Annotated in this window: 107 protein-coding genes and 5 pseudogenes (1 of these 112 running past the window's edge); 51 read left to right on the forward strand and 61 right to left on the reverse strand. The window is 63.6% G+C overall.

Features of this window, described 5'->3' with window-relative positions:
* Positions 1–190: 190 nt before the first annotated feature.
* From X735_RS140790 to X735_RS140780, 3 genes are all read right to left on the reverse strand, one after another.
* Positions 191–1,354, reverse strand: coding sequence for an ABC transporter substrate-binding protein (locus tag X735_RS140790; RefSeq protein WP_023813384.1), 1,164 nt, complete (start codon positions 1,352–1,354; stop codon positions 191–193).
* Positions 1,355–1,422: 68 nt separating this feature from the next.
* Positions 1,423–2,277 carry an ABC transporter permease gene (locus X735_RS140785; protein ID WP_023813385.1) on the reverse strand — a complete coding sequence of 285 codons (855 nt, stop codon included), beginning with the start codon at positions 2,275–2,277 and terminating at the stop codon, positions 1,423–1,425.
* The gene (locus tag X735_RS140780) at positions 2,274–3,101 is read right to left on the reverse strand and encodes an ABC transporter ATP-binding protein (protein ID WP_023813386.1); all 828 of its coding nucleotides are present in this window, start codon (positions 3,099–3,101) and stop codon (positions 2,274–2,276) included. Before X735_RS140780 ends, X735_RS140785 begins: the two co-directional genes overlap by 4 nt.
* A gap of 336 nt (positions 3,102–3,437) precedes the next feature.
* On the opposite strand from X735_RS140780, the gene X735_RS140775 reads away from it, so the two are divergent.
* A complete protein-coding gene (locus tag X735_RS140775) occupies positions 3,438–4,382 on the forward strand; it encodes a MurR/RpiR family transcriptional regulator (RefSeq protein ID WP_023813387.1) in 945 nt (314 codons plus the stop codon).
* Between the two features lie 186 nt (positions 4,383–4,568).
* The gene (locus X735_RS140770) at positions 4,569–6,383 is read left to right on the forward strand and encodes an NAD(P)/FAD-dependent oxidoreductase (protein ID WP_023813388.1); all 1,815 of its coding nucleotides are present in this window, start codon (positions 4,569–4,571) and stop codon (positions 6,381–6,383) included.
* Between the two features lie 234 nt (positions 6,384–6,617).
* Here the strand turns inward: X735_RS140770 and X735_RS140765 are convergent, their stop codons facing one another.
* Positions 6,618–7,850, reverse strand: coding sequence for an amidohydrolase/deacetylase family metallohydrolase (locus X735_RS140765; RefSeq protein ID WP_023813389.1), 1,233 nt, complete (start codon positions 7,848–7,850; stop codon positions 6,618–6,620).
* A 29-nt stretch (positions 7,851–7,879) separates the two neighbouring features.
* Positions 7,880–8,245: a RidA family protein gene (locus X735_RS140760; RefSeq protein ID WP_013528752.1), complete on the reverse strand. Its 366-nt coding sequence runs from the start codon at positions 8,243–8,245 to the stop codon at positions 7,880–7,882.
* 219 nt (positions 8,246–8,464) lie between these two features.
* Between X735_RS140760 and X735_RS140755 the strand changes: the two genes are divergently transcribed.
* The 4 genes from X735_RS140755 (at position 8,465) to X735_RS140740 (ending at position 12,485) form a co-directional block, all read left to right on the forward strand.
* Positions 8,465–8,950 (forward strand): hypothetical protein, encoded by a 486-nt coding sequence (locus X735_RS140755; protein ID WP_023813391.1) that lies wholly within the window; start codon positions 8,465–8,467, stop codon positions 8,948–8,950.
* A gap of 265 nt (positions 8,951–9,215) precedes the next feature.
* The gene (locus tag X735_RS140750; RefSeq protein WP_023813393.1) at positions 9,216–10,007 is read left to right on the forward strand and encodes a membrane protein; all 792 of its coding nucleotides are present in this window, start codon (positions 9,216–9,218) and stop codon (positions 10,005–10,007) included.
* Between the two features lie 430 nt (positions 10,008–10,437).
* Positions 10,438–11,115 (forward strand): winged helix-turn-helix domain-containing protein, encoded by a 678-nt coding sequence (locus tag X735_RS140745; protein ID WP_023813394.1) that lies wholly within the window; start codon positions 10,438–10,440, stop codon positions 11,113–11,115.
* Positions 11,112–12,485, forward strand: coding sequence for a HAMP domain-containing sensor histidine kinase (locus X735_RS140740; protein ID WP_023813395.1), 1,374 nt, complete (start codon positions 11,112–11,114; stop codon positions 12,483–12,485). The genes X735_RS140745 and X735_RS140740 overlap by 4 nt, the downstream gene beginning before the upstream one ends.
* 223 nt (positions 12,486–12,708) lie before the next feature.
* Here the strand turns inward: X735_RS140740 and X735_RS140735 are convergent, their stop codons facing one another.
* Positions 12,709–13,137: an Lrp/AsnC family transcriptional regulator gene (locus tag X735_RS140735; protein WP_023813397.1), complete on the reverse strand. Its 429-nt coding sequence runs from the start codon at positions 13,135–13,137 to the stop codon at positions 12,709–12,711.
* Between the two features lie 116 nt (positions 13,138–13,253).
* Between X735_RS140735 and X735_RS140730 the strand changes: the two genes are divergently transcribed.
* Complete coding sequence (locus X735_RS140730) at positions 13,254–14,357, forward strand: saccharopine dehydrogenase family protein (protein WP_023813398.1); 1,104 nt, start codon at positions 13,254–13,256, stop codon at positions 14,355–14,357.
* Between the two features lie 159 nt (positions 14,358–14,516).
* Here the strand turns inward: X735_RS140730 and lpdA are convergent, their stop codons facing one another.
* From lpdA to X735_RS140710, 4 genes are all read right to left on the reverse strand, one after another.
* Complete coding sequence (gene lpdA / locus X735_RS140725; RefSeq protein WP_023813399.1) at positions 14,517–15,914, reverse strand: dihydrolipoyl dehydrogenase; 1,398 nt, start codon at positions 15,912–15,914, stop codon at positions 14,517–14,519.
* Positions 15,915–16,112: 198 nt separating this feature from the next.
* Complete coding sequence (locus tag X735_RS140720) at positions 16,113–17,504, reverse strand: dihydrolipoamide acetyltransferase family protein (protein WP_023813400.1); 1,392 nt, start codon at positions 17,502–17,504, stop codon at positions 16,113–16,115.
* A 1-nt stretch (position 17,505) separates the two neighbouring features.
* On the reverse strand, positions 17,506–18,519 hold the full coding sequence (locus X735_RS140715) for an alpha-ketoacid dehydrogenase subunit beta (RefSeq protein ID WP_027162844.1): 1,014 nt from the start codon (positions 18,517–18,519) through the stop codon (positions 17,506–17,508).
* A 3-nt stretch (positions 18,520–18,522) separates the two neighbouring features.
* On the reverse strand, positions 18,523–19,755 hold the full coding sequence (locus tag X735_RS140710) for a 3-methyl-2-oxobutanoate dehydrogenase (2-methylpropanoyl-transferring) subunit alpha (RefSeq protein WP_023813402.1): 1,233 nt from the start codon (positions 19,753–19,755) through the stop codon (positions 18,523–18,525).
* Between the two features lie 502 nt (positions 19,756–20,257).
* On the opposite strand from X735_RS140710, the gene holA reads away from it, so the two are divergent.
* Positions 20,258–21,301, forward strand: coding sequence for a DNA polymerase III subunit delta (gene holA / locus X735_RS140705; protein ID WP_023813404.1), 1,044 nt, complete (start codon positions 20,258–20,260; stop codon positions 21,299–21,301).
* Positions 21,302–21,546: 245 nt separating this feature from the next.
* A pseudogene (locus tag X735_RS1000000168080) lies at positions 21,547–21,630 on the forward strand (Lrp/AsnC family transcriptional regulator); the annotation flags it as partial.
* A gap of 243 nt (positions 21,631–21,873) precedes the next feature.
* Here X735_RS1000000168080 and X735_RS140700 read toward each other — a convergent pair.
* The 5 genes from X735_RS140700 to mnmE all read right to left on the reverse strand — a co-directional run bounded on the left by X735_RS140700 (position 21,874) and on the right by mnmE (position 27,951).
* A complete protein-coding gene (locus X735_RS140700) occupies positions 21,874–22,764 on the reverse strand; it encodes a ParB/RepB/Spo0J family partition protein (protein WP_023813405.1) in 891 nt (296 codons plus the stop codon).
* A gap of 69 nt (positions 22,765–22,833) precedes the next feature.
* Positions 22,834–23,634 (reverse strand): ParA family protein, encoded by an 801-nt coding sequence (locus X735_RS140695; protein WP_013528736.1) that lies wholly within the window; start codon positions 23,632–23,634, stop codon positions 22,834–22,836.
* A 55-nt stretch (positions 23,635–23,689) separates the two neighbouring features.
* Complete coding sequence (rsmG, locus tag X735_RS140690; RefSeq protein ID WP_031213658.1) at positions 23,690–24,322, reverse strand: 16S rRNA (guanine(527)-N(7))-methyltransferase RsmG; 633 nt, start codon at positions 24,320–24,322, stop codon at positions 23,690–23,692.
* On the reverse strand, positions 24,319–26,199 hold the full coding sequence (gene mnmG, locus X735_RS140685; RefSeq protein WP_023813407.1) for a tRNA uridine-5-carboxymethylaminomethyl(34) synthesis enzyme MnmG: 1,881 nt from the start codon (positions 26,197–26,199) through the stop codon (positions 24,319–24,321). Before mnmG ends, rsmG begins: the two co-directional genes overlap by 4 nt.
* A gap of 420 nt (positions 26,200–26,619) precedes the next feature.
* Positions 26,620–27,951: a tRNA uridine-5-carboxymethylaminomethyl(34) synthesis GTPase MnmE gene (gene mnmE / locus X735_RS140680; protein WP_023813408.1), complete on the reverse strand. Its 1,332-nt coding sequence runs from the start codon at positions 27,949–27,951 to the stop codon at positions 26,620–26,622.
* 62 nt (positions 27,952–28,013) lie between these two features.
* Here mnmE and X735_RS140675 point away from each other — a divergent pair, with 62 nt between their 5' ends.
* A complete protein-coding gene (locus X735_RS140675) occupies positions 28,014–30,032 on the forward strand; it encodes a thioredoxin domain-containing protein (protein ID WP_032909446.1) in 2,019 nt (672 codons plus the stop codon).
* Position 30,033: 1 nt separating this feature from the next.
* Here X735_RS140675 and X735_RS140670 read toward each other — a convergent pair whose 3' ends face one another.
* The 4 genes from X735_RS140670 to hemE form a co-directional block, all read right to left on the reverse strand.
* Positions 30,034–30,954 carry an EamA family transporter gene (locus X735_RS140670; RefSeq protein WP_031213659.1) on the reverse strand — a complete coding sequence of 307 codons (921 nt, stop codon included), beginning with the start codon at positions 30,952–30,954 and terminating at the stop codon, positions 30,034–30,036.
* 172 nt (positions 30,955–31,126) lie between these two features.
* A complete protein-coding gene (gene rho, locus X735_RS140665) occupies positions 31,127–32,392 on the reverse strand; it encodes a transcription termination factor Rho (protein WP_013528732.1) in 1,266 nt (421 codons plus the stop codon).
* 229 nt (positions 32,393–32,621) lie between these two features.
* Positions 32,622–33,158, reverse strand: a complete 537-nt coding sequence (hemJ, locus tag X735_RS140660; RefSeq protein WP_023813412.1) for a protoporphyrinogen oxidase HemJ — start codon at positions 33,156–33,158, stop codon at positions 32,622–32,624.
* Positions 33,158–34,189 (reverse strand): uroporphyrinogen decarboxylase, encoded by a 1,032-nt coding sequence (hemE, locus tag X735_RS140655; RefSeq protein WP_023813413.1) that lies wholly within the window; start codon positions 34,187–34,189, stop codon positions 33,158–33,160. Before hemE ends, hemJ begins: the two co-directional genes overlap by 1 nt.
* Positions 34,190–34,593: 404 nt before the next feature.
* On the opposite strand from hemE, the gene X735_RS140650 reads away from it, so the two are divergent.
* The 5 genes from X735_RS140650 (at position 34,594) to dnaQ (ending at position 38,829) form a co-directional block, all read left to right on the forward strand.
* Entirely contained in the window at positions 34,594–35,415 is an 822-nt protein-coding gene (locus X735_RS140650) for a pyruvate, water dikinase regulatory protein (protein ID WP_023813414.1), read from the forward strand.
* Between the two features lie 382 nt (positions 35,416–35,797).
* Entirely contained in the window at positions 35,798–36,397 is a 600-nt protein-coding gene (locus tag X735_RS140645) for a Maf-like protein (RefSeq protein ID WP_023813415.1), read from the forward strand.
* Positions 36,390–37,232, forward strand: coding sequence for a shikimate dehydrogenase (locus X735_RS140640; protein ID WP_023813416.1), 843 nt, complete (start codon positions 36,390–36,392; stop codon positions 37,230–37,232). Before X735_RS140645 ends, X735_RS140640 begins: the two co-directional genes overlap by 8 nt.
* Positions 37,229–37,828 carry a dephospho-CoA kinase gene (gene coaE / locus X735_RS140635; RefSeq protein WP_023813417.1) on the forward strand — a complete coding sequence of 200 codons (600 nt, stop codon included), beginning with the start codon at positions 37,229–37,231 and terminating at the stop codon, positions 37,826–37,828. Before X735_RS140640 ends, coaE begins: the two co-directional genes overlap by 4 nt.
* 296 nt (positions 37,829–38,124) lie before the next feature.
* A complete protein-coding gene (gene dnaQ / locus X735_RS140630) occupies positions 38,125–38,829 on the forward strand; it encodes a DNA polymerase III subunit epsilon (RefSeq protein ID WP_023813418.1) in 705 nt (234 codons plus the stop codon).
* 164 nt (positions 38,830–38,993) lie between these two features.
* Here the strand turns inward: dnaQ and X735_RS140625 are convergent, their stop codons facing one another.
* The 3 genes from X735_RS140625 to X735_RS140615 form a co-directional block, all read right to left on the reverse strand.
* Positions 38,994–39,281 (reverse strand): GIY-YIG nuclease family protein, encoded by a 288-nt coding sequence (locus X735_RS140625; protein ID WP_023813419.1) that lies wholly within the window; start codon positions 39,279–39,281, stop codon positions 38,994–38,996.
* Between the two features lie 246 nt (positions 39,282–39,527).
* The gene (secB, locus tag X735_RS140620) at positions 39,528–40,025 is read right to left on the reverse strand and encodes a protein-export chaperone SecB (RefSeq protein ID WP_023813420.1); all 498 of its coding nucleotides are present in this window, start codon (positions 40,023–40,025) and stop codon (positions 39,528–39,530) included.
* A gap of 129 nt (positions 40,026–40,154) precedes the next feature.
* Positions 40,155–40,655 (reverse strand): FxsA family protein, encoded by a 501-nt coding sequence (locus X735_RS140615; RefSeq protein ID WP_023813421.1) that lies wholly within the window; start codon positions 40,653–40,655, stop codon positions 40,155–40,157.
* A gap of 217 nt (positions 40,656–40,872) precedes the next feature.
* Between X735_RS140615 and X735_RS140610 the strand changes: the two genes are divergently transcribed.
* From X735_RS140610 to X735_RS140595, 4 genes are read left to right on the forward strand one after another with little or no spacing between them, the layout of a single operon-like run.
* Positions 40,873–41,580, forward strand: coding sequence for a Tim44/TimA family putative adaptor protein (locus tag X735_RS140610; RefSeq protein WP_023813422.1), 708 nt, complete (start codon positions 40,873–40,875; stop codon positions 41,578–41,580).
* A gap of 25 nt (positions 41,581–41,605) precedes the next feature.
* Positions 41,606–42,724 carry a murein transglycosylase A gene (locus tag X735_RS140605; RefSeq protein ID WP_023813423.1) on the forward strand — a complete coding sequence of 373 codons (1,119 nt, stop codon included), beginning with the start codon at positions 41,606–41,608 and terminating at the stop codon, positions 42,722–42,724.
* Positions 42,721–43,248 (forward strand): Smr/MutS family protein, encoded by a 528-nt coding sequence (locus X735_RS140600; protein WP_023813424.1) that lies wholly within the window; start codon positions 42,721–42,723, stop codon positions 43,246–43,248. Before X735_RS140605 ends, X735_RS140600 begins: the two co-directional genes overlap by 4 nt.
* A gap of 25 nt (positions 43,249–43,273) precedes the next feature.
* Complete coding sequence (locus tag X735_RS140595) at positions 43,274–43,642, forward strand: helix-turn-helix transcriptional regulator (protein WP_013528719.1); 369 nt, start codon at positions 43,274–43,276, stop codon at positions 43,640–43,642.
* 85 nt (positions 43,643–43,727) lie between these two features.
* On the opposite strand, the gene X735_RS140590 is transcribed toward X735_RS140595, so the two are convergent.
* The 4 genes from X735_RS140590 to X735_RS140575 form a co-directional block, all read right to left on the reverse strand.
* Positions 43,728–43,967, reverse strand: a complete 240-nt coding sequence (locus X735_RS140590) for a hypothetical protein (protein ID WP_023813425.1) — start codon at positions 43,965–43,967, stop codon at positions 43,728–43,730.
* A 137-nt stretch (positions 43,968–44,104) separates the two neighbouring features.
* Positions 44,105–44,722, reverse strand: a complete 618-nt coding sequence (locus X735_RS140585) for a transglutaminase-like cysteine peptidase (protein WP_031213661.1) — start codon at positions 44,720–44,722, stop codon at positions 44,105–44,107.
* Between the two features lie 234 nt (positions 44,723–44,956).
* A complete protein-coding gene (locus X735_RS140580) occupies positions 44,957–46,234 on the reverse strand; it encodes a polyhydroxyalkanoate depolymerase (RefSeq protein ID WP_023813427.1) in 1,278 nt (425 codons plus the stop codon).
* A gap of 234 nt (positions 46,235–46,468) precedes the next feature.
* Positions 46,469–46,828 carry a septal ring lytic transglycosylase RlpA family protein gene (locus tag X735_RS140575; protein ID WP_023813428.1) on the reverse strand — a complete coding sequence of 120 codons (360 nt, stop codon included), beginning with the start codon at positions 46,826–46,828 and terminating at the stop codon, positions 46,469–46,471.
* A gap of 309 nt (positions 46,829–47,137) precedes the next feature.
* Between X735_RS140575 and X735_RS1000000169395 the strand changes: the two genes are divergently transcribed.
* Positions 47,138–47,314: a hypothetical protein gene (locus X735_RS1000000169395; RefSeq protein WP_023813429.1), complete on the forward strand. Its 177-nt coding sequence runs from the start codon at positions 47,138–47,140 to the stop codon at positions 47,312–47,314.
* Between the two features lie 235 nt (positions 47,315–47,549).
* Here X735_RS1000000169395 and X735_RS140570 read toward each other — a convergent pair whose 3' ends face one another.
* From X735_RS140570 to tauA, 9 genes and pseudogenes are all read right to left on the reverse strand, one after another.
* The gene (locus X735_RS140570; RefSeq protein WP_023813430.1) at positions 47,550–48,341 is read right to left on the reverse strand and encodes an ATP-binding cassette domain-containing protein; all 792 of its coding nucleotides are present in this window, start codon (positions 48,339–48,341) and stop codon (positions 47,550–47,552) included.
* Positions 48,342–48,351: 10 nt separating this feature from the next.
* Positions 48,352–49,128: an ABC transporter permease subunit gene (locus tag X735_RS140565; protein ID WP_023813431.1), complete on the reverse strand. Its 777-nt coding sequence runs from the start codon at positions 49,126–49,128 to the stop codon at positions 48,352–48,354.
* A pseudogene (locus X735_RS01000000166335) lies at positions 49,125–50,356 on the reverse strand (LLM class flavin-dependent oxidoreductase). The gene X735_RS140565 and the pseudogene X735_RS01000000166335 overlap by 4 nt, the downstream one beginning before the upstream one ends.
* A 91-nt stretch (positions 50,357–50,447) precedes the next feature.
* The gene (locus X735_RS140560; RefSeq protein ID WP_023813434.1) at positions 50,448–51,419 is read right to left on the reverse strand and encodes a sulfonate ABC transporter substrate-binding protein; all 972 of its coding nucleotides are present in this window, start codon (positions 51,417–51,419) and stop codon (positions 50,448–50,450) included.
* 260 nt (positions 51,420–51,679) lie between these two features.
* Positions 51,680–51,964: pseudogene (locus X735_RS140555) on the reverse strand (GIY-YIG nuclease family protein); the annotation flags it as partial.
* A 183-nt stretch (positions 51,965–52,147) separates the two neighbouring features.
* A complete protein-coding gene (locus X735_RS140550; RefSeq protein ID WP_031213663.1) occupies positions 52,148–52,333 on the reverse strand; it encodes a hypothetical protein in 186 nt (61 codons plus the stop codon).
* A 29-nt stretch (positions 52,334–52,362) separates the two neighbouring features.
* Positions 52,363–53,223, reverse strand: a complete 861-nt coding sequence (locus tag X735_RS140545; RefSeq protein ID WP_023813437.1) for an ABC transporter permease subunit — start codon at positions 53,221–53,223, stop codon at positions 52,363–52,365.
* Positions 53,220–54,011, reverse strand: coding sequence for a taurine ABC transporter ATP-binding protein (locus X735_RS140540; RefSeq protein WP_023813438.1), 792 nt, complete (start codon positions 54,009–54,011; stop codon positions 53,220–53,222). Before X735_RS140540 ends, X735_RS140545 begins: the two co-directional genes overlap by 4 nt.
* A 125-nt stretch (positions 54,012–54,136) precedes the next feature.
* Positions 54,137–55,150, reverse strand: coding sequence for a taurine ABC transporter substrate-binding protein (tauA, locus tag X735_RS140535; protein ID WP_023813439.1), 1,014 nt, complete (start codon positions 55,148–55,150; stop codon positions 54,137–54,139).
* 910 nt (positions 55,151–56,060) lie between these two features.
* On the opposite strand from tauA, the gene X735_RS140530 reads away from it, so the two are divergent.
* The 9 genes from X735_RS140530 to X735_RS140490 all read left to right on the forward strand — a co-directional run bounded on the left by X735_RS140530 (position 56,061) and on the right by X735_RS140490 (position 67,702).
* Positions 56,061–56,564, forward strand: a complete 504-nt coding sequence (locus tag X735_RS140530; protein WP_023813440.1) for an Rrf2 family transcriptional regulator — start codon at positions 56,061–56,063, stop codon at positions 56,562–56,564.
* 31 nt (positions 56,565–56,595) lie between these two features.
* Positions 56,596–57,930 carry an FAD/NAD(P)-binding protein gene (locus tag X735_RS140525; RefSeq protein ID WP_023813441.1) on the forward strand — a complete coding sequence of 445 codons (1,335 nt, stop codon included), beginning with the start codon at positions 56,596–56,598 and terminating at the stop codon, positions 57,928–57,930.
* A 359-nt stretch (positions 57,931–58,289) separates the two neighbouring features.
* Positions 58,290–59,711, forward strand: coding sequence for a pyridoxal-phosphate dependent enzyme (locus X735_RS140520; protein ID WP_023813442.1), 1,422 nt, complete (start codon positions 58,290–58,292; stop codon positions 59,709–59,711).
* The gene (locus X735_RS140515) at positions 59,708–60,904 is read left to right on the forward strand and encodes a PLP-dependent aspartate aminotransferase family protein (protein WP_023813443.1); all 1,197 of its coding nucleotides are present in this window, start codon (positions 59,708–59,710) and stop codon (positions 60,902–60,904) included. Before X735_RS140520 ends, X735_RS140515 begins: the two co-directional genes overlap by 4 nt.
* 296 nt (positions 60,905–61,200) lie before the next feature.
* Positions 61,201–62,172, forward strand: coding sequence for a GlxA family transcriptional regulator (locus tag X735_RS140510; RefSeq protein ID WP_031213664.1), 972 nt, complete (start codon positions 61,201–61,203; stop codon positions 62,170–62,172).
* Positions 62,173–62,492: 320 nt separating this feature from the next.
* On the forward strand, positions 62,493–63,797 hold the full coding sequence (locus X735_RS140505) for a Xaa-Pro peptidase family protein (RefSeq protein ID WP_023813445.1): 1,305 nt from the start codon (positions 62,493–62,495) through the stop codon (positions 63,795–63,797).
* Between the two features lie 259 nt (positions 63,798–64,056).
* Positions 64,057–64,737 carry an isochorismatase family protein gene (locus X735_RS140500; protein WP_031213665.1) on the forward strand — a complete coding sequence of 227 codons (681 nt, stop codon included), beginning with the start codon at positions 64,057–64,059 and terminating at the stop codon, positions 64,735–64,737.
* 11 nt (positions 64,738–64,748) lie between these two features.
* On the forward strand, positions 64,749–65,696 hold the full coding sequence (locus X735_RS140495; RefSeq protein WP_050592743.1) for an alpha/beta hydrolase: 948 nt from the start codon (positions 64,749–64,751) through the stop codon (positions 65,694–65,696).
* Between the two features lie 365 nt (positions 65,697–66,061).
* Positions 66,062–67,702 (forward strand): ABC transporter substrate-binding protein, encoded by a 1,641-nt coding sequence (locus tag X735_RS140490; protein WP_023813449.1) that lies wholly within the window; start codon positions 66,062–66,064, stop codon positions 67,700–67,702.
* A gap of 449 nt (positions 67,703–68,151) precedes the next feature.
* Here the strand turns inward: X735_RS140490 and X735_RS1000000169400 are convergent, their stop codons facing one another.
* The 4 genes from X735_RS1000000169400 to lepA all read right to left on the reverse strand — a co-directional run bounded on the left by X735_RS1000000169400 (position 68,152) and on the right by lepA (position 72,899).
* Positions 68,152–68,592 (reverse strand): hypothetical protein, encoded by a 441-nt coding sequence (locus tag X735_RS1000000169400; protein ID WP_245273288.1) that lies wholly within the window; start codon positions 68,590–68,592, stop codon positions 68,152–68,154.
* 236 nt (positions 68,593–68,828) lie between these two features.
* Complete coding sequence (locus X735_RS140485) at positions 68,829–70,040, reverse strand: hypothetical protein (protein ID WP_023813451.1); 1,212 nt, start codon at positions 70,038–70,040, stop codon at positions 68,829–68,831.
* A complete protein-coding gene (locus X735_RS140480) occupies positions 70,037–70,795 on the reverse strand; it encodes a hypothetical protein (protein WP_155930603.1) in 759 nt (252 codons plus the stop codon). Before X735_RS140480 ends, X735_RS140485 begins: the two co-directional genes overlap by 4 nt.
* 298 nt (positions 70,796–71,093) lie before the next feature.
* Positions 71,094–72,899: a translation elongation factor 4 gene (lepA, locus tag X735_RS140475; RefSeq protein WP_023813453.1), complete on the reverse strand. Its 1,806-nt coding sequence runs from the start codon at positions 72,897–72,899 to the stop codon at positions 71,094–71,096.
* 259 nt (positions 72,900–73,158) lie between these two features.
* On the opposite strand from lepA, the gene X735_RS140470 reads away from it, so the two are divergent.
* From X735_RS140470 to X735_RS140450, 5 genes are all read left to right on the forward strand, one after another.
* The gene (locus X735_RS140470; RefSeq protein WP_023813454.1) at positions 73,159–74,328 is read left to right on the forward strand and encodes a pilus assembly protein TadG-related protein; all 1,170 of its coding nucleotides are present in this window, start codon (positions 73,159–73,161) and stop codon (positions 74,326–74,328) included.
* Positions 74,329–74,672: 344 nt separating this feature from the next.
* Entirely contained in the window at positions 74,673–75,365 is a 693-nt protein-coding gene (locus X735_RS140465) for a DUF1223 domain-containing protein (RefSeq protein WP_023813455.1), read from the forward strand.
* A gap of 101 nt (positions 75,366–75,466) precedes the next feature.
* The gene (locus X735_RS140460) at positions 75,467–75,724 is read left to right on the forward strand and encodes a hypothetical protein (RefSeq protein ID WP_023813456.1); all 258 of its coding nucleotides are present in this window, start codon (positions 75,467–75,469) and stop codon (positions 75,722–75,724) included.
* Between the two features lie 142 nt (positions 75,725–75,866).
* Complete coding sequence (gene msrA, locus X735_RS140455) at positions 75,867–76,604, forward strand: peptide-methionine (S)-S-oxide reductase MsrA (RefSeq protein ID WP_023813457.1); 738 nt, start codon at positions 75,867–75,869, stop codon at positions 76,602–76,604.
* Positions 76,605–76,789: 185 nt separating this feature from the next.
* The gene (locus X735_RS140450) at positions 76,790–77,077 is read left to right on the forward strand and encodes a GIY-YIG nuclease family protein (RefSeq protein WP_031213667.1); all 288 of its coding nucleotides are present in this window, start codon (positions 76,790–76,792) and stop codon (positions 77,075–77,077) included.
* A 146-nt stretch (positions 77,078–77,223) separates the two neighbouring features.
* On the opposite strand, the gene X735_RS140445 is transcribed toward X735_RS140450, so the two are convergent.
* Positions 77,224–78,228, reverse strand: a complete 1,005-nt coding sequence (locus X735_RS140445; RefSeq protein WP_023813459.1) for a cytochrome d ubiquinol oxidase subunit II — start codon at positions 78,226–78,228, stop codon at positions 77,224–77,226.
* A 9-nt stretch (positions 78,229–78,237) separates the two neighbouring features.
* A complete protein-coding gene (locus X735_RS140440; RefSeq protein WP_023813460.1) occupies positions 78,238–79,599 on the reverse strand; it encodes a cytochrome ubiquinol oxidase subunit I in 1,362 nt (453 codons plus the stop codon).
* A 260-nt stretch (positions 79,600–79,859) separates the two neighbouring features.
* Between X735_RS140440 and X735_RS140435 the strand changes: the two genes are divergently transcribed.
* Entirely contained in the window at positions 79,860–80,786 is a 927-nt protein-coding gene (locus X735_RS140435; protein ID WP_023813461.1) for an ABC transporter ATP-binding protein, read from the forward strand.
* Positions 80,787–80,800: 14 nt separating this feature from the next.
* Positions 80,801–81,503 (forward strand): annotated as a pseudogene (locus X735_RS04705) (ABC transporter permease).
* Between the two features lie 153 nt (positions 81,504–81,656).
* On the opposite strand, the gene X735_RS140430 reads toward X735_RS04705, so the two are convergent.
* Positions 81,657–82,694, reverse strand: a complete 1,038-nt coding sequence (locus X735_RS140430; RefSeq protein WP_023813464.1) for a phosphatidylglycerol lysyltransferase domain-containing protein — start codon at positions 82,692–82,694, stop codon at positions 81,657–81,659.
* Positions 82,695–83,045: 351 nt separating this feature from the next.
* Here X735_RS140430 and X735_RS140425 point away from each other — a divergent pair, with 351 nt between their 5' ends.
* The gene (locus X735_RS140425; RefSeq protein WP_023813465.1) at positions 83,046–84,236 is read left to right on the forward strand and encodes an NAD(P)/FAD-dependent oxidoreductase; all 1,191 of its coding nucleotides are present in this window, start codon (positions 83,046–83,048) and stop codon (positions 84,234–84,236) included.
* Here the strand turns inward: X735_RS140425 and X735_RS140420 are convergent.
* Together X735_RS140420 and X735_RS140415 are read right to left on the reverse strand one after the other, a co-directional pair.
* The gene (locus tag X735_RS140420) at positions 84,228–84,452 is read right to left on the reverse strand and encodes a hypothetical protein (protein WP_013528677.1); all 225 of its coding nucleotides are present in this window, start codon (positions 84,450–84,452) and stop codon (positions 84,228–84,230) included. The genes X735_RS140425 and X735_RS140420 overlap by 9 nt on opposite strands.
* A 225-nt stretch (positions 84,453–84,677) precedes the next feature.
* Positions 84,678–86,681: a PhoX family phosphatase gene (locus X735_RS140415; protein WP_023813466.1), complete on the reverse strand. Its 2,004-nt coding sequence runs from the start codon at positions 86,679–86,681 to the stop codon at positions 84,678–84,680.
* 556 nt (positions 86,682–87,237) lie between these two features.
* On the opposite strand from X735_RS140415, the gene X735_RS140410 reads away from it, so the two are divergent.
* On the forward strand, positions 87,238–87,723 hold the full coding sequence (locus X735_RS140410; protein WP_023813467.1) for a hypothetical protein: 486 nt from the start codon (positions 87,238–87,240) through the stop codon (positions 87,721–87,723).
* A 279-nt stretch (positions 87,724–88,002) separates the two neighbouring features.
* On the opposite strand, the gene X735_RS140405 is transcribed toward X735_RS140410, so the two are convergent.
* Entirely contained in the window at positions 88,003–88,662 is a 660-nt protein-coding gene (locus tag X735_RS140405; RefSeq protein ID WP_023813468.1) for a response regulator transcription factor, read from the reverse strand.
* Complete coding sequence (locus tag X735_RS140400; protein WP_023813469.1) at positions 88,659–90,053, reverse strand: sensor histidine kinase; 1,395 nt, start codon at positions 90,051–90,053, stop codon at positions 88,659–88,661. Before X735_RS140400 ends, X735_RS140405 begins: the two co-directional genes overlap by 4 nt.
* Before the next feature lie 172 nt (positions 90,054–90,225).
* Between X735_RS140400 and X735_RS140395 the strand changes: the two genes are divergently transcribed.
* The 4 genes from X735_RS140395 (at position 90,226) to X735_RS140380 (ending at position 93,512) form a co-directional block, all read left to right on the forward strand.
* Complete coding sequence (locus X735_RS140395) at positions 90,226–90,567, forward strand: hypothetical protein (RefSeq protein WP_013528672.1); 342 nt, start codon at positions 90,226–90,228, stop codon at positions 90,565–90,567.
* Positions 90,568–90,581: 14 nt separating this feature from the next.
* Positions 90,582–91,295 carry a phosphatase PAP2 family protein gene (locus tag X735_RS140390; protein WP_023813471.1) on the forward strand — a complete coding sequence of 238 codons (714 nt, stop codon included), beginning with the start codon at positions 90,582–90,584 and terminating at the stop codon, positions 91,293–91,295.
* Between the two features lie 147 nt (positions 91,296–91,442).
* A complete protein-coding gene (locus tag X735_RS140385; RefSeq protein WP_023813472.1) occupies positions 91,443–91,721 on the forward strand; it encodes a helix-turn-helix transcriptional regulator in 279 nt (92 codons plus the stop codon).
* Positions 91,722–91,790: 69 nt separating this feature from the next.
* Positions 91,791–93,512, forward strand: a complete 1,722-nt coding sequence (locus tag X735_RS140380; protein ID WP_023813473.1) for a SulP family inorganic anion transporter — start codon at positions 91,791–91,793, stop codon at positions 93,510–93,512.
* A gap of 270 nt (positions 93,513–93,782) precedes the next feature.
* Here X735_RS140380 and X735_RS140375 read toward each other — a convergent pair whose 3' ends face one another.
* On the reverse strand, positions 93,783–94,448 hold the full coding sequence (locus X735_RS140375; RefSeq protein ID WP_023813474.1) for a TetR/AcrR family transcriptional regulator: 666 nt from the start codon (positions 94,446–94,448) through the stop codon (positions 93,783–93,785).
* A 112-nt stretch (positions 94,449–94,560) separates the two neighbouring features.
* Between X735_RS140375 and X735_RS140370 the strand changes: the two genes are divergently transcribed.
* Positions 94,561–95,454: an NAD(P)/FAD-dependent oxidoreductase gene (locus tag X735_RS140370; RefSeq protein WP_023813475.1), complete on the forward strand. Its 894-nt coding sequence runs from the start codon at positions 94,561–94,563 to the stop codon at positions 95,452–95,454.
* 347 nt (positions 95,455–95,801) lie between these two features.
* Here the strand turns inward: X735_RS140370 and X735_RS140365 are convergent, their stop codons facing one another.
* Positions 95,802–96,662, reverse strand: a complete 861-nt coding sequence (locus X735_RS140365; RefSeq protein WP_023813476.1) for an ATP/GTP-binding protein — start codon at positions 96,660–96,662, stop codon at positions 95,802–95,804.
* A 113-nt stretch (positions 96,663–96,775) separates the two neighbouring features.
* On the opposite strand from X735_RS140365, the gene X735_RS140360 reads away from it, so the two are divergent.
* Positions 96,776–97,573: a helix-turn-helix transcriptional regulator gene (locus X735_RS140360; RefSeq protein ID WP_023813477.1), complete on the forward strand. Its 798-nt coding sequence runs from the start codon at positions 96,776–96,778 to the stop codon at positions 97,571–97,573.
* Positions 97,574–97,586: 13 nt separating this feature from the next.
* Here X735_RS140360 and X735_RS0135015 read toward each other — a convergent pair whose 3' ends face one another.
* From X735_RS0135015 to X735_RS1000000168110, 4 genes are read right to left on the reverse strand one after another with little or no spacing between them, the layout of a single operon-like run.
* Complete coding sequence (locus tag X735_RS0135015; RefSeq protein WP_164893054.1) at positions 97,587–98,027, reverse strand: hypothetical protein; 441 nt, start codon at positions 98,025–98,027, stop codon at positions 97,587–97,589.
* Positions 98,028–98,049: 22 nt separating this feature from the next.
* On the reverse strand, positions 98,050–98,568 hold the full coding sequence (locus X735_RS140355) for a hypothetical protein (RefSeq protein ID WP_023813479.1): 519 nt from the start codon (positions 98,566–98,568) through the stop codon (positions 98,050–98,052).
* Positions 98,561–98,905: a hypothetical protein gene (locus tag X735_RS140350; RefSeq protein WP_081734960.1), complete on the reverse strand. Its 345-nt coding sequence runs from the start codon at positions 98,903–98,905 to the stop codon at positions 98,561–98,563. The genes X735_RS140355 and X735_RS140350 overlap by 8 nt, the downstream gene beginning before the upstream one ends.
* An 11-nt stretch (positions 98,906–98,916) precedes the next feature.
* Entirely contained in the window at positions 98,917–99,060 is a 144-nt protein-coding gene (locus X735_RS1000000168110) for a hypothetical protein (protein ID WP_023813481.1), read from the reverse strand.
* A 146-nt stretch (positions 99,061–99,206) separates the two neighbouring features.
* On the opposite strand from X735_RS1000000168110, the gene X735_RS140345 reads away from it, so the two are divergent.
* Positions 99,207–100,208, forward strand: coding sequence for an AraC family transcriptional regulator (locus X735_RS140345; RefSeq protein ID WP_245273289.1), 1,002 nt, complete (start codon positions 99,207–99,209; stop codon positions 100,206–100,208).
* A gap of 65 nt (positions 100,209–100,273) precedes the next feature.
* On the opposite strand, the pseudogene X735_RS04610 reads toward X735_RS140345, so the two are convergent.
* The 3 genes and pseudogenes from X735_RS04610 to X735_RS140335 form a co-directional block, all read right to left on the reverse strand.
* Positions 100,274–101,082 (reverse strand): annotated as a pseudogene (locus X735_RS04610) (lipo-like protein).
* Between the two features lie 86 nt (positions 101,083–101,168).
* Positions 101,169–102,107, reverse strand: coding sequence for a CHAD domain-containing protein (locus tag X735_RS140340; protein ID WP_023813484.1), 939 nt, complete (start codon positions 102,105–102,107; stop codon positions 101,169–101,171).
* The gene (locus X735_RS140335) at positions 102,104–102,577 is read right to left on the reverse strand and encodes a CYTH domain-containing protein (protein ID WP_023813485.1); all 474 of its coding nucleotides are present in this window, start codon (positions 102,575–102,577) and stop codon (positions 102,104–102,106) included. Before X735_RS140335 ends, X735_RS140340 begins: the two co-directional genes overlap by 4 nt.
* A gap of 89 nt (positions 102,578–102,666) precedes the next feature.
* Here X735_RS140335 and X735_RS140330 point away from each other — a divergent pair, with 89 nt between their 5' ends.
* The 4 genes from X735_RS140330 to X735_RS140315 are packed head-to-tail and all read left to right on the forward strand — an operon-like array spanning position 102,667 to position 106,364.
* Entirely contained in the window at positions 102,667–103,347 is a 681-nt protein-coding gene (locus X735_RS140330) for a CerR family C-terminal domain-containing protein (RefSeq protein WP_031213671.1), read from the forward strand.
* Positions 103,348–103,360: 13 nt separating this feature from the next.
* The gene (locus tag X735_RS140325) at positions 103,361–104,314 is read left to right on the forward strand and encodes an HlyD family efflux transporter periplasmic adaptor subunit (protein ID WP_023813487.1); all 954 of its coding nucleotides are present in this window, start codon (positions 103,361–103,363) and stop codon (positions 104,312–104,314) included.
* Positions 104,311–105,231, forward strand: a complete 921-nt coding sequence (locus X735_RS140320; protein ID WP_023813488.1) for an ABC transporter ATP-binding protein — start codon at positions 104,311–104,313, stop codon at positions 105,229–105,231. The genes X735_RS140325 and X735_RS140320 overlap by 4 nt, the downstream gene beginning before the upstream one ends.
* On the forward strand, positions 105,228–106,364 hold the full coding sequence (locus X735_RS140315) for an ABC transporter permease (RefSeq protein WP_023813489.1): 1,137 nt from the start codon (positions 105,228–105,230) through the stop codon (positions 106,362–106,364). The genes X735_RS140320 and X735_RS140315 overlap by 4 nt, the downstream gene beginning before the upstream one ends.
* 145 nt (positions 106,365–106,509) lie before the next feature.
* Here X735_RS140315 and X735_RS140310 read toward each other — a convergent pair whose 3' ends face one another.
* From X735_RS140310 to X735_RS140300, 3 genes are all read right to left on the reverse strand, one after another.
* Positions 106,510–107,109 (reverse strand): DNA-3-methyladenine glycosylase, encoded by a 600-nt coding sequence (locus tag X735_RS140310; protein ID WP_023813490.1) that lies wholly within the window; start codon positions 107,107–107,109, stop codon positions 106,510–106,512.
* A 97-nt stretch (positions 107,110–107,206) separates the two neighbouring features.
* Positions 107,207–108,184 (reverse strand): threonine/serine dehydratase, encoded by a 978-nt coding sequence (locus X735_RS140305; protein WP_023813491.1) that lies wholly within the window; start codon positions 108,182–108,184, stop codon positions 107,207–107,209.
* A 309-nt stretch (positions 108,185–108,493) separates the two neighbouring features.
* Entirely contained in the window at positions 108,494–108,817 is a 324-nt protein-coding gene (locus X735_RS140300; RefSeq protein ID WP_023813492.1) for a hypothetical protein, read from the reverse strand.
* A 175-nt stretch (positions 108,818–108,992) separates the two neighbouring features.
* Between X735_RS140300 and mbfA the strand changes: the two genes are divergently transcribed.
* On the forward strand, positions 108,993–109,976 hold the full coding sequence (gene mbfA, locus X735_RS140295) for an iron exporter MbfA (protein ID WP_023813493.1): 984 nt from the start codon (positions 108,993–108,995) through the stop codon (positions 109,974–109,976).
* Positions 109,977–110,136: 160 nt separating this feature from the next.
* Here the strand turns inward: mbfA and X735_RS140290 are convergent, their stop codons facing one another.
* From X735_RS140290 to X735_RS140280, 3 genes are all read right to left on the reverse strand, one after another.
* Positions 110,137–110,481 carry an antibiotic biosynthesis monooxygenase gene (locus X735_RS140290; protein ID WP_023813494.1) on the reverse strand — a complete coding sequence of 115 codons (345 nt, stop codon included), beginning with the start codon at positions 110,479–110,481 and terminating at the stop codon, positions 110,137–110,139.
* A complete protein-coding gene (locus X735_RS140285; RefSeq protein WP_023813495.1) occupies positions 110,478–110,810 on the reverse strand; it encodes an NIPSNAP family protein in 333 nt (110 codons plus the stop codon). Before X735_RS140285 ends, X735_RS140290 begins: the two co-directional genes overlap by 4 nt.
* A 64-nt stretch (positions 110,811–110,874) precedes the next feature.
* A complete protein-coding gene (locus tag X735_RS140280; protein ID WP_023813496.1) occupies positions 110,875–111,087 on the reverse strand; it encodes a DUF1127 domain-containing protein in 213 nt (70 codons plus the stop codon).
* A gap of 68 nt (positions 111,088–111,155) precedes the next feature.
* Between X735_RS140280 and X735_RS140275 the strand changes: the two genes are divergently transcribed.
* Positions 111,156–111,731 carry the 5' portion of a winged helix-turn-helix domain-containing protein gene (locus tag X735_RS140275; protein ID WP_023813497.1) on the forward strand. It continues 99 nt past the right edge of the window, so only the first 576 of its 675 coding nucleotides appear in the window; the start codon lies at positions 111,156–111,158; its stop codon lies off the right edge, out of view.

A 111,731-nucleotide genomic window follows, 5' to 3' on the forward strand; every position in this document is an offset into this window, starting at 1 on the left:
GGAGTTCAGACGTGTGCTCTTCCGATCTTGAAAACTCCTGGTCATCCTCAATGCAAAAGCACGCGATGCGCGCAACGAGTTCGTAATTGCAACTTGACACCCCAGATAGTCGCTCTCCCCCCTCCGGAGGGAGAGGAAAGGAGCCCGGCAGGGCAATGAGGGGCGGCGCCGGCATGATCCGTTTGCGCCCCTACTTGATCGCCGAATCGAACAGATGTGCCTTGATCTTCTCGACATCGAGCGCGGCAAAGCCTTCCGACAGCTTGTATCCGTCGGCATCGGCCTTGACCTTGGCCTTGTCGAAATCATTGGCCGGACCGATCAGGTCGTTGGTGCAGACATCCTCGGCCTTCACCGGGGCGGTGATCTGGCCGATCTTGTGGATCTCGTCGAAAAAGCCCTGCCAGCTCGCCATGTCGTGCGAGCCCCAGCCGCCGCGCTTGTCCATGTCGCCACGGAAGACATTGATCTGCTGCAGGATCGAGGTGGTGCCGAGCTCGGGCCCGAGATTCTTGGCCAGCGTCGGGAACTGCTCGAACACCGCTTCGACCGCCGCGCGGGGATTCTGGTAGCCGAATTCGAGGCCCATCGCCCAGCCGCGCAGATACTTTTCCAGCAACGCCTTCTTGTCGGCATCCTCGAGGTCGGCGGCGCGCACGACGAAGGTGTTGGCCGGCAGCTTGGAATTCTGCACGCCGAGCCAGTATTCGAAGTCGAGCCCCTTGGCGATCCATTCGGCACGCAGCCCTTCCCATGCCAAAGCGGCGTCGCCCTGGCCGCCGGCCAGCGCCGTGCCCCAGGTCGGCCAGCCGGCCTCGACATATTTCACCTTCTTGATGTCGACGCCTTGTGCGGCCAGCAGCGGGTCGGTGATCGACTGCCAGGCGGCGGAGCCGAGCAGGATGGTCTTGCCTTCCAGCTTCTTCAGATCGTTCGACCCCTCGCCCTTGCGGAAGGCGATGCTGAACGTGTCGCGGGCGCCCATGTGGAACACCGACTTCAGCTTCATGCCGTTCTGGATGGCGAAGGAGAACACGCCGGGCGACGGGAAGCCCATATCCGCCTGGCCGACATCGACGAACTTCACCGTCGCGGTGCCGTCCGACGGCCCCGGCTGCATGTCGGTGTCCAGCCCATCGAAATAGCCGGCCTTCTTGGCCGCCCAGTAGGGATAGTCGTCGAGCACTTCGAGCGTGCCGCGCGGCGAGATCCAGGTGAATTTTCCGTAGGGTTCGGCCCTGGCCTTGAGGCCGGTGGCGCCGAGCGCCGTGGCGGTCACCAGCCCAGCGCCGGTCACCTGCAGGAAAGTGCGGCGGCTGATCCCCGCCGGATTAATCGAGATTTTTTTGGTCATGGCATTCCCCTTTTTTGTTTGATTTCGGTCTCTTGCCGCCCGCCTCCCGGGCGTTCATATCCTTGTGTTCAAGCCTCCCAGCTCGCCCACTTCTTGCCGATCAGGAAGAACAGCACGTAGATCAGGATGCCGAGCGTCGACAGGATCAGCACCACGGCGAAGAACTGCGGCATCTGGATCATCGACGAATAGGTCGTCAGCCGGTTGCCGAGGCCGAAACCGCCGCCGACCATTTCGGCGCCGACCGCTGTCAGCAGGCCGAAGATGGCGCCGATCATCAGCCCGACCAGGATCATCGGCAGCGCCATCGGCGCGCGGATCTTCCAGAATATCTGCAAGGTGCTGGCGCCATAGGAGCGCGCCAGCGCGATCTTGGCGCTGTCGACGCGGCGAAAGCCGGTCGCGGCATTGATCATCACCATCGGCCCGGCGGCCAGCGCCACCGCGATGATGCGCGGCGTGTAGCCGAAGCCGAAGCGCAGGATCAGAAGCGGCACCAGTGCCAGCATCGGCGTGGTGACCAAGAGCAGGATGTAAGGCGCGACGATCTTCTCGGCGAACGGGAACTGGGTGATGACCGCGGCCAGGATGAGGCCGATGACGGCGCCGATGGCGAAACCGGACACCAGCTCGACCAGCGTGTAGCCGAGATGCGGCGCGATCAGCGGAAACTCGTCGAACAGCGCATAGGCGATCGAGCTTGGCGGCGGCATGATGTAGAGCGGCACATGAAACAGCCGCAGCGCCAGTTCGATGCCGCCGATGATGATCACCGCCACGGCAAGAATGGCCGCCACCTCCTTGCCCGACTTGATGCCGGGGCCGCTGGCGAAGGCCGACAGATTGGTCAGGCTGACCTCATGGCCGTCGCCCGACTTGGCACCAGACTTGGACTTGGAGAATTCCGGGATCGTGTCGCTCACGGCCTGATCCTCACGATCTCGGCGCTCGGGCGCTCCGGCGCTTTTGGCCGCGTGCGTTCGCCGACAATGTCCATCTTGATACGGTTGGTGAGGTCGAAGACCTCTTTCGTCGCCATGATCTCCAGCGAGCGCGGCCGGGGAAACGGCACGCGATACTCCTTGGCGACGCGGCCAGGCCGGGCGCTCAGCACCACGACCCGGTCGGAGAGGAAGATCGCCTCCTCGATCGAGTGGGTGATGAAGACGATGGTTGTCTTGGTGTCGAGCCAGATCTCCTCGACCAGCCGGTTCATCTCCTCGCGGGTAAAACTGTCGAGCGCGCCGAACGGCTCGTCCATCAAAAGCACCGAGGGCTTCAGCGCCAGCGCCCGCACGATCGCCGCGCGCTGCTGCATGCCGCCCGACAGTTCGCGCGGAAATTTGCCGCCGAAGCCGTCGAGCCCGACCCGGTTGAGCAGATGCGCGATCCACGCCCGGTCCGGCTTCTCGCCCTTGATCTCGAAGGGAAAGCGGATGTTGGCATCGAGATTGCGCCACGGCAGAAGGTTCGCTTCCTGGAAAACGATGCCGATATCGGGATGCGGACCGGTGATGGCCTTGCCGTCGAGCCGGATCTCGCCGCTGGTCAGGCTGTGCAGGCCCGACATCGACCACAAGAGCGTGGTCTTGCCGCAACCGGAAGGACCGACGATCGAGACGATTTCGTTGGCGCTGACATCGAGGCTGCAACGGTCCAGCGCCAGCAGGTCGCCGGAGGCCGTGTGATAGATCTTGGTCGCGGCCTGCACGCCAAGCTTCGGCTTTTTTGCATCGCCCGTGTTCATCTGCCCCCCGGGAAGATTGCGCGATGATCCATTGGCTCATCCCCAGCGAAAATCAGTCTGTAACTATCCTACTTTCCTGTCAAGCGCCGACGATGGCAGCCGTACCACGAAAATCGGTTAGTATGCCTATCTATTTGTTTTAACATCAGTTTTACAACCTTGAAATGCATGTTGCTTTCCTACATACTCGGAACTGACACGTATCGGAGAGGAACGGAGGAAGGTGAGCTTTACCCAACGACACGCTGCGGTTGCGATGCGGCCGGGCACGTGGAGCCAGGGCGTGCAAACATGCTAAGACGGCGGCCTCGCAACCCAGGGAAAGACCAGGACCCCATGACCGAAGCTGGCAGCCAGGACGAGCCTGTTCCAGACCAGGATGCCGAGGGGCGCGATCCTGTCCGGCGCATTCCCGACATCATCTCGCTGGTCAAGGATTCCTACAGCGAATTGCGCCCGGCCGAACGGCGTGTCGCCGATGTCGTGCTCGACGACGTCAAATATGCCGTCGACGCGTCCAACGCCGCCCTTGCCCAGCGCGCCGGGGTCAGCGAACCGACGGTGACCCGGTTCTGCCGCGCCATCGGCTGCGAGGGTGTGCGTGACTTCAAGCTGAAGCTGGCGCAGAGCCTCGTCGTCGGCGCGCTCTATCTGGCCAAGTCGCCCTCCGTCAGCAATGACAATGGCATGCCGTTCTGGAACGCCGTGTTCGGCGAGGCGCGCCAGGCGCTGCAGGAGGCCGAGCGGCAGCTCGACCCGGCGCAGCTGCAGAAAGCCGCCGAGCTGATCGCCAAGGCGCGCCAGGTTACGGTCTTCGGCCTCGGCGGCAGCTCCTCGGCGCTGGCGCAGGAAACCCAATACCGGCTGTTCCGCTACGGCATCACAGTCAGCGCCCAGTGCGACCCCTATCTGATGCGCATGACCGCCTCGACGCTCAAGCCGGGCGATCTGGTGATCGCCATTTCGGCGACGGGACGCACCCGCGAGGTGATCGAGGCCGTCGAGCTCGCCAAGCATTACCGCGCCAACGCGATCGCCGTGACCGCGCCCGACACCGAACTCGCCCGCGCCTGCGACGTCAGGCTGACGGTGGCGGTGCCCGAATACCCCGACACGCTGAAGCCGACGGCCTCGCGCTTCGCCTTCCTGGCGGCGATCGACCTTCTGGCGGTGGCCTCGGCCTACAAGCTCGACGGTTCGGCCCGCGAGACGGTGCGCCGCATCAAATACAACGCCCAGATCCACCGCACCGGCAAGGAGATGGAGCCGCTCGGAGACTAGCTCCCTTCTCCCCGTTCACGGGGAGAAGGTGCCGGCAGGCGGATGAGGGGGGGCGCCGNGGCTGTAGGTTCTTCCTTCTCCCCGTTCACGGGGAGAAGGTGCCGGCAGGCGGATGAGGGGGGGCGCCGCGTTCGACAATTGAGATTTTTACGCCGTGTGCGGCGTGTTGCAGGAAGAGGGAAAGACATGCTCGAGATAGCCCCATCGAAACAGGCAGCCGCATGGCTCGGGTCCTTTGCCAAGGTACTCGAAGCGGGAGACGCGGCGGCCGCGACCAACCTGTTTGTCGATGACTGCTACTGGCGCGATCTCCTGACCTTCACCTGGAACATCACGACCATGGAAGGCCGCGAGGCAATCGCCGAAATGCTGAAAGCTGCGCTGGCGACGACCAAGCCCAGGGCATGGCAACTGACCGGCGAGGCGATCTCGGACGAGGGCACCATCGAGGCCTGGTTCAGCTTCGAAACCGCAGTGGCCAGGGGAGAGGGCATCATGCGGCTGCGCGACGGCCGCTGCTGCACGCTGTTCACGGCAATGACAGACCTGAAAGGGTTCGAGGAGCGCAAGGGCGCAGACCGGCCACTCGGCGTGCGCCACAAGGCCGATCCCCAGCGCGAGACCTGGTCGGAGGCGCGGGCGCGCGAGACGCGCGAGCTCGGCACCGAGGAACAGCCCTACTGCCTGGTCATCGGCGGCGGCCAGGGCGGCATCATGCTGGGGGCGCGGCTGCGCCAGCTCGGCGTGCCGACCATCGTCATCGAGAAGAATGCGCGGCCGGGCGATTCCTGGCGCAACCGCTACCGCACCCTCGTGCTGCACGATCCGGTCTGGTACGACCATCTGCCCTACATTCCCTTCCCCGAAAACTGGCCGGTGTTCACGCCCAAGGACAAGATGGGCGACTGGCTGGAAATGTACACGCGCGTCATGGAGCTCAACTACTGGGTCGCCACCAAATGTCTCAGCGCGTCCTATGATGAGGCCGAAAAAGTCTGGACCGTGGTGGTCGACCGCGTCGGCCGGCAGATCACGCTGAAGCCCAAGCACATCGTCTTCGCCACCGGCGCCTATGGCCCGCCACGGCGGATCGATCTGCCGGGTGCCGACCGGTTCAAGGGCGAATTGCTGCACTCCAGCCAGTATGCCAGCGGCGACAAATTCCGGGGCAGACGTGTCGCTGTCATCGGCGCGGCAAGCTCCGGCCACGATGTCTGCGTCGACCTCTGGGAAAGCGGCGCCGAGGTCACCATGATCCAGCGTTCACCGACGACGGTGGTCAAATCGAGCACGCTGATGGAAGTCGGCTTCGAGATCTTCTCGGAAGACGCACTGGCGCGCGGCATCACCACCGAGAAAGCCGACATGATCGTCGCCTCGACACCGTTCGCGCTGGTGCCCAAGGGTCAGCGGGCGCTCTACGAGGTGATCAAGGCGCGCGACGCGGCCTTCTATATCAGCCTGCGCGCCGCCGGCTTCGCCATCGATTTCGGCGACGACGAGACCGGCCTTTTGATGAAGGCCTACCGCACCGGCTCCGGCTACTACATCGATGTCGGCGCCTCCAGCCTGATCATCGACGGCGAGATCGGCGTCCGCAGCGGCGTCGCCATCAAGTCGCTGACACCGAGCGGCATTCTGTTCGAGGACGGCAGCGAACTCGCCGCCGACGCCATCATCGCCTGCACAGGCTATCAGTCGATGAACGAGACGGTGGCGGCGATCGTCTCACGTGAAGTCGCCGACAAGGTCGGCCCCTGCTGGGGATTGGGCTCTGGCGTCAAGGGCGACCCCGGCCCTTGGCAGGGCGAGCTGCGCAACATGTGGAAGCCGACCGCGCAGGAAGCGCTGTGGTTCCACGGCGGCAATCTGGCGCTGTCGCGCTTCTATTCGAAATATGTGGCGCTGCAGATCAAGGCGCGGATGGAAGGCATTGAGACGCCGGTTTTTGGGGCGGTTAGCAATTCAAGCAACGAGCGTCCTATGGATTCGTCATCCTAGGGCGAAGCAAGGAGCGAAGCGACGCGGCGCAGACCCTAGGATCCATGCCGCGCCATTCGTGCACGCGAAAGCGGACCAGAATCGGCTTTCAATGCACCAACGGCGATGAAGGGCCTATCGAACAACCATCCTGATCCGTCGCATTCTTCGGCAATGGTCACGGCATGGATCCTCGGGTCTGCGCGTCCGCTTCGCTTCCGCTCCGCCTGTGGATGACGAAGTCGCGCAGAACTTTCACTCATGCCGGTGCCCAAAGTGCCTCGCCGCCACCTCGACATGCGTGTGTGACGCCTGCGCCACGAAACGCTCGGTCTCGTTGTGATCAGCCGCCTCGTTCGGCCACCAGGTGCCGCCAATAACGATGCCTTCCGACACCAGCCTCTGGTCGGCGACCAATGACACGCCGACCGCATCGACAAAGGTGAAGCGGCCCGGGCGCTGGCGGAGCACGGCGACATCGCCGACGGTGCCCACCGCCAGCGTGCCGAGATCAGGCCGCGCGATCGCCCTCGCCGGCGCTTGCGTGGCGGCGCGCAGGACCTCGACCAGCGGCATGCCGAGCGCCAGCAGCTTCGACATGCAGACCAGGATGTCGAAGGCCGGCCCATCGACGCAGTAGAGATGCACGTCGCTCGAGATCACGTCCGGGGCCAGCCCTTCCTCAAGCATGGCGCGGGCGACGGCGAAATCGAACGAGCCCATGCCGTGGCCGATGTCGAAGATGACGCCGCGCTCGCGCGCCAGCCGCATGTCGGGCCGCACCGCGCCGGAGGCGAACACCGGCGCATTGGGAAACGGCCGGAAGCAGTGGGTGAGGATGTCACCCTTGCGCAGGCGCGGCAGCACTTCCGAGCGGCCGGGCGGCGGCTCGTCGATATGCGCCATCAGCGGCAGGCCAGCCTGGTCGGCGGCCTCCAGCGCCAGATCCACCGGGGCGATGCCGCTGGTGCCGCCGGCATGCTTGCCGGAGCGGACTTTTACGCCGACCACGACATCGCGGTGTTCACGCACCGCCGCGACCACCTCGCGCGGTTCGCACAGCCTGAGGTCGCTACACTCGCCGACCGACACCGTCTGCGAGAAGCCGAAAATGCCGGCAAAGGAAATGTTGACATAGGCCAGGATGCGGACCTTCGACCGCTCCATGACATGGCGGCGGAAGCCGAGGAAATTGCCGGCTCCCGCACTGCCCGCATCGATGAAGGTGGTGGTGCCGCTCTTGGCGGCCAGCCGGTCGGCATCGACGCCAAGCGACGTGCCGCCCCAATAGACGTGGCTGTGCAGGTCGACCAGGCCCGGCGTGACGATGCAGCCGCCGGCATCGACGATCTGCGCGGCGCTGGTCACCGGGATATCGGCATCGACAGCGGCAACGCGGCCATTGGCGATGGCGACATCGCGCGGCGCATCGATCCCGGACGCCGGATCGATCAGCCGTCCACCCTTCAGCAGGAGGTCGAATTGCATTTGGGGTCACCTCCGCTTGGTTGCTTTGCCTACAGAGGCCGGTAGGCGACCGCCTCGACCTCGATCTTGATGTCGATCATCAGCCGCGATTCGACCGTGGTGCGGGCCGGCGGGTTTTTGGGGAAGTGCCGGGCATAGACCGCGTTGAAGGCGCCGAAATCGCGCGCATCTTCCAGCCAGACCGTGGTCTTCACCACATCGTCCATGGTGCAGCCGGCCAGCGCCAGCGCGGCCTTGATGTTGGCGAGCACCTGCTCGGTCTGTTCCGATATGCCGCCCTTGACCACGATGCCGTCGCTGCCGACGGGAACCTGGCCCGAGACATAGACGAGATCGCCGGCCCGCACGGCTGGCGACAACGGCACATGCGACGTTCCAAAACACTGTTTCGGCAAGGGAAGCCTCCTCTGATGACAGGACCGGGTGCCATGGCAGCGCCCGCTTCGATCGACATTTACGCCGATCGGGGCGATCCTCATAGGGGCCTTGTTGGAAAGCAACATTCTTCGAAATCCGCGTTGCTTTATTACATGAGCGCTTGCATCGTACGCGCTGGCGGGCGACTTGGGAGCTGTAACGCACAGACGCATTTGCCAGAGCGGAGACACCCAGCAATGACTTACGACAAGAACCCGTTTCCATCAGGCGATACCGATCGCCACGCGCTCTGGGAAATGCTGGTGCGGCGCGACATCGACGCCTTCATCGGCCAGGATTGGGCCATGGTCGAGGATGATTTCGTCGCCGAGAGCTTCTTCGGCATGCATGCGCATTTCCTGCACAACGCCGACGCCTGGCGGCTGCAGTTTCCAAGGCTCGAAGTCTACCGCGACGAATGGCTGCGCCAGGCCAGGGAGACGGCGGCGACCAAATTCGCCGAGCCGCTGCGCGAGGCGCTGTTTCGCGTAACCAACATGCGCGACATCGATGTCGACGGCGACCGCGCTGTGCTGCACAAGAAATTCGACGGCTCGGTTGCCAAGGCGGACGGCAGCGTCGATCGCTTGAAATGGCAGACGCTGTATTTCTGCAGCAGGGTCGGCGGCAGCTGGAAGATCGCTGGCTTCGTCGGCTACATGCCGCATCCGCTCGGCAGCTAGAACCACCGATCACTAGAGCGCAGGTGGGTCGGGCCGAACGTGCGGCCCGGCATCGCGCCCGCCATCAGCGCGCCGTTGAACAGCGATGGCGGATGCAAGGCGCCGCATTCCATCAAACGCACCGCCAGGCATTCGCAATGCCTTTTGCGCGCCATTCTTACGAATTTGTATGCCGCCGGACAGGCCGGTGTGAACTCGTTTGCTTACGATGCGCGGGGTGGATCGCCGCCGCCCCGCCGCAACCGTCGACCTCTGGACTTCAGCCATGCTCGCGCCCAACAGGCAACAACCCGCCGCACCGAGCCACAACAGGGTTCCCGACGTCACCCTCGACTTCTGGCTGATCAAGCTGATGGCGGTCACCACCGGCGAGACCGCGGCGGATTATCTTGCCGACACAATCGGGCTTGGGCTGACCGCCACCTCGCTGATCATGACCGGCATCCTGACCACGGCCCTTGTCCTGCAGTTTACGCGGAAACGCTATGTGCCGTGGGCCTACTGGCTGGCGGTGGTGCTGATCAGCATCGTCGGCACGCTGGTGACGGACAACCTCGTCGACAATTTCGGCGTGCGCCTGCAGACGACGACCATTGCCTTCTCGGTCGCGCTCGCCGCGACGTTCGCGGTCTGGTACGCCAGCGAAAGGACGCTGTCGATCCACACCCTCTTCACCACCAGGCGCGAGATCTTTTACTGGCTGGCGATCCTCTTGACCTTCGCTCTCGGCACCGCCGCTGGCGATCTCGTCGCCGAAAGCTTCGACATGGGCTACCTCACATCGGGGCTGCTGTTCGGCGGCGTCATCGCGCTGATAGCGCTCGCCTACTGGCTGCTCAGTCTCGACGGCATCCTGGCCTTCTGGCTCGCCTATATCCTGACGCGGCCGCTCGGCGCTTCCTTCGGCGACCTGCTGTCGCGGTCGGCCAGGCATGGCGGCCTGGGTCTCGGCACCATCTTCACCAGCCTGCTCTTCCTCGGCTGCATCATTGCGCTCGTCCTGCACATGACCCTGAAGGGCGACGAGGCCGATGAGATCCTCCTGGAATCGGATTGACCTCAGCGTGTGCGTGCGCTGACCAAGTGCAGAGCAGAATGGAAGTTTTCTTCAGTAGCGATCCTTCACACCCCCCTCTGGCCTGCCGGCCATCTCCCCCGCAAGGGGGGAGATTGACTGTACCTCCGCTTTCGCCAATCCTCGAATGTTGCAAGAGTTGCAAGAGGGGTGGGGGGATCGAAGCTGCCGATCTCCCCCCTTGCGGGGGAGATGCCCGGAAGGGCAGAGGGGGGTGCTGTCCCGCGGGCGTCGGGTTCCGCATCGCTACGCGGCTCGGAGATGTCACGGCATCCCAAGGACGAAGCCAGGAAAGCTTCCGCCAATCGCGAATGTATGACGAAAGCGCCACCATACCTGCGCGTCGTGACATCCTAGGAACAAGCCCGTGCCGGTGATAGCCTCTCCATCTCGGCAACGGACCGGACCTTTCATGCGACTGCTTCTCGTCGAGGACGACCACAGGACGGCCGCCTATATCGTCAGGGGACTGACCGAGGCCGGCCATGTCTGCGACCTCCTGCGCAACGGACATGACGCGCTGTTCGCGGCGACCCGGGGCAATTACGACGTGATCATCGCCGATCGGATGATCCCCGGCCTCGACGGCCTGTCGATGATCAAGGCGGTCCGCGCCGCCGGCGTGCGGACGCCGGCGATCTTTCTCACCTCGGTCGGCGGCATCGACGACCGCGTCGAGGGGCTCGAGGCTGGCGGCGACGACTATCTGGTCAAGCCCTTCGCCTTTTCCGAGCTTCTCGCCCGCATCAACGCGCTCGGCCGGCGGCCGGCCGCGCAGGAGCAGAAAACCGTTCTACGGGTTGCCGACCTCGAGATGGACCTGATCATGCGACGCGTCATCAGGCGGGGCCAGACGATCGACCTGCAGCCGCGGGAATTCAGCCTGCTGGAAGTGCTGATGCGCGGCGAAGGCCGTGTCATCACCCGCACCATGCTTCTGGAGCGCGTCTGGGATTTTCATTTCGATCCCAGGACCAGCGTCGTCGAGACCCATATCAGCCGGCTGCGGGCCAAGGTCGACAAGCCCTTCGAAACCCAGCTCATCCACACCGTCCGCAACACCGGCTACAGCCTGCACGCGCCGTCATGACCGGAACATGGTCCCGCCTGCTGCGCAGCACGCCGTTCCGGCTGGCCCTGACCTTCGCCTTCCTGTTCGTGCTGGCCTTCGTCCTGTCGGGCGCCATCGTCTACCAGATGATGAGCGCCGATCTTGCCGAGCGGCTCGACGACACCATCAAGGAGACCTACGCGGTGGTCGCCGCGACCTATGCCGAGAACGATCTCAAGGAGCTGGTTGAGACCGTCGGCAGCCACTCCCTGCGCAGCCTCAAGAAGGAGCAGCTGTTTTCGCTGACCGACGCGACGGGCAATCGCCTGGCCGGCAACTTCACCGCGGCAGGGCTCCCCGACGGCTTCTCGATGTTCGACACCGAAATGCCCGGCGTGCCGCCCGGCGCCGAGTACCGCGCCTATTCCGGTCCGGTCGGCGGCAACACCCTGACCGTCGCCTTCAGCCTTTCCGAGACGGAGGAGCTGGAGAGGATCGTGCTGATGAGCTTTGGCTGGGGAACCCTGATCATCACCGGGCTGGCGGTCGCCGGCGGCGCCCTGCTGGCCTCGCGGGTCCAGCGCCGTCTCGACGGCATCGCCGCCACCATGGTGGATGTCTCGCACGGACGGCTGGACACCCGCATTCCGCTGACCGGCAAGGGCGACGACATCGACATCGTCTCCAGCCAGGTCAATGCCGCGCTCGATCGCCTGTCGGCACTGGTCGAAGGCATGAAACAGGTCAGCGCCAACATCGCCCACGACCTGAAGACGCCGCTCAACCGGTTGCAGATGATCCTCGACACCGCATCGGAAAAGAATCTGTCGGGCCAGAAGATCGCGGCTGAGCTGGCCGAAGCGCATGCCGAGAGCCTACAGATCAACGAGACCTTCGATGCGCTGCTGCGCATCGCCCAGATCGAGGCCGGCGCGCGCCGGGCGCGGTTCACCGATGTCGATCTGGGCGAGGTGCTGCAGACCATCGCCGAGATCTATGCCGATGTTGCCGAGGACGACGGAAAGTCGCTGTCGTTGGCGCAACCACAGGAAACGACGGACCGGATCCATGGCGATCGCGAGCTGTTGACGCAGATGTTCGCCAATCTGGTCGAGAACGCGCTGCGCCATTGTCCATCGGGCACGACGATAAAGCTGTCGGCGACGCGCCAGGGCGAACGCGTCGTTGCCGGTGTCGCCGACAACGGTCCCGGCATTCCCACCGACGAACATGAAAAAGTGTTTCAGCGGCTTTATCGGCTGGACCATAGCCGGTCGACATCCGGCAGCGGGCTGGGTCTCAGCCTTGTCAGGGCCATCGCCGACCTGCATGGCGCGTCGATTACGCTTGAGGATTGTCGGCCTGGCCTTGAGGTGGCGGTGAGCTTTCCGCCGGCGCTGGATTGGTAGGCGAAATGAACCATTCGTCCAATGCCTGAGGTAAGGAAATTGGCGAAAGCCGAAGTGACGGCCAATCTCCCCCCTTGCGGGGGAGATGCCTGGCAAGGCAGAGGGGGGTGCTGTCCCGCCGACCTGTCGATCTGTCACACGGCGCAGATGGCCGAGGCTAGCGCCTGAGCACCCCCCTCTGGCCTGCCGGCCATCTCCCCCGCAAGGGGGGAGATCAGCAGCTTCACCTATCTATCCGCGTCGACAGGATGATCGACGACAAAGTCCGCTCGACTCCGTCCATGGCGCCGATCTGGTCGAGCAGCATGTCGAGGTCGCGGATCGACGGCGCGTCGACGATGACGATCATATCGAAATTGCCGCTGACCGAATGCAGCGTCCTGACCGTCGCCAGGCCGCGCAGGGCGCGCACCACCTTGTCGGCGAGCTTGGGCGTCACGGTGAGCAGCACATGTGCCCGCACCAGCCCCTGCTCGTAGTCCGGCGCCAGCCGCACGCCATAGCCTGATATGATGCCGCGCTGCTCCAGCCGTTCGATCCGGCTCTGTACCGTGGTCCGCGAGACGCCAAGCCGCCGCGCCAGCTCGGCGGTCGAGGCGCGCGCATTCTCGCGCAGCAGGGAAAGCAGGGCTTGTTCGGCGTCACTGAGCATTTCGACGATTCTTCTCGGCAGACTAGCCAAATAGATGGTTTCGTTTCGAACAAAACCACGCTTCCATTCGACGGGCAAGCTGCGAATCTGGGCTTACAATCAGTGAGGGATCGGTCATGAAGAAAATTGTCGTTGTCGGCGCCGGAAAGATCGGCTCGACCATTGCCGAGATGCTCGCCGCCACGGGGGATTATCAGGTCACGCTCGTCGACCGCTCGGCAGCACAGCTCGCTTCCGCCGAACTGCCGGCCACGGTCGCGACGCTGGAGCTCGACATCGAGGCATCCGGCACGCTGGAAGCCGCCCTCGCCGGCAAATTCGCGGTGCTCAGCGCCGCTCCCTTCCATCTGACCACCCGCATCGCCGAGGCAGCGGCCAGTGCCGGCGTGCACTATCTCGACCTGACCGAGGATGTCGTCTCGACCCGCCGCGTCAAGGAATTGGCGCGCTCCGGCAGAAACGCCTTCATTCCGCAATGCGGCCTGGCGCCGGGCTTCATCTCGATCGTCGCCAACGATCTCGCCAGCCGATTCGACACGCTCGAAAGCGTGCGCATGCGCGTCGGCGCTTTGCCGCAATACCCGTCCAATGCGTTGAACTACAATCTGACCTGGAGCACCGACGGCGTCATCAACGAATATTGCGAGCCCTGCGAGGCGATCGTCGAGGGCGAACTGGTCGAGGTGCCGCCGCTGGAGGAGCGCGAGGAATTCTCACTCGACGGCGTCACTTACGAAGCCTTCAACACCTCCGGTGGGCTCGGCACGCTGGCCGAGACGCTGAAGGGCAGAGTGCGCACGCTGAACTACCGCACCATCCGCTATCCCGGCCACGCCGCGATCATGAAGGCGCTGCTCAACGACCTTGGCCTGCGCCACCGCCGTGACGTGCTGAAAGACATTTTCGAGAGCGCCCTGCCGGCAACGCTGCAGGACGTGGTCATCGTCTTCGTCACCGTCTCGGGCCGCAAGAACGGCCGCCTGCTGCAGGAGACCTACGCCAACAAGATCTACTCGAAGCGTATCGGCGACCAGGTGCGCAGCGCCATCCAGATCACCACGGCGTCCGGCATCTGCGCCGTGCTCGATATGCTGGCCGACGGCAGCCTGCCGGCGACCGGCTTCGTCAAGCAGGAAGACATCGCGCTCGACGCATTCCTAGCCAACCGCTTCGGCCGCGCCTATGCCCAGCACGAGATGGTGAGCCGGCTGGCGAGCTGAAGTTCTTCACCCTCCCCCTTGTGGGGAGGGTCGGCTCGCATGCGTAGCGAAGCGTAGACTGCGAGACGGGGTGGGGTGAGCGCTGACGGTCGGCGAGGACCCCCACCCCGCTCCGCTTCGCGGATCGACCCTCCCCACAAGGGGGAGGGCAAGCATCCCTCAAATATGCAGCGCGTGCCCCAGCGCCTTGAGCGCCGCTTCCTGGAACCCTTCGCCCTGCGTCGGATGCGCATGGATCGTGCCGGCAATGTCCTCCAGCCGCGCGCCCATCTCCAGCGCCAGCCCGAATGACGCCGCCAGTTCCGACACACCTTTCCCGACCGCCTGGATGCCAAGCACCAGATGGTTGTCGGCCCGCGCCACCACGCGGACGAAGCCGTCTTCGCCCAGCTTCGTCATCGCCCGGCCATTGGCGGCGAACGGGAACATGCCGATCTTGATCTCGCCGCCCAGAGCCCTGGCCTCTTCCGGTGAAAGACCAGCGGTGACGAGTTCCGGATCGGTGAAGCAAACGGCGGGAATGGCGCGCTTGTCCCAGTTGCGCTTGTGACCGGCGATGATCTCGGCGACCATCTCGCCCTGGGCCATCGCCCGGTGCGCCAGCATCGGCTCACCGGTGACGTCACCGATGGCAAAGATGCCGCGCATCGAGGTGCGGCACTGCTCGTCGATGCGGATGAATTTTCCAGCCATATCAAGGTCGATCTGGTCGAGCCCCCAGCCTTCGGTCACCGGCTTGCGGCCGACCGTCACCAGGATTTTTTCGGCGGCGACCTTGGCGCTCTTGCCGTCGGATGTCTCGATCAGCAGCGCGTCGCCTTTGGTCGACAGCCCCTTGGCCTTTGCACCCAGCATCACCTCGATGCCGAGTGCGTTGAGCCGCTTGACCACCGGCCGGGTGAGTTCCGCATCATATTGCGCCAGCACGCGCGGCAACGCCTCGACCACGGTCACTTTGGCGCCCATTTTGGCGAAGGCCATGCCGAGTTCCAGGCCGATATAGCCGCCACCGACGACCGCGAGTTTTTTCGGCACATCGCTGAGCGCCAACGCCTCCGTGGAGGAAATCACCGGACCGCCAAAGGGCAGGAACGGCAGTTCGACCGGGGTCGAGCCGGTGGCGATGACGATCGCCTCGGCGCGGATGACTTGGCTTCCCGTCTCAGTCTCGACCTCCACAGTCTTGCCGTCGCGAAAGCTCGCCCAGCCATGCACGGTCTTCACGCCTGCCTTCTTGAGCAGGCCGGCGACGCCGCTGTTGAGCCGGCTCACGATGCCGTCCTTCCAGGCGATCGTCTTAGCCAGGTCGAGCGTCGGTGCGGTGAGCGAAATGCCAAGCGGGCTCTTGCCGCCTTCCATGTGCGAGACCCTCTCGAACTCTTCCGCCGCATGGATCAGCGCCTTGGATGGGATGCAGCCGACATTGAGGCAGGTGCCGCCCGGTTTGCCGGCCTCGACGATTACCGTATCGACGCCGAGCTGTCCCGCGCGGATGGCGCAGACATAGCCACCGGGCCCGGCGCCGATAACGAGCAGCTTGCAGGAGATTTCTTTCATGACGGCACGCTCTCTATGGTGACGAAGGCCCCCTCATCCGACCGCTTCGCGGCCACCTTCTCCCCGCTGGGGAGAAGAGACTGGCGCCTGCGCTGACGACCTCCTCTCCCCTCGGGGAGAGGTCGGATTGCCCCGAATTGCCTTTGCAATTCGGCTGGCAATCCGGGTGAGGGGGCCTTTGCGACGGTTCTCATCCCCTCAATCCACGAAAATCAGCGCCGGTGTTTCCAGCAGCGTCTTTATCCGCTGGATGAACACCGCCGCGTCCCAGCCGTCGATGACGCGATGGTCGAAGCTCGACGACAGGTTCATCATCTTGCGCGGCATGAACTGGGTGCCGTCCCACACCGGCCGCACCATCATCTTGTTGACGCCGATGATCGCCACTTCCGGATGGTTGATGACCGGTGTCGTCGCCACGCCGCCCATGGCGCCGAGCGAGGTGATGGTGATGGTCGAGCCGGACAGTTCGTCGCGTGTCGCCGTGCCGGACTTGGCCGCCTCGGCCAGCCTGATGACCTCGACAGCGCAATCCCAGATGTCGCGCGCCTCGGCATGCTTGACGACAGGCACCACCAGCCCCGACGGCGTCTGCGCGGCGATGCCGATATGGATGCCGCCCTGCTGGTGGATGATGCCGGCCTCGTCGTCGAACAGCGAATTGAGGTTCGGCTGGTCCGCGATCGCCTTGACCATGGCCCGCATCAGGAACGGCAGCAGGGTCAGCTTCGGCCGCTCCACGCCACCCTTACCTGGGCGCTTCTCCTTGTTGAGCGCGGCGCGCAATTCCTCCAGCGCGGTGACGTCGATCTCCTCGACATAGGTGATGTGCGGGATGCGCGATTTGGACAGCGTCATCTTCTCGGCGATCTTGCGCCGCAGCCCGACCACCTTGATGTCCTGTATCGTATCGTTGCGGGCGAGACCGGATGTCCTGGCGACCTGCGGGCCGCGCGCCAGGAACGCCTCGATATCCTCATGGCCGATGCGCCCGGCAGGGCCGCTCCCGGCAACCTGCCGGAGATCGATGCCCGCCTCTTTTGCCCGCAGACGGACGGCCGGAGAGGCCAACGGTCTTTCGCCCTCGGGACGGGGTGCGCCGGCGGGCGCGACAACTCCGGACGTCGGCGCAGTACCCCCGCCCCTAGCCCCTCCCCACAAGGGGGAGGGGGATTCTGTCTGCGCTGCTCGCACGCTTTTTGCGGAGGACTCTGATGATGGCGAAGTAGATTTTGCTCCGCCCTTGGAGGCCGTGGCGCGTCCCCCTCCCCCTTGTGAGGGGCTAGGGGTGGGGGTACTCTCAGCCGTGACTTTTGCCGGCGTCGCACCACCCGCAACATTGCCCTCGCCTGCCACCTTCAGCCGCACGATGGGCGAGCCGATCGCCACCGTGTCGCCGATCTCGGCGCCCAGCCACAGGATTTCGCCGTCGACAGGCGACGGGATTTCGACCGTCGCCTTGTCGGTCATGACGGCGGCAAGCACGGTGTCCTCGCGCACCATGTCGCCGATCTTGACGTGCCATTCGACGAGCTCGGCTTCGGCGACACCCTCGCCGACATCGGGCAGCTTGATGATGTGTTCGCCCATCTCAGGCCCCCATGGTTTCAAGCAAAGCACGGCCTACCCGGGCGGGACCGGGGAAATAGTCCCATTCCTGCGCATGCGGATAGGGCGTGTCCCAGCCGGCAACGCGAGCGACCGGCGCTTCGAGGTGATAGAAGCAGTTTTCCTGCACCAGGGCCGACAGTTCGGCGCCGAAGCCCGACGTCAGCGTCGCCTCGTGCACGATGACGCAGCGCCCGGTCTTCTTGACCGAGGCGACGATCGTGTCGAGATCGAGCGGCAAAAGGGTCCTGAGATCGATGATCTCGGCATCGATGCCGGTTTCCTCGACCGCGGCCTGCGCGACATAGACCATGGTGCCGTAGGCGAGCACTGTGAGGGCCGAGCCTGCCCGGCGGATCGCCGCTTTGCCGAGCGGGACGGTATAGTGGCCGTCGGCGACCTCGCCCAGTTCATGCTTCGACCATGGTGTCACCGGCCGATCGTGATGGCCGTCGAAGGGGCCGTTATAGAGCCGCTTCGGCTCGAGGAAGATCACCGGATCCGGATCCTCTATCGCCGCGATCAGCAGCCCCTTGGCGTCATGCGGATTGGACGGCACCACGGTCTTCAGTCCCGACACATGGGTGAACAGCGCTTCCGGGCTCTGGCTGTGCGTCTGGCCGCCAAAAATGCCGCCGCCGGTCGGCATGCGCACCACGATCGGACAGGTGAAATCGCCGTTGGAGCGGTAACGCAGCCGTGCCGCTTCCTGCGTCAGCTGGTCGTAGGCCGGATACATGTAGTCGGCAAACTGAATCTCCACGCACGGCTTCAGGCCATAGGCGGCCATGCCGATGGCCGAGCCGACAATGCCGGATTCGTTGATCGGCGCATCGAAGCAGCGGCTCTTGCCGTATTTGGCCTGCAGGCCTTGCGTGCAGCGGAATACGCCGCCGAAGAAGCCGACATCTTCGCCGAACACGACGACTTTGTCGTCGCGCCCCATCGACACGTCCATGGCATCGCGAATGGCCTCGATCATGGTCCGTCTCGGCATGGCTCAAACCCCCGCCTGCTGGCGCTGGCGTCTGAGATGCGGCGGCATCTCGGCATAGAGCCCTTCGAACATGTCGCGTGTCGACGGCTTGCCGCCGGCATGCAGCGTGCCGTGGCTTTCCGCTTCCTTCTGCGCCGCGATGACCGTGTCGAGGATTTCCGCCTCGGCCTGCGCGTGCCGCTCGTCCGACCAGACGCCGAGCGCGATGAGATGGTTCTTCAGCCGCACGATAGGGTCGCCGAGCGGCCAGGCGTCGGATTCGGTCTTTGGCCGGTAGGCCGAGGGATCGTCCGAGCTCGAATGCGCGCCGGCACGGTAGGTGACATATTCGACCAGCGTCGGCCCGAGATTGCTGCGCGCCCGCTCCGCCGCCCATTTGGCAACGGCACGCACCGCGAGATAATCATTACCGTCGACGCGCAGCGACGGGATGCCGAAGCCAAGGCCTCTCGCCGCGAAGGTGCCCGAGCCGCCGCGTGCGATGCCTTGAAAGGTCGAGATCGCCCACTGGTTGTTGACGACGTTGAGCACGACGGGCGCCTTGTAGGTGGAGGCGAACACCAGCGCCGAGTGGAAATCGGATTCGGCCGTCGAGCCGTCGCCGATCCACGCGGCTGCGATGCGCGAATCGTTCGATATCGCCGAGGCCATCGCCCAGCCGACCGCCTGGATGTACTGCGTCGCCAGATTGCCGGAGATCGAGAAGAAGCCGTGCTCCTTCGACGAATACATGACCGGCAATTGCCGGCCCTTCAGTGGGTCGGCCTCGTTGGAATAGATCTGGTTCATCATCGTGACCATCGGATAGCCGTCGGCGATGAGCAGCCCTGCCTGGCGATAGGTCGGAAAATTCATATCGCCCGGCGCCAGCGCCTTGCGGAAGGCGCAAGCCACCGCCTCTTCGCCCAGATGCTGCATGTAGAACGAGGTCTTGCCCTGCCGCTGCGCCATCTGCATGCGCGCGTCGAAGGTCCGCAGTGTCATCATGTGGCGCAGGCCGGTGAGAAGCTCATCGCTGGACAGCAGCCCGGCCCAGGGGCCGACGGCTTCGCCATTCCGGTTCAGCACGCGGATGATCGAGAAGGCATGATCGCGGATGATCCGCGGATCGACATCGATTTCGGGGCGCGGCACCGAGCCGGCCTTGGGGATCGGCACATTGGAAAAGTCAGGCGTCCCGCCCGGCCGCACTTCCGGCTCCGGAACGTGGAAACGCAACATCCCAGCATCGGCCATGACGTCTGTCCTCCAATGTTGCCTGGTGCCGATATTTGCATATCTGCGCCGCCAGGCCAGTGCGAATTCGTCGGGGTAGCCTGCGGACGTCGGTCCCGGCCGCGCCGGCCGATCCAGCCTCCCCAGAACCAAGATGAAGATATGTCGACGAAATTTCTTGTCGATGTTGGGGGACGGCGCGCAATTAGGGAGAAGGTTGTGCCGGGTTTCGGGTCAGATAAGGCGATTTAGGTGCCGGCATCGAAGCTGCCAATCTCCCCCTTGGTGGGGGAGATGCCCGGCAGGGCAGAGGGGGGGCGTGAAGGATTGCTAACCTCGTCGCTTTACAAGTTCAGTAGAAAACAAGCTTGAGGGCGCATTCTTGATCGACCGAGAAGTCGGCGGGACAGCGCGCCCCCTCTGTCCTGCCGGACATCTCCCCCACAAGGAGGGAGATTATGCTCTTCACCGTTTGCACCAACCTCCATTCACCCCGCCCCCGCATCATGCTAACCAACCCGCCATGGCACAGAAGAAAGCTTACGAGGTCGATGGGTGGTTGGCGCGGCCGGACCAGAGCATCTCGATCGTCCTGCTTTACGGTCCCGACCGCGGCCTCGTCTCCGAGCGGGCGAAGGCGTTTGCCGGCAAGACCGGCCTGCCGCTCGACGATCCGTTTTCGGTGGTCAGGCTGGAGGGTTCGGAGGTCGACCGTGACGAGGGCCGGCTGCTCGACGAGGCCCGCACCGTGCCGATGTTTTCCGACCGGCGGCTGCTATGGGTGCGCAATGCCAGCGGCCAGAAGGCATTGGCCGACGACGTCAAGGCGCTGACGGCGGAGCCCGCGCGCGATGCCATCATTCTCATCGAGGCCGGCGATCTCAAGAAGGGTGTCGGCCTGCGCGCCATCGTCGAGGCGGCGGACAGTGCCATGGCGCTGCCGTGCTATGGCGATGAGGCGCGTGACATCGACGGCGTCATCGACGCCGAATTGAGCAAGGCCGGCATGTCGATGACCATGGAGGCGAGGCAGGCGCTGCGCCGCAATCTCGGCGGCGACCGGCTGGCCTCGCGCGGCGAGATCGAAAAGCTCGTGCTCTACGCCCATGGCCAGAACGAGATCGGCCTGGAAGAGGTCAAGGCGATGTCGGGTGATGTCTCCGGCGCCTCTTTCGACGACGCGGTCGACGCGCTTCTCGAAGGCAAGGTCGGCGACTTCGATATCGCCTTCACCCGCCATTGCCAGTCCGGCGGCCAGCCCTTTCTGGTGCTGTCCTCGGCAATGCGGCAGTTGCAGCAGATCCAGACCATGCGCGGCCAGATGGAGTCCAGCAACCGCAACGCCGCCTCGGTCGTCGCCGCCGCCCGCCCGCCGGTGTTTTTCTCCAGGCGCAAGCTGGTCGAGAAGGCGCTGGAACGCTGGAACGTCGACGCGCTCAGCCGCGCGTTGACCCGGCTCCAGACGGCGGTGCTGCAGACCAGGCGGCGGCCGGATCTTTCCGTCGCATTGGCAAGGCAGGCGCTGCTCGGCATTGCCGTGGAAAGCAGCCGGCTGGCGCAAAGGTAGGAGATTGGCGATCTCCCCCTCGTGGGGGAAGATGGCTGGCAAGCCAGAGGGGGGCGCTGTCCCGCCGGCGTCTCTATTGGCTAGAATGCGCCACCTGACAGCTTGTCAGCTATTCGAAAGTGACCAAAGCTGGCGTTCCTTCACGCCCCCCTCTGCCCTACCGGCATCTCCCCACAAGTGGCAGGGCTATCGCATATGGAATTCCTGAGATGTCTGCCCGGCACGGACCCCCACCCCTAACCCCNGCCGAAAGGGTCGGCCTGTCGCAGTCGGCCTGTTCGCGCCGGCTCGACAATCTGGAGAAATCCGGAACCATCCGTGGCTATCATAAGAATTAAAGGCACGCGGCAGCGTTCCCTCCCCCTTGTGGGGAGGGTTAGGGTGGGGGTTCTTCTTCGCAAGAATCCGTATGCGATAGCCCTGCCCACGAGGGGGAGATTGGCAGCTTCGCCGCGTTCGCCAAACACAGGCGCCGCAAAGAGAAGGGCCGGCTACCGCCAGCCCTTTATGCTCTCAAGCCCGTGCCAACCAGCTCAGCTGGACCTTAAGCCAGGAGTTAATTTGCCGGCTAACTACCGATCCTGCTTCAGCCTGCGGCACAGCTCATCAAGCTGTTCCAGCGACCGGTACGAAACCCGCAGCACGCCGCCTCTGCCCTTGTGATCCACCGACACGATCATGCCGATCGTGTCGGTCAACAGTTTTTCCAGCGCCAGCGTGTCGGCGTCCTTTTCGTCAGGACTTGGCGCCGGCTTGGCTTCCCTGGCGCTGCTGGTGCCGGCCGGCATCTGCGCCAGCGCTTCGGCCTGGCGCACCGAAAGGCCCTCTTCGACGATGCGCTTGGCAAGGCCGGCCGGATCTTCCGCCGTCACCAGCGTGCGGGCATGACCCGCCGACAGCGCGCCGTCGACCAGCATGTCGCGGATCACGTCCGGCAGCTTCAAGAGCCTGAGCGTGTTGGCGACATGGCTGCGGCTCTTGCCGATCACCTGGCCGAGATCGGCCTGGGTGTAGCCGTGCTCGTCGATCAGCTGCTGATAACCAAGCGCCTCCTCGACCGCATTGAGATCGGTGCGCTGGACGTTCTCGATGATCGCCAGTTCGAGCGCGGTGCGGTCGTTGACCTCGCGGATGATGACCGGAATCTCGGACAGCCCGGCGCGCTGCGCCGCGCGCCAGCGCCGCTCGCCGGCGATGATTTCGTAGCGGCCAGCCTGTGTCGGCGAAGGCCGCGCCACCACCGGCTGGACGACGCCGTGTTCGCGGATCGACTGGGCAAGATCGGTCAGCTCGGCGTCGCCGAAATGCCGGCGCGGATTTTTTGGATTGGGGGTCAGGAACTCGATCGGCACCTTGCCGTCGGCGCTCATGCCAGGCTTTTCGGGGACTGCCGGACGATCGATCTCTCCGATCAGCGCTGCCAGCCCACGCCCCAGTCTCTTTCTTGAAAGGTCTTCGCTCATCTTTATTCCAGTTGGCTATTCCAAATCGTTTCGGTGTCGAATCGGCTCTTAGCTATGCATCCGGCCCAATCAAGCGGCGCGTAACTTGCGCTCGCGGCGGATCACTTCCGACGCCAGTTGCAGATAGGCCTGGCTGCCGGAGCACTTCAAATCATAGAGGATCGCCGGCTTGCCGTATGACGGCGCCTCGGACACCCGCACATTGCGCGGAATGACGGTCTCGTAGACCTTGTCGCCCATATGCGCCCGCACATCCTGCACCACCTGGTTGGCGAGATTGTTGCGGCCGTCATACATGGTCAGCACGATGCCCTGGATGGTGAGATCCGGATTGATCGAGCGGCGCACCTGCTCGACCGTCTCCAGCAACTGGCTGAGACCTTCGAGCGCGAAAAACTCGCATTGCAGCGGTACAAGAACAGAATCGGCCGCGGCCATTGAATTCAAAGTCAAAAGGTTGAGCGATGGTGGGCAGTCGATCAGCACATAGCCGAATGGTGCGCCGCGCTCGGTCGCAGCGCGCAGCGCATTGCGCAGCTTGAGCACCCGGTCGGGCGCGGAGGCGATCTCCATTTCGATGCCGAGCAGGTCGAGCGTCGACGGCACGATCGACAGGCCGGGCACGGCTGTGGGGATGGCCGCGGCCTCCAGCTCAAGCTCGCCGGTCAGCACGTCATAGGAGGACACCGTGCGGTCCTTGCGATCGATGCCGAGGCCGGTGCTGGCATTTCCCTGCGGATCGAGATCGACGATCAGCACCTTTTCGCCGATCGCGGCCAGCGCGGTCGCCAGATTGATGGCGGTCGTTGTCTTGCCGACACCGCCCTTCTGGTTGGCTACGGTGATGATTCGGGGGCCATTCTTCATCATGGGTCTATGCCAGAAGTTCATTTTGGGATCGCCAAAGCGTCTGACACGTCGCGGATCAGACAGGTCGCAGGTTGGACAGTTCAAGGATGACCCCATGCGGGTCGGTCACACTTGGATGTTCTACCAGATCGAAGGACCATCGGTGAACGCTTTCTTCCACTTCGGCGCGGTAATCCCGGCCTTTGTGGAACAGGCCGCGCGCGCCTGACGTCAGCCATGGCGCCGACAGGTCCAGCAAGGTCGAAAGCGAGGCCAAAGCCCGCGCCGTGACAACTTGCGGTGTCGAAACAAGCGCATGGCTGTCATCGATGCGGCGCGCCACGACTCGCGCCGGCAGCCTGAACTGCCCGACGACGGTCTGCAGGAAGGACGCCTTTTTGCGATTGCTTTCAACCAGGTCGATGCTGGCGCCGTCGCGCTCGGCAAGCAGGAAAGCCATGACAAGGCCCGGAAATCCGCCGCCCGAGCCGAGATCCACCCAGCGCGTGGCAACCGGTTCTATGCGTCCGAGTTGGGCGCTGTCCAGGATATGGCGCTGCCAGACATCGCCCGACGTCGATTGCGCCACCAGATTGATGCTGCGATTCCATTTCTGGAACATCTGCTCGAAGGCCACCAGCCGATCGAATGTTTCACGTGAAACCGGGCCTGCCGCGTCCTGCAGGCTCTCTAGGGAAATAGAACTCACGCAACTTCCTTTTGTGGGCGCTGGGTGCTTTCCGCGTGACGGACATGCGCGACGATGATCGCCAGCGCCGCCGGCGTCATGCCTTCCATGCGCTGGGCATCAGCGATGGAGCGCGGCCGCCGCGCCTGCATCTTCTGCTTCAGCTCGTTCGACAGACCCGGCACTCCGGCGAAATCGACCGTCTCGGGGATAAGCCGGCTCTCCTCATGCCGGATTTGCGCCACGTCAGTTTTCTGACGATCCAGATAGACAGAATACTTCGCTTCCGTCTCGAGGCGCTCCGCCGTCTTGCCGTCGATCGCCGCAAAGCGCGGATCGACGCCGGCCAGCCAAGCGACATCGACGTCAGGATAGGACAGCAATTCATAGCCGGACCGGCGCACGCCATCCCGGTTGATGTCCAGCCCGTGTCGCGCCGCCTCGTTCGGCGTCAGGGCGAGCGACTTCGCCAAGTCCCGCGCCTCATCCAGGCTTTGCATGACCTGCCCGTAGCGTTGCATGCGCTGTGCCGAAGCGATGCCCAGCTTCGCAGCCAGAGGCGTCAGTCGTTCATCCGCATTGTCGGCACGCAGCGACAGCCGGAATTCGGCCCGAGAGGTGAACATCCGGTAGGGTTCGCTGATGCCGCGGCTGGTCAGGTCGTCGACCATCACCCCAATATAGGCTTCGGTGCGGCTGAGCACGATCTGCTCGCTCCCCGCCGCCCGCCGCGCCGCATTGAGGCCTGCGAGCAAGCCTTGCCCGGCTGCTTCCTCATAGCCGGTCGTGCCGTTGATCTGCCCGGCGAGGAAAAGACCACTGATGCGCTTCGTCTCCAGCGTCTGATGCAGTTCGCGCGGATCGACGTGATCATACTCGATGGCATAGCCGGGCTGCAGCATGGTTGCGCGCTCCAGCCCTGGGATGGTTTTCAATATATCGAGCTGTACGTCTTCGGGCAGCGAGGTCGAAATACCATTGGGATAAACGGTATCATCGTCCAGCCCTTCCGGCTCCAGAAAGATCTGGTGCCCGTCCCTGTCGCCGAACTTGACGATCTTGTCCTCGATCGACGGGCAGTAGCGCGGTCCGACACCTTCGATCGAGCCGGAATACATGGCGGAGCGGCCGAGATTGGCGCGGATCAGCTCATGCGTGGCCGTCATCGTGCGGGTGATGCCGCACTCGATCTGCGGCGTGGTGATGCGGTCGGTCATCAGCGAGAACGGCACAGGATTCTCATCCGCCGCCTGGCTTTCCAGCGACGCCCAGTCGATGGTCCGGCCGTCGAGCCGCGGCGGCGTGCCGGTCTTCAGCCGACCGAGCTTGAAGCCGGCGCGGTCCATCGTCGCCGACAGACCAAGACTGGCCTGTTCGTTCATGCGGCCGGCAACAATCTTCTTCTCGCCGATATGGATAAGTCCGCGCAGGAAAGTTCCGGTCGTCAAAACGACAGCGCCACAGGCAAGCCGCCTTCCATCGGCCAAGAGAACGGCCACGATCTGCCCATCGTCGATTTCGAAGTCCAGAACCTCGCCTTCGACCACGTCGAGATCTTTCTGCTGCCGAATCGCTTCCTGCATGGCGAGGCGATAGAGCTTTCGGTCGGCCTGCGTGCGCGGCCCGCGTACTGCTGGGCCCTTGCGGCGGTTGAGCAGGCGGAACTGGATACCGGCAGCATCCGCCACCCGCCCCATCAAGCCGTCCATGGCATCGATCTCGCGAACCAGGTGACCCTTGCCGAGCCCGCCGATCGCCGGATTGCACGACATGACCCCGATCGTGTCGAAACGCAGCGTCACCAAAGCGGTCTTCGCACCGGCGCGCGCTGCAGCGCTGGCCGCCTCGCACCCGGCGTGGCCACCGCCCACCACAACCACATCATAGTGATTGGTCATTTCCAAACGTCCTAGACTCAAATGAATCAGGGACACATGTCCCCGTGAGGCTTTGCTGTCAAGAAAACTCCGCGGGTCGTTTCACGTGAAACAACCTTGCGGGCTGTCAGCTCCATGTTTCACGTGAGTCACCAAGGCTGCCTGACGCGTTTCACGTGAGTCACACAGGCAGCGCAGCGCGGTGGCCCAGACGAAGCCTCCCCGCCTTCGTCATCCACGGGCGGAGCGTCCGCGAATCGGCGTCGCGGAGACCCGAGGATCCATGCCGTGACCTTGGCCAAAGGGTACAGCGGAGCAGAATTCTGCATCGTGGCCGCTGCTTTGATGTCGCGGCATGGATCCTCGGGTCTGCGCTGCGTCGCTGCGCTCCTTGCTTCGCCCGTGGATGACGAAGCGATACACCGCACTGTTTCACGTGAGTCATTTCCCAATACAGAACTGTGAGAAAATCACATCCAGCATCTCCTCGACGTCGATGGCGCCGACAATACGGCCCAGGCGATCCGCGGCAAGCCGCAACTCTTCGGCGCGCAATTCCTGCCCGACAGTCTGGCCGTCGGTTGCACGAAGCAGGTGCCTATTCGCTGCGCCAAGCAATTCGACGTGGCGCAGGCGCGATGGCAAAACATCACCGACGCTGCCGGCTGCTTCGGCAGCTCGCCGGCCGATTTCCGCCAGCAGTCTCTCCACGCCCGTCCCGTTTTTTACCGAAATGACAAGGTTGTAGTCTTCCATCGCCCCGCTCGCCGCGCGGTCTTCCAGCAGATCGCGCTTGGTGCCAACGCGCAAGGTCGGCGCCGCGGTCGGCAATGAACGAATATCCCCAGGATTCGTAACATCCTGCAGCAACAGCAAGAGATCGGCGCCATGCGCCTTGGCCCTCGCCTTCTCGATGCCGATCGCCTCGACCTTCCCCGGCGCATCGCGCAGCCCGGCCGTATCGGTAAGCCGGACCCGCAGCCCCTGGAGATCAAGTGTCACTTCAAGCAGATCCCGCGTCGTGCCGGGTTCATCCGTTACTATAGCCGCATCCCGCCGGGCCAGGGCATTGAACAGACTCGACTTACCGGCGTTGGGCGCGCCAAGGATCACGACCTCGAAGCCGTCGCGAATGATCTCGGCGGCGCGAAACCCGGCGATGTGGCGATCGATCTCGCCGATCATCGTCCTGACATCGGACCAGACCGTATCCGAAACGGAACCGGGGACATCGTCCTCATCGGCGAAATCGATTTCCGCCTCGATCATGGCGCGGGCATGGATCAGTCTGCGGCGCCAGCCGAGATAGAGTTCGCTCTGAACGCCTTCGGCATTTTGAACGGCAAAACGCCGCTGCGCCTCGGTCTCGGCGTTGACGAGATCCGCCAGTGCCTCGGTCTCGACAAGGTCGACCTTGCCGTTGAGAAAGGCCCGGCGCGTGAATTCGCCGGGTTCCGCGTGCCTGACGCCGTCAAGGCCTGCGATCGTCTCCAGCATTTTTGCCACAACGGCACGACCGCCGTGAACATGGAATTCCGCAACGTCCTCGCCGGTGAAACTGGCCGGACCGCGAAAGAAAACGACCAGGCCGGTGTCGAGCACGGTCCCGTCGGGTGCCCTGAATCGGCGCAGAACTGCCGAGCGGTCCTTAACCATGCCGCCGGCAATCGTTTCGACCACGAATCGAGTCTGCGGGCCGGAAATGCGGATGACGCCAACCCCGGCCGGAAGCCGGCCGCTCGACAGCGCTACGATGGAACCGCCTGAAATCATTTGCCCGCTCTACCGAACCGCCCTAGCTTTACGCCTATCCGACCCATCCGAGTTTGCCCATCGTGACGTTGCCCGCGCAAAACCTGCTCGCTGAAGAAGCAAGCCCCTATCTGCAGCAGCACAGCGGCAATCCCGTGCACTGGCGCGCCTGGTCGCCGGCTTCGCTCGAGGAGGCGAAGGCGCTGGACAGGCCGATCCTGCTCTCGGTCGGCTATGCCGCCTGCCACTGGTGCCACGTCATGGCGCATGAAAGCTTCGAGAACGATGGTGTCGCCGCCGTCATGAACCGTCTGTTCGTCAATATCAAGGTCGACCGCGAGGAGCGTCCCGACATCGACCAGATCTATATGGCTGCACTCTCCGCCATGGGCGAGCAAGGCGGCTGGCCGCTGACCATGTTCCTGACGCCGGACGGCAAGCCGTTCTGGGGCGGCACCTATTTTCCGCGCGAGCCACGCTATGGCCGCCCCGGTTTCATCCAGGTGATGGAGGCGGTGGACAAGGCCTGGCGCGAGAAGCGGGCGAGCCTCAACCAGAGTGCCGACGGCCTGACCTTACATGTCGAGGCGCGGCTTGCCGGCTCGCATGCGAAAACAGGGCTCGATCGCGGCACGCTGGCTGAGCTTGCCAAGGGCATAGACGGCATGATCGACCGCGATCTCGGCGGCTTAAGCGGCGCGCCGAAATTCCCCAATGCGCCGTTCATGCAAACGCTGTGGCTGTCCTGGCTGCGCGACGGCAACGCCAGCCACCGCGACGACGTCCTACTCAGTCTTGAGCAGATGGTGAGCGGCGGCATCTACGACCATATCGGCGGCGGGCTCAGCCGTTACTCGACCGACGCCGAATGGCTGGTGCCGCATTTCGAAAAGATGCTTTACGACAATGCCCAGCTGATCCGCTTCTGCAACTGGGCCTATGCCGCAAGCGGCAACGAGTTGTTCCGGGTCCGAATCGAAGAGACGATCGACTGGCTGCTGCGCGAAATGCGCGTCGACGGCGGCGCATTTGCCGCCAGTCTCGACGCCGACAGCGACGGCGAGGAAGGGCTGTTCTACACTTGGAGCAAAGACGAGGTCGAGGCCGCACTCGGTGACGATTCCGCCTTGTTTGTCAATCACTTCACGCTCTCCAGCCCGCATGGCTGGGAAGGCAAGCCGGTTGTTCACCAAACCCTGTCCCAGCAATCGCAATATGTGATCGATCGCGAAGAGATCAGCCCGCTCAAGGGGAAACTCCTTGCAGTCCGGGAAGAGCGGGTCAGGCCCGGCCTTGACGCAAAGACCCTCACCGATTGGAACGGCCAGATGATCGCGGCGATTGCAGAAGCCGGCCGGTCGCTGGCGCGGCCTGACTGGATCGATGCGGCGGCAAAAGCCTTTGCCCATATCCGCGCTGCCAGCCGCGACGGCCGCTTGCCGCATTCGATGCTCGGCGCCAGAAAACTGTTTCCTGCTTTGTCCAGCGACTATGCCGCCATGACCAACGCAGCCATCTCGCTGTTCGAGGCCACTGGGGATTGGAGCTATGTCGACCAGGCCGGCCAGTTTGTCGAGCAGCTCGACCATTGGCACGCCGATACCGAAAAGGCAGGTTATTACCTGACTGCCTCGGACAGCACCGACGTGCCGATCCGCATCCGCGGCGATGTCGACGAGGCCATTCCGTCCGCCACCGGCCAAATCATCGAAGCACTGGTCCGGCTCGCCTCCGTCACCGGCGATCTCGAGCTGCACGAGAAAGCCTGGGAGGTCGCCGAACATGCCGCCGGCCGTGCCGCAAACCAAGCCTATGGCCAGGCCGGCATCGTCAACGCCTGCGCGCTGGCGATCGAGCCGCTCAAACTGGTCATCGTCGATACGCTGGGCGATCCAAAGCTCGTTCCGGTTGCGAATCAAAACCCGGATCCAAGGCGGGTGGACATCATCGTGCCGATCGGTACGGATACGAATCGACCCTTGCTACCCGGCGGGATGCTGCCGCCGACCGATAAAGCGGGCGCCTGGCTCTGCACCGGCCAGGTTTGTCTTCCCGCCGTCACGGATCCCGAAGAGCTGGAACGCCTTCTCAACCACCAATAGGTCAGGCGCCTTGCGCCGGCTCGGAGAACGCCTCGGTCGAAGAACCAGCCGGCCGGCGCTTGAACAGCAAATCCTTGGCGGCGATCACCGCACCGATGGTGATCAGCACGCAGGCGAGCGCCACCGACCAGTGAAACACACCAAAGCCTGCCAGCAACAGCACGATGACCGACAACAGCGGCGCGGCGTAGGACAGGGCGCCAAGGATCATGATGTCACCGTGCTTGCAGCCAAAATCCCAGGCGTAGAAGCCGGCTCCCAGAGGAATCGTGCCCAGAATGACGATAGCCGTCCACTGCGTCGGCGTCTGCGGCCAGACCGTGGTCTCAAGCATCAGGTGCAGCGAGAAAGCGACCGCCGCCGTGATGAAGCAATAACCGGCCACGACATCCGTCGGCACCTGGCCGAAGCGGCGTGACAGGACGGAATAGCCAGCCCAGATGAAGGCGCAGAAGAGCGCGATGACATGGCCCTTCATCACCCCATTGGCTAGGCCGACATTGCCGCCCTTGGTGATCACCACGATGGCGCCGGCAAGCCCTAGAACGACGCCGACGATGTGATGAACCCGGAGCCTTTCGCCAGGCAGGAAGGCGGCGAAAACAACGATCAGCAGTGGCCAGAGATAGGCGATCAAGCTGACCTCGACCGGCGGCGCCGACTGGATCGCGAAAAAATAGGCGCAGTGGTAGATGCACAGTCCCGCCGTGCCGACCGCCCAGACCGGCCATGGCTGCCGCAGCGACCGGATCGCGCCTGGGCGAAAGATCCAGCTGCCGGCGCCAACCAGCCCTCCAAGCAAGAAGGTCATGGCTGCCAGCTGAAACGGCGGGATCGAGCCCGCGGCGGTCGACAGCAGCGCCAGGAAAGACCAGGTCAGGATGGCCGAAAAGCCGATCAGGGTCGGGATTGTCTTCTTCACGTCGCTGCTTCCAGTTTGCAGACACGAGCTTTGCATGAACGCGAAATCGTCCGCCGCCGCATACAGCCGCCCGATATCGGGAAAGCGACTTGCCGCCGGACAATGAAAAACCCCATCCCGGTTTCGCGGAATGGGGCTTCAATACAGAGACCGGAAGATTTCGGCCTGACCTTTACGTGTTCATCGAATCGAAGAAATCCGCATTGGTCTTGGTCTGCTTCAGCTTGTCGATCAGGAACTCGATCGCGTCGGTGGTTCCCATCGGCGCCAGGATGCGGCGCAGCACAAAAATCTTCTGCAGATCCTGCTTGGAGACCAGCAGGTCCTCCTTGCGGGTGCCGGACTTCAAGATGTCCATGGCCGGATAGATGCGCTTGTCGGCCACCTTGCGGTCGAGCTGGATCTCGCAGTTGCCGGTGCCCTTGAACTCTTCGAAGATGACTTCGTCCATGCGGCTGCCGGTATCGATCAGCGCGGTGGCGATGATGGTCAGCGAGCCGCCTTCCTCGATGTTGCGGGCGGCGCCGAAGAAGCGCTTCGGCCGCTGCAGGGCGTTGGCGTCGACACCACCGGTCAGCACCTTGCCGGATGACGGCACGACGGTGTTGTAGGCGCGGCCGAGGCGGGTGATCGAATCGAGCAGGATGACGACATCGCGGCCATGTTCGACCAGGCGCTTGGCCTTTTCGATGACCATTTCGGCGACCTGCACGTGGCGCACCGCCGGCTCGTCGAAGGTCGAGGAGATCACCTCGCCCTTCACCGAGCGCTGCATGTCGGTCACTTCTTCCGGCCGCTCGTCGATCAGAAGCACGATCAGATAGCATTCCGGATGGTTGGCGGTGATCGAGTGGGCGATGTTCTGCATCAGAACCGTCTTGCCGGTACGCGGCTGCGCGTTGATCAAAGCGCGCTGTCCCTTGCCGATCGGCGCGACGAGGTCGATCACGCGGGCCGAGATGTCCTTGGTGGTCACATTCTCGATTTCCATCTTCAGCCGCTTGGTCGGATAGAGCGGCGTCAGATTGTCGAAGTGGATCTTGTGACGGATCTTCTCGGGATCGTCGAAATTGATGGTGTTGACCTTGAGCAGCGCGAAATAGCGCTCGCCCTCTTTCGGGCTGCGGATCGGCCCTTCGACCGTATCGCCGGTCTTCAGCGAAAAGCGCCGGATCTGCGACGGCGAAATATAGATGTCGTCGGGACCTGGCAGATAATTGGCGTTGGCGGAGCGCAGGAAGCCGAAACCGTCCTGCAGCACCTCGACCACGCCATCACCGATGATCTCGATCTCCTGGGCGGCCAGCTTCTTCAGGATCGCAAACATCAGCTCCTGCTTGCGCATGACGCTGGCGTTTTCGACCTCGAGCGATTCGGCATAAGCGATCAGCTCTGGCGGTTTCTTGTTCTTGAACTCGGCGAGTTTCATTTCTTGCATAGACGGACCTTGAATAGATGGAGTCTGGGTAAGCTTTGGGAAAATATCGGCGGGATGCGACAAATGCCGGGCGCGGCCGAAAACAACGAGGGGCGGCGCATGACGGGAAGGAAGACCCGTCTTTTATCGTCGGTCGGGTGAAAGAGCAAGCTGCGTTTTGCGTGGCCTATGAAGGCTTAAAACGCATCAATGCCTGTCGCTGGCTCCTGGCCGTTTTGATCGACATGCATCAGAACGGCTTGACCACCACCAGGATGACGATTGCGATCATCAGCAATGTGGGGATCTCGTTGACCATTCGCCAGTGCCTGGCCGGTTTTTCATTGCGGTCCTCGGCGAATTTGCGCACCGCGCCCGAGAGATAGCCATGCATGGCCGACAGCAAAAGCACCGCTCCGATCTTGGCGTGCAGCCAGCCGCCGTGGAAACCAAAACCCTTCCAGGCGAGCCACAGGCCGAACACCCAGGTGACGATCATCGCCGGGTTGATGATGCCCCGCAGCAGGCGCCGCTCCATCACCTTGAAGGTTTCCGACTGCACCGAGCCCTTCTCGGCATCGGCGTGATAGACCAGCAGCCGCGGCAGATAGAGCATGCCCGCCATCCATGAGATGACGGCGAGGATATGGATCGCCTTGGCCCAGGGATAGAAACTGTCGGGTGCCGCGAAATACAAAAGCGCGGTGAAAACGACCAGTACGGCGATACCTGATATCATGCGCATCATCGCCTGGCCGGTGCTGTTCGTGTTGTTCATCTGAGCCATCAGCGTGTCGCGCTCCGCACCTGTTTCACCATCGCCTCGACATGGGCGATCGGCGTCTCCGGCGTGATGCCGTGGCCGAGGTTGAAGATCAGCGGCCCGTCTCCCAGCGCTCCCAGGATCGCCTCGACGCCATCCGACAGCGCCTTGCCGCCAGCCACGAGCCGCAAGGGATCGAGATTGCCCTGAACCGCACCTGAGCGCTGCAATTCCTTCGCCGCGACCAAGGGCACCGTCCAGTCGATCCCCAGCGCCGTTACGCCGGTCTTTTGCCGATAGGTCCGGTAGCGCGAACCGGCGCCCTTGGGAAAACCGATGATCGGAACATCGGGATGAACCGCCCGCACCCGGCCAACGATCTCGGCCATTGGCTGAACGCAGAACAGGTCGAAAGTTTCATCGTCCAGCACGCCGGACCAGGAATCGAAAATCTGCACCACATCCGCACCCGCCTCGATCTGGCGGATGAGATAGGCGGCCGAATGTTCGGCAAGCACCTTCAGCAGTCGTTGAAACGCCACCGGCTCGCGATAGGCAAAAAGCCGCGCCGGCGCCTGGTCGGGTGTGCCATGGCCGGCGATCATGTAGGTCGCCACCGTCCACGGCGCGCCGCAGAAGCCTATCAGGGTTGTCTCTTCGGGGAGTTTGGCCCGCAACCGGCGAACCGTCTCGTAGACCGGTTCGAGATTCACGTGAAACACCTTGCCTTCCAGAGCCAAGATCTCCGGCGCGGTGATCGGCGTCAGCAGCGGCCCTCTGCCCTCTTCGAAGCGCACGTCACGGCCAAGCGCATGCGGAACGACAAGGATATCGGAAAACAGGATCGAGGCATCGAAACCAAAACGCTCGATCGGCTGCAAGGTCACTTCGACCGCAAGGTCAGGATCGTAGCAGAGGTCCAGGAACGAGCCTGCTCGCCTGCGTGTCTCCCGATACTCCGGCAGATAGCGCCCAGCCTGACGCATCATCCAGAGCGGAGGCGGAAAATGGGCCTTGCCCTTCAGGACATCCAGCATGATCCGGTTCTGGGGCATCGGGCGCTCGCTTCTCCCAGCCTCTTCTATAATCAAAGATTCTTATATCTAAGATTCTTCTGATTCTAAGAGTCTGTTGGTTCTGGTGGTTGTCACCTGTCCCGCTTTGCCCCGGAAAACACCAGCCAACATATTGTCGCGTGCTTCTTTTTCCCAGATGTAGGGTTCTGGGGATAGCTCCGAATCGATCAATCGAGTCAAAGTGTTAGGCACAGCGATGAAAGGCAGGTCCTGTGGACGGACCGTAGTCGAAAAAAGCCGTCCCCAAACTTGTCCCCAGTCGCCCGACGAAGCTGACAGCGCATCGAATTGTGGACAAACTGCCATCTGATACAGTCGCCTCCGACAGGCCCGTCTTTTCATCCCGCTTTATCCACAGAAGCCCACAGCCCCAGGTGACCCCTGTGAACAAACCCCAGAGCTTCTTCCACCTGCACCTGATTTCCGACGCGACCGGCGAAACGCTGCTCGCCGCCGGCCGGGCGGCCTCGGCGCAGTACAAGGACGCGCGCGCCATCGAGCATATCTATCCGCTTATCCGCACCGAAAAGCAGGTGGCGAAGGTGTTCGAGGACATCGAGGAGGAACCGGGCATCATCCTCTATACGGTCGTCGACCAGAAGCTGGCGCGCGGCATCGACGAGCGCTGCGCGGCCATGGGTCTGCCCTGCGTGTCGGTGCTGGAGCCGGTGCTGACCGTGTTCCAGTCCTATCTAGGCACCCCGGCCGGTCGCCGCGTCGGCGCCCAGCATGTCCTCGACGCCGAATATTTCCGCCGCATCGACGCGCTCAATTTCACCATGGACCATGATGACGGCCAGTTGCCGCTCAATATGGACGATGCCGATGTGGTGCTGATCGGCATTTCTCGCACGTCGAAGACGCCGACCAGCATCTATCTCGCCAACCGCGGCATCAAGACCGCCAACATCCCGATCGTGCTTGGCGTCCCGGTGCCGGAAAGCCTGGTTGCCGCCAGCAAGCCGCTGATCGTCGGGCTGATCGCCACCGCCGAGCGCATCTCGCATGTCCGGCAAAACCGCATCCTCGGCAACAGCAGCTCGTATGAGGCATCGGATTATGTCGACCGCGCGGCGATCAGCGAAGAGCTCGCCTATGCCCGCAAGATCTGCACGCGCCATGGCTGGCCGATGATCGACGTCAGCCGCCGCTCGATCGAGGAAACGGCGGCGGCGATCGTTGCCCTGCGCGGGAAGTCGAGATAAATGAGGCTAGCAGCCGGGTGAGGTTTTGCCCGGCTATTTCGACGCCGCGAAGTTCGAAGGTCACGGCATGGATCCTAGGGTCTGCGCCGCGTCGCTTCGCTCCTTGCTTCGCCCTAGGATGACGAAGGGAGGATTGTCTCGGCCAATTTCGAAGGTTTGCGATAGCCGCCAGCTGCTGTTCGACAGCGCAGATGCCAAACCCGACATCCGCGATTGGCCAAAAAAGCCATCACGCCTTCGTCATCCTAGGGCGGAGCAGGAGCGAAGCGACGTCGCGGAGACCCTAGGATCCATGCCGTGACGGTGGTCGAAGGTGCCAGCGGTTTTCTGTTGGAGCCAGAATCTCAACAACGGTTAGACAATTGATCAGGCGCTTAAAACCATGACCGAGAAACTCATCCTCGCTTCGGGCAGCCCGTTCCGCAAGGCGATGCTCGTCAATGCCGGCGTCGATGTCGAGGCGGTGCCGGCTGAAGTCGACGAGCGGGCGCTCGAGGGGCCTTTGCAGGATAGCGGCGTCTCGCCCGAGGACGTCGCCCTGGTGCTGGCCGAGGCCAAGGCCACCGACGTCAGCGAGCGCAGGCCGGGCGTTCTGGTGCTGGGCTGCGATCAGACGCTGTCCCTTGGCGACGAGGTGTTCCACAAGCCGGCCGATAGGGAAGGCGCACGCCGTCATCTCTTGGCTCTGTCGGGCAAGACCCATCAGCTCAACAGCGCCGCTGTTCTGGTCCGCGACGGCAGGGTTTTGTGGCGGCATGTCGGCATCGCCTCGATGACCATGCGCAAGCTCGACCCGGCCTTCATCGGCCGCCATCTCGCCCGCGTCGGCGCCAAGGCGCTGTCCAGCGTCGGCGCCTACCAGGTAGAAGGCGAAGGCATTCAATTGTTCGAGAAAATCGAAGGCGACCATTTCACGATTGTCGGCTTGCCGCTGTTGCCGCTGCTCGCCGAACTGCGTGACCTGGGAGCGATCGATGGCTGAGGTGTCAAAGAAGGCCTTCGTCACCGGCCATCCGGTCAAGCATTCGCGCTCGCCGAAGATCCATGGCCACTGGCTGGCCAAACATGGCATCGACGGGAGCTACCAGGCCATCGATGTCGCGCCGCAGGATTTTGGCGCGTTCGTGAACACGTTGCAGGCAAACGACTACCGCGGCGGCAACATCACCATCCCGCACAAGGAAGCCGCTTTCGCATTGGCCGAACGCCGCGACCAGGCGGCGCAAGAAATCGGCGCCGTCAACACGCTGTGGTTCGAGGATGGCGTCCTGTGGGGCGGCAACACCGACGGTCACGGCTTTGCCGCCAACCTCGACGATCATGCACCGGGCTGGGCAAGCAAGGGTCCGGCGGTGGTGCTCGGCGCCGGCGGCGCGTCGCGCGCCGTCATCCATGCGCTGAAGGAGCGCGGCGTGACCGACATCCGCATCGTCAACCGAACGCTCTCCCGGGCTATAGAACTGCGCGATCGTTTCGGCGCCGGTGTCTCGGCGCATGGCATGGCGGCTACGGATGAACTGCTCGGCGATGCCGGCCTGCTGGTCAACACCACCGCGCTCGGCATGCATGGCAATGAAGGCCTGCCGGCCGATCCCGCCCGGCTGCCCGACCATGCCATCGTCACCGACATCGTCTATGTGCCGCTGGAGACGCCGCTGCTCGCGGCAGCGCGCGCGCGAAAGCTGAAGACGGTCGACGGCCTCGGCATGCTGCTGCATCAGGCCGCGCCCGGCTTCGAGCGCTGGTTCGGCGTCAGGCCGCGAGTTACAGCTGAACTCCGCGCGCTCATCGTTGCCGATCTGGTGCCGAAACCATGATCGTGCTCGGCCTCACCGGATCGATCGGCATGGGCAAGTCGACCACGGCCAGGATGTTCGCTGACGCCGGCGTGCCGGTCCATGATTCCGACGAGACGGTGCATCGCCTCTATGCCGGCAAGGCGGCGCCCCTGGTCGAAGCCGCCTTTCCGGGCACCACATCTGCCGGGGTGGTCGACCGGACAAAACTTGGCGCGCGCGTGCTCGGCGACGCCGCCGGGCTGAAGCGGCTCGAGGCGATCATTCACCCGCTGGTGCGCGCCGACGCCGATGCCTTTCTGGCCAGGCATCGTGGATCAGGCGCGCCGATCGCCGTCCTCGATATTCCCCTGCTGTTCGAAACCGGCGGCCGCAACCGCGTCGACAAGGTCGTCGTCGTCACCGCATCGGCCGAGACCCAGCGTGAGCGTGTGCTGGCGCGGCCAGGCATGACCGAGGAAAAACTGGCGTCGATCCTGGCCAAGCAGGTGCCGGATGCGGAAAAGCGTCGTCAGGCCGATTTCGTGGTCGACACCGGCCAGGGGCTGGACGCCGCGCGGGATCAGGTGAATGCGATCATTGCGGAACTGATCGGGGTCGGCAAGCCGGGCCATTGACACTGGCTGCCGTCTGTCAACGTCAGCGCCGCCCCTCATCTGCCTGCCGGCATCTTCTCCCCGTATAGTGACGGGGAGAAGGAGCTGGCCGCGACCTCGGCTACTCTCTTGCAAACGCAGGAGATTGGCGAAATCCTTTGCGAAGGCGTCCTTCTCCCCGTCACTATACGGGGAGAAGTGCCCGGCAGGGCGATGAGGGGCAGCGCAAACCTGTAGTGATTGCCCTGATCAGCTTCGTTTCCCATTGCCATTTTGTTCCGGTCTCATGATTCTGCTCCTTTGGAGCGACTGATTCGATGCGTGAGATCATCTTCGACACGGAAACCACCGGCCTCGATTCGCGCGACGACCGCGTGATCGAGCTGGGCGGCGTCGAGCTGGTCAACCGCTTCCCGACCGGAAAGACCTTCCACCACTACATCAACCCGCAAGGGCGCGCGATCCATGCCGAGGCACAGGCGGTGCACGGCATCAGCGCGGCGGACCTCGCGGGCAAGCCGACCTTTGCCGAGATTGTGCAGGAATGGCTGGACTTCACCGACGGCGCCAAGCTGGTCGCCCACAACGCAACCTTCGACATCGGCTTCCTGAACGTTGAATTCGGCCGGCTCGGTCATCCCGTCATCGACAACGGCCTCGTCGTCGACACGCTGGCGCTGGCGCGCCGCAAGCACCCGATGGGCCCCAATTCGCTCGATGCGCTCTGCCGGCGTTACGGCATCGACAACACCAGGCGCACCAAGCACGGCGCCCTGCTCGATTCCGAATTGCTGGCCGAGGTCTATATCGAGCTGATCGGCGGCAAGCAGGCGGCCCTTATCCTCGACAGCGCCACCGCGCCGGCGCAAGGCGAAAATGTCCGCCAGATCGAGATCATCATCAGCCAGCGCCCGGCACCCCTGCGGCCCCGCCTCACCGAAGCCGAACGCGCCGCGCACGCCGGCATGGTCGGGACGTTGGGTGAGAAGGCGTTGTGGCTGAAGGTTGCTGCTGGCAGTTAGAGAAGCGATGGCGGCAAGGCTGGAAGGGCCGACCCTCAAGATTGGCAGCGGACCCGATAACTTCGTCATCCTAGGGCGAAGCAAGGAGCGAAGCGACGCGGCGCAGACCTAAGATCCATGCCGTGACGGTGATGATATGTTCCGGCGGTGCAAGAAACCGAGCGTTACCACCCCGTCCCGCGAAACAGCTCGAACCACTCTGGATTGGCCTTTTCGATCAATTCGATCTTCCATTGGCGCGGCCAGCGCTTCAGGGACTTCTCACGTTGGATCGCATCGGTGATGTCGAAAAACTCCTCGTACCAGACCAACCGCTGAACACCGTAGCGGCTGGTGAAATTAGAGCCTTGGCCCGACTTGTGCTCCGGCATGCGGCGACCGAGGTCGTTGGTGACACCGATATAGAGGGTGCCACCTTTCTGGCTCGCAGTCATGTAGACATAACCGGTCATGGTTTTAGCGTAGCGAGCACAGGCGCGGGGACAAGCGCCATTCTGATCCGTTGCATTCTAAGGCGAATGTCACGGCATGGATCCTAGGGTCTGCGCTGCGTCGCTACGCTCCTTGCTCCGCCCTAGGATGACGAAGACGCGAGGGGCCTTCAGCCAACCTCGAAGGGGCGCTGCCCCGCCAGCGTTCCAAACAGAAAACCCGGCACAAGGCCGGGTTCTCAGAAACAACAACGATGACAGCAGGCCTCAGCTCACCTTGACCTTGGACGCCTCGTCCTCGGCCAGCTTCTGCTGGAACATCTGGGCGAAGTCGATCGGGTCGAGCATCAGCGGCGGGAAGCCGCCATTGCGGGTTGCCTCGGCGATGATCTGCCGGGCGAACGGGAACAAAAGGCGCGGGCATTCGATGAACAGGATCGGCAGCATGTGCTCCTGCGGAAAGCCTGCGATGGCGAACACGCCGCCATAGACCAGCTCGACATTGAACAGCACTTCCTGGTCGAAGGACGCCTTGGCGTTCAGCGTCAGATTGACGTCGAACTGCTTGTCGGAGAGCGGGTTGGCGTTGACGTTGACGTTGATGGCGATGCCCGGCGCCTTGTCGCGGCCGCGCAGCGAATTCGGCGCGCCGGGGCTTTCGAACGACAGGTCCTTCACATATTGCGCCAGAACGTTGAGCGACGGCTGCGCCGCATTGCCGTTTCCGTTGGCTGCGCCGACCGGCGCGTCATCCTTGCTGGCCATAAGCCTTGTCCTCTTGCCTGGGCAGCGTCGCTGACCGAATTGAAATCGGGCGTTCGCTACCATGGCGGGGATGACAAGACAAGGTTTGCCGCCTTGCTTCTCGGCTGCGGATATAGATGGGACGGCGCCCTAATCGTCCTTCAGGCGGCGCCACGGCGAGTTGTGATCCGGGCCGCGCTTCAGATCGTCCTCGCGCGAATAGTCGCCGTCTTCGAGGTCGATGACCCTGTCGCGCTGGCGGCTGCGAAAACCGCCGGTCGAGAAATCGGTGGCGACGACAATACGGCCCTTGAACCGGTTCCAGGCAAAGTCGCGCAACGGCGGCAGGAACAGAAGCAGGCCGATGATGTCTGATATGAAGCCGGGGATGATCAGGAGGATCGCCGCAACCACGATCATGGCGCCGTGCGCAAGGTGGCGGCTTGGGTTCTGGCCGGCGGCCATCTCGGTGCGGATGCGGGCCATGACACCAAAGCCCTGGTACCGGAGCAAAAGCACGCCGGCGATGCTCGAGGCCAGCACGAGGCCGACCGTCGCCAGCGCGCCGACCTCACGGCCGACGATGACGAAACCGGCGATTTCCAGCAGCGGAAGCGCGAGGAGAAAGAAGGGAAGCAGCGAAATGCGCAAGTCTTGCCAACCTTTTTTCGATTGTTATGACGTTTCGATTGTTTTGGCCGCCAGTTGGCAATCGCCGCTGGCACTGAGGCTGTTAGATAGGTATGCCTGCCTTTGATTTGAATGATTGCGCCTTGCGTTCTATATGCTTTGAATGTTGAACGCTATGCGACCGTGGCCATTGGGCCTGACGGTCCGGCCACAGGGCAGGGATTGATTGGCGGAAGATATGGGATTCTTCGACTTCGGCACGATTTTCTTCCTGATTGCGGCGGTGGTCATCTTTTTCCAGCTGCGCAATGTGCTGGGCCGCCGCACCGGCAGCGAACGGCCGCCCTTCGATCCCTATTCGGCGGCTCGCACCGGCGACAAGGATGCCGCCCAGAAATCAGAAAATGTCGTCTCGCTGCCGCGCAAGCGCCCGCCAGGCGAGCCGGCTCCCGACACCTATGCCGCGATCGACGCTTTCGCCAAGCCCGATACCGACCTCAACAAGGGCCTGCGCACGATCAAGGACAATGATCCGTCCTTCGAGCCGAAGGGTTTCGTCGACGGCGCCAAGATGGCTTACGAGATGATCGTCATGGCCTATGCCGACGGCGATCGCAAAACGCTGAAGAACCTGTTGTCGCGCGAGGTCTATGACGGTTTTGTCGCCGCCATCGGCGAGCGCGAGGCCAAGGCGGAAAAGATCCAGTCCTCCTTCGTCGGCATCGACAAGGCCGACATCGTCTCGGCCGAGATGAAGGGCGGCGAGGCGCATGTCACGCTGCGCATCATCAGCGAGCTGATTTCGGCGACCCGCGACAAGGCCGGCGCGGTCATCGACGGCGACCCGGAAACCGTCGCAGAGGTCAAGGATGTCTGGACCTTCGCCCGCGACACGCGCTCGCGCGACCCGAACTGGAAGCTCGTCGCCACCGAGGAAGAAGACTAGTTCGGAAACACGCGGCGAGGCTCCGGTGTCGCTATCGCCTCTTTTTGTCGAGAAAGCCTTCGGCGACCTGCCCGGCTGGGGAGATGACGACCATTCGGCGGCTTTCGCCGCCTTTCGCCGCTCGGCCTTCCATGTCCTGACCAAACCCTATCGCAGTGGTGCGCTCGGCATCGACTTCGACGCCTTTGCCGATGCCTACGCCAAGGCCCGGACCGTTTCGCCGGCGAATCAGTCGCCGACCCGCGGGGAAGCCCGCGCCTTCTTCGAGCGCCATTTCGTCCCGGCGCTTATCCCCGCCGAACATGCCGGCGCCGGGCTCGTCACTGGTTTCTATGAGCCGCAGGTCGAGGCGTCACCGGTGCGCACGGATCGGTTTTCGGTGCCGTTGCTGTCGCGCCCGGCCGATCTCGTCGATATCGACGAGAGCAACCGGCCGCCCGGCCTGGATCCCTACCTCGCTTTCGCGCGCCAGACGCCGAGCGGGCCGGTCGAGTATCCCGACCGTGGCGAGATCGAGCGTGGCGCGCTCGACGGCAAGGGTCTGGAAATCGCCTGGCTGGCCGACAAGGTCGATGCCTTCTTCATTCACGTGCAAGGTGCCGCACGCCTCGCCATGACCGACGGCCGGCTTGTCCGCGTCACCTATGCCGCCAAATCCGGCCAGCGCTTCACCGGATCCGGCAAGATCTTGAGCGAGCTTGGCGAGATCCCGCTGGAGAAGGTGACGATGCAGTCGATCCGCGCCTGGTTCAAGGCGCATCCGGGCCGCGTCGACGAGATCCTGCGGCAGAACCGCTCTTACATCTTCTTCCGCGAGGCCGATGTCGAGGACGCGGCCCTTGGCCCGATCGCCGCCGCCAAGGTGCCGCTGACGCCGGGCCGCTCGATCGCCGTCGACCGCCTGCTGCATACATTCGGCACGCCTTTTTACATCGACGCACCGACGCTGACTGCTTTCGACGCAGAACCGTTCCGCCGGCTGATGATCGCGCAGGACACCGGCTCGGCCATCACCGGGTCCGCGCGGGGCGACCTGTTCGCCGGTTCGGGCGATGCCGCGGGCGAGATCGCCGGCGTGGTCCGCAATGCCGCGGATTTTTATGCGCTGATCCCGCGCGCGCTCGTTGCAGGTGCGGTCCGATGACCCGGCGCCCGGACAAGCTCAGCGAGGACGACCGGGTTCTGTGGAACCTGGTGGCGCGCACGGCCAAGCCGCTGAAGGGCAAATTTGCCGTCGACATCCCTGAAATCCCTGCCGAGGTCAGGCCAAGTCAGCCGCAACCGGTTCAGCCCATGGCCAATCCCGGGGCAGCCAAACCAAAGACGCAGCATGTCGCGCATGCGCTCGACGAACCGACCTTGGACAAGCTGTCGAAGGGCCGGCTACCGATCGAGGGCCGCGTCGATCTGCACGGCCTGACCCAGGACGAGGCCTATTCGCTGCTGTTTTCATTCCTGCACCGGGCGCATGCCGGCGGCGTCCGCTATGTCCTGGTCATCACCGGCAAGGGCTCGTCCTCCGGCGGCGATGGCGTGTTGCGGCGCGCGGTACCAGCCTGGCTGTCGACGCCCGCCTTCCGGCCGCTGGTCTCCAGCCACGACCATGCCGCCCGCAATCATGGCGGTTCGGGTGCGCTCTATATCCGCCTGCGGCGGGCGCGCCTGTGAGGAGCTCTATCATGAGGGTGGGGACATGACCCCGTTCGGAGAGAAGCTGCGGACGCTTAGGAGCGAACGCGGTGTCCGCCAGAAGGACATGGCGGCGGCGATCGGCGTCAGCGCCGCCTATCTGTCGGCGCTCGAACATGGCAGGCGCGGTGCCCCGACCTGGACGCTGATCCAGAAGATCATCGGCTATTTCAACATCATCTGGGACGATGCCGAGGAACTGGCGCGGCTGGCCGAGGCCTCGCATCCGCGTGTAAAACTCGACACGTCGGGTCTTTCCCCCGCCGCCACCGAGCTTGCCAATCTGCTGGCGGAAAACATCGAGAAACTCGACGAAACCGAGCTCCGCCGCATCACCGCATCGATCCGCGCGGCGTTAAACCAGCGGCCGTAGTCCGACGATCCGAGCGTGATGCAAGTTCGCCTGCTTCAGAAGGAAACTGCCCGCCGGCGGACCGCCAGCGGGCACAGTGGTGAGATCACTTCTTGCCGGCCGTGCCGCCATTTCCGCCCCGGCCGTGATCGCCATTGCCGCCATGGCCATTGTTTCCGCCACCCAGGCAGTCCGACGCCCCGGCATCACCGCAACAGCGGCCGGCCCAGAGGTCGTTGAGGTTGGTTTTGGCACAGCTGGTGGTGGTCTGATCGGCCATGGCGGATCCGGCCATGCTCGACACCGCGAGAGCGGCAAGAAGGGTATTTCGCAGAAAAGCAGTCATCTGAAGTCTCCATGGTTGGTTTCGGTTCACGGCTGTGTGTCGCAGGCCGGAGCGAAATGGTTCACGGAGAGATGCGAGATTATTAGAGGATGCGCGCGGCGCCAAGGATCGCCGATGCCGCCCTGTTCGTGCAGAAGCTACTGCACCGCGCCCACCAGAACCTGCTGGCCACCGCGGATCGAGACCCAGCGCCCGGTGTTGTCGATCGCCTGCCGCTTGAGGAAGCGGTAACCGGTCGCGTCCCATGGTTTGACCTTGTCGGTCAGATTGTCGAGCACATAGTCGCCCTCGTCGGTGCGCACCGTCAGCACGGCGTGACCCTCGCCGTCGGGCTTGCGCACGACGGTGATCAGAAGATCGGCAAGCGAGATGCTCATGCGCGAAAGCTGGCGCCGCTTTTCCAGCACATAGTCCTCGCAATCGCCGACGCCCTTGTCGGGATAGGCCCAGACCTCGTCCTTGCCGTAGATATCCATGTCGCTCATCGGCTTGACGGCGGCGTTGACCCTGGCGGTGACATTGAGAAGCTTGCGCATCAGCCCGTCGCTCATCGTGGCCGGCGCCAGATTGGTCGGGCGGATCGAGCATTCGCCCGGATGCAGCTTGCAGAAATCATAGTGGCCGATCGGCTGCGAGGTGAGCCCCCCGGTCGCCATCGCTCCACCCGCCAAAGCCGGTGCCGCCCAGCCCGCCGTCATTGCCAGCCCGGCCGCCACATACACGCGCAGCCGTCGCGCCATCGATGAGGAAATCATTGTCCCCGCTCACCCTTTGTTATTAACGAAAGGTTAAGGGGGATTTACAGTCCGTGTCAATTACGACGACGGTCGGATTGTCGGCATGGTTACCCGAGGGGCTGGACAGCGGCACTTGTGCAACAGAATCGGCCAGCCAGCCGGCTTTTACCGTTCAATTTCACGGTTTATCGCCGTTAAGCTTGGTTTATGCAGGTCATCGTCCCAAAACCCGCAATTTTGGGCGGCCTTGCATTATCTCTTGGCGGCGCGGACCAGCTTCGGTTTCACCGCGACACGCTCCTGGCGGCCATAGCTGGTGATGAAGTCGACGATGCGCGGCACGATTTCGGAACGGAAGCGCGAACCGTTGAACACGCCGTAATGGCCAACCGCCGGCTGCATGTAGTGGGCATGCCTGTCTGCCGGGATGTTGGGGCACAGATCATGCGCCGCCTTGGTCTGGCCAAGGCCCGATATGTCGTCGTTTTCGCCTTCGACCGTGAACAGCGCGACGTTGCGGATCGCCGACGGATCGATCCTGGTGCCGCGATGCGTCATCTCGCCCTTGGGCAAGGCCTGGCGCACGAAGACCGTGTCGACGGTCTGCAGATAAAACTCCGCCGTCAGGTCCATGACAGCAAGATACTCGTCGTAGAAATCACGGTGCTTCTCGGCATTGTCGCCATCATGCTTCACCAGATGCATGAAGAAGTCCTTGTGGGCGATGATGTGGCGGTCGAGGTTCATGCTCATGAAGCCGGACAGCTGCAGGAAGCCCGGATAGACCTCGCGGCCGAAGCCCGGCACCGGCCAGGGCGCATGCATCACGACATTGTCGCGGAACCAGTCGATGCCCTTTTCCTGCGCCAGCAGATTGACCGCGGTCGGGTTGCTGCGGGTGTCGATCGGGCCGCCCATCAAGGTCATGGTCGAGGGCACGAAGGGGTCGCCCTTCGTTTCCATCAGCGCCACGGCGGCCAGCACCGGCACGGAAGGCTGGCACACCGCCATCACATGCGTGTCCGGCCCCAGCGTGTGCAGCATGTCGATGACGTAGTCGATGTAGTCATCGAGATCGAATTGGCCGTCGGCAAGCGGCACCATGCGGGCATCGACCCAGTCGGTGATGTGCACGTCGGCATAGGGCAGCATGGCTTCGACCGTGCCGCGCAGCAGCGTCGCATAGTGGCCCGACATCGGCGCCACGATCAGAAGCTTCGGATCGGGCTTGCGTCCGGCGGGGACCGTGCGCTCGAAGCGGACGAGATTGCAGAACGGCTTCGACCAGACGGTCTTTTCAGTGACCTCGACGCTCTTCCAGTCGACCACGGTCTTGGTCAGGCCGAAGGTCGGCTTGCCGTAGCGGCGCGTGGTGCGCTCGAACAGTTCGGCCGTCGCCGCGATCGAACGGCCCCATTGCGTGTGGGAAAACGGATTGAGTGGATTGGAGTAGAACATCCGCACCGCGTCGGCATAGAGGCGCGCCGGCTGCAGGGCCGCGTGGTTCATCTCATAGAGCTGGTAGAACATCGAGAACCCCGCTGCTGCCTGCGACCGAAGGGACGACGAGCCGCGCCGAGCCCTAGATGTCTCGCGGGGAAGTTAACAACTAATTGCTGCGATGCAATACGTCACGCGGCGTGACCAATGCTTCTTTGGTTCAAGACCGTGGAAATCGGGGCCGAACGGTGCCAGCCGGCTCAGTGTGCGACTGCGAAATGTGTAGGCAATGTGTCCGGCCTATGTTGCCGGACACAGAAAACTCTAGACGCGCGCCATGCACACGGAAGTATGGCCGGAGCCGATGAAGCCGAGCTGGCCGGCCGCACCCTTCGACAGGTCGAGCACGCGTCCCTTGATGAACGGACCGCGATCGTTGATGCGCACGACGACGCTGCGGCCGTTGTTCTTGTTGGTCACCCTGAGCTTGGTGCCGAAAGGCAAGGTGCGATGCGCGGCGGTCAGCGCTGACGGGTTCATGCGCTCGCCCGATGCGGTCTTGGAGTGCAGGGCGTACCATGAGGCGCGGCCGCACTGGGCGGCGGCGGTCGCCGAAGAAGCGCCGACCATGAGGCCAGCAGCGATCGTTACCGCGACAAGCGCGGTCTGTTTTGGGTTCTTCATATTTGGGGGATGGCTCCGTTTTTGACAGACCCCAGCCGTTAGGTGCCAAATAAGGCGCGAAATGCGGCAGTCATCTGGCGGTTCCGTGGCAATGGCACACGTTTGGAGTCGCTGAGTAACAGTCTGTCAGGGATTTTCCGCCGCGCGATGATCAATCAATGATGATCTTTGTCCTGCTGCCAGGCATCCGTTTGACAAGATCGAACATTAATATCCAAGTAGAGTCCGGCACGGACGGGCCACTTCCTTCGGCTCTTTTATCGCGGCCCCGATGCTGCAGCCAATCGACTTCAAAAGGGAGATCCTGCAATGAGGCTGACGAAAAATCTGCTGGCGTTGATTGTGCTTGCCGTCGGCGCGCTGTGGTCGCTGCAAGGCATCGGCGTGGTCGGCGGCAGCTTCATGACCGGCCAGTCGCAATGGCTCTATATCGGCGTCGTCACCATGCTGGTCGGGCTGGTGGGATTGGTGTGGGCGAACCGGTAGGGGTGTGAGCTGTAGAACGAGGGGCGGCGATCTGTGGCGCCCCCCTCTGCCCTACCGGGCATCTCCCCCTCGAGGGGGGAGATTGGCCGTCATCACTGCTTTCGCTAATCTTCATCATTGAAAGAGGGCAGCGAGGCCGAAGCTGCTAATCTCCCCCCTCGAGGGGGAGATGCCCGGTAGGGCAGAGGGGCGCGCTGTCCCGCCGACGCCCCAAATGTTGTATATCGTCAAAAAGCTACCCGAACAGCCGATCCAGAATCTTGCCCTCCAGCCGGGCCAACTCCACCGAACCGCGCCGGCGCGGCCGTTCCACGGGCACATCCAGATCAAGCGCGATCCGGCCTTCGCTGATCACCACGACCCGGTCGGCCAGCGCGACCGCTTCGGCGACATCATGCGTGACCAGCACAGCCGTGAACTTCTGCGCGATCCAGATGCGTTCCAGAAGCTGCTGCATCTCGATGCGGGTCAGGGCGTCGAGTGCGCCGAGCGGCTCGTCGAGAGCCAGGATCTGCGGGTGGCCGACCAGCGCGCGGGCCAGCGCCACGCGCTGCTTCTGACCTCCGGACAGCACCGAAGGCCATTCGTCGGCCCGATCGGCAAGCCCGACCTCGCCGAGAATGTCGAGCGCGCATTGCCTTGCCTCCGCGCCGGAAGCAATCCCGGTCAGCCCGACCTCGACGTTTTTCACCACGCTGGCCCAGGGCAGGAGCCGTGGCTCCTGGAACATGAAGCGCGTGCGGCTGTGTCCTTCCTCTGCCACGCCGAATGTCAGCGATCCCGATGTCGGCCGGTCGAGCCCGGCCAGAAGCCGCAAAAGCGTGCTCTTGCCGCAGCCGCTCTTGCCGATGACGGCAAGGAACTGCCCGGCCGGCACGTCCAGGTCGATGCCGTCGAGCACGGTCTTGTCGCCGAAGCGCTTGCCGGCTTGCCTGAAGGCAAAGGCCCGCTGCCCTTCGACGGAGCCGATCGGCCGCACCGGCGTGGCGACGAAGGAACGGGCTGCGGTCAGGCTGGCGGCGGTCATGGGCAATCTCTCATCCGTTCTGGAAGGCCGGATGCCAGCCGAGCGACAGCCGCTCGAGCAGGCGGGCGAGGCTGTCGGCGAGCTTGCCGAGCAGCGCGTAGATCAGGATCGACAGCACGACGACGTCGATCAGCAGGAATTCGCGCGCCTGCATGGCCATGTAGCCGAGGCCGGAGCTGGCCGAGATGGTTTCGGCGACGATCAGCGTCAGCCACATGATGCCCAGGGCATAGCGCAGGCCGACGAAGATCGCCGGCAGCGCGCCGGGCAGGATGACGCGGAAGAACAGGGCGCGTCGGTCCATGCCGTAGACGCGGCCCATCTCGACCAGCTGCGGGTCGACGCTCTGGATGCCGAGCAGCGTGTTGACGTAGATCGGAAAGAACACGCCAAGCGCCACCAGGAACAGTTTGGCTTCCTCGTCGATGCCGAACCACAGGATGACCAGCGGGATCAGCGCCAGGTGCGGGATGTTGCGGATCATCTGCAGCGTCGTGTCGGTCAGGCCGCGGCTGAGCGTCGACAGCCCGTTGGCAAGGCCAAGCGCAAAGCCGATCGAGCCGCCGACGGCAAAGCCGGCAAGGGCGCGCGCGGTCGAGACCCCGATGTTGCGGATCAGTTCGCCTGACAGCGTCAGCCGCCAGAAGGCTTCGGCCACCGCGCTCGGCGCCGGCAGCACGTTGGCGGGCATGACGCCCGCGCGGCTGGCAACCTCCCAGCCGGCAATAACCAGCGCCGGGAGCAGCCAGCCTATGGCATTGTTATGCAGGCGTGTGGAAAAGCTCATGACGAAGCCTGCAGGCGGTTGGCTCCATGGAAGCCGACCGAGAATTCGTTGGCGATGTTCTCATGCGCCCGCTGCCGCCTGGTGCCGAGCCCGAGTTTCGGGAACAGAAGCTCGGCGACGCGATAGGCTTCCTCGAGATGCGGATAACCCGAGCCGATGATGGTATCGATGCCGATCGCCTGGTATTCCCGGATGCGCTCGGTGATCTGTTCGGGCGTGCCGACCAGCGCCGTGCCGGCGCCGCCGCGCACCAGCCCGACACCGGCCCACAGATTGGGCGAGACGACCAGCCTGTCACGGCGTCCGCCATGCAATTGCGCCATACGGCGCTGACCGACCGAATCCATCTGGTTGAGGAAGCGCGCCTGCGCATTTTCGATCTGGGCGTCGGTGACATGGCTGATCAGCCGGTCGGCGGCGCGCCAGGCTTCGTCCTCGGTCTCGCGGACGATGAAATGCAGCCTGATGCCGAAACGCAGTTTTCTGCCGCGCAGTGCCGCTTTTGCGCGCGCCGCGGCCAGCTTCTCGGCAACCTGCGCCGGTGGCTCGCCCCAGGTCAGATACATGTCGACGAGGTCGGCGGCGAGGTCCTGGCCTGCGTCCGACGACCCGCCGAAATAGAGCGGCGGCCGCNATCGACGAGATCGGCGGCGAGCTCCTGGCCGGCATCGGACGAGCCGCCGAAATAGAGCGGCGGCCGCTCCTGGTGCGGCAGAAGGTCGAGGCGGCCACTCTCGACGCGGTAATATTTGCCGTCGAAATTGACCCGCTGGCCCGACACCAGGCCGCGCCAGATGGTCAGGAACTCATGCGCCTGGGCATAGCGCTCGTCATGCGGCAGGAAGACGCCGTCGCCGGCGAGCTCGGTCGGGTTGCCGCCGACCACGACATTGAGCAGCAGGCGGCCATTGCTCAAGCGATCGAGGGCGGCGGTCTGGCGCGCGGCGAAAGTCGGCAGCGTGACGCCCGGCCGCAGCGCAACGAGAAACTTCAGCTTTTCGGTCAGCGTCGCGAGACCTGTCGCGGTGATCCAGGAATCCTCGCAGTTCTGACCCGTGGGCAGCAGCACGCCGGGAAAGCCGAGCCGGTCGACCGCTTGCGCGATCTCCTTGAAGTAACCGAATTCAGGCGGCCGCTGCTGCTCCTCGGAGCCGAGATAGGAGCCATCGCCATGCGTCGGGATGAACCAGAAGAAATCGAGCGGTGCGGTGCTGGCAGGCGCGGTCATGTCTGGCACAGTCACGGGCGGATCTCCTGGAGATATGGGTGCAAACGCAAAGGGCGCCGGGCGTTCTCACCCGGCGCCGTCAGGGGACAAGTTAGTTGCCGGGTGCTGTCCACACCGCGTCGGAGATGCGGACCGCTTTCGGGATCAGCCCGAGCTTATAGAAGCGGTCGGCGGTGGCCTGCTGGCCGGCGATGATCTCGTCGGTGATCGGAAAGATGCCGAACTTGGTGCGGTTGGCGGCGATGATCTGCGCGTCGAGCGGCACACCGGTCACCTCATGCAGCGCCGCGGCCACCTCGTCGCGGTTCTGGTCGGCCCATTTCGCCGCCTCGCCAAGGGCCGATATCGTCGTGGTGATGGTTTCGGGGTGCGCCTTGGCGAAATCCTTGTTGGCGAGGAAGTAGGTGTTGACCTTGAGCACCTCGCTGGAGCGAGCCAGCACACGCGGCTGGTAGCGGGTTTCGGCGATGGCGAAGAACGGATCCCAAACGCTCCAGGCATCGATCTGGTCGCTGGCGAAGGCTGCGGCTGCATCCGCCGGGCTGAGATAGACCGGCGTGATCTGGTCGAACGGAATACCGGCCTTTTCCAGTGCGGCGACAAGCAGATTATGCGCGCTGGTGCCCTTGCCGACACCGACGCGCTTGCCCTTGAGATCGGCGACCGACTGAATCGGCGACGCCGGCTTGACGAAGATCGCCTCGCCGTCGCCATTCGACGGCAGTGCCGCCGCATAGACGATGTTGGCGCCGGCCGACTGGCCGAAGATCGGCGGTGCGTCGCCGGTCCAGCCGACATCGATGGCGCCGACATTGAGCGCCTCGACCAGCGGCGGCCCGGCGGTGAACTCGACCCATTTGACCGTCACGCCCTTGTCTTCAAGTGCCTTTTCGATCACCTGCTGCTGCCTGGCGATCACCGGCAGGCCGGTCTTCTGATAGCCGATGCTGAGCTGCTTCAGCTCCTGCGCTGTGGCGCCGGATGACAGGACAACCGTAGCCGCCAGCAGGCCGATGCCGAAAACACGTCTCGTCAGATTGAAAGGCTTGGTCAGATTGAACATTGATCCCTCTCCTTCGCTGCGGATCGGCGCCGGGAAATGGCCTCGCCGGTTGGAAGATGGATCAGGCTAGGTAGTTCTATAAATTTAGTAGAGGAATAATTTTGCGAGATGGACTTGAAGAGCGGATTTGTTTTCTGCAGGCAGCCCCAGCTTTCGTCATTCTAGGGCGAAGCAAGGAGCGAAGCGACGCGGCGCAGACCCTAGGATCCAGGCCGTGACGGTGATGCTATGCTCCGGCGGTGCAAGGAACCGAGCGCCGACCAGCCGGTTCCACGAAAGAGCTCGAACCACTCCGGATTGGCCCTCTCGATCAGCTCGATCTTCCATTGTCGTGGCCAGCGCTTCAGTGATTTCTCACGTTGGATGGCGTCGGTAATGTCGAAATACTCTTCGTACCAGACAAGGCGTTGCACGCCGTAGCGACTGGTAAAGCCTGAGCCTTGGCCGGACTTGTGCTCGGGTACGCGGCGGCCGAGGTCGTTGGTGACACCGATGTAGATCGTACCGCGCTTCTGACTCGCGGTCATGTAGGCATAGCCGGTCATGGTTGAAGGGTAGCCCGCGTGAGTTGGCGTGCAAAGCGACATTTCTGATCCGCCGCATTCTACGACCACCGTCACGGCATGGATCCTAGGGTCTGCGCCGCGTCGCTTCGCTCCTTGCTTCGCCCTAGGATGACGAAGCTTAAGTTAAGCCGTCTTCGTGACACAAGTCGTGCCCCGCCCCCTTCACTGCGACCAATACTGCCAAGCCCAGTAAAAACTCTCGTCGCGTGGCGGCAGGCGGTCGCGCTCGGCGTCCCAGCGGACCGGCGTTGGCGATTTCAGTTGCTGTTCAAGCGGCTGGCTTTCCCTGGTCCAGGCGAGAAGCCAGTTACCGGCTTGGGCGAACAGCACGGCGGTGGAATGGGTCATCGTCATTCTCCTGCTCCTCTGGGCTTCGATCATTCGCGTCCCGCCCACGGGACGAGCACGCGCTCGATCCTGCGGATGGTGAATTCGAGCACGAAGGCGATGGCCGCGATCACCAATATGCCCATCACCACCACGTCGGTGACGAGGAACTGGGCGGCCGACTGGATCATGAAGCCAAGCCCGCGTGTCGCCGCCACCAGTTCGGCGGCGACCAGCGTCGACCAGCCGGCGCCGAGCGCGATGCGCAGTCCGGTCAGGATCGACGGCAGCGCGCTGGGCAGAATGACGTGGCGGACCACTTGGCGCTGGGTAGCACCCAGCGAGCGCGCCGCATTGATGCGCTCCTGCGAGACGCCGCGAACGCCGGACGCGGTCGACAGCGCCACCGGCGCCAGCATGGCAATGGCGATCACCAGGATCTTCGACGGCTCGCCGATGCCGAACCAGATGATGACCAGCGGCAGGTAGGCGAGCGGCGGGATCGGCCGCAGGAATTCCAGCAGCGGATCGAAGATGCCGCGCCCGATCGTGCTGATGCCGATGGCGAGCCCAACCGGCACGCCGATGAGGATGGCGGCGACCAGCGCGGCGAATATCCGCCACAGGCTGGCGACGGCATGCTGCAGCAGCGTCGCATCGACGAAGCCGTCACGAGCGACGGTGATGAACTTGTTCCACACGGCGGCAGGCGATGGCAGAAACACTGGCGACACCAGTTGCAGGCGGGCCGACAGCGCCCACAGCGCCAGCACCACCAGGATGGTGACAGCGCTGACCGCGCGGGCCGAAACGCCTTTACGCTTGGGGCTGGGTCGCGACCATGGCACCGACAGGCCGTCGGCCTCGTCGATCTTGTGTCCCGGTCGCTCCGTGTAAGAAGTAACGGTCATGCCGCTTCTCCTTCGAAGATCGCATCGGTCAAGTCCGCGCGGGCTTCGGAAAAAATCGGATCGGCCTTGATCGTGCGAATGGCTTCGCCAGACGCGTAGCGCCTGGAGAAGCCGGGTTCAAAAGTCCGCACCACGCGGCCCGGCCCGGGCGCCAGCACGACGATGCGGGTGGCCAGCACCAGCGCCTCCTCGATGCCATGCGTCACCATCAGCACGCCGACCTCGCTTGCCGTCCACAGATCGAGCAGCGTCGTCTGCATGCGTTCGCGCGTCAGCGCATCGAGCGCGCCGAGCGGTTCGTCGAGCAGCAGGAATTCGGGTTCGGCGGCGAGCGCCCGGGCCAGGCCGACGCGCTGGCGCATGCCGCCGGAAAGCTCCCAGATGCGCTTGTCGCCGGCGTCGGTGAGCTTCACCAGCGCCAGCAACTCATCGGCGCGCTGGGCTCGCTCGGCTGGCCTGACACCGCGCAGCCTGAGCGCGAAGGCAACGTTTTCGCGCGCCGTCAGCCATGGGAACAAAGCATCGTTCTGGAACACCACCGCCCGGTCCGAGCCCGGCGCGGTGATCGGCTTGCCGTCGATGGAAGCCGTACCTCGCGCCGGCGCGACAAGGCCGGCGGCGACGTTGAGCAGCGAGGTCTTGCCGCAGCCGGAACGGCCCACCAGCACGACGAAATCGCCCTTGGCGACATCGATCGACACCCGTTCGACGGCAGGCTCCGCCTGGCCGTCATAGTGGATCGAGACCTTGTCCAGTACGAGATGGGGGTCGAGCACGAGATGCGGCATGGATACCTCGCCGATTTTGAAGCAAATCCGACTGCCCCGAAACCGCTCCTCGTCAGCGGTTCCGGGGCAGGCAGCACGCGGCGTCAGGGAAGAAGATCCGCGCGCGTTCGTTTGGCGTCAGGCGTTCAGTTCGAGGCAAGCGCCTCGGTGACGTATTTCGACGACACGTATTTGGAATAATCGGGAAGCACGGCGTCGATCTTGCCTTGCTCCTTGAGGAAGGCGGATGTCGCTTCCACCGCCTTGACCGTGCCGCCGCCGAGGAACTTGTCCGAAGCCTGCTCTTCGAGCGTCGGGAAGACATAGCCCTTGAGCAGCTGCGGCACCTCTTCCAGCTTGGCGCCGGTGATCTTGGCGATCGCGGCCGCCTGTGGCGACGACACCGACCAGGCGTCGGACTTGGCGAGGAACTCGGCATAGGCGGTGCCCGTCACCTTGACGAAGTCGCGCACTGCCTCAGGGTTCTTTTCGGCGAAGTCGGTGCGCACGATCCAGGCGTCGAAGGTCGGCGCGCCCCAGGCGGCGACCTGCGAGGAATCCAGCACCACCTTGCCGGTCGTCTTGATCTGGCCGAGCGCCGGATCCCAGACATAGGCCGCGTCGATATCGCCGCGGGAAAAGGCCGCCGCGATCTCGGGTGGCCTGAGATTGAGGATCTCGACCGACTTCGGATCGACGCCCTCATGCTTCAGTGCGGCGAGCAGGCTGTAATGCGTCGTCGAGACGAAGGGCACGGCGACCTTCTTGCCGGCGAGGTCGGCGACCCCAGCGATGCCGGCGCCGTTGCGGGCAACCAGCGCTTCGGATTCGCCGATCAGGCCGACGATGAAGATGGTCTGGATCGGCAGCTCGCGGCTCGCCGCCGCCGCCAGCGGGCTCGAGCCGACATAGCCGATATCGACCGAACCGGAAGCGACCGCGGCGATGACATCGGCGCCGGAATCGAATTTGCGCCAGTCGATGGTGGCCTTCGTCGCCTTTTCATAGGCGCCGTCGGCCTGCGGCACTTTCGAGGGTTCGACCACTGTCTGGTAGCCGATGGTGATCTTGAGGTCGTCGGCAAGGGCAGGGCCGAGGAAGGCGGCGCCGGCTAGTGCGGCGGACGAGAGAAGAACAATGCGTCGCGAAATCGTGGACATGAAGGGCTCCTGAAAAGAGAGAATTGGAATGCCCCATGATAGTCAGCTAATTCTATCACTCTTGTAGAGTTAAATCCTTCCAACCAAGGCGAGCTTGTTAGAAAAAAGCTGTCGATGGTGGGGTGGCGAGGCGGATAGGGCGGCTGCAAGCGATCTCCTGGCTTGATCCAAGCCGTGACGTTGGGGGCTCGGCTACTGTCCGAAGTCTTCCGATGTCGGCGGGACAGCACCGCCTCTGGCCTGCCGGCCATCTCCCCCGCAAGGAGGGAGATCGCTGTCATCCCGGCTTTCGCCAATCGCCATCGTTGCAGGTGTTGAACCTACGGTGGATCTGCCAATCTCCCCCCTTGCGGGGGAGATGCCCGGCAGGGCAGAGGGGGGTGCTGTCCTGCCAGCGTCCGGCAAGGTTCTGCACGCACCAACGCTGGAAGGAATGGCATGACCTCGATCGCGAACGAGAATTCCTAGTCTTGCCCCTGTCAGGCAAATCCATACCCAAAAAAGCCATGGATTCGAAAACACCTTCCACAGTGCTCCAGCATAAGTATAGTATTCTTATCGACATGAGAGAGTTGGAGTCGGCGATGAGCGGCCACCACATCACCATGATCGCTCGCGGCATGGATCGGCTTTCGCCGTCGCGTCAGTCGATGCCGACCACATCCGGCCCTGGAGGACCATTTTGCCATCCCACTGCTCTCAAAGGGCATTTTTGTGCTTTCGAGGGCACAAGGTCGGGCTAAAATGGCCACAGCGGGCTTGAAAACGAAGCAAAATCAACAGTTCTCGGCTTGTACATCATGTCACTAGAATTTATGTGTCATGCGGGCTTGGACGCGGCGGCAACGCACGCCAGGCGTTTTGCAACCGATGGTTCCACGCCGTCGCATGACAGAGAAATTTTGATCTCATGCTCACGAAAAAGGGCAAGTACGGCCTCAAGGCGCTCGTCCATCTCGCGCAATTGCCGGCCGGGCAGCTTGCCTTCGTCAACGACATCGCCACCGGCAACAACATCCCGAAGAAATTTCTCGACGCCATCCTGGGCGAGTTGCGCAATGCCGGCTTCGTCCAGAGCCGCAAGGGCAAGGATGGCGGCTATCGCCTGGCGCGCCCCGCCGACGAGATCAAGGTCGGCCATGTCGTGCGCGTCCTCGACGGTCCGCTGGCGCCGATCCCCTGCGCCAGCCGCACCCAGTACCAGCGCTGTGAAGATTGCAACGAGGCGACATGCCAAGTCCGACATCTGATGCTCGAGGTCCGGCAGGCGATCGCCGAGGTGCTCGATCAGCGCAGCCTCGCGGAAATGCGCGACATCGTCCTCGACGACCTATCGGTCGCGAAGGGCATCGACGATCTGCCGGTTGCGAGGGACATCGGCGATCTGCCGGTCGCGGTGAAGGTCCAGGCCTGACACTGGCGCTGCGCAGAGCGAAGGCATGCCTATGACCGGGCGTGCCAACTCCATGATCATTGTCGGCGGCGGCGCCAGCGGCGTCGTGCTGGCCGCGCATCTCCTGAAGTCGCCCAATCCCGACCTGCGCGTCACGCTGATCGAAAGGCGCCCGCATTTCGGCCAGGGCATCGCCTATTCGACGCTGCTCTCGGCGCATGTCTTGAATGTCAGCGCCGCCGGCATGAGCGCCTATGCCGACGATCCCGGCAATTTCTGGCGCTGGCTGCAGGAGCGCGGCCTGGCAACGGCCGAGCAGGCGCCCTTCTATGCGCCGCGCAGCATCTATGCCCGTTACCTCGGCGAATTGCTCGACGAGCTGCAGGCGCGCGAAAAGCAGACCGGGCGGCTTCGGCTGATCCGCGAGGAAAGCCTCTCGATCACGCCCACCGCATCCGGTGTCGAAGTGGCGCTGGCCAACGGCACCAGCGTCGTTGCGCATCTCGCCGTGCTGGCCACCGGCCACGACGAGGAGCCGGCGCAAGGCCATGCCGTCAGGATGGGGTCGGAAGCCGACACAGCACTTCCCCCCGACGCCGGCGTCATGGTGCTGGGCACCGGCCTCAGCATGGTCGATGCCTTCCTGGCGCTCGAGCAGCGCGGCCATCGCGGCGACATCATAGCTGTGTCGCGGCGCGGCCTGTTGCCCTCGCCGCATCGCAAGGGCAATCCGATCAAGCTCGACGTCGCCGACATTCCGCTCGGCACGCAGCTCTCCTATTTCGTCGGCTGGTTCCGCGACCTGATCAAGGAAAACCAGAAGGCCGGCATCGACTGGCGCGACGTCGTCGACGGCCTGCGGCCGTTCAACCAGAAGATCTGGCAGAACTGGCCGGCTTCCGCCAAGCGCCGCTTCGTCGAGCACACCAAGGCCTGGTGGGACATCCACCGCCATCGCATGGCGCCCGAGGTCTACGCCCGCGTCACCGAAGCCGTGCGGTCCGGCCGCATCCGCCTGGTCGCCGGCCGCGTCGTCGACATCGCGCGCAACGGCGAATTCACCGTCCAGGTCCAGTCGCGCCACACGCAGCGCCTCGAGACCTTCGAGGTCGCCCGCATCTATGATTGCTCTGGTATCGTCAGGGACATCTCGACCTCGTCGAACAGCGTCGTGCGCTCGCTGGTCGACCGCGGCCTGGCACGGCCGGATCCGCTGCGCATCGGCCTCGATGTATCGGCCAAATGCGAGATCATCGCCGGCGACGGAACCGTCTCGGCCAAGATCCTCGCCGTCGGCCCGCTGACGCGCGGCACCTTCTTCGAGATCGACGCCATTCCGGATATCCGCGTGCAGTGTGCGAGGCTGAGCAAGCAGTTGTTGGGGTGAAGCAGAACCTTTGATGCCGGCGGGACAGCACCCCCCTCTGTCCTGCCGGACATCTCCCCCGCAAGGGGGAGATTGGCAGCTTCACTTTTGGCACGTTCTCTTCAGCGTTGAAGATTGGCGAAACCGGCGGCGACATCCGATCTCCCCCCTTGCGGGGGAGATGGCCGGCAGGCCAGAGGGGGGTGTGACGGAGTGCTGCGGTAGCGTTTTGTTTGAGACCACAGCCACAACCCGGAATTTCATTCCACATCTGGCCGGTTGATTGGCACGATCTATCTTCTTTCCAACTGCAAAGGGCTGGAAAAGAGGCTACGCTGCCGCTCTGCCTCGAGGCGGTCGCTTGGTCATGGAGCATCGATATGAGCGAGCACGAGATCGCCGCAGCCGACGAATTGTCCCGCCTGCGTCCGCCCTACAAATCCGTCCTCGACCTGATCGGCCAGACGCCGGTGGTCGAGCTGACCAAATTCGACACCGGCAAGTGCCGGCTGTTCATCAAGCTCGAAAGCCAGAACCCCGGCGGCTCGATCAAGGACCGCATCGCACTGTCGATGATCGCCGCGGCTGAAAAGCAGGGCAAGCTCAGGCGTGGCGGCACCATTGTCGAGGCGACCGCCGGCAATACCGGCCTCGGCCTCGCCCAGGTCGGCATCCCCAAGGGCTACCGCATCGTGTTGGTCGTGCCCGACAAGATGTCGCGCGAAAAGATCCAGCATCTGCGCGCGCTCGGCGCCGAAGTGCGCATGACGCGGTCCGATGTCGGCAAGGGCCATGCCGAATATTACCAGGACATGGCCGAGAAGATCGCAGCGGAAACGCCCGGCGCCTTCTATGCCAACCAGTTCGCCAACCCGGCCAATCCGCTGGCGCATGAAACCACCACCGGCCCGGAGATCTTTTCGCAGCTCGACGGTGACGTCGATGCCGTGGTCGTCGGCGTCGGCTCCGGCGGCACGCTGACCGGGCTTGGCCGTTACTTCGCCAAGGTGTCGTCGAAGACCGAAATGGTGCTGGCCGATCCGGTCGGCTCGGTGCTGGCGCCGCTGATCAAGACCGGCAAGATGGAAGAGGCCGGCAGCTGGACGGTGGAAGGCATCGGCGAGGATTTCGTGCCGCCCAATGCCGACCTGTCGCTGGTCAAGAAGGCCTATTCCATCCCCGACAAGCAGAGCATGCTGGCGGTCCGCGACCTCTTGTCCAAGGAAGGCATCCTCGCCGGCTCGTCCTCAGGCACGCTTTTGTCCGCCGCGCTGCGCTATTGCCGCGAGCAGACGGTGCCGAAACGCGTCGTCACCTTCGTCTGCGACAGCGGCAACAAGTATCTGTCGAAAGTGTTCGACGATTTCTGGCTGGCCGAGCAAGGCCTTGCCGAGCACGAGCAGCATGGCGATCTGCGCGATCTGGTGATGCGCTCGCACCGCACCGGCGACACCGTCTATGTCGGCCCGGACGAAAGCCTGCTCAACGCCTATGGCCGCATGCGCCGTTCCGATGTCTCGCAGCTGCCGGTGCTCGACAATGGCAAGCTCGTCGGCATCGTCGACGAAAGCGACATCCTGGCCAAGGTCGACGGCCCCTATGACGGCCGCTGGGAGCGCTTCAACGGCCCGGTGCGCACGGCCATGACCTCCAATCTGCACACGCTGCAGGCCAGCCAGACGCTGGATGCGCTGCTGCCGGTCTTCGACCGCAACGAGGTCGCCATCATCTTCGACGGCGAAGAGTTCGTCGGCCTGATAACCCGCATAGACCTGATCAACCATTTGAGGCGCGCACGATGACCAGCAATACTCCGCCAGCCGGCCCATCTTCAGCCGGCAAGAACCGTCTGGCTTTCTCGACGCGCACCATCCATGGCGGCCAGAGCCACGACCCGCTGACCGGCGCGGTGATGGTGCCGATCTACGCCACCTCGACCTTTGCCCAGCAGTCTCCCGGCGTGCACAAGGGCTTTGAATATGCCCGCAGCCAGAACCCGACGCGCTTTGCCTTCGAGCGCGCCGTGGCTGATCTCGAAAGCGGCTCGGCCGCCTTTGCCTTCGCGTCCGGCCTGGCGGCGATCGCCACCGTGCTGGAACTGCTCGATTCCGGCGCCCACATCGTCGCCACCGACGACATTTATGGCGGCTCGTTCCGGCTGATGGAGCGGGTGCGCAAACGCTCGGCCAACCTGCAGGTCTCGTTCGTCGACTTCACCGACCTCGCTGCCGTCGAGGCGGCGATCCGGCCCGAGACGAAAATGCTGTGGGTCGAGACGCCAACCAACCCGCTGCTGCGCATCGTCGACCTCGAAGGCGTTGCGGCACTCGCCAAGCACAAGGGGTTGCTCACGGTCGCCGACAACACGTTTTGCAGTCCCTATATTCAGCGGCCGCTGGAGCTCGGCATCGATATCGTGGTGCATTCGACGACGAAATATCTCAACGGCCATTCCGATATGGTCGGCGGCGTCGCCGTGGTCGGCGACAACAAGGAGCTCGCCACCCAGCTGAAATTCCTGCAGAACGCCATCGGCGCCATTTCGGGTCCGTTCGACAGCTTTCTGGCGCTGCGCGGGCTGAAGACGCTGGCGCTCAGGATGGAGCGTCATTCCGCCAATGGCCTCAAGATCGCGCAATGGCTGGAAGCGCGCCGCGACGTCCGCCGCGTCATCTATCCCGGCCTCGCCAGCCACCCGCAGCACGCCGTCGCCGTCCAGCAGATGCACGCCTTCGGCGGCATGATCACAGCCGTGCTCGACCGTGACCTTGCCGGCACCAAAAAGTTCCTCGAACGCACGCAACTGTTCACGCTCGCCGAAAGCCTCGGCGGGGTGGAAAGCCTGATCGAGCATCCGGCGCTGATGACGCATGGGTCCATTCCGGCCGAGAAGCGGGCCGAGATCGGCATATCGGATTCGCTGGTAAGATTGTCGGCGGGGATCGAGGATGGCGACGATCTGATCGCGGATCTGGATCAGGCGCTGGGGGGATAGGCAGCAATCCTTCACACCCCCCTCTGTCCTGCCGGACATCTCCCCCTCTAGTGGGGAGATCAGATGTCACTTCCGCTTTCGCTAATCTCGAACGTTGCAAGACGAGCGGCGCCATCGAAGCTGCCAATCTCCCTCCTTGCGGGGGAGATGGCCGGCAGGCCAGAGGGGGGTGCTGTCCCGCCGACGTCGGACCGATCTCTTCGCCGCGACAACGGTCAACGGCAAACCGCGCTTCGCGCATCGTTCAGCCAAGCCCCGTTGACCCCGAACCCCATCTGCCCGAAGTGTAGCGCCCCATGGCTACACACGCCCCACCCAAACCCACCGACACCCCTCTCACCTTCGCGGTGCTGGTGTTCCCCGGCTTTCCGATGATGGCGTTCAGCTCGGTCATCGAGCCGCTGCGTGCCGCCAATGTCCTGGCGAAAAGAGAATGCTATCGCTGGATCATCGTCGGCGGCACGAAAGGCGCGGTCGAGGCGTCGAACGGCGTCGTCATCCAGCCGGGCTTTTACGCCGAGGATGCCCCGAAGGTCGACCGCATCGTTGTCTGCTCGGGCGGCGATGCCGATCATCTCGTCGCCGAGGACGCAGCACACTGGATCCGCAAGAGCCTGCGCAACGGCGCCCATATCGGCGCGGTGGCCGATGCCGCGTTCTTCCTCGCCCGCGCTGGCCTGCTCGACGGCCATGCCTGCACCTTGCACTGGACCAGCCAGGCCGCCTTCACCGAAGCCTTCCCCAACATCGAGCTTAGGCGCGACCTCTATGTCATCGACCGCAAGCGCTTCACCTCGGCCGGCGGCGTCGGCAGCCTCGACATGATGCTGGAGATCATCACCCGCGACTACGGCGCCGAGCTTGCGGCCGGCGTCGCCGAATGGTTCGTGCACAGCCAGCTGCGCTCCAGCATCGACCGCAAGATGATGCCGCTGCGGCTGCGCACCGGCGTCCAGAACGAACTGGTGCTGTCGGCCATCGCCATCATGGAGGACGCGGTGGAAGAGCGGCTCGGCATGGTCGAGCTGACCGCGAAGCTCGGCGTCTCCTCCGACAAGCTCGAACGCTCCTTCCGCTCCGAACTCGCCATCTCGCCCAATGGCTATTACCGGCGCCTGAGGCTGAAACGCGCCGCCGACCTGCTGGCGCATTCGACGCTCGCCGTGCGCGACGTGGCGCTCGCCTGCGGCTTCGCCTCGATGTCGAGCTTTGCCCGGGCGTTTCGCGAGGAGCACGGGCATCCGCCGAGATTGGCGAGGAGGCATTAGGGGACTTGCTAATCGCGCCGCGACGAGTTCCGTCACACCCCCCTCTGTCCTGCCGGACATCTCCCCCGCAAGGGGGGAGATTGACTGCACCTCCGCTTTCGCCAATCTCGAATGTTGCAAGAAAAGCGGCGGGATCGAAGCTGCCAATCTCCCCCCTTGCGGGGGAGATGTCCGGCAGGACAGAGGGGGGGTGCTGTCCCTCTAGCGTTCGGCATTAGGCTCCAGCGGTATCCCGCACAACACCTGCGGTTTTCCGCACAATCCCTCCACCCCTCCTGCGTCATGCTCCGACCTCGCAACCCAGCCAAGGCCGTACCCCCATGAGCATCGTCGTATTCGACCCCGACAGCACCGAGGACGTGGACTTCAAGGACCGCATGCGCCACCCCGCTGCCGCCGATCCGGCCGGCGGTATGTGGCTGTCGGACACCGAGCCGTCCTTCATCGATGCCGATGCGCTGCGCAAGGGCCGGCTGGCGAAACTGCGCGGCTGGATGCGTGAGGCCGGCTATGGCGGCGTCGTGTTGTTCGACCCCTATAACCAGCGCTACGCCACCGGCTCGCGCAACATGTTCGGCTATTTCCTGCGCAACTCGACCCGCTATTTCTTTATCCCGACCGTTGGGCCGATCGTGCTGTTCGAATACCCGCAGAGCTATCATGTCTCCATGGTGCTCGACACGATCGACGAGGCGCGTCCTTCCAAGCTCGTCTGGTCGTCGGTGTCGGGCCGCGACGACGAAACCGCCGGTCCCTTCGCCGACGAGATCGCCGAGCTTCTGAAGCAGCATGGCGGCGGCTCGATGAAGCTCGGCCTCGACCGCTGCAGCCATCTGCAGGCGCTGGCGCTGGAAAAGCGCGGCTGCGAGGTTCGCGATTGCCAGGGCGAGATCCTGGCGGTGCGCGCCGTGAAGACGCCCGAGGAAGTCAAATGCCTGCAGGTGTCGATGGCCGGCGCCGAGGCCGCCGTCTATGCGGTGCGCGAGGCGATCAAGCCCGGCGTTTCCGAAAACGACCTGTTCGCCATCATGTATGGCGAGGTCATCCGCCAGGGCGGCGAGTTCATCGAGACCCGGCTGCTCACCTCCGGCCAGCGCACCAACCCCTGGTTCAACGAGGCCAGCGGCCGCAAGATCCGCCCCGGCGAACTGCTGGCGCTCGATACCGACACCATCGGCTGCTACGGCTATTATTCGGATTTCTCGCGCACCTTCCGCTGCGGACCGGGCAAGCCGACCCCCTACCAGAAGTCGCTCTACCGCATGGCGCACGATCAGGTTCAGCACAACATCGGGGTCGTCAAACCCGGCATGGCGTTTCGCGAGATCGCCGAGAAGGCGTGGAAGATCCCCGACCGTTTTGTCGACCAGCGCTACACCTCGGTCATGCACGGCGTCGGCATGCATGGCGAAACGCCGTTCATCGCGCATGCCATGGACTACGAGACCTATGGCCGCGACGGCCATATCGTGCCAGGCATGGTGGTGAGCGTGGAAAGCTACATCGGCGAGAAAGGTGGCCGCGAGGGCGTCAAGCTGGAGGACGAGATCCTGATCACCGACACCGGCACGGAGCTTCTGTCGCGCTTTCCCTATGAGGATGAGTTTCTGGAGACGCAGGTTTGATACGCGCAACTAACGCTCACAACAAGCGCCTCATTCCGTCGCACCCCCCTCTGTCCTGCCGGACATCTCCCCCGCAAGGGGGGAGATTGGCAGCGTCGCCTGGAGCGCTTTTTCCTGCAACTCTGACGATTGGCGAGGGCATTCGCGACGGCCGATCTCCCCCCTTGCGGGGGAGATGCCCGGCAGGGCAGAGGGGGGTGCTGTCCCACCGGCACAGGCAAGAGTCTTGGACTGCTCCGCCCGTGGATAATGAAGCCGCATGAAAACCCCCATCTCCATCAAACCCGGCACAATGGCCGCGATCTTCATCGACCTGCAGGAAGAGCACCGGCAGGACCCCCGCTATCTCGTCGACGGCTACGCCACGATCCTCGCCAACGTCCAGCGCCTGCAGGCGGCGGCGCGGCAGAACCATGTGCCGCTCTACCACTGGGCCTACATCGTCGATCTCGACAGCCAGGACCGGCCGTTTCATCCGCTCGGTGAGGACGGCAAGTCGGCCTTTTCCGACAAGAGCGATCCGCTGACCGAGATCTGCCGTGAGGTGGCGCCGGCCAAGGGCGAGGCGCTGCTGATCAAGGCCGAGGCCAGCGCCTTCCGCACCGGGCCGGCGGCGCGTGACATCAAGTCTTCGGGCATCGAATGGCTGGTTGTGGCAGGTGTCTGGACCGAGGCCTGCATCGACGCGTCGGTCAAGGATGCGGTGGCCAGAGGATTTCGCGTGCTGCTGGTCAAGGATGCCTGCGGCAGCGGCAGCGCGGCCATGCACCAGACCGGCATCCTCAACCTCGCCAACCGGCTCTATGGTGGCGCCGTCACCGACACCGACGGCGCCTGCCGGCTGCTGGCCGGCGAGACCGTCACCGCCTGGCAGGTCGAAGGCTCGGTGCCGCTGCGTTTCAGTTTTGAGAATGCGGCCGCGCTCTACGCCGATCTATGACTGTCGAAAGCATGACTCGGGGCAAATACGAAACCCGGCTCGCCCCCGAACTCTGGGCCTATATCGACGCGGTCAACACCTGGTATCCGCCTGAGATCATCGGCCTGCCGATCGACAGGCAGCGCGAAGTCTATGACCGGATGAGCCGGGCCTTCCACCAGGGCCGCCCGCCCGGCGTCAAGGCCAGCGATGGCCTGATCGCCGCCGCCGGCCGCGACATCCCCATCCGCCGTTACCGGTTTGCCGGCAAGGCCGCCCAGGCGATGGTGATCTACTACCACGGCGGCGGCTTCATCCTCGGCGGGCTGGAAAGCCATGACGACATCTGCGCCGAGCTCTGCGCCGGCACCGGCTTCGACGTGCTGTCGGTCGACTACCGGCTGGCGCCGGAGCATCTTCATCCCGCCGCCTTCGACGATGCGGTGGCCGCCTTCGAATGGGCGGCAGTGTCATCAGATCTGCCGCTGGTGCTGTGCGGCGAAAGCGCGGGCGGCAACCTCGCCGCCGCGGTGGCGCAGGCGACGCGCCGCCATATCAGAGCTGCGGTCGGCCAGGTGCTGATCTACCCCGAGCTCGGCGGCGACGAGCGCGCCGGCTCCTATATCGAGCACGCCGAGGCGCCGCTGCTGTCGGTGGCCGACATCGCCTTCTACCGCGACGTCCGTTCGGCCAGGCGGCAATCACCTGACGATCCGACCTTCTCGCCGCTGCGCGACACCGATTTCTCCGGCCTGCCGCCGACGGTGATCGTCACGGCGCAATGCGACCCGCTGTCGTCGGATGGCGAGGCTTATCGCGACCGTATTGCGGCCGCCGGCGGCAAGGCGTGGTGGCACGAGGAGCCGAGGCTGGTGCACAGCTTCCTGCGCGCCCGGACAACGGTGCCGGCGGCGGCGGAGGCGTTTGCGCGGATTGTTGCGGCGGTTGGTGCGTTGGGTAAGGGCGAGTGGCCGTATTGAGTGGCTGAGGAAGGAAGGCGCCGGCGGTGGGGCGCCAATCTCCCCCCTTGCGGGGGAGATGTNCCCTCTGTCCTGCCGGACATCTCCCCCGCAAGGGGGGAGATTGGCTGTCACGTCACCCTTCGCCAATTTTCGAAGGGGGAGGCCATCGCTTGGCACCCTGCGGAACCCCGCACAATCACTGCGGATTCCCGAACACTTCCCGGCGTCACCTCGCTCTATCATTCCCCTCAGGCAATGGCGTCCCGGCGGTCGCGTCCGCCCCCGCGTCTGTCGATCGGCCGGGGCGATTTTTCTGTGCATGCCGTTGTCCCAAAACCGCTGGGCACTTTTGGGCGGCATGCATCAACAACAGGGGAACGACGATGAAATTCATGCTGACCGATCGCAAACTGCACCCGCAAGCCAAGCCCGTCGCCGACGATTTCAGGACCGGCGGCATCAACCGCCGCGAATACCTGGCCCTGATGGCCGGCCTCGGCGTCAGCGCCGCCGGGGCGCTGGCATTAGGCGGGCTCGCCCCCACGCCTGCCCGCGCGGCGGAGCCCAGGAAGGGCGGCGTCCTGCGCGTTGCCATGAACGTCAAGGGTTTCAAGGACCCGCGCACCTTCGACGGCGTGGAGATGTCGAATGTCGCCCGCCACTGCAACGAATATCTGGTGCGCTGGAACACCGACTTCTCCTTCGAGCCCTGGCTGCTCGAAAGCTGGGAGGCGAGCGACGACGCCAGGACGCTCACACTGCATGTGCGAAAGGGCATATCCTGGTCGAATGGCGATGCCTTCAACGCCGACGATGTCATCCACAACCTCACCCGCTGGTGCGATGCCTCGGTGCCCGGCAACTCGGTCGCCGCGCGCATGGGCGCGCTGGTCAATGCCGACACCAAGAAGGTCGTCGATGGCGGCATCGCCAAGGTCGACGACTTCACCATCAAGCTCAATTTGCCCAAACCCGACATTTCGCTGATCGCCGGCATGGCCGACTATCCCGCACTGATCATGCACCGCTCCTATGAGGGCGACGGCGACCCGCTGAAGGCGCTGGCCATCACCACCGGCCCCTGCGAGCTGGTCAGCTGGGATGCCGAGACCGGTGCCGAGGTGAAGCGCAGGGATAAGCCTTGGTGGAAGGGCGAATTCCATCTCGACGGCATCAAATGGGTCGACTACGGCTCCGACCCCAACGCCATGCTGTCGGCGTTCGAATCCGGCGAGATCGACACCGACCACGAGACCGCCTCCGATGCCGTCTCGCAGACCGAGCAGATGGGGCTGATGAATTCCGAGATCGCCACCGGCTCGACCATCGTCGCCCGCTTCAATGTCGGCAACGCGCCCTATGACGACGTCAAGGTGCGCCGCGCAGCCCAGCTCGCCGTCGACAATTCCGCCGTGCTGGCGCTCGGCCTCGGCGGCCGCGGCAAGCCCGCCGACAACCACCATGTCGGCCCCATGCACCCCGAATATGCCGATATCGGCCCGGCCAAGCGCGACCTCGACCAGTCGAAGAAGCTGCTCGCGGAAGCCGGCAAGGCCGATCACGAGTTCGAGCTCATCTCCGTCGATGTCGAATGGCAAAAGACCACCGGCGACGCCATCGGCGCGCAGATGCGCGAGGCCGGCCTGAAGATCAAGCGCACCGTGCTGCCCGCCGCCACCTTCTGGAACGACTGGAGCAAATACCCCTTCTCCTGCACCGAATGGCTCGGCCGCCCGCTCGGCGTCCAGGTGCTGGCGCTGGCGTATAAATCGGGCGCCGCCTGGAACGAAAGCGCCTACGCCAGCAAGGAGTTCGACGAGCTGCTCGACAAGGCGCTGGCGACCCCGGACGCCAGGGCGCGCAAGGAGATCATGGCCAAGATCGAGGAGAATCTGCGCGACTCCGGCATCATCATCCAACCCTACTGGCGCTCGGTCTACCGGACGTACCGCAAAGGCGTCGAAGGTTGCGAACAGCACCAGGCGCTCGAGCAGCATTTTGAGAAGGTTTGGATTGAGAGTTGAGGCTTTCCATCCTTGGGTTCCTCGCCCCCACGGGAGTGGGGGAGAGGTGGGCCGGCGAAGCCGGGACGGAGCGGGGGACGCCCTTCGCGAAACCAAAACCGTATCAAGAATGAGAGCTGGCTGACACGACAGCAACCCTTGAGAAACTACCTCCCAACGCCGCGCTGGCCCCTCTCCGTCCCGGCTTCGCCGGGCCACCTCTCCCCACTTCGTGGGGCGAGGAACCAAGCCGCGCCATCCCCGGCGCCTCCATTGCAAGGTTGGCGACTAGCGAAATCATCGACCACCGCGTCCTTCGCCCCGTTTACGGGGAGAAGATGGCGGCAGATGAGGGGCGGCGCCAACGTTGGCCGAATTGCACCTGGGAAATGGCCGGCGCGAATGCCGGTGAGGCAGTTGCCTGAGCCCGCGCCGGCCACTGGCGAACCTGGGTCCGCCGCCCGGATTTTTTACCGTTCCGGTGATGCTCGATCAACTAGGCCGGACGTTTGGTACGGAAGCAGACAAAGGCTCACCGCGCCGCCCTCAGAAGCGTGCAGATCCAGCCGATAAAAGTCAGCACCAGAAACGGGTAGCCGGCGGCGGGCAGGGGCGCGGAGGTCGGCAGCAAGGGCGCGCCCCACAGGGTCATGCCGGCCGAGACGACAAACAGCACGGCGGCCACGAGGGAGCCGCATCCACAGGGCAAAAGTTTTCGGCGCGCTGACCATGACAAGTGCCGCCGCCCACAGCGAAATGCCGCCGACATAGGAGGGCACGCTGGTCTCCAGCCCCGCCGCATTGCCGGCCAGTAGCAGGCTCTCGCCGGCGAGGAAGGTCAGGAAGCCGGCCACCACGCCATCATTGCCCAGCCGCTGATATTTTATCATCAGTAGCGCGGTCGCCACCACCGGCGCTGCGCCATCGATCGTCCACAGCGTTTCGCGCAGTGGAGCGCTGGCGACGAAAGGCCGGCGAGGCCCAAGGCGCCGCCAATGGCGAGGCCGAGAGAAGCGGCGGTGTCTGAAGTGGTGCGCATGTGATGTCTCCCCAAGCCGTCGGGAGGATACGTCATGGCGGGGCGCTCTCAAAGGGGGCGCGCGGAAAGCGGGGAGGTGTCGAGGGGGAGCCCATGTCGTTAGACAGATCAATCGATGGGATTGGATCGGAGCGATGCCCGGAATAGGGGCAGGTTAGGTCCCTCTCGGTTCTGAACTCTTGGACTCTTAAGGAATTCTTCAATCGCTGGCCTATACTGCTCAACAAAAATGCTGCGGGTTCTACCTAGCCTCCGATGTATCTCGCCATTTATCTCCGGCCACCCCGCCAGATATTTCGCAAAAAATAACAGTAACGAGCCTCTGCTTGCGGGAAACTGTGCGGAATACAAATGGCGCACAAGCTTTGCAGCCGCAATTTCCATCAAACGATCATCGCCGTCGTCTCTAATAAGGGTATCTCTAATCCTATCAAGGGCAAGGTTCGCAAACTTCGCTTTATCGCGTTCATACTGCAAGAGGGCTGAAATACCAACGTTTCTATTTTCAAGTATGCCAGCAATAAGAATCGCAATGCGTTCTTCCTGGCGCCGCGCGGATCGAACCTCAATAAGTAAATCTTTAACCGCGCTATCTTGTACATTGTCATACTTCTCGTATGTTGGGTTAGGCGTAGCGATCATGTCTGGGATGATCGCAAATTCGGAAATTATCGCATCCTTTAAGATCTCTTCATTCATCAAAGCTCGGTCACCGTCGTCCAGAGCATCTAGGTGAAGTAGTAATTCACCTCCCACGCCTATGGATGCGCCCAATCTCGCGCGAGCGCCTAGAACACGTTTTGCAACATCTGCGTTTGGGGCCAATGCGAGTAGATTTGCCCAAACTGCCGACCTAAGAGCGGCTCCCTCGTAAAATGCCCTAGCAGACGGCAACCCTGCTGAGTTGACGAGCTCTTCACGCATTGAGAGACGAGCAAGTTTCTTTTCTTGGGCGTTACCGATCAGTTCCGCAACCTGCAAGGCAATTGAATTTCTCTTCGGAAAGCGAGATATGAAGCCCCGTAGGATGGGCGCTAGACTTGCAGTCGTGCCCAGATGGCAAAAGCCGTCTTCCGTAACAAATGCGAGAACGTGCTCATCTCCAATTTTAACGGTAAAATTACTTTGCTGCAGGACAATCTTCTCGGATGTCCTTTCAAATTCGAAAAACCCAGAGACCAATCCAGTATACTCATCTATATACTGGACAACTTCTGTATGTGGCCTTGCAGGCGTCTTCAGTATTGGAAGAGCAAAGCCGACCAAATCATCCAGAAATGGCAAACACCCGACGACGAAGAAGGTCTGAGTGCTGTTCACAAGTCCCCCCAAGCTAAGTACAAGTCTCTAACCGCAGCTTCGAGGTGGGCCTGATAGTAGTCAGGATGGCGACCAGGTACGAACGTATAAGGGCTGACCACGACACCGCTTTGGACAAGTCTTTCAAGCCATGGCGCCCCCTTTTCGCCATCCCAGAGCGTGTGTGGGACAACTACGGCGGATAGATTGCCTTCGATAGAGATTGGTTCGCCAAGAATTACCTCGATTGAGCAAATTCTGTCGTCTGGTTCATTGCGCCCGGGCGATGTTAAGAGATCTAAGTAGGCCTGTGCGTGAAACTCCCATGCTTCTGCTGCTCGCCCGGAATCGATCTTTGACGTGTCACCTTCGAAATATTCCCTGCGGGTGCCAAACAAGGCTGAAATGATCCGGTTGGGTCTTGTGGTGTCGCCTTCCAAGCTAAAGTCCTCGACAGTCATCTCATCCATAAGGATTCGACTGTATAACCGCTTGTCGAATGCTCCGGTGTCGAACGCAAAGATTGCTTTGGCCTTTTGAATAAGCGATGCGTCGAAAATAAAACAGAAAGGGCAGGCTGCTTCGACGCGAATCGATCCATCTCCGGCAACCCGATAAGCGGGCCGCCCATAGAAAAGATATGCGAGGGGCTCGCCAAAGACTTTGCAATCGCTTACCGAGACGGTATTTGAGCGGATGATATCCTCTGCGACAATGCCTTTCGTAATATGAGTTAAGGGCATGAGCCCCCACTTGGGATCGGGGTGCTTATCCACCCAACTCCTAAATCCGGGTCGGCCGCCAACCAACTTTGGCATCATTCCGCCCAACAAGACGGAAGAAACGGAATCCCGTATTTGCGCATGAAAAGTTATTTCCCCAGAAATGAGGCAACGATACAATCGGGGGTAGAGAATGCAAGGGTGACTGGGGTGTTGTGCCTAATCCCCACCGTGCAGCATCAGCGCCGCGCTGGCGGGGGGCCCGCTGCCTCCGGCAGCTCCCCCGCTTTCGAAGCCTGTCATCGATCCACCGGATCGATGACTTGGCGCGCTTTGCGCGCCAACCGGCTTCTCAATCCCCCATCTTCAGCGCCTGAATAAACGCCTCCTGCGGGATATCCACCTTGCCAAACTGGCGCATCCGCTTCTTGCCTTCTTTCTGCTTGTCCAGCAGCTTGCGCTTGCGCGAGACGTCGCCGCCGTAGCATTTGGCGGTGACGTCCTTGCGCAGCGCCGAGATGGTTTCCCGGGCGATGACCTTGCCGCCGATGGCGGCCTGGATCGGGATCTTGAACAGATGGTTCGGGATCAGCTCCTTCAGCTTCTCGCACATCTGACGGCCGCGCTTTTCCGCCGCCGTGCGGTGCACCAGCATGGAAAGCGCGTCGACCGGCTCCTCATTGACCAGGATCGACATCTTGACGAGGTCGCCCTCCTTATAGTCAGTGAGGTGATAGTCGAACGAGGCGTAGCCCTTGGAGATCGACTTCAGCCGGTCGTAGAAATCGAAGACGACCTCATTGAGCGGCAGATCGTAGATCAGCATGGCGCGCTTGCCGACATAAGACAGGTCGGCCTGGATGCCGCGCCGGTCCTGGCAGAGTTTCAGGATGCCGCCGAGATAGTCGTCGGGCGTCAAAATGGTGGCGCGGATCCACGGCTCCTCGATGGCGGAGATTTTCACCACGTCGGGCATGTCGGCCGGGTTGTGCAGTTCCTTCATCGAACCGTCGGTCAGAGCCAGCCGGTAGACGACTGAGGGCGCCGTGGCGATGAGGTCGAGGTTGAACTCGCGCTCCAGCCGCTCCTGGATGATTTCCAGATGCAGCAGGCCAAGGAAACCGCAGCGATAGCCGAAGCCGAGCGCCGCACTGGTTTCCATTTCAAAGGAGAAGGAGGCGTCGTTGAGGCGCAGCTTGCCAACCGCGGCGCGCAGGTCCTCGAAATCGGCGGCGTCGACCGGGAACAGGCCGCAGAACACCACCGGCTGCGCTGGCTTGAAGCCGGGCAGCGCCTTGGCGGTGGTGCGCTTGTCCTCGGTGATGGTGTCGCCGACGCGGGTGTCGGCCACTTCCTTGATCGAGCCGGTGAAGAAGCCGAATTCGCCGGGGCCGAGCTCGTCGACATTGATGCGGGCCGGGGTGAACACGCCGGTGCGCTCGACCAGGTGCTTGGCGCCGGTGCCCATCATGCGGATGGTCTGGCCCTTTTTCAAAACGCCGTCGATGACGCGCACCAGAACGATGACGCCGAGATAGGCGTCGTACCAGCTGTCGACCAGCATCGCCTTCAGCGGCGCGGTCGCATCGCCTTCGCGCGGCGGCGGCAATTGGTGGACGATGGCCTCCAGCACGTCGGGAATGCCAAGCCCGGTCTTGGCCGAGATCAGCACGGCGTTGGAGGCGTCGATGCCGATCACCTCCTCGACCTGCTCGCGGATGCGCTCGGGCTCGGCGGCCGGCAGGTCGACCTTGTTCAGCACCACGACGATCTCGTGGTTGTTGTCGATCGCCTGGTAGACATTGGCCAGCGTCTGCGCCTCGACGCCCTGCGAGGCGTCGACCACCAGCAGCGACCCCTCGCAGGCGGCCAGCGACCGCGACACTTCATAGGCGAAGTCGACGTGTCCGGGCGTGTCGATCAAATTGAGGATATAGTCCTCGCCATTGTTGGCGCGGTATTTCAGCCGCACCGTCTGCGCCTTGATGGTGATGCCGCGCTCGCGCTCGATGTCCATCGAGTCCAGCACCTGCTCCTTCATGTCGCGCAGCTCCAGCCCGCCGGTCAGCTGGATCAGCCTGTCGGCAAGCGTGGATTTGCCATGGTCGATATGGGCGACGATGGAGAAATTGCGGATGTGGTCGAGGGGCGTGCTCATGGCGCGCGTTTAGCAGGGGTGGCTTGCCCGAGCAAGCGGCAGGCTGCCGCCGTACATGTGGCGCGGCCCGTTGCCTTGCAAGCCGTACAGGCGCTGCCGGGAAGGCAGAGCAGGCCGCTGCCGGGGCAAGCGGTGCGGGCGCTTGTCGCCTTTCCCCCCGGTTTCCTCGAAAAATCGATAAATTTTAACCATGCGCGTTAGAGCATAATTTGTGATCGGCATGTTAGCCGGGGGAAATATCTGATGTAAGGACGAAGGCATGCGGGGGCTTGCAGGCAGTTTTATCGAGTCGCGGAGCGGCTCGTTCGCACCGATACTTGTTCTCGCCATGATTCCGCTGATCACCGCGATCGGCTTTTCCGTCGACTACACCTCCGCGGTCCAGACCAGGTCGACCGAGCAGGCGGCACTCGACGCCGCGATCCTGTCGATCACCACGATGGAAACAGCCTCGACGAAGCCGCAGCGCCAGGTGGTGCTCCAGGATACCTACAGAGAAAACGGCGGACAGGGCACCGCGACGCTGAACAGCTTCGACGTCAGCGCCAACGGCACCGCCACAGCGCGGGCCTCGGCAAGCTACGCCATGCCGACCGTGTTCATGCAGATCGCCAGGATCCCGACGGTGGCGGTCGGTGTCTCGTCGGCGGTGAGCAAGACGCCCGCACTGGTGGAGGCCACATTCAACGTCGATCACGTTTCAGGCTACTGGAACAAGACCATGACCTTGTACGGCCTTCCCTACGGTTGGACCTCCACGACCACACCGACGGCCATGATGAAGGCCAACTATAACTACAAAGCGTATAGTTATTCCTATACGAGCGGGGGTAAGACCTACACGGCTACCGAGCCGAAAGGTTACGGCACGACAACTATTACCACGGGACCAACCAATACGCTGGTTCAGACCCAAGTGTGCACGACAGTAGGATCGGCAACCGATTTCACTGCCACTGCGGGAGTTTACAAAAGCACCGCGGTGGCAAAAAGCGGAAAGACGAGCGCCACCATCTATTTCAAGACGACGTGCGCGACCACGAATACCGCCGGAAACAGCAGTGGCGCAACAGTCAACGTGAGCACGGTGGACAAGCTCTATCTGCAGATGGATGTGCCGTCCGGACCGGTCAACCCGCTCAGGTCGAACAATACAGACACGTCGAACCGGCTCTACCTCGGCGCCGGGTACAGCACCGCGGCACAAAAGGCACTGGACCCTTCCAAATACCTCCCCGTCGAGGTTGCCAGCAACACGGACGTCGACATCTTCAAAGTGGTGCCTTGCAGCCAGACCAGCGACCAGGCATGGGAAGACGGCGGCAACAATCCTCCACTGCCAGACGTCACGAACGCCGACTTCTTCTACAGCGTGACCGGCAAGTGCGACTTCAACAAGCGGCCCTCCAACACGGTGCTGACGCAGTAGACGCTGCCCCAGGCTAAACGCCCTATGGGCTTGTGAGGCTTGGCGATCCTTCACACCCCCCTCTGTCCTGCCGGACATCTCCCCCGCAAGGGGGGAGATTGGCAGCTTCGTCGGCCGCGCTCCTGTTGCGAAGCTAGTGATAGGCGAAAGCCGTGATGAGGGTCGATCTCCCTCCTTGCGGGGGAGATGGCCGGCAGGCCAGAGGGGGGTGCTGTCCCTCCGGCTTTCCCTGCGATCTCCCGAACCTCATCACAAACCGGTGAACGCTGTAACGAAGCAGCAAGCAGCGGCGAAGTGGGGACATGAGCGGCGCTTCCAGGCGCCGCCGCCCACGGAGCAAGCCGATGTCCCGCAAGTTCGTCACAGTGTCCAGCCTCTCAGCGCTCGCGCTGGCGGCGTCGCTCGGTGCGGCGGCGGCCCAGCCGCTCACCGTGGTCGAGCTGTTCACCAGCCAGGGCTGCTCGTCCTGCCCGCCGGCCAACGCCAATCTGATCAAGGTCAAGGATCAGCCCGGCGTGCTGGCGCTGTCGTTCAACGTCACCTACTGGGACTATCTCGGCTGGAAGGACATTTTCGGAAAACAGGAATTCACCCGGCGCCAGGTCAATTACGAGCCGGCGCTCGGCCGTGACGGGCCGTTCACGCCGCAAGTGGTGGTCAACGGCCATGCCGATGTCGTCGGCGCCGCACCCGGCGAGATCGAAAAGCTGATCTCGGTGAGCGGCCGGACGGGCGGCCCGGCATTGTCGCTCGATGGCGGCAAGATCAGCATCGGCGCCGGCGCCGCACCTGGCGGCCACGCCGATGTCTGGCTGGTGCGCTATGCCAAGGGCGTCGTCGAGGTGCCGGTGGCGCGCGGCGAAAACACCGGCCGCACCTTGCCGCACGCCAATGTCGTGCATGCGCTCAAAAACCTCGGCAGCTGGACCGGCGCGGCCGCGACGTATCCGCTGCCCGCCGCATCCGGCGGCCTGAGCACCGCCGTGCTCGTGCAGTCGCCCGGTGGCGGACCGATCCTGGCTGCCGCGACCGACTAGATCGCGCTTCGGCAAGAGATTGCGCAACGCCGCATGGAGCGGCGCCGCATAGCACGGCCGCCAAGAGGGCGCGCCTTCACGACCAACCCAAGGAGATCATCATGACCATTTCCCGCCTGACGCTGCCGGCGCTCGCTCTCGCTTTGTGCTCGACGGCGCTGTTTTCCGGCGGCATCGCTCGTGCCGACGACGCGACCAACGCGATGAAGCCGGCTGCAAATGCCATGAAACCGGCCGCGGATGCGATGAAGCCTGCAACCGATGCGATGAAGCCAGGCGATCCGATGGCCACCAATTCCATGAAGCCGGCCGCCGACGCCATGAAGCCGGCAACGGATGCGATGGCGCCGGCCAAGTAAAGGTGGTGCTGTTTCCGGCTTCGGTCCCGCGGGTCCGTATCCGGATGCACGTGAAAGTGAGGCTTCGGCCGCAACTCGCCCGTCGCATGATCGTATCTTATCCAATAGACTCCACATGATGGACGTCACAGGAGCTCAAGCCATGACCGACATTCAAAAACCAGTCACCAGACAATCGTCGAACGTCTTCCGCAGCGCGCTCGCCGCCCTGGCACTTGCCGCAGCGGGCGCCGCCTTCTGGCTGACGCCGGCGGTTTCGGCCGAGGACGCGGTGAAGATCCCGCCGCCGGCAATCGACGAGAAGGCGGCCACCGGCACTGAAAAGGCAATCTTCGCCGGCGGCTGCTTCTGGGGCGTGCAGGGCGTCTTCCAGCACGTCAAGGGCGTCACCAAGGCCGTCTCCGGCTACACCGGCGGCGACAGGGACACCGCCGTCTACGAGACGGTCGGCTCAGGCCGCACCGGGCATGCCGAATCCGTCGAGATCACCTACGATCCGTCTGAGATCACCTATGGCCAGTTGCTGCAGGTGTATTTTTCGGTCGCCCACAACCCGACCCAGCTGAATTTCCAGGGTCCGGACTCCGGCACGCAATACCGCTCGACGATTTTCACCGAAAACGATGCACAGAGGAAGATCGCGCAAAGCTACATCGCCCAGCTCGACCAGGCCAAGGTGTTCCCGGAGCCGATCGTCACCACGCTGGAAACCGGCAAGACCTTCTATCCGGCCGAGAATTACCATCAGGATTTCCTGACGCTGAACCCGACCTATCCCTACATCGTCTACAACGACCTGCCCAAGGTGGCGAACTTGAAGGCACTGTTCCCGACGCTCTACAGCGAAAAGCCCGTGCTGGTGCTGTCGGCGAGCAATTGAGTCGAGCGCGAGAAGCGGGGGCGGGTGTGCGAAGGGCGGCGACGCCCTCCTTTCCGTCGTCATCCTAGGGCGGAGCAAGGAGCGAAGCGACGCAGCGCAGACCCTAGGATCCATGCCGCGACGTTGGGCGTAGAATGCAACGGGGCGGGATGGCTGCCCGGCAGATCGCCAGCTATCTTCGCGCGATGACAGGCTACGTTTACATGACCGCTAGCCAAAAGCGTGGCACGATCTACATCGGTGTCACCAATGACCTCGGCCGCCGCATGCCGGAACACAAATCCGGCCAAGGCGCAGGGTTCACCAGCCGCTACGGCGTGCAGCGGCTGGTCTGGTATGAGGAATTTTTCGACATCACTGATGCCATCCAGCGCGAGAAATCACTGAAGCGCTGGCCTCGCCAATGGAAGATCGACCTGATCGAAAAAGCGAATCCGGAGTGGTTCAAGCTTTTTCGCGGGACGGGGTGGTAGGCGCACCGTTTCTTGCACCGTCGGATCACTGCACCACCGTTACGGCATGGATCCTAGGGTCTGCGCTGCGTCGCTTCGCTCCTTGCTCCGCCCTAGGATGACAAAGGCACGGTAGCCGCTGCCACCTTCACCCCCACTGACCCACCTCAATCATAAGTCAAATCCGTCGCCTTGCCGCCGAACACCCGGTAGGCATAGAACGAATAGAAGATGATGACCGGCAGCACGACCACGGTGCCGGCCAGAATGATGGCCAGGCTCTCCGGCGCGGAAGCCGCCTGCCAGATGGTCAGGCGATCCGGCACCACGAACGGGTAGAACGACCAGGCGAGGCCGGCAAAGCCGAGCGCGAAGATGGCGGCCAGCGTCAGGAACGGCATCAACGAATGGCGGTCGTCGGGCTTCGGCAGATGGAAGGTCTGCCGCCACAGCCACAGGAACAAAAGCGCCGACAGGATCGGCAGCGGCGACAGATAAAGCATTTCCGGCCAGACGAACCATTTGTCGAAGATACGCGGGCTGGCGAAGGGCGTCGCCAGCGACACCGCCGCCATGCCGAGCGCGGTTAGCACCAGCGCGGTGCGCAGCCAGCGCACGGCCTTCCTCTGCAACTCGCCTTCAGTCTTGTAGATCACCCAGGCGGCGCCCATCGCCGCATAGGCCGCGGCAAGGCAGAACGCCACCAGCACGCCGAACGCCACGCCGCCGAGGCCGACATCGAGGCCCAGCACATAGACGCCCAGCATATAGCCCTGCGCCAGCGATGCGATGATGGAGCCGAGGAAGAAAATACGGTTCCAGCGGTGCTTGCGCTCGGTCGGCACCTTGGCGCGGAAATCGAAGGCGACGCCGCGCAGGATCAGCCCGAGCAAAAGCACGAAGACCGGAATGTAGAGCGCCGTCAGGATGACGCCATGCGCCAGCGGGAAGGCGACCAGCAGCAGGCCGACGGCCAGCACCAGCCAGGTTTCGTTGGCGTCCCAGAACGGGCCGATCGCGGCAATCATCGTATCCTGTTCGGTGTCTTCAGCGGCGGCGAACAGAATGCCGATGCCGAGATCGAAACCGTCGAGAATGACGTAGATCAGGATGGCGAGGCCCATCAGGCCGGCGAAGATCAAGGGGAGCGCGGTTGGCCAGTCGAAGCTCATTTTCTTCTCCTACTCGCCAGCCGCCGGCTGCGACATGGCGGCGTTCATGACGCCCGGCAGCGGCGATGAATCGCCGTCCTTCGCCGCCTTCAGCGCCAGGTGCACCAGCACGCCGAGATAGGCGATCAGCAACAGCACATAGAGAACGAGGTATATGGCGAGCGTCAGCGCGACATGGCTGCCGGCCACCGGGCCGACCGCGTCGGCGGTTTTCAGCACGCCGGTCACCAGCCAGGGCTGGCGGCCGATTTCGGTGGTGTACCAGCCGGCCAGCGTCGCCAGCCAGCCCGACAGCGCCATCGGCACCATCAGCATGGCCAGCGGCTTGGGCAGGCTGTGCCGGCGCTTGAGGAAGAAGGCCGCCGACCATGAGACGAGCAGCATCAATATGCCCGTGCCGACCATGATGCGGAAACCCCAGAACACCGGAAAGACCGGCGGATGATTGCCGGCATAGTCGTTCAACCCCGGCACCACGCCGCTGGTCGAGTGCCGCAGCACCAGGCTGGCGCCATCGGGAATGGCGATCTCGAATTTGTTCTCCCTGGCTGCCTCGTCGGGCAGCGCGAAGAGCACCAGCGGCACGTTGGGGCCGGTGTTCCAGTTGGCCTCCATGGCGGCGATCTTCTGCGGCTGATGCTCCAGCGTGTTCAGCCCATGCTGGTCGCCGGCGAAGATCTGGATCGGGATCAGGGTCGCCGCCGTGAAGACGCCGGTGCGCAGCGCCTTCCACATCGATTCCGAGCGGTCGCCGGTGAGATAGCGCAGCGCCGACAGGCCAGCGATCAGGAACGACACCGTCAGCCCCGACGCCAGCAGCATGTGGGTCAGCCTGTAAGGCATTGACGGGTTGAAGATGATTGCCCACCAGTCGACCGCATGCGCCACGCCGTCGCGCATCTCGAAGCCGGCCGGCGTCTGCATCCAGGAATTGAGCGCGATGATCCAGAATGCCGAGACGGTGGTGCCGCCGGCGACCAGCACCGTCGCCAGCGTGTGGATGCGGTTGGAGACGCGGCGGAAGCCGAACAGCATGATGCCGAGGAAGGCCGCTTCGAGGAAGAAGGCGGTGAGGATTTCGTAGGCCAGCAGCGGCCCGGCGATGTTGCCGACCTTTTCCATGTAGCCCGGCCAGTTGGTGCCGAACTGGAAGCTCATGGTGACGCCCGAAACCACGCCCATGGCAAAGGACAGCGCGAAAACCTTCACCCAGGTGAAATAGGCGCGCATCCAAGCGGAATCGTTGGTCGCGTTGTAGCGCAGCTTGAAGAACAGCAGCACCCAACCCAGCGCAATGGTGATCGTCGGAAATAGAATATGGAATGAAATATTCGTGCCGAACTGGATACGCGAAAGTATGAGCGGGTCCATGATGGGCTCCGGCTGCTGCAAATACTCGCGAAGGATAGGCCCGAAGCGAGTTCACGTCAAAGCGGCGTCCTGCCGCGAGGCTGAACGCCACAGGACAATTTTGCCGGTTGCGTGCCGCGCAACTCCGGGCCTGTGCGCCGCACCTGCAACGGCCGGCCGGCACGATTGTCGAGAACTGTCAGCAGGGCATTGACTTGCGGTTGCAAGCACCGACATTCGTCCTATATCAGGGGACCTCTTTCAAGCAGCCGTTTTCATCCATGCCTTCCATCCTGTCCATTTCCGGGGTCTCCAAGACCTACGCAACCGGTTTCACCGCGCTCAAGGAAGTCAATCTCGACATTCAGCGCGGCGAGATCTTCGCGCTGCTTGGACCCAATGGCGCCGGCAAGACGACGCTGATCTCGATCGTCTGCGGCATCGTCAACCGTTCGTCGGGCACGGTCACCGTCGACGGCCACGACATCAACAAGGATTATCGCGCCGCGCGCGGTCTGATCGGGCTGGTGCCGCAGGAACTGACCATCGACGCCTTCGAGAGCGTCTGGGCGACGGTCAATTACAGCCGTGGCCTGTTCGGCAAGCCGGCCAACCCCGGCTTTGTCGAGAAGGTGCTGCGCGACCTGTCGCTGTGGGACAAGAAGGACGCCAAGGCGATCACCTTGTCGGGCGGCATGAAGCGCCGGCTGATGATCGCCAAGGCGCTGTCGCATGAGCCGCGCATCCTATTCCTCGACGAGCCGACCGCCGGCGTCGACGTCGAGCTGCGCCAGGACATGTGGGCGATGGTGCGCCGGCTGCGCGAGGACGGCGTCACCATCATCCTCACCACGCACTATATCGAGGAAGCCGAGGCGATGGCCGACCGCGTCGGCGTCATCAATCGCGGCGAGATCATCCTGGTCGAGAACAAGGCCGAACTGATGCGCAAGCTCGGCCGCAAGCGGCTGGTGCTGGAACTGCGCAATCCGCTGACGGCCGTTCCCGAGGCGCTCTCGCGCTATGCGCTGGAATTGTCGCCGGATGGCGGGCAGCTGACCTACACCTATGACAATCAGGCCGAGAGGCCCGGCGTCGCCTCGTTGATGCGCGATCTCGAGGCCGGCGGCATCCAGTTCCGCGATATCGACACGCAAAACTCTTCGCTCGAGGAGATCTTCGTCAATCTGGTGAGGAGGGAGCCATGAACCTGCGCGCCGCCATGAACCTTCGCGCAGTATGGGCGATCTACCGGATGGAAATGGCCCGTGCTTTCCGCACCGTGCTGCAGAGCATCGTCTCGCCGGTCATCTCGACGTCGCTGTATTTCGTCGTCTTCGGCTCGGCCNCTGATCATGCTGTCGCTGTTGACGCAGTCGATCTCCAACGCCTCCTTTGCCATCTATTTCCCGAAATTCGTCGGCTCGATCTACGAGCTTCTGTCGGCGCCGGTCTCCTATCTGGAGATCGTCATCGCCTATGTCGGCGGCGCCGCGACCAAATCGATCATCCTCGGCCTGATCATCCTGGCCACCGCCTCGCTGTTCGTACCGCTCACCATCCTGCATCCGTTCTGGATGCTCGCTTTCCTGGTGCTGACGGCGGTGACCTTCAGCCTGTTCGGCTTCATCATCGGCATCTGGGCGAAGAGTTTCGAGCAGCTGCAGCTGGTGCCGCTGTTGATCATCACGCCGCTGACCTTCCTCGGCGGCAGCTTCTATTCGATCAACATGCTGCCCGAGATCTGGCGCACGGTGACGCTGTTCAACCCGGTCGTCTATTTGATCAGCGGCTTCCGCTGGAGCTTCTACGGCAAGTCCGACGTTTCGGTCGGCGTCAGCCTCGGCATGACGGTCGTCTTCCTGCTGGTCTGCATAAGCATCGTCGCCTGGATCTTCAGGACCGGTTATCGGCTGAGGAATTGAGCGGCGAAAGTACAGGTCTGTTGAGATTCAGGTCAGGCCGAGACGAAAATGGTGGATTCCGAGAACCGGAGCGGAGCGTACTTTTCGTACGTGAGCACCGGAAGCGCAGGAAGCCGCCATTTGCAGGCCGGCATCACCTGAATATCAGCAGACCTAGATCGCCTTGACCAGCCGCAGCAGCCCCAGCATCTCGACATACGTTCCCTTGCGGAAGGCGATATAGACCGGCTCTTCGACGCCGTGGAAGCGGCGCTTGAAGGCCGCCTGGCCCTGCAGGTTGAACCTGCGGCGGTTGACCCAGGGCGAAGAATAGGCGCGCTGGAAGGCATTGCGCCAGAAATCGCTTTCGGCAAATCCGCTCGGACCCACATCGACGAGCGGCGACAGGCCGAGCGTGACCACCGAGATGCCCTCTTCGCGAAAACGGTCGACGGCGAATTTGGTCAGGCCGACCTCGGCATGCGGTGAGGCGTCGAGATGCTTGCGCTTGAAGGCGGTGGTGTAGCCGATGACCTTGCCGTCGGCAAACAACGGGTCGAAGTCGAGCAAAGCGACCAGTTCGCCATCGGGACCGTGCAGGACGAAACGGCGCATGTCGGTGCCGAGATGGTCGGCGAAATGGCGGTTGAGAAAGCCCATCTCCCAGCGCTTGACGATGCGGTCGCCGCGCCAGTTTTCCGAAAGCCGGGCGATCTCGTCGAGGTAGATGGTGCGCTTGTCCTCTTCGAACGAAAAGCCTTTCTTCAGCAGCCAGCGCTCGGAGTAGCGCACGGTCTCGTTGCGCTTCCCGGAAAAATCATGCTCGGGCAGGGCGAGGCGGGTGTCGATGCCGAGGCGATTGACCTTGTAGCCAAGGCCGGCCAGCACGCATGCGGTGTCCTCGCCGACCTGCACGAACCATGGGCTGCCGGCGGTCTCGACGAAGCGCTTGATGTAATCGGCCCGACGCGCCGGAGCCGCCACCGGGTCGCCGAGCGCGAAATGGTGCTTCATCTTGGTACCGAAGGCGATGTAGCCATCGGCGTCGCCGAAATAGGAAAGCTTGCCTTGCACGGCGGTGGAATAGGCGAGCGAGAAGTCGCCATAGCGGCGCACCAGTGCCAGGCGTTCGACATGGGTCAGCGCCTGCCGCTCGACCTCGGGCGCGGCAGCCTCAAGGATCTTGTCGAAATGGAACCGCAAGGAGGGCATGGTCGAGATTCCGCGTGCCGCCTACAGCGCCGGCCGTCCAGGACGCGCCAAGGTGCTGTAACACTTTGATTCTGCGCATGACTCGAAAATCGGACTCGATTTCGGACATGCGCGTGGGGGATAACCGAGACCCGCCAGCCACCCAAGGCCTCGAATCAATCACATTGCCGCGACCTGATTACCGTTGATATCGCGCATATGCCATATAGAGCGCAACCGCGGCCCGGCGTGTGGCTCTAAATCGCATCGCTCGAAATTCGGCCGCGGTTTGCTGCAGGGATCCTGCGCGCGATCAAACGGTTACAGCGTCCTGCGAGCCTTGCGGCGGGACGTCCAATGGGATTCGAGTGAATGACGGATACGACAATCAGATCGGTTGCGGATCTGCCGGCCATGGTCGAGCCGGCAATCGTCGTCGGCGCCGGTGCTGCTGGGCTGGCCGCCGCGCATGCCTTGATGAACGCCGGCGTGCCGACGGCGATCCTGGAAAAGGAAAGCCGGCTGGCCGAGCCCTGGCACCGGCGCCACCAGCAATTGCATCTCAACACCCATCGCGATCTTTCTTCGCTGCCTGGTCTCGCCTTTCCCCCTGGCACGCCCGCCTTTCCGCAAAGGATGGTCGTCATCCGCCACATGAACGATTTCCAGAAGGAGAACCGGCTGCCGGTGCAGTTTGGCGTCGCGGTCGAAGAGATCACCTTCAAGGGCGATCACTGGGCATTGCGCACCAGCGCCGGACTGCGCTTCGCCCGCAATGTCGTCATCGCCACCGGCCGCGACAGGCAGCCATTCACCCCCGAATGGAAAGGCATGAAGGATTTCGTCGGGCGCATCATCCATTCGGCGGATTTCGGTGACGCGCAAGCCTATGCGGGCCAAAGAGTGCTGGTCGTCGGCGCCGGCAATTCGGGTTTCGACGCGCTCAATCATCTGGCCGGCATAGACACGGCCGCCATCTGGCTGTCGGCCCGCAGCGGCCCCGCTTTGCTGCCCAAGCGGATTGCCAAGATCGCCGTGCATAGGCTTTCGCCGCTCATGGCGCGCCTGCCTTTGCGGATCGCCGATGCCGTGATGGCGGCAACGCAGCGGCTGGTTTTCGGCGACCTGACCAAATTCGGCCTGCCGCCCGCGCCTGCGGGCGGCGCCAGCCGCCTGACCTCGGACTATACCGCGATCGCCGCCGATGACGGCGCCGTCGGCGCCATCAAGGCCGGCAAGATCACCGTCGTGCCGGGCATACGGGAATTCACCCGCGATGGCGTGATCCTGGCCAATGGCAGCCTGATCTATCCCGACATCGTCATTGCCGCGACAGGCTACCGCACCGGGCTGGAGCCCATGGTCGGCAAGCTCGGCGTGCTCGACGCCAAGGGCGTTCCGCTCTTCAACGGTGGCCAAGCCGATCCAAAATTGCCCGGTCTGTGGTTCACCGGCATGCGGCCAAGCATTCGCGGCTGCTTCGCCAATGCCGGCATCCTGGCCAAGGCGATCGCCAAACGAATTGCAAGGTCGGCCCCGCACCAATCCAGCGCATCACGCTGATTTCGGTTCCAGCCGCCGGAAACCGACGGCTTCCATCAGCATGTCTTCTTCCACCATGCCGGCATTGTGCAGGGCGAGCAGGTTAAGCGCGATTTCCCGCGCGTCGGCGGAATCGGGATGTGCCTCGCGCCGCCGGCAGGCCTCGTCGAACACGCGCTGCAGCTTGGCGATATCGGCTGGCTTGAGCAAGCCACGGTCATAGACAGACTTCGACATGGCGATCTCCTGATAAAGACCTAGAGCGCCACGTTTAAATTGCCAATCTTTCCCGAGGCTTGACCGACTTCCCCCGTCGCCTCGTCATCCTGGGGCGGAGCAAGGAGCGAAGCGACGCGGCGCAGACCTCTGGAGCTGCTCCGCAGCCCAAGGGATACATGCCGCGGCTTCAAGGCGCAGCAGCGGCGCAAATTCTGCTCCGCTGCTGCCCATGCGAGTGGGCAATCAGACCGCGATCTTGCCGCCGCCTTGTCTGGTGATGGCGACCACCGACGGCCGCACCGGCATGTCGGGCTTGAAGTCGGGCCAGCGCGTCGACAGGTCCTCATAGTAAGAGGGGCGCCCGAACGCTTCCCAGTCCTCTCCGCCGTCGCCCGGATGCTGGACGGCGACGAAGGCGGTCTGGTCGTCGGGCGCAAACAGCGGACCGCACATCTCGGCGCCGATCGGCACGCGGAAGAACAGTTTCGAGGTCGCCCGCGCCGCCCCCTCGGTGTCCACTGCCCACAGGCCATCGGTGCGGCCGGTGGCTTTCGGCCCCTGTCCGTCGGTCGCGACCCAGAGACGCCCGGCCGAATCGACCGCGCAATTGTCGGGCATGCCGAACCAGCCATTGGCCGTCGTTGCTGTCGAGAAGGTGGCGCCGACATCGGCGACCGCCGGATCGCCGCATTTCAGCAGCACTTCCCACTTGCCCTTGGCGGCGGTGAAATCGCCGCCGTCCTCGGCGATTTCGATGATGTGGCCGAAGGCGTTTTCGGCGCGCGGGTTGGCAGCATCGACCTGGTCGGCCTTGCGCTTCGAATTGTTGGTCAGCATGACATAGACCTTGCCGTTGACGCCATTGGGCTGGACATCTTCCGGGCGGTCCATCTTGGTGGCGCCGAGCAGGTCGGCGGCGCGGCGCGTCTCGATCAGCACGTCGGCCTGGCTGGCAAAACCGTTTTCAGCCGTCAGCGGCCCCTGGCCGAAGACGATCGGCAGCCATTCGACCGTGCCGTCTTCGGCGAACTTGGCGACATGCAGCGTGCCATCGTCGAGCAGGTCCTTGTTGGCGGCACGATCGTTCGGATTGAACGCGGCCCTGGTCACGAACTTGTAGACATAGTCGAAGCGCTCGTCGTCACCGAGATAGAAGACGACGCGGCCGTCCTTGGCGACGATCGATTCGGCGCCCTCATGCTTGAAGCGGCCCATGGCGGTGCGCTTCCTCGGCGTCGAGGTCGGGTCGTTGACATCGACCTCGACGATCCAGCCGAAGCGGTTGGCTTCGTTGGGTTCCTTGGCGAGGTCGAAACGCTCGTAATGCGCCGCCCATTCATAGGCGCCTTCGGGAATGCCGAGACGCTTGTAGTTCGCGGCTTCCTTGTGGCCTTCCGGCAGCTCGCCGGAAAAATAGCCATGGATGTTCTCCTCGGCCATCACATAGGTGCCCCAGGGCGTGACGCCGCCGGCGCAATTGTTGAACGTGCCGAACACCTTGGTGCCGGACGGATCGGCATTGGTCTTGACGCGGTCATGGCCGGCAACCGGGCCGGACAGCGCCATTTCGGTGTTGGAGGTGATGCGGCGGTTGAGCTTGCCGTCGCGCACCACCTGCCATTTGCCACCATCCTTGCGGATCTCGACGATGGTGCCGCCATGGGCGGCCATCTCGACATCGACCTGCTCCTTCGAGAGGGGTGCGACTTCTGCCGACTTCTTGCCGTCCTTTTCGACGATCTTCACGATGCCCGGGAACATCAGATGCGGATTGGTGTATTCGTGGTTGACCACCAGCAGGCCATGTTCGGCCGAGCCGTCGATCGGGATGTAGCCGACATAGTCATTGTTGTAGCCGAACTGTTTCGCCTGGGCCTCGGCCGACTGTTTCGTCGGGTCGAAGTCGGGCGAATCGGCAAACAACGGATCGCCCCAGCGCAGCAGGACATCGGCATCGTAACCCGACGCGACATGGTGCTTGTCGTCGATGCCGGCCTCGAGTTCGTCGAACGCGAAGGCCGAGCCTCCCGCTGCCCTGGCCTCGTCGGCGCTGATCAGCGCCAGCGGGCTGACGGTGGCGGCGATGGCCGAGACGGCCAGCGAGCCCTTGAGGAAGCCGCGGCGCGAGAACCGCGCGGCGATGATCTCGCCCATGGTGCGGTTGTCGGAGGCGTTGATCGCCGGGCCGTCGTTTTCCTCGAGCAGGCTGGTGCGGAATCGGGTGTCGGGGGAGCGAAGGTCAGTCATCGTGGCTTGCCTCTGGCTGTCGGGTGGCTGGAGCGTGGGGTACCTGTTGACCCCCTTATAATCGCCGGGTCACATTTTCGTGACATCGGGAGACGTTTCAGACGCGACAGGCATTGCGCGCAGCGCTGGCTCAGCATTCCCGAAGGCCGTGAGCTGCTCCGGAATCGTCTTTCGAGAGGAAGGAGACCTTCGGCGGCATGTTTCGCGCGCATCTTACAACGGCGCATGACGTCAGTCGTTGCCAACGGATCAACGGACAAAGCCGGCTCGACAAGTCACCTCCGCCGCCCCCGGCGGAGGTGACTTGATGTTCGGCGTCTGCCGTCGTCAGGCGTCGGGAAAGCGAGTCTCCCGTTTAGCGATGGCGGTCGCGGCGCCGTTCATGCAAAGCTAATGTAGCATAGGCTTGGGACTTTAGTCCAATCTTGCGCTTGCAAAGGTCCTAGTTGACAACCGCAACGGTCGGAGGTCGCTTCCGGGCGCCGCGTCTTTCGGCAATGTTGTTGCACTGCAACGTTGGGGTGGGGCGCGCCGGGCTCAGTCGTCGGAGATCAAAATGCACAGATCGGTCACGACCCGTTGTTGCCGGCTGGCGCTCAAATCGGCAGCGGCGCTGGCGTTGACGATTGCTCCCTACCAAATTGTCCTGGACGGCTCCGTTTCCGGCATCCAGACCGCCAGCGCATACGCCGGCAAAGGTGGCGGCGGCAACGGTGGTGGTGGGGGCGGAGGCAACAGTGGGGGCGGCAACGGCGGCAATTCCGGCGGAGGCAATAGCGGGAACAGCGGCAATAGCGGCAACGGCAATGGGAATGGCAACAGCGGCAAATCAGGATCCAATCAGGGTAAGAGCGGGAGCCATGTCAATGCAAAGACCGGTGACAAGGTCGACGTGACCGGCAACAAGATCACGGTCCGGCACCCCGACGGCATAACGGAAAAGCTCGAGAACGGTCGTTTCAGCATGAAGGACGCGCTCGGTCGCACGATCATCGACCGCCAGGCTACCCCGGCCGATGCCAATCGTCTCAAGGCCTTGTGAAGCTGGCCAACAGGCAACGGTCAGCTTTGCACGTCACCTCCGCCGCCCCCCGGCGGAGGTGACCTCGTTTTTGGCCAGCGTCCCGGTTTTCGGCACCGCAATGGCTGCAGTCCCGAGGCGCGACGTGCTTTTGCGCAATCCGGGACGGGAAACCGTTGCGCATTTCCCCGTACCTGGCCTGGAGCAATTCTAGGAAAAGTGTGAAGCGGTTTTCCGTCTAGAATCGCGTCAAAACAAAGAATTAGAGCAGCTCGCCGTTCCGTGAAACGGTGAAATGCTCTAAGAAGGCCTGTCGCGGTCGCGCAACTCACGCATCATCAAGGCCGCTTCGGTGCGGTTTCGCACATTGAGCTTCGACAGCACCCCGGTCATGTGGTGCTTGACGGTCTTCTCCTGCAGCTCAAGCCGCAAGGCGACTTCCTTGTTGCTCAGCCCCTCCGCCACCAGCCGCAGGATTTCCGTCTGCCGATCGGTGAGCTGCCGCAGCCGTTCCGCAATGCCGTCGGTCGGCTGCTGGGACTGGAGATCCGAAAGCAGCCGGGCCGACAGCGTCGGCGACAGATAGCTTTCGCCGGCTGCAACATTGCGCAGGATGTCGGCGAGCCCGCGCGACCCGACGCCTTTGAGGACATAGCCATTCACCCCTGCGTTCAGCGCCTTTGTCACATCGGCATTGGCCTCCGAAACGGTCAGCATGACGATCTTCTGGGCGGGATGGCTGGCGAGGATGCTTGCGACCGCGGTCAGCCCGCCGCCCGGCATGGAGATATCGAGCAGCAAGATGTCGGGCCGCACCGTCGTGGCGAGGCGTTCGGCATCCTGCGCCGTGGCGCCCTCGCCAACCATCTCGAAGCCCCCGATCTCCGACAGGCTGCGCGTCACACCTTCGCGAAAGAGGGGATGATCGTCGACAATGGCGATGCGGATGGTACCAGTCATGCTTGCTCCTCGACCGACAGACGGATCACCAAACGCGTACCTTGCGGCCCGGTCAAGGTTTCGAACTGTCCGCCAATGCTTTCGACCCGCTCCCTGAGGCCGGCGAGGCCGAGACCCTCGACCCGTGCCGCCGGATCGAAACCCGGCCCGCCGTCCGACACTTCGACAAAAAGCCTGCCACCTTTCATCCCGGCGCTCACTGCCTGATCCTTGCCTAGCCCGTGGCGATAGGCGTTGTTCAGCCCTTCCTGAACGAAACGATAGATGCTGATCTTCTCGGAAGCGCCGGGTTCCGGCAACTGTCCGGCCAGCGTCAGCGTCACCGACGTTCCCGTCCTCTGCTCGTGTTCCTTGACGGCCAGCCGCAGAATGTCGTTTGCGGCAGCCGTCTCGATCTGCGGAAGGACAAGGCCGGTGCAGATGCCGCGTATTTCACGCATCGCATCCTCCAGTGTCTTGCGGATCATCGCGACCTCGGTCGAACGGCTTACGCCCGAATGGCCATCGCTGGAAAATATCGGACTATCCATGCGCAGCGCCGCCAGGGCCACGAGTTGGGCCGGGCCGTCATGGAGGTCGGCGCCGATACGGCGCAGATATCTTTCGTTGAGGGCGGTGGCGCGGCGAGAGGCCCGTTGCACGCGCAGTCGCAAGGCACTGTTTTGCGCCACCAGACCCTGCAGCTCCGACACTTGGCGGCGCAGCGCCCCACGCTGATCGTCGATGGTGCGGCTGCCGCGCAGGACGATGCCCGACAGGAGCAGGAATGCCGCCAGGGTCGCGCCGGCCACGATCAGCCAGCTCGACCACAGGGCGGACGCCAGGGTGGCCTGGAAATCGTCGGCGATCTCATAGAACTCGGTGACCGCCACCACCTCGCCCGACCAGGGCTCGCGCACGGGATTGTAGATCTCCAGCAAGGGCAAGCGGGTAGCCTTCTCCTCGCGTTCATCATCATCGAATGTATTGAATTCAGCGACGACGTTGCCTTCGAAGGCGGAACGCAGATTGTCGCTCGGACCGAAGCGGCGGCCGATCAGGGCCGTCTCCTTGGCGTAGAGAACCGTCCCGTCGCGGCGCCAGAGTACGAACGATTCGAGGCGCTTACCAAGCGCGCCCTGGCCAAGCGTCTCGTCCAGCGCCTGCTTGACGGACTCGCTGAGCTCCTGCTCCTTGCGCAAGTCGGGAAGCAGCGGCGCAATCACGCTGTCGACATAGAGCGCCGTCGTGGCGGCCGAATTGCGGATGACGCCGTCCCGGATCTGCGCCGTCACCCAGGTGCCCACCACCAACATGACAGCCAGCAGGCCAAAGCCGCCGGCAATGACGAATTGCAGGGCAAGGGAAAGCTCGCTCCAGCGCCGCACCAGGTTTTGAAAACTGCGAATCATGAGCCCCTGACCGCCCTTCGAACCGACAGATTGGGCGATGGTAGTACTTTGAGCTTCCGGCTTGCCATTGCCAAGAGCTTCGTTTGGTCGAGGTCGCTTGACGTCCCGGCGCGCTTGGGAAACAACGTCCGCGACACACGCGGCGGGAGCCGCTTCGAGAGGGGACGGAGCGTTGAGTTTTTCAGGATTGCTGCAGCTCGGCTTTTCGACGGTCATTTTCCTGCTGGCGGCGACAGCCGCCAAGCAATGGGGCCTGGCGCCGAGCCTTGGCAAGATCGCGCTGACGCTGGCACTCTATTCGCTGGGCAATCTGATCATGCTGCGGCTGATCCGCGAATTCGGCATGTCGGTGTCGTTCAGCCTTTCCGCCGTCATCCAGCTGGTCTCGGTGAACGTCGTGGCACTGGTCTTCTTCGGCGAGCGCGTCAATGCGCTGCAGGCGACCGGGATCATGCTGGCGATCGCAGCGGTGGCGCTGATCACGCTCGGACCCTATCTGCAAGGCCGGCTGTAACGGGCGAATTGCCGATGAAGAACGCCGCGAACGCTTTGCTCAACCGGGTTGAATTCCCGGTGCTGCTGGCCGGCCTGGTCATCGCCGCCGGCCTGTGGGGATTCGAGGAGCTGATGGAGATGGCGCGCGCCACCACGCCGCACGCCTTCGATACCGAAATCCTGCTCGCCTTCCGCCAGGCGGGCCGCCCTGACAGCCCGGTCGGCCCGCTGTGGCTGCAAGGGGCGATGCGCGACATCACCAGCCTCGGCAGCGGCAGCGTGCTGGTGCTGATCGTGACGGCGGTCATCGTGTATCTCCTGCTTATCCGCAGGCCGGCGACCGCCCTTTTCATCTTCGTGGCGGTGGCCGGGGGGCAGGTATTGTCGAGCCTGCTGAAAGCCGGCATCGACCGGCCGCGCCCCGAACTCGTCTCGCATCTCGTCAACGAAACGACGCTGTCTTTTCCGAGCGGCCACGCCATGCTGTCGGCGGTGACCTATCTGACGCTCGGCGCGCTGGCGGCACGCTTCCTGCCCGGTCGAACGACGAAGATCTATGTGCTGTCGCTGGCGGTGCTGACGACGCTGCTGGTTGGCGTCAGCCGCATCTATCTTGGCGTCCACTGGCCATCGGACGTGCTTGCCGGCTGGTGCGCGGGCTTCGTCTGGGCGATGCTTTGCTGGCTCGCTGCCCGGGCGTGGCAGCGATGGCGTGGGCAGCACCCGGACGGCGAGACTGGAGACTAGATCAGCCGGTTGATCAGCCCGTGAAAGTATCTGAAAAAATGGTCAGTCAATGCGTCCTTACGTCCCAAACGTTCATACTAATGCTTGAAACATCACAATGATGGTATTATACCTCATTTCTGCAGACTCAGACGGGGATTCCGGCCGATGATCACTGCCGCGCAGATGCGTGCCGCAAGGGCGCTGGCCGGCATCGATCAGAAGACGCTCGCCGAGCGCGCCGGCGTTTCGCTTCCGACCATCCAGCGCATGGAGGCGAGCGATGGCGTGGTCAGGGGCGTGGTCGACACGCTGATGAAGGTCATCCAGGCTCTCGACGAGGCCGGGGTGGAGCTGATCGGCGAGAACCAGACCAGCGAGCGCGGCGGCCGGGGCGTGCGCCTCAAGCCTGCCGTGCCGCGGGGTCCCAAGGCTGAGCCGGCATAAAGTCGCGACGGCGACCGCCGACAGCCCTGCCGACGATCCCGCCGCCTTTCAGGGTGCGAAAGGCAGTCCATGGATCAGACGCAGCGGGCAGTGCATGAACCGGCCCACAGGTCGGTAAAGCCGACATTTTCCGAATTGTTCACACCGAAGCTGGTGACGGTCTGGCGCGAGGGCTACACCTTCGCCGACTTCAAGGCGGACGCCATTGCCGGGCTGACGGTCGCCATCGTCGCGCTGCCCTTGTCGATGGCGATCGCGATCGCTTCGGGGGTCGCTCCCGAGCGCGGCCTCTACACCTCGATCGTCGGCGGCTTCATCATTTCTGCGCTCGGCGGCAGCCGCTTCCAGATCGGCGGTCCGGCCGGCGCCTTCATTGTGCTGGTGGCAGCGACGGTTGCCCGCGTCGGCATCGATGGGCTGCTTTTGGCAACGATGATGGCAGGGGTCTTCCTGCTCGCCATCGGCTATCTTCGTCTCGGCACCTACATCAAATTCATTCCCTATCCGGTGACGGTCGGCTTCACCGCCGGCATCGCCGTCATCATCTTTTCAGGACAGATCGTCGAACTGTTCGGGCTGAAGCTTGCCGGCAAGGAGCCGGGACCGCTGGTGCCGAAGCTGATCGCGGTCGCCGAGGCGGCCGGCACCATCAACCCGGCGGCGACCTTGGTGGCGGTGTTGACCATCGTCACCATCGCCGGCCTGAAACGCTGGCGGCCGACATCGCCCGCAATGCTCATCGCCATCGGGCTGGCATCGCTGGTCGTGGCGCTTCTCTCGCTGCCCGCCGAGACGATCGGCACCCGCTTTGGCGGCATCCAGCGCAGCCTGCAAATGCCCGCTCTGCCACCGGTCAGCCTGGACAGGATGATTGACGTGCTGCCGGATGCCATCGCCTTCGCCTTGCTGGGCGCCATCGAATCGCTGCTGTCGGCGGTGGTCGCCGATGGAATGACGGGCCGACGGCATCGTTCCAACTGCGAACTGGTGGCGCAAGGCTTCGCCAACATCGCGTCCGCCCTGTTCGGCGGCATCTGCGCCACAGGCACCATCGCCCGCACGGCGACCAATGTGCGGGCCGGCGCCCACGGACCGGTTTCGGGCATCGTCCACTCAGCCATCCTGCTCGCTTTGATGCTGGTGGCGGCGCCGCTCGCCAGCTACATCCCGCTCGCCGCCCTTGCCGGCGTGCTGGCGGTCGTGTGCTGGAACATGTTCGAGAAACAGGCCTTCGCCACCTTGCTGCGTGCCTCACGCGGCGACGCGCTGGTGCTGATGGCGACCTTCCTGCTCGTCATCTTCCGCGATCTCACTGAAGGCATCGTCGTCGGCTTCGTGCTGGGGTCGATCCTGTTCATCGACCGCATGGCCAAATCGATTGCGGTCGAGGCCGATCAGCCGCTGGTGCAGGAGGATGTCGCCGACAGCACCAACGCCTACGATGCCAGCGAGGCGACCGACGCCGACACCGTGGTCTACCGCATCTCCGGCGCTTTCTTCTTCGGCGCCGCGTCGACCGTCGGCACCGTGCTCGACCGCATCGCCGACCAGCGCAAAAACTTCATCCTCGATTGCTCGGCCGTACCGTTCTTCGATTCGACGGCGGCCAACGTCATCGAGGGCGCCGCCCACAAGGCGAAACGCGCCGGCGTCCGCTTCATCATATCAGGTGCCGCGCCGCAGATCCGGCGTATGCTGATCAACCACGGCGTCAAGCGCCCGCTGGTGACCTATGCCGCCTCGATCAAGGATGCGCGGGCGCAGCTGAAAGGGAAGCTGGAGGCAGAGTAGAAATCGGGATTTGCCGGTCGGCGGGCCACACAGGTGTCCGCCGGTTGAACGCAAACGTTTTGGCCCTGGGTTGACTCACGCACGGCGCGACGTGAACGGCCGCTTTGCGCCCTCGTTTCCGCCATTCAGACTATCGTTGCAGCTTCCCGAAAGCTGACGGTCTGCTAAGCCAGCACTAAGGCCTCGAATGGGGTGGTAGCAGGTTACGCCGCCGGTCAGCCCGCTGCCCAACGATAATGGTCGCGTTGATGTCAATGCGAGCCCCAAATATCATGCAAGTACTCCTGGGCTATCCGCCCGGGTGGTCGTGCCACCGTGCGCGGCGATGAACATGGCGACGGCCGACCGGCAATAGGATTCGATTTCGTTGTCGTCCTCTGCTCTCGCCTCATCGAAGCGTGCGATAATCAGGAGATCGGATCCTTTGATAAGCGCGGCAAACAGGCGGGCGGACCGGAGAGGATCGGTCACGTTCAGAACCGCCTTCGCGTGCAACTGACGCAACAGGGCCTCGATTTGGGCGATGACATGGGCGGGGCCGGCTTCGTAATGGAGCTTGCTTAACGACTTTTGATTCGTCTTGTCGGCCATGATCATGGCTTCGACACTGCGGACGTCCGGGTTCAACAGCGTGCGAAGCAGGGATGATCCCACCACCATGAGCTGATCTTCGGCCGAACCGTCGACGCCTTCAAAAAGGGCCTGTGGTGCAAACTGATGGCAGCGGGCCGCGATGGCCGCGCTGAACAGCGCCTCCTTGTTCTCGAAGTGCCGATAGATGCTGAGCTTGGATATCTTCGCTCTCTGGGCGACCTTGTCCAATGTCGTCGCATGAAAACCCAATTCCTCAAAGAGTTCGCACGCGGCGTCGACTATCGTTTGGCCAAGCGCCTCATTGGCGGGCCGGCCGCGCCGGCCCTGGCTGTTTTCGGTCACGACAATTCCAGTCCTTGACAGTATCATAATTCTTGAATTACGATACCACGCAGTGTCAAAAATGTGCAAGCCAGGCCAAGCCATCCCTCATCCACACACGGAGCCCATCACCATGGATGACGTCATCATCATCGGCGGCAGCTTTGCCGGTCTCGCCGCCGCCCTGCAGCTCGGACGTGCCCGCCGCAAGGTCACCGTTCTCGATACCGGCCTGCCGCGCAACCGCTTCGCCGGCCACTCGCATGGTCTGCTCGGCCACGATCACAAGCCACCGCTGGACATCCTGGCCGAAGCGCGGAAGCAACTGGCGCGTTATCCCACGATCAGGCTGGTCAATGGCCGGGCCGACAGCATCTCCGGCACCATCGACGATTTCTCGGTCCTCACTGGCGATGGCGAACACCTTGGGGCGCGCCGCCTGATCCTGAGTTATGGCGTCGCCGACCAGATGCCGGATGTTCCGGGCTTTGCCGAAAGCTGGGGCACATCCATTGTGCCCTGCCCCTATTGCGATGGCTTTGAAGTCGCCGACCAGCATTGGGGCCTCGTCTGGTCCGGCCCGCCGTCGCACAATTATGTCAGGCTGTACCACGACTGGACCGAAACATTGACGGTCTTCGCCGATGGTCACGACATTTCACCCGATGTTCGGGCCGATCTGGCGCGCCGCAACATACCTGTCGTTGATGGCCGGATCGCCGAAATCGCCCATCATCGGGGCCATATCACCACCGTTAATCTCGAGAGCGGCCGCAATGCCGCGGTCGACATCCTGTTCGCGCATCCGCGCAACAAGCCGTCCGCAAGCCTGCATGAATTAGTGGGCCTCGCCACGGTCAATACGCCCCTCGGCATCGCCATCAAGGTCGATGAGCGCCGCGAAACCAGCACGCCCGGCATCTATGCTGCCGGCGATCTTGCGAACCCGGCCATGGCCTCGGTCACCACGGCAATATCGCAAGGCGCGACGGCGGGTATCTCCGCCCAGCAGTCGATGCTGGTTTGAGAACACAGATTCCCCTCTCCGCACCGGCCTCCCTACGTCGTCGCCACCGTCGGCTGCCCGACAATACCAGCCAGTCTGCTGCCGGCCCCAATTGAGCCGTCGGTACGCCCGCAACCCGATGTCCGCTTTCGATGCCTCTCCACTAGAAGCTGACGGACTGCTACCGGCCCAAAGGCGACATCAAAATATCTGCTTGGCAATGTACGCTATTGGCGCTTGGCGGGCCGATCCGGGCGACGTCGTTTACTAGCCACAATAAGAGTTCGAGTTGGCGATCCTCGCCGATGAACGACAGGGGCTGTTGGCGAACGTCTCAGAGATCGGCCCTGAGGCACCGATCATGGCTCTCAGTCGAGCTTCAGCGCAGCCACTTCGCCCTCGTTCATCAACGGCACATAGAGGATCGACTTGCCGTCGGTGCCGATGTCGGCGCTGCCCGGTTTGAAATGCGCCAACGCTTCCGGCGCGCCGCCGGCTTGATAGCGGTAGAGCGTGCCGGTCATGTAGGCGGTGGCGAAGATGGTGTCGCCGATGGCGATGACGCCATCGAGATCGGCGAATTTCTGCGCGCCCGGCAAGGGCGAAACCACCTTGCTGGCGATGTCGACCGACAGCAGCCCACCCGGCTCCGCCGTGCTGAAGTCGGACTTGATGTCCTTGCCCCAGGAGGCGACGATCAGCCTGTTGCCATCGGCGAAGACGCCGTTGGGCGAAGCCAGCATCGCATCCCTGGCGAACAGTTCCGGTTGTTCGCCGTCGATACGATAGATCGTGTCGGCCAGCATGTCGGTGACATAGATCTTGCCTGATTGGTCCGATGTCATGTCGTTCAGGAAAACAGCGTTCGGTACCGTGATGCTGGCGACGAGCTTGCCGCTGGCGAGGTCGACGACGCGAACCTTGGTGATGTCGGCGACATAGAGCTTGCCGCCCGCTATCGCCATTCCCTTGGGCGCGTCCATGCCGTCGGTCCAGTGCCGGGTGACCGTCCTGCCGTCCACGGACAGCACGCTGAGATAGCCGTTGCCGTCGGCGTCGCCGGGATTGCCGACGATATTGGAAACGATAAGGCGATTGTTGGCTGCGTCGAACAGTGCCGATTCCGGTTGTTCGAGGCCGGTGGCGCGCCAGAGTTCTCCAGCCTCGGCGGCAGGCGCGCCTGCGATGCCGATGACGGCGAGAAAGGCTGATGTGACGAGGGTGTTCATGGCTGCTCTCCTGTGATGACGGCGGAGAGCTATGATTTTCGATATTTTCAGGAAAGGTCGATAACCTCTAGTATCGAAAGTCGATACGAAACCCACGGCAAGAGGTGCATTCCATGAACGGCCTTATCTTCGGCGCGTTGAAGCGGACGCTGAAGGCGAAGGGCGTCACCTATCGCGAGCTTGCCGAACGCATGGGGGTTTCCGAGCCGACGGTGAAGCGCATCTTCCACGAGCGCAACTGCAAGCTCGACCGGCTGGTGGAGATCTGCGCTGCCGCCGGTGTCGAGCTGGAGAACGTGCTCGGCTCGATGAACCGGGGGCCAGGGCCGGTCAACCGCATCGCGCCGGAGATCGAACGCAGGCTCGCCGGCCGGCCGGCACTGCTGTTCATCTTCGTCATGCTGTCGGAAAAATTCACGCCCGAGGGCATCATGCGCTCGCAAGGCCTGAGCGAAGCCTCGATGTTCCTCTATCTGCGCGATCTCGAGGAGCTCGGCCTGATCGCGCTCGGCCGCGGGCTCACGGCGAGATTGCTTGTCGAGACGCCGATCCAGTGGAATTTCGAAGGGCCGCTGCGGCCGCTGTTCGAGATGACCAACAAGAACTTCATCGGCTGGGCGATCACCCATATCGACAGGGAAGCGACCTTCGTCAGCTTTAGCAGGCGGATGCGGCCGGAGACGGCGGAGATGGTGCGACGCGAGGCGCAGGACCTCGCCGATCGCGCCAAACTGCTGGCCCATCACGATCAGCACACGACGCCGGAAGACGGGCTGGTCGGCTACAAATGGACGTTTGCCTTTGGCGCGACGCCATTCCCGGCGATCATGCCGATCGGGCCGCACGCGCGAGATGCCGGTGCGAGAGCAACGGACCCGGCCGCCAAGACACGGCGGCCGCTGCCGGCCTGATCGGCCAATCGTCTCAGCATGATTGCATCTGGCGGCTGAGCTTGCCGCGCACGGCCCTGGCGGTGCCGATGGCCACCATTTTCGCCGCTGTCTTGCCGCCTGGGCCTGCCATGCGGCCGGCGATGCCGACCGCGCCATTGACCGCGCCCATCATCTTCATCTGCCCGGCCGTCTCGTTCATGCTGGCCCTGCAGTCCTGCATTTTCCTGGTCGCCTCGACTGCAGCCAGGGCCTCGCCAAGGCCCTCCGGCGAGTCCGGGCCGGCCGCCAGCTCCGCCAATTGCGCATGCTGCTCTGGCGTGATCGGCGGGCTGGCGGCCGTCTGGCTGCAGCTGGACGCCAGCAGGCAGATAAGCATCGCGATCGGGCTGCCCCGCCTGACACGTGCCGTGGTTGGAAAAATGCCGCGATGTTCGGCCTCGAGGCTCCCGCTCGGAGTTGCTTTTCCCGCCACCCGTTTCCTGTTGCCCAACATCCTATCGCCCCATCGCCGGGCCGAGGATGAGGCTGCGGATTTTTGGCGTCAGCGGCCTGACGACATCGGCGAAGGGGCCGCCCTCGGCCCGCAAAGCCATCAACCCTTCGACCTCTTCGTTGATGGCGTCGATGGTCTCTGTCTTCTGCGCGTCGGTCAGCTCCTTCATGCCGGATATGGCATTCCTGAGCTTGGCGAAAATGGCATCGAGTTCTGCGACCGGCATCGTCGCCAGGAACCCGCGCATGGTCTCGCCAAGCGCGATCTTCCAGCTGTCGGCGGTGAAACCGGCTGTGTCGATCAAGCCCTTGTCCGCGGCATCGCGCTCGTACCAGTCGGCGGCGATCTCCTCGTCATAGGCGAACTGACCGAATTCGGGTTGCAAGGCCTCGATCAGGCCGACGACCGCCGACGCATCCCGCGCTGTCAGCGCCAAGGCCTGCGGGCTGTCGAAGATCATGCCGGCAAGTGCGAGCGCGCCGGCCAGCCGGCGCATGGCTGCGAAACGCCGCTCAGCCATAACAATCCTCCGCAATGCCGGCCCGGGCACTGCTCGTCGCCTGGGACTGCAGAACCGAGCCGCCGATCGAGGCGGCCTGGCCGGCAATGACCCCACCATTGCCAGCCAGACCGCCAAGAACCCCCGCCATCGACAGGACACCGCCGAGCAGAGCCGCATTGGTCTGCGCCTTCGCCGCCGTCTTGGCGGCATCGGCGCAGGCCGTTTCCGTCGTCGGTTCGTTCTGGGCCTTCTTGCTGCCGGCCGCGCTCGCGATCGATGCCGGGTTGTTGTCGGCCTGGCCCGTTTGGCAGCCCGCCAGGGCAAGGGTCAGGGCCAGGAAAATGATCCTTTTCATGGTGCTGCTCATCATCGGGCAGCGCGCGGCGGCAGCTTGGCCTCGCGATGATCGGTCACCGCGTTGCCCAAGGCGATCGACAGCAGATAGACGCGCGGATTGAAGCCCGCCGCGGCCAGTGCCGACAGCGTCTTGAACAATTGCAAATGAAACATCGTGCCCCCTTGGATTGCCGCCAATGCGGTTCCGGTTTTGGAATCGCGCCGCAAACTAGGGGCATCGAAGGGGGTCAGCTTGGACAGAACGGCACTGAAAGCGGCCAAAACGGCCCGGGATTGACGTTTTGCAGGCCGCGGCGCATATGACCGCGCTCTTGGGCATGGGGGTGTCGATGACTGCGACGATGGGGCCGTCAGCTTCGTTCAGGCTGGCGACGGAGATGTTTCCGGAGCGGGATCGCGTCGAGATTACGCGCGAGGTTTACGGCCGCACCGTTCTGAGGGTGGACCTCGATCCGCTGGCGCCGGCGCAGATCGACATGCGGGTGCGCGCGTTGCCGGGCCTCGGCATCGCCACCGGCAGCTCATCGGAATTCCGGGTGCATCATACGTCGTCGCTGATCGACAACGACGACTTCGTTCTTCTGGCGGCCCTCGACGGGGGCAGCGTGATGAAGCATCGCGGCCGCGAGGAGGCGGTCGGCAACGGCCAGGCGCTCATGATGAGCGGTGAAGAGGTTGGCCTCAACCTGATCGGCGCCGGCGGGTTCCGCTTCGTCAATCTCAGTTTTTCGCGCAAGCAGCTTTCGCCTCTGATCGGCGATCCGGCCGCGGTCCTTATGCGGCCCTTGCCGACCCAGAGCGGGGCGATGCGGCTGTTGCTCGACTATATCAGCTCGATCCAGGAGGTCGGAGACGAGTTGACCGCGGAGGCCTGCCACCTTGCGGCGACGCATGTCTTCCACCTTGCCGCACTCGCCATGGGCGCGACCAGGGATGCGGCCCAGATCGCACGCGGCCGCGGCGTCAGCGTTGCCCGCTTGCGCGCCATCAAGGCCGATATCGTCGCGCATGGTGGCCATGTCGACCTGTCGGCGCAGGACGTCGCCGCCCGCCACGGACTGTCGGCCCGCTACGTCCGCAAGCTGTTCGAGAGCGATGGCACATCCTTGATTGATTTCATGATGAACCAGCGGCTGGCGCGCGCCCATCGCATGCTCGGCGATCCACGCCATGCCGGACGCAGCATCACCGCGATCGCCTACGAGGCCGGCTTCAACGACCTTTCCTATTTCAACCGGGCGTTCCGTCGCCGTTATGACGCTACTCCCTCGGACGTGCGGGCCGCGGCTTGCAAGCACTGACGCCAAAGCGCCGTCGGCCGGCGCGCTCCCGGGCCGTCCACGCGGTTGGACTCATTTGATCGCGTCTATTCGGCGGCCTTCGCCCCGGGATCGGCAATCTTGTCGTCCCAGACCATCTGCCGGTAGTCGAAACCATATTCCAGCGTCGGCTTGACGATGCGGAAATAGGGCGACAGGTCGAAATCGCGCGGCGTGTAGAGCGAGTGGTGGCGGATGTGCAGGATCTCCTTGCGCGAGTAATTCGACTGCGCCGAGGCGCGGCCGGGCGCACGGGTGATCTCGGGCAGGATCGGATAGCGGATCTGGCCATAGGCCTCGGCGATCAGCGTAGAGCAGATCGCCCGTGTCGGGTCGCCGGAGCCGAAGGCCAGCATGCGGCGCCGCCAGCGCACCGGCACCGGCGGTGTCGGGAAGAAAAAACGCAGCATGTCGAAAATGTTCTTGAGGTCGTATTTCAGGCCGAGCCTGCCGATCATGAACGCGACGACCTTGTCGCGATCCTCCGGCGCCAGCCCGCTCGCCCGGCAGATGCGGGTGTTGTAGGTGCGGTAGCGCGACAATGGCACGGCGACGCAGCCTTCGCCGATCGTGACCTCGATCAGGCGCGGCCGCTCCGAGCCGTCTTGCGGCTCTGGCAAGGCGTCGCCGACATGGAAGGCCGCATGCGACCAGGTCGACTGGGTCAGGTATTTGATCGCCGCCGAGATCTTCTGGTTGCCCTCGATCAGCAGGATGTCGCCGGGCTCAAGCGTGCGGCGCAGCGTTTCGGCATCGGACGGTGTGTGTAGGGCTCGTAGCCGGAGGATTCTTCCTGCAGCCGGCCGGCAAGCCAGCGGCCAAGTCGATCCAGAAGCGTGTCGCCGGGCTCGGTCATGCCCCATGGCGATTAGCATGGGCGGGTAATGAGGGCTAGCGCACGCCTTTCCTCCCCCTGTCCGGACCGAGAGGAAAGGCGCCAAGTCAGCTTGCCGTCGCAGCGGCCTCTTCCGGCGGCGCAGCCAGATCGTCACGCGCCTTGCGGGCCAGTTTGCGTGTCGAGCGTTTGGGACTGTCGCTGAACAGTTCGGCCGCCTCAGCAAGGCAGCTCTTCTTCAGCTGCTTCTCCGACCGTTTCAACAGCTTGCCCAGAAGTTTCGTGTCCTCGGGCAGCCCGAGCGGCTGGTCGTCGGCCTCGAGCAGCGCGCGCATCACCAGCACATCGTGCAGGTCGCCCAGCCGCTCGCCCAGTTCGTCGACCGCCTTGCGCCGGGCCTTGATCGGTGTCGGCCACAGCCTGCCGAGCAGCGACAGATGCATGCCGTGGGTCTTGGCCGCCTTGCGCAAATCGTGGAAATCATCGGCCGCGCCCCGCGATCCGGCCTTGTCGAGCGCCTTCCTGGCACGGCGCAGCGTGACGCGGGCACCTTCGGCAAGCACGTCGGCCGCCTGTTCCGGCTGGTCGGGCAAGGCCAGCGCTTCGATGCGTTTGAGGCCATCCTCGCAAGCGGCGGTCGCCGCGCCGATCGCCGCTTCGAGCCCGCTGCCTTCGTGCAGTTCATGCTGGCGCGCGATCAGCCTGTCGCGCGCAGCAGTAAGCCCATCGTCGGCGCTCTCCTTGGGAAAGCTCGCCGCCAGCCGGTCGATGGTCTCGATCAGCGCAGTCGCCTCGCGCGGACCGGCAAGCAGGCCGGCCACATTGCGATAGCATTGGTTCTCGGTCTCACAGAACGTTTCGTCGCCGGAACGAACAAGCCGCAGCAGGGCGCGGGCGCTCTTCAGTCGCTTGCGGCATTTGTGCAGCGCCTGTTCCGGGCGGCTCCGTGCGGCGTCAAGGTGATGCAGCGCCTTGCCGATTTCCTCGGCAAGGATACGCCTGACCTCGCCGGTCAGCGGCAGGCGCGGATCGATACGAAAGCTCATGCGGCGATCTCCGGTATCCCCCCAAGGGCGAGCGACGCGTTGTAGAACTTTGACTCGCCGGTGACTTCACGGCCGAGCCAGTCAGGCAGCATTTCGTCCGGCACGTCCTCCGGCGTCTCAAGTTCGGCGATCACAAGTCCCGCAAGCGGACCGCCAAAGACATCGATTTCGTAGAGATAGCCACGGTGCCTAACATGGTGACGTGTCTTCTCGATGACACGTCCGATGGCGAAGTCCAGCATCTCCACCGCCTCCGACAGCGGGATCGAATATTCGAATTCGTCGCGTTCGCGCGCCTTGCTGCCGAATTTGAGCGTCAGCCTGGCGGAAGTGCCATCGCTGATGCGAATGCGCACCGTGCGCCCGGGGCCGGCAGCGAGATAGAACTGAAGAATGCGGATATTGGCCTCGGCCAACTCCCGCCATGCGGTGCTGGTGACCAGGAATTTTCGTTCGACTTCCTTGCCCATGGCCGCGCACTAAAGCGTTTGCCGCCGTCGATGGCAAGGCAATGACGAACAGAAGTTGACTTTAATCAATCGATTGATTAACTGTTCTCATGATCAAACTACCTGAGCCTAAAATTCTTCGCCGCGAGCCCGCCGAGATGACGCGCGCGGCCCTTGTCCAGGCGGCGCTGAAGCTGTTCGGAAGGCAGGGCTTCGATGGCACCTCGACGCGCGAGATCGCCGCCGAGGCGCAAGCCAATATCGGCTCGATCGCCTATCATTTCGGCGGCAAGGAGGGTCTTCGCACGGCCGCCGCCGACTTTATCGTCGATACCATCCAGACGGTCGCCGGCCCGGCGCTCGGCAACGCGCAGGCGACCGCGCCGGTCGGTCCCGAGGCAGCGCAGGCGCAGCTCTTCGCGGCGCTGGAGCGAATGGTCGGCTTTGTCGTGGCCAGTCCGCAGGCCGGCGAGATCGTGCAGTTCATCCTGCGCGAACTTTCCCATCCAACGGCAGCCCTCGATCGTATCTATGACGGTGTCTTCGAGCCGAGCCATCGCCGGCTGTGCCAACTCTGGGAACAGGCGACCGACGAGCCGGCCGAAAGCGAGGCCACAAGGCTCACCGTGTTCACGCTGATTGGCCAGGTCATCTATTTCCGCATCGGCCGCGAGGCGGTGATGCGCCGCATGGGCTGGAAAGACATCGGCGCCGCCGAGGCGGCCAAGGTGGTGGCGGTCACATCGGGTAATCTCAAGGCCATATTGGCTTTCAGAAAGAGCAAAGCATGAAGGGGCAAAGACCATGAGCTTTCTGTGTTCGCTGCCGCTCGCCGCGCAGCTCTTCTCGGCCTGTGCCCCGGCTGCCCCGCTGGCCGTCGGCTATGTCGAAGGCGACTATGTGCTGCTGGCGCCGATCGAGGTGGCGCAGGTCGAGACCGTCACGGTGAAGCGCGGCGACCGTGTGGTGCCTGGCACGACCGTGGTGACGCTGGAAAGTGCCGATGCCAAGATCGCGGTTGCGCAGGCGCAGGCCGGCCTTGCCCAGGCCCAGGCGCAGTTGGCCGACCTGCAGATCGGCAAGCGGCCGGAAGAGATCGCCGTGCTGAAGGCCGAGGTCGACATGGCCAGCGCCCAGGCCGCCGACGCCAAGCGCAAATACGACCGCGCCGCCGATCTGTTCAAGCGCGGCGCCGGCACGCAGGCCGATTTCGACACCGCGTCGGCCACGCTCGAGACGGCCAATGCGCAGGTCGGCCAGGCCAATGCCAATCTCGCCGTCGGCGGCCTGCCGGCACGGCCCGAAACGATCAAGGCCGCCGACAATCAGGTCAAGCAGGCGCAGGCCGCGTTGGAGCAGGCGCAGTGGCGGCTGTCGAAACGGGTGCTGGCGGCGCCTTCGCCGGGCCGCGTCAACGATGTCATCCGCAATCCGGGCGACACATCAGGTCCGACCGCGCCGGTCATCTCGATCCTGCCCGACGGCGCGGTGAAGCTCAGCGTCTACATTCCAGAGAGCGCTTTCTCCTCGGTCAAGGTCGGCACCTTGCTCGGCGTCCATTGCGACGGCTGCGGCCCGGATGTGAAGGCGCGCGTCAGCTATGTCTCGCCGGATCCCGAGTTCACCCCGCCGGTGATCTACTCCCTGGAGAACCGGCAAAAGCTGGTCTACCTCGTCGAGGCGCGGCCGGAGGGCGATGCCGGCCCGCTGCAACCGGGCCAGATCGTCGATGTCGATCTGGCGGACAGCGCAAGATGAACGCCATCGACGTCCATGGCTTGGTCAAGCGTTTTGGCGACAAGACCGTCGTCGATCATGTGACGATGTCGGTCGCCGAGGGCGAGATCGTCGGCTTTCTCGGCCCCAACGGCTCGGGCAAGACCACCACCATCCGCATCATGTGCGGTCTGCTGACGCCGGACGAAGGCGAAGGCACGGTGCTCGGCTTCAACATCCGCACCGAGAGCCTGCGCATCAAGCGCGAAGTCGGCTACATGACGCAGAAATTCTCCTTCTACGAGGATCTGACGATCGGCGAGAATCTCGAATTCGTCGCGCGGCTCTACCGGCTGAAGCCGGTCGAAGAGCATGTGGCGCGCACGTTGGAGGACCTCGGCCTGACGTCGCGCCGCAACCAGCTGGCCGGCACCTTGTCGGGCGGCTGGAAGCAGCGGCTGGCGCTGGCCGCCTGCATCATGCACAAGCCGAAATTGCTGCTGCTCGACGAGCCTACGGCCGGTGTCGACCCGAAGGCTCGGCGCGAGTTCTGGGACGAGATCCATCGCCTCGCCAGCGGCGGGCTGACCGTGCTGGTCTCCACCCACTACATGGACGAAGCCGAGCGCTGCCACCGCATCAGCTACATCTCCTATGGCAAGATGCTGGCCACCGGCACTGTCGCCGAAGTGGTGAAAAATGCCGGGTTGACCACTTTCGTCCTCCAGGGCCCGCGGCTCGATCAGATCGCCGAAGCGCTGCAGGGCCGCGCCGGCGTCGACCAGGTGGCGCCGTTCGGCGCGACGCTGCATGTCGTCGGCTCTGACAAGAAGAAGCTCGAAGCCGCGCTCGCCGATGTCGAGAGAGAGCACAAGGGCGTGAAAGTTTCGCCCGGCGAAACCAGCCTCGAGGACGTCTTCATCCAGTTCATGTCCGGCTCGAAGGACAACATGGCATGAACAGCGTCTTTTCCTTCGCCCGGCTTGGCGCGCTGCTGATCAAGGAATTCATCCAGATGCGGCGCGACCGCATCACCTTCGCCATGATGCTGGGCGTCCCGCTGATACAGTTGGTGCTTTTCGGCTACGCCATCAACAACGATCCGAAAAGCCTGCCGGCAGCACTCGTGGCGACGAGCAACGATCCCTACACGCGTGCCATTGTCGCGGCGCTGCAGACCACCGGCTACTACCGTTTCGACCATGTCGCACAAAGTGCCGCCGAGGCCGAGTTCCTGATATCGCGCGGCGACGTCGCCTTCGTCGTCACCATCCCCGCCGATTTTGCCAGGAGGGTGGAGAGCGGCAACAACCCGCAGATACTCATCGAGGCGGACGCCACCGACCCGGCGGTGGCCAGCGGCGCCATCTCGACGCTCGGCACCGTCGCCAGTCAGGCGCTGCTGAGGGCGCAAGGCACGCAGGAAGCCGCCGCCGAGGCCGCCAAGGGTCAGCTCGATGTCGTCGTACACCGGCGCTACAATCCCGAAGGCATCTCGCAATACAACATCGTGCCCGGCCTGCTCGGCGTCATCCTGCAGATGACCATGGTGATGATGACCTCGATCGCGCTGACGCGCGAGACCGAGCGCGGCACGATGGAAAACCTGCTGGCGATGCCGTCCAGCCCGCTCGAGATCATGATGGGCAAGGTGCTGCCCTATCTGGCGGTCGGCGGCGTGCAGATGGTGGTGGTGCTGGCGGCGGCGAAGCTTCTGTTCGCCATCCCCTTCACCGGATCGATGTCGCTGCTCCTGACCGCCGTGCTGATCTTCGTGCTGGCGCTGGTGCTGCTCGGCTATACGATTTCGACCATCGCCCGCACGCAGATGCAGGCCCTGCAACTGACCTTCTTCTTCTTCCTGCCGTCGATCATGCTGTCGGGTTTTATGTTCCCCTATCGCGGCATGCCGGACTGGGCGCAAATCTTCGGCGAGATCTTCCCGCTGACGCATTTCCTGCGCATCACCCGCGCCGTGATGCTGAAGGGCGCCGAACTGCCGGCGGTGGCAGACGAGATCGGCTGGCTGGTGGTGTTCGTGGCCTTGTTTGCCGGCGTGGCACTGGTAAGGTTCAGGCGCACGCTGGATTAGGCGCCGCACGACCTCCACAGTTTTGGTACCAGCCTTTGCGGCGTCGTCATCCTATGGTCTGCGCTGCGTCGCTTCGCTCCTTGCTCCGCCCGTGGATGACGAAGGGAGAAATGCTTCCGCCAATCTCCATGGTTTGTAACTGCCACTAACCGTTGAGCGATTTCGGGCCGCTGACAAACACGCTTCCCTTGACATAGAATCGCAGCAGGCGGTCCGCATCCTTCGAAATGCCGATCCTGACGCTCTGTCCGATTTCGCCGGCCTCGTCACTATCGCGTGCCAGCCATAGCTGGCCTTTGCGGCAAAGATCGAGCCCGTCGAGCGAACGATCGATCCGCAACGCCTGGGCCAGCCTTCCCGGTCCTCGCGCCAGGTCGCGCAGGCGCTCGGTGCCGCGATTGACCCGCATGATCGCAATGCCCTCGAGCGGCTCGAGCGCCCTGATCAGCACGCCGGTTCCGACCCCTGGCATCTCGCTCGAGACATTGAGCATGTAGGAGATGCCGTAGGAGAGATAGACATAGGCATGCCCAGCGTCGAGAAACAGCGAACGGTTGCGCGGGGTCATCCCCCGGTAACCGTGTCCGGCGGCGTCACCGGTCACATAGGCCTCGGTCTCGACGATGCGGCCGCTGGCGATGCCTTCGGGCAGTTCGCGCACCACGATCTTGCCGATGAGGGTGCGGGCAAGGGATGCCGTATCGTCGGGCAGCTCGGAACGCGTGAGCGGGCGGTAGATGATCATGCTCAGCGCGGCGACGATTTGGCGGCGGGCGAGGAGTGATCCAAGGCGGAGCCTGTCGCCAGATACTCCATATCAGATCCCCTTAGACATCGCCGTCTCAAGCAGCCGCCATGATCCCGGCATAAGTGCCGAAATCGACATTGCCGCCGGACAGCACCACGGCAACGCATTTGCCCGACAGTTCGATCTCGCCCGATGACAGTGCTGCCAGCGCCACGCAGCCGCCGGGCTCGACCACCAGCTTGAGATAAGCCATGGCGTCGCGCATCGCCTGAGCCGCCGCCTGGTCCGAGACGGCGATGCCACCGGTGAGGTTCCTGCGGTTGATCTCGAAGGTGATCACGCCAGGCTCGGCGGTTAGCAGCGCGTCGCAGATCGAGGCGTAGCCGGGCTCGTTCGAAACCCTGGCACCGGCGGCCAGCGACCGGCGGGTGTCGTCGAAATGCTCGGGCTCCACAGCCCAGACCGCGGTGTCAGGCGAGGCGTCTTTGACCGCAATCGAAATGCCGCTGGTCAGGCCGCCGCCGCCGCAGGGAACGACCACCGCGTCGAGGTCGACGCCAAGTGTTTTTGCCTGGCGCATCAATTCGAGGCCGATCGTGCCCTGGCCGGCAATGATGGCCGGATCGTCGAAAGGCGGCACCAGCACCATGCCTCTCTCCATGTAAGGACGGATCACGGTCATGCGGTCGTCGCGAAAGCGGTCGAACGGGACCACCTCCGCGCCCATCTTGCGCACGTTGGCGATCTTCATCGCCGGCGCGTCCGAAGGCATGGCGATCACCGCCCTGACGCCGAACATCGCGGCCGAAGCGGCGACGCCTTGCGCATGATTGCCCGACGAGAAAGCGACGACACCTTGGCTGCGTTCCGCCTCGCCGAGCGACGACAGCTTGTTGTAGGCGCCGCGGAATTTGAACGAGCCGGTACGCTGCAGCGTCTCCGGCTTGAACAGGATGCGGCCGCCGAAGCGCTTGTTCAGCTCCTGCGATTCGAGCAACGGGGTTTCGACGATCAGGCCGGAGAGACGCGCGGCGGCGGCGTGGATGTCGGCGATGCCGGGAGGGGTGGTCATGGCGGGTCCTGCGGAAACATGTTGCCCTTCATGATGCCCGCAAAGGGAGGCGGCGCACCAATGAAAAAATGTGACCGTTACAAAGTTTGGCGGGTCATGAACGGCGCTTGCGCCGCCCCTCACCTGCCTGCCGGCATCCTCTCCCCGTATAGTGACGGGGAGAGGGGCCTTCATCAACGGTTTCGCCAATCACTAGCGTTGCAGGAAGAGTGCCGAGGTTGCGGCCGGCGTCTTTCTCCCCGTTCTACGGGGAGAAATGCCCGGCAGGGCAATGAGGGGCGGCGCCGAGATGGGCAGTTAACTCCCTACTTATCCGAGCAAAGTCCTCTGCCTCTTGCCCCCACCCAGCTTGCGCCAGTTGTTGAACCGGTGGCTGGCGGCGGCAAACGAGATCTTCATCTGCTGGGCGACCGAATAGCGCGACTTGCCCTCGTCGAACATGCGGTAGCAGCACTCGACGCCCTCCTCGGTCAGTTTGCCGTCCGGCGCCTTGTTGTGCGGGTTGGCGGGATCGAATTTCTCGACCTGCTGCTCGACCAGCCCCTTCAGGCGTTGCAGGTCGGCCTCGATGCTGGCGATGAGATCGAGAACGGGCTTGGGATCATAGGGGTGCGGAGGCTGTTTTGCCGTCATCTGCCGGTTCCTTGTTCTTGGCTTGAGTCCAGCAATATAGGTGAACATTCACTGATAATGAAGGGTCACCGCGGGCGCGGGGCTTCAACAATTCTTGACCGCGACCCAGCGCGCAATTGACCGAAGGCGTTCAAAACCCTAGTTTAGAACTATTCTAAACTAGGGTGAATTCCTCATGCTTTCCCGTGTTTTCGGCTTCGGCCGCCGCCCCTTCGAATCGCTCTCCGAACAGGAGATCCTGGCGCTGGCCATTTCCTCCGAGGAGGATGACGGACGCATCTACCGCGCCTATGCCGACGGCCTGACGGAAAACTTCCCGCAATCGGCAAAAGTGTTCGAGGAGATGGCCGAGGAAGAGGATGGCCATCGCGATGCGCTGATCGAGCTGTTCCGCAAACGGTTCGGCGAGCGCATACCGCTGATCCGGCGCGAACATGTGAAGGGCTATTACGAGCGCAAGCCCGACTGGCTGGTCCGGCCGCTCGGCATCGAGCACGTCCGCAGCCAGGCCGAGGCGATGGAGCGGCAAGCCTACCTTTTCTATGTCGAGGCGGCCAAGCGCACGGCGGATGCCTCGACGCGAAAACTGCTCGACGATCTGGCGGTGGCCGAACTGGGCCATGAGACCCTGGCGCAGCGTCTGGAGCAGAAACATGTGCCGGGCGAAGTGAAGGATGAAGAGACCGCCGCCGAGCAGCGCCAGTTCATCCTCACCTATGTGCAACCAGGGCTGGCCGGGCTGATGGACGGATCGGTGTCCACTCTGGCGCCGATCTTTGCCGCCGCCTTCGCCACGCATGACACCTGGCAGACGCTGTTGGTTGGGCTTGCCGCCTCGATCGGCGCCGGCATTTCGATGGGCTTCACCGAGGTCGCTTCCGACGACGGCAAGCTGTCGGGCCGCGGCTCGCCGATCAAGCGCGGTTTGACCGTCGGCATCATGACGACGTTGGGCGGTCTCGGACACGCGCTCCCCTATCTCATTCCGAGCTTCTGGACGGCGACGGGTGTCGCTGCAGTGGTGGTGTTCTTCGAACTGTGGGCGATCGCTTTTGTCCAGAACCGCTACATGCAGACGCCCTTCCTGCGTGCCGCCTTCCAGGTGGTGCTGGGCGGCGCCCTGGTGTTCGCGGCCGGCGTGCTGATCGGGAATGCGTAACCGCAAAGCGCCCCCTCACCCAGCCTCCGCTTCGCTCGGCTGACCTCTCCCCGAGGGGAGAGGAGACTACCAGCGCCGGCGCCAACTCTTCTCCCCTGGGGGAGAAGGTGGCCGCGAAGCGGCCGGATGAGGGGGCGACGGCGCGGCGATCGGCTACCACTCACCCATTCACCGCCCGGCTATCCCTAGGCGCCTCGTCCCTCTCCGTCAGCCCATAATCCCTCACCACATGGGCGATGCGCAGTCGGTAGCCGGCAAAGATGCCGCCACGACCGGCCTGCTGCGCCTGCCGGTGTTCTTCGGTGCTGCGCCAGGCCTTGACCGCTTCCTCGTCGCGCCAGAACGACAGCGACAGGACGCGGTTCGGATCGGCCAGGCTCTGGAAGCGCTCGATCGACAGAAAGCCGTCGATGCCGTCGAGCAGCGGCCGCAGATCGGCGGCGATGCTCAGATATGCATCGCGCCTGCCCGCCGCCGGCTCGACCTCGAAGATGACGGCAATCACGGCAGCACCAGTTTCGCGTGCGGGCCCGAGACGTGCTTCAGGAACATGCGGTCCTCCTTGAGGATGAATCTTTCACGCTTGGCAAACTCGTAGTTTGCCTTGCCGGCGGGATGGGCGGCAAGTCGCGCGCGGTAGGCCTCATAGGCCGCCAGGCTGTCGATGTTGTAGGCGGCATAGGCCGTTGTCGCCGAGCCTTCATGAGGCGCGTAATAACCGATCAAATCGGCGCCGCAGCGTGGAATGGCCTGGCCCCAGTTGCGGGCGTACTCCTCGAAGGCCGCCTTGCCGAACGGGTCGATCTCATAGCGGATGAAGCAAGTGATGGTCATTGTGGTCTCCTCGGGATTGCGTCAATAGTTCGAGCCGCATCGAAACGTCCTGCCGCCCGACCTGCTAGGGCTGCCAGAAGGATTTCGCGCATTCGCGGCGCACGTCTTGCCGTGTAAGGCCAAGATCGCGCAGCTGATGATCGTCGATCTCGGCAAGGTCGAGGCGCTGCAGATGACGGTCATACCAGCGGGCCAGCAGCCGCGAACGCAACCAGGTGACGAACGGGAACGATTGTCGGCTGGGGAGCGCCGAGGGGAAAGCGGTTCGTGCGGCCATCGTCGTCTCCTTGATCTCACCTGAGAATAGTGATTATCTGACAAGGATGCTTCGATGAGGAACGAACCATGCGCGAAGGACCAGACATCGCCCGCATCGCCAGCCTGGTCGGCGACCCGGCACGGGCAAACATGCTGAATGCCCTGATGGGCGGCACGGCGCTGACGGCGAGCGAGCTGGCGCTCGAGGCCGGCGTCTCGCTGCCGACCGCCAGCTCGCACCTGGGCAAACTGATGGAAGGTGGGCTGCTCACGGTGGCGAGCCAGGGCCGGCATCGCTATTACGGCCTCGCCGGACCGCAGGTGGCGGGCATGATCGAAGCCATCACAGGTGTCGCGGAAGCCGTCGGTCCAAAGCGTGTGCGCCCGGGTCCGCGCGATGGCGCCATGCGCGTGGCGCGCGTCTGCTACGATCACCTCGCTGGCGAGCAGGCGGTGACGATGCTCGATCGGCTCGTCGCCAAAAACGTGCTGGTCCGCGACGAACAGGAGATCAGGCTCGGTCCTTCGGCCGCATCGCATTTCGCAGCGATAGGCATCGACGTCTACACCAAGCCGCGACGGCCGGTGTGCCGCGCTTGCCTCGACTGGAGCGTGCGGCGCTCACACCTCGCCGGCACACTGGGCGCCGCCATCCTCGACAAG

The sequence above is a fragment of the Mesorhizobium sp. L2C084A000 genome (genome assembly GCF_000502875.1).
GTDB lineage: Bacteria > Pseudomonadota > Alphaproteobacteria > Rhizobiales > Rhizobiaceae > Mesorhizobium.

What these genes read in the sequence shown, in the direction of transcription:
- X735_RS140790 (WP_023813384.1), bottom strand. Translation starts at nt 1,354, where the DNA reads ATGACCAAAAAAATCTCGATTAATCCGGCGGGGATCAGCCGCCGCACT.
- X735_RS140780 (WP_023813386.1), bottom strand. Translation starts at nt 3,101, where the DNA reads ATGAACACGGGCGATGCAAAAAAGCCGAAGCTTGGCGTGCAGGCCGCG.
- X735_RS140775 (WP_023813387.1), top strand. Translation starts at nt 3,438, where the DNA reads ATGACCGAAGCTGGCAGCCAGGACGAGCCTGTTCCAGACCAGGATGCC.
- X735_RS140770 (WP_023813388.1), top strand. Translation starts at nt 4,569, where the DNA reads ATGCTCGAGATAGCCCCATCGAAACAGGCAGCCGCATGGCTCGGGTCC.
- X735_RS140765 (WP_023813389.1), bottom strand. Translation starts at nt 7,850, where the DNA reads ATGCAATTCGACCTCCTGCTGAAGGGTGGACGGCTGATCGATCCGGCG.
- X735_RS140755 (WP_023813391.1), top strand. Translation starts at nt 8,465, where the DNA reads ATGACTTACGACAAGAACCCGTTTCCATCAGGCGATACCGATCGCCAC.
- X735_RS140750 (WP_023813393.1), top strand. Translation starts at nt 9,216, where the DNA reads ATGCTCGCGCCCAACAGGCAACAACCCGCCGCACCGAGCCACAACAGG.
- X735_RS140745 (WP_023813394.1), top strand. Translation starts at nt 10,438, where the DNA reads ATGCGACTGCTTCTCGTCGAGGACGACCACAGGACGGCCGCCTATATC.
- X735_RS140740 (WP_023813395.1), top strand. Translation starts at nt 11,112, where the DNA reads ATGACCGGAACATGGTCCCGCCTGCTGCGCAGCACGCCGTTCCGGCTG.
- X735_RS140735 (WP_023813397.1), bottom strand. Translation starts at nt 13,137, where the DNA reads ATGCTCAGTGACGCCGAACAAGCCCTGCTTTCCCTGCTGCGCGAGAAT.
- X735_RS140730 (WP_023813398.1), top strand. Translation starts at nt 13,254, where the DNA reads ATGAAGAAAATTGTCGTTGTCGGCGCCGGAAAGATCGGCTCGACCATT.
- lpdA (WP_023813399.1), bottom strand. Translation starts at nt 15,914, where the DNA reads ATGAAAGAAATCTCCTGCAAGCTGCTCGTTATCGGCGCCGGGCCCGGT.
- X735_RS140720 (WP_023813400.1), bottom strand. Translation starts at nt 17,504, where the DNA reads ATGGGCGAACACATCATCAAGCTGCCCGATGTCGGCGAGGGTGTCGCC.
- X735_RS140715 (WP_027162844.1), bottom strand. Translation starts at nt 18,519, where the DNA reads ATGCCGAGACGGACCATGATCGAGGCCATTCGCGATGCCATGGACGTG.
- X735_RS140710 (WP_023813402.1), bottom strand. Translation starts at nt 19,755, where the DNA reads ATGGCCGATGCTGGGATGTTGCGTTTCCACGTTCCGGAGCCGGAAGTG.
- holA (WP_023813404.1), top strand. Translation starts at nt 20,258, where the DNA reads ATGGCACAGAAGAAAGCTTACGAGGTCGATGGGTGGTTGGCGCGGCCG.
- X735_RS140700 (WP_023813405.1), bottom strand. Translation starts at nt 22,764, where the DNA reads ATGAGCGAAGACCTTTCAAGAAAGAGACTGGGGCGTGGGCTGGCAGCG.
- X735_RS140695 (WP_013528736.1), bottom strand. Translation starts at nt 23,634, where the DNA reads ATGATGAAGAATGGCCCCCGAATCATCACCGTAGCCAACCAGAAGGGC.
- mnmG (WP_023813407.1), bottom strand. Translation starts at nt 26,199, where the DNA reads ATGACCAATCACTATGATGTGGTTGTGGTGGGCGGTGGCCACGCCGGG.
- mnmE (WP_023813408.1), bottom strand. Translation starts at nt 27,951, where the DNA reads ATGATTTCAGGCGGTTCCATCGTAGCGCTGTCGAGCGGCCGGCTTCCG.
- rho (WP_013528732.1), bottom strand. Translation starts at nt 32,392, where the DNA reads ATGCAAGAAATGAAACTCGCCGAGTTCAAGAACAAGAAACCGCCAGAG.
- hemJ (WP_023813412.1), bottom strand. Translation starts at nt 33,158, where the DNA reads ATGGCTCAGATGAACAACACGAACAGCACCGGCCAGGCGATGATGCGC.
- hemE (WP_023813413.1), bottom strand. Translation starts at nt 34,189, where the DNA reads ATGCCCCAGAACCGGATCATGCTGGATGTCCTGAAGGGCAAGGCCCAT.
- X735_RS140645 (WP_023813415.1), top strand. Translation starts at nt 35,798, where the DNA reads ATGACCGAGAAACTCATCCTCGCTTCGGGCAGCCCGTTCCGCAAGGCG.
- X735_RS140640 (WP_023813416.1), top strand. Translation starts at nt 36,390, where the DNA reads ATGGCTGAGGTGTCAAAGAAGGCCTTCGTCACCGGCCATCCGGTCAAG.
- coaE (WP_023813417.1), top strand. Translation starts at nt 37,229, where the DNA reads ATGATCGTGCTCGGCCTCACCGGATCGATCGGCATGGGCAAGTCGACC.
- dnaQ (WP_023813418.1), top strand. Translation starts at nt 38,125, where the DNA reads ATGCGTGAGATCATCTTCGACACGGAAACCACCGGCCTCGATTCGCGC.
- X735_RS140625 (WP_023813419.1), bottom strand. Translation starts at nt 39,281, where the DNA reads ATGACCGGTTATGTCTACATGACTGCGAGCCAGAAAGGTGGCACCCTC.
- secB (WP_023813420.1), bottom strand. Translation starts at nt 40,025, where the DNA reads ATGGCCAGCAAGGATGACGCGCCGGTCGGCGCAGCCAACGGAAACGGC.
- X735_RS140610 (WP_023813422.1), top strand. Translation starts at nt 40,873, where the DNA reads ATGGGATTCTTCGACTTCGGCACGATTTTCTTCCTGATTGCGGCGGTG.
- X735_RS140600 (WP_023813424.1), top strand. Translation starts at nt 42,721, where the DNA reads ATGACCCGGCGCCCGGACAAGCTCAGCGAGGACGACCGGGTTCTGTGG.
- X735_RS140595 (WP_013528719.1), top strand. Translation starts at nt 43,274, where the DNA reads ATGACCCCGTTCGGAGAGAAGCTGCGGACGCTTAGGAGCGAACGCGGT.
- X735_RS140590 (WP_023813425.1), bottom strand. Translation starts at nt 43,967, where the DNA reads ATGACTGCTTTTCTGCGAAATACCCTTCTTGCCGCTCTCGCGGTGTCG.
- X735_RS140585 (WP_031213661.1), bottom strand. Translation starts at nt 44,722, where the DNA reads ATGATTTCCTCATCGATGGCGCGACGGCTGCGCGTGTATGTGGCGGCC.
- X735_RS140580 (WP_023813427.1), bottom strand. Translation starts at nt 46,234, where the DNA reads ATGTTCTACCAGCTCTATGAGATGAACCACGCGGCCCTGCAGCCGGCG.
- X735_RS140575 (WP_023813428.1), bottom strand. Translation starts at nt 46,828, where the DNA reads ATGAAGAACCCAAAACAGACCGCGCTTGTCGCGGTAACGATCGCTGCT.
- X735_RS1000000169395 (WP_023813429.1), top strand. Translation starts at nt 47,138, where the DNA reads ATGAGGCTGACGAAAAATCTGCTGGCGTTGATTGTGCTTGCCGTCGGC.
- X735_RS140570 (WP_023813430.1), bottom strand. Translation starts at nt 48,341, where the DNA reads ATGACCGCCGCCAGCCTGACCGCAGCCCGTTCCTTCGTCGCCACGCCG.
- X735_RS140565 (WP_023813431.1), bottom strand. Translation starts at nt 49,128, where the DNA reads ATGAGCTTTTCCACACGCCTGCATAACAATGCCATAGGCTGGCTGCTC.
- X735_RS140560 (WP_023813434.1), bottom strand. Translation starts at nt 51,419, where the DNA reads ATGTTCAATCTGACCAAGCCTTTCAATCTGACGAGACGTGTTTTCGGC.
- X735_RS140550 (WP_031213663.1), bottom strand. Translation starts at nt 52,333, where the DNA reads ATGACCCATTCCACCGCCGTGCTGTTCGCCCAAGCCGGTAACTGGCTT.
- X735_RS140545 (WP_023813437.1), bottom strand. Translation starts at nt 53,223, where the DNA reads ATGACCGTTACTTCTTACACGGAGCGACCGGGACACAAGATCGACGAG.
- X735_RS140540 (WP_023813438.1), bottom strand. Translation starts at nt 54,011, where the DNA reads ATGCCGCATCTCGTGCTCGACCCCCATCTCGTACTGGACAAGGTCTCG.
- tauA (WP_023813439.1), bottom strand. Translation starts at nt 55,150, where the DNA reads ATGTCCACGATTTCGCGACGCATTGTTCTTCTCTCGTCCGCCGCACTA.
- X735_RS140530 (WP_023813440.1), top strand. Translation starts at nt 56,061, where the DNA reads ATGCTCACGAAAAAGGGCAAGTACGGCCTCAAGGCGCTCGTCCATCTC.
- X735_RS140525 (WP_023813441.1), top strand. Translation starts at nt 56,596, where the DNA reads ATGACCGGGCGTGCCAACTCCATGATCATTGTCGGCGGCGGCGCCAGC.
- X735_RS140520 (WP_023813442.1), top strand. Translation starts at nt 58,290, where the DNA reads ATGAGCGAGCACGAGATCGCCGCAGCCGACGAATTGTCCCGCCTGCGT.
- X735_RS140515 (WP_023813443.1), top strand. Translation starts at nt 59,708, where the DNA reads ATGACCAGCAATACTCCGCCAGCCGGCCCATCTTCAGCCGGCAAGAAC.
- X735_RS140510 (WP_031213664.1), top strand. Translation starts at nt 61,201, where the DNA reads ATGGCTACACACGCCCCACCCAAACCCACCGACACCCCTCTCACCTTC.
- X735_RS140505 (WP_023813445.1), top strand. Translation starts at nt 62,493, where the DNA reads ATGAGCATCGTCGTATTCGACCCCGACAGCACCGAGGACGTGGACTTC.
- X735_RS140500 (WP_031213665.1), top strand. Translation starts at nt 64,057, where the DNA reads ATGAAAACCCCCATCTCCATCAAACCCGGCACAATGGCCGCGATCTTC.
- X735_RS140495 (WP_050592743.1), top strand. Translation starts at nt 64,749, where the DNA reads ATGACTCGGGGCAAATACGAAACCCGGCTCGCCCCCGAACTCTGGGCC.
- X735_RS140490 (WP_023813449.1), top strand. Translation starts at nt 66,062, where the DNA reads ATGAAATTCATGCTGACCGATCGCAAACTGCACCCGCAAGCCAAGCCC.
- lepA (WP_023813453.1), bottom strand. Translation starts at nt 72,899, where the DNA reads ATGAGCACGCCCCTCGACCACATCCGCAATTTCTCCATCGTCGCCCAT.
- X735_RS140470 (WP_023813454.1), top strand. Translation starts at nt 73,159, where the DNA reads ATGCGGGGGCTTGCAGGCAGTTTTATCGAGTCGCGGAGCGGCTCGTTC.
- X735_RS140465 (WP_023813455.1), top strand. Translation starts at nt 74,673, where the DNA reads ATGTCCCGCAAGTTCGTCACAGTGTCCAGCCTCTCAGCGCTCGCGCTG.
- X735_RS140460 (WP_023813456.1), top strand. Translation starts at nt 75,467, where the DNA reads ATGACCATTTCCCGCCTGACGCTGCCGGCGCTCGCTCTCGCTTTGTGC.
- msrA (WP_023813457.1), top strand. Translation starts at nt 75,867, where the DNA reads ATGACCGACATTCAAAAACCAGTCACCAGACAATCGTCGAACGTCTTC.
- X735_RS140450 (WP_031213667.1), top strand. Translation starts at nt 76,790, where the DNA reads ATGACAGGCTACGTTTACATGACCGCTAGCCAAAAGCGTGGCACGATC.
- X735_RS140445 (WP_023813459.1), bottom strand. Translation starts at nt 78,228, where the DNA reads ATGAGCTTCGACTGGCCAACCGCGCTCCCCTTGATCTTCGCCGGCCTG.
- X735_RS140440 (WP_023813460.1), bottom strand. Translation starts at nt 79,599, where the DNA reads ATGGACCCGCTCATACTTTCGCGTATCCAGTTCGGCACGAATATTTCA.
- X735_RS140435 (WP_023813461.1), top strand. Translation starts at nt 79,860, where the DNA reads ATGCCTTCCATCCTGTCCATTTCCGGGGTCTCCAAGACCTACGCAACC.
- X735_RS140430 (WP_023813464.1), bottom strand. Translation starts at nt 82,694, where the DNA reads ATGCCCTCCTTGCGGTTCCATTTCGACAAGATCCTTGAGGCTGCCGCG.
- X735_RS140425 (WP_023813465.1), top strand. Translation starts at nt 83,046, where the DNA reads ATGACGGATACGACAATCAGATCGGTTGCGGATCTGCCGGCCATGGTC.
- X735_RS140420 (WP_013528677.1), bottom strand. Translation starts at nt 84,452, where the DNA reads ATGTCGAAGTCTGTCTATGACCGTGGCTTGCTCAAGCCAGCCGATATC.
- X735_RS140415 (WP_023813466.1), bottom strand. Translation starts at nt 86,681, where the DNA reads ATGACTGACCTTCGCTCCCCCGACACCCGATTCCGCACCAGCCTGCTC.
- X735_RS140410 (WP_023813467.1), top strand. Translation starts at nt 87,238, where the DNA reads ATGCACAGATCGGTCACGACCCGTTGTTGCCGGCTGGCGCTCAAATCG.
- X735_RS140405 (WP_023813468.1), bottom strand. Translation starts at nt 88,662, where the DNA reads ATGACTGGTACCATCCGCATCGCCATTGTCGACGATCATCCCCTCTTT.
- X735_RS140400 (WP_023813469.1), bottom strand. Translation starts at nt 90,053, where the DNA reads ATGATTCGCAGTTTTCAAAACCTGGTGCGGCGCTGGAGCGAGCTTTCC.
- X735_RS140390 (WP_023813471.1), top strand. Translation starts at nt 90,582, where the DNA reads ATGAAGAACGCCGCGAACGCTTTGCTCAACCGGGTTGAATTCCCGGTG.
- X735_RS140385 (WP_023813472.1), top strand. Translation starts at nt 91,443, where the DNA reads ATGATCACTGCCGCGCAGATGCGTGCCGCAAGGGCGCTGGCCGGCATC.
- X735_RS140380 (WP_023813473.1), top strand. Translation starts at nt 91,791, where the DNA reads ATGGATCAGACGCAGCGGGCAGTGCATGAACCGGCCCACAGGTCGGTA.
- X735_RS140370 (WP_023813475.1), top strand. Translation starts at nt 94,561, where the DNA reads ATGGATGACGTCATCATCATCGGCGGCAGCTTTGCCGGTCTCGCCGCC.
- X735_RS140365 (WP_023813476.1), bottom strand. Translation starts at nt 96,662, where the DNA reads ATGAACACCCTCGTCACATCAGCCTTTCTCGCCGTCATCGGCATCGCA.
- X735_RS140360 (WP_023813477.1), top strand. Translation starts at nt 96,776, where the DNA reads ATGAACGGCCTTATCTTCGGCGCGTTGAAGCGGACGCTGAAGGCGAAG.
- X735_RS140355 (WP_023813479.1), bottom strand. Translation starts at nt 98,568, where the DNA reads ATGGCTGAGCGGCGTTTCGCAGCCATGCGCCGGCTGGCCGGCGCGCTC.
- X735_RS140350 (WP_081734960.1), bottom strand. Translation starts at nt 98,905, where the DNA reads ATGAAAAGGATCATTTTCCTGGCCCTGACCCTTGCCCTGGCGGGCTGC.
- X735_RS1000000168110 (WP_023813481.1), bottom strand. Translation starts at nt 99,060, where the DNA reads ATGTTTCATTTGCAATTGTTCAAGACGCTGTCGGCACTGGCCGCGGCG.
- X735_RS140345 (WP_245273289.1), top strand. Translation starts at nt 99,207, where the DNA reads ATGACCGCGCTCTTGGGCATGGGGGTGTCGATGACTGCGACGATGGGG.
- X735_RS140340 (WP_023813484.1), bottom strand. Translation starts at nt 102,107, where the DNA reads ATGAGCTTTCGTATCGATCCGCGCCTGCCGCTGACCGGCGAGGTCAGG.
- X735_RS140335 (WP_023813485.1), bottom strand. Translation starts at nt 102,577, where the DNA reads ATGGGCAAGGAAGTCGAACGAAAATTCCTGGTCACCAGCACCGCATGG.
- X735_RS140330 (WP_031213671.1), top strand. Translation starts at nt 102,667, where the DNA reads ATGATCAAACTACCTGAGCCTAAAATTCTTCGCCGCGAGCCCGCCGAG.
- X735_RS140325 (WP_023813487.1), top strand. Translation starts at nt 103,361, where the DNA reads ATGAGCTTTCTGTGTTCGCTGCCGCTCGCCGCGCAGCTCTTCTCGGCC.
- X735_RS140320 (WP_023813488.1), top strand. Translation starts at nt 104,311, where the DNA reads ATGAACGCCATCGACGTCCATGGCTTGGTCAAGCGTTTTGGCGACAAG.
- X735_RS140315 (WP_023813489.1), top strand. Translation starts at nt 105,228, where the DNA reads ATGAACAGCGTCTTTTCCTTCGCCCGGCTTGGCGCGCTGCTGATCAAG.
- X735_RS140310 (WP_023813490.1), bottom strand. Translation starts at nt 107,109, where the DNA reads ATGATCATCTACCGCCCGCTCACGCGTTCCGAGCTGCCCGACGATACG.
- X735_RS140305 (WP_023813491.1), bottom strand. Translation starts at nt 108,184, where the DNA reads ATGACCACCCCTCCCGGCATCGCCGACATCCACGCCGCCGCCGCGCGT.
- X735_RS140300 (WP_023813492.1), bottom strand. Translation starts at nt 108,817, where the DNA reads ATGACGGCAAAACAGCCTCCGCACCCCTATGATCCCAAGCCCGTTCTC.
- mbfA (WP_023813493.1), top strand. Translation starts at nt 108,993, where the DNA reads ATGCTTTCCCGTGTTTTCGGCTTCGGCCGCCGCCCCTTCGAATCGCTC.
- X735_RS140285 (WP_023813495.1), bottom strand. Translation starts at nt 110,810, where the DNA reads ATGACCATCACTTGCTTCATCCGCTATGAGATCGACCCGTTCGGCAAG.
- X735_RS140280 (WP_023813496.1), bottom strand. Translation starts at nt 111,087, where the DNA reads ATGGCCGCACGAACCGCTTTCCCCTCGGCGCTCCCCAGCCGACAATCG.